This window comes from Methylobacterium sp. 13MFTsu3.1M2 (genome assembly GCF_900112625.1).
In the GTDB taxonomy this organism is placed as follows: domain Bacteria; phylum Pseudomonadota; class Alphaproteobacteria; order Rhizobiales; family Beijerinckiaceae; genus Methylobacterium.
On the sequence record NZ_FOMM01000015.1, the window covers coordinates 55997 to 171339 of the forward strand.

The window sequence follows — 115343 nt, forward strand, 5'->3', positions numbered from 1 at the left end:
GGCCGCGCGGAACCCGGCCGGGTCGCCGGCCCGGGCCGCCGCGCGTAAGGAGCGCCGCGCCGCGCCGGAGAGGCGCAGGCGCGGCCGCCCGAGGCCGAAGCCGATCAGCGCGAGGCCCAGCCCGAAGGCGGCGAGCGCCGAGGCGGCGACGACGAGGGGCGAGGGGATCGCGGGGGGCGCCCGCTCGGTCTCGCGGTCGGGCAGGCCGCCGCCGATCTGCCGGGCCGGGATCTCGGTCTCGCGCATCGTGCGGGTGTTGGTGTCGAACCACGGGATCGCGATGGCGTCGAGGGGGATGATCTCCGGCACGCCGGGCTTCACGTCCCACTGGTAGGTGGCCCGCGCCACGGGTCCCGAGGGCGTCAGCAGCGTCTCGCGGGTGACAGGGCCCGCGAAGGTGATGATGCCGCGGGTGCGCATGACCGGCCGGGGCGGCAGGCCTTCGGCGACCATGCCCTGGGCCTCCAGGGTGACGATCCGGCGGGTGGTCTCGCCGACCTTGATGGTCTCCGGGTCCGGGCTCCAGGAATCGGTGATCGCCACGTCCTTGGCGGGCAGCCACCAGGGCTCCTTGGCGTCGGGGCCGCCGGTGGGCTCGGTCCAGGGTGCGACCGGGAAGGGGATCGGCTTCGAGCGGACCTCGACGACCCGCCGCTCGCCGACATCGTTGACGGTGAGCTTGTGGACGAACGGCTCGATGGTGAACTGGCCGGCATGGTGCGGGAAGACCGCCACGGTGCGGTCGAACGCGATGGCGCTCTGGCCGTCGGGGAGCTTGGTCCGGCTCCAGTGGTCGCGGCCGAGCTGCGTCCACGAGAAGTTGGCGAGGGAGGGCTGCACCACCTCCTCGAGCAGGATCGGCTGCTTGTAGACCCCGTGGATCTTCAGCAGCACCATCTCGCGGGGGAAGGGGGCGCTGTTGCCGTTGAGCTCCGCGGTCACCGTCAGCGTGAGGTCGCCCGGCTCGATCTCGGCCCGGGCGGGCAGGGGGCCTAGGAAGGGCGCGAGGAGGATGAGGGCGCGGGTCAGGGCGCGGGTCAGGGCGCGCCGCTCGGAAACGCCGAAAACACTTACCACGGGTTGCTCCCGGCGGGGATCGCGGTGCCGGCCTCGACCCGGCGGGTCTGCTCGGCGCGCAGGCGCAGCTTGAGATAGCGGCCGGGATCGTCCGGCAGGGTCTGGAGCCAGAGCCGGTCCGGGCGGATCTCGTGGGCCTCGAAGCTCTTGGTCACCCGGCGGACCTCGCGCTCGGGCGCCTCGGCCACCATGGCTGAGCCGCCGCCGGTCCGGCCGCGGCCGGCGGCGTCGCCGGCCGAGCCCCGGGCCTGGCCCTTGCCGGCGTCGATCGACTGCTGCTCGGCCTTGCCGCGGCGGGCGACCTTGCTGTTGCCGGGCAGCGACGCGCTGGCGTTCGATTCCTTGTTGCCGGCGAGACCCTCGCCGCTGGAGGCGGCGTTGATGTCGTTGTTCTGGTCCTGGTTGGCGGTGTTGTTGTAGCGGGCGCCGTACTGGGCGGTGCCGTTGGCGATGCCGCCGCCGGGCCCGCGGTCGATCACCTCGGCTCGCATCCGGGCGATCAGCGAGCGGTTGGCCTGGGCGTCGGCGTCGCGGGGGTTGAAGCGCAGGGCCTCGTCGTAGGCCGCGAGCGCCCCGTCGAGGTCGCCGGCCCTGGCCAGAGCGTTGCCGAGATTGTAGCTCGCCCGCCGCCCGCCGGCACGGAACAGCGCGACCGCCTCCTCGTAGCGGCCGGCCTCGTAGAGCGCGGCGGCGCGCCAGGCCGGATCGACGAACACGTCCGCGGCTAGGCCCGGCAGGCCGAGACCCATCAGCAGCCGCCCGAAGCCGGTGCGGGGCTGCGAGACCGCGAGCAGCGCCAGGAGGCCGATCCCGGCGAGGGCGAGGCCGGCGATCCGGGCGAGCCGCCGCCAGCGCGGCGGCAGGCCGGCCCGGAGCGGGGCGGCGAGGCCGGTCTCGGGAAGGGTCAGCCGCATCACGCGCTCCTGCGGAACAGCAGCAGCGCCGGCAGCGCCGCCAGCAGCAGCAGCCAGCGCCCGAGATCCGCGTAGGCCAGGACGCCGTAGCCGCCCGCCGCGAGGTGCTGGGCGAGGCCGGCCCCGACCGCGTCGAGCACCGGGCCCGGGGTCGCGATGTCGGCGGCCGTGCCGCCGCCGGCCCGGGCGAGGGCGTCGAGGGCGGTCCGGTCGGGCTTCGGCGCGCCGGGCGGCAGCGGCTTGTCGGCCGGGACGTAGAGGGCCTGGAGCCGCCAGCCGTGCTCGGCGATGGCGCGGGCCTCGCGGGTGGCGGCCTCGCCGATGCCGTCGCCGTCGCTGATCAGCACCACGTCGGCCGCCACCACGCTGGCCTCCGCGAGGGTGCGGCGGGCCAGCGCCAGCCCGCGCTCGGGGTGCGAGCCGCGGTCCGGCACCGTGTCGGCGTCGAGGGCGAACAGGGTGGTGCCGAGGCTGTCGCGGTCCGTGGTCGGGGAGGCGGCGAGGTAGGCGTCGCCCGCGTAGACCACGAGGGCGACCGCCCGGGTGCCGGCGGCCTCCGCCACGGCGGCGGCGGCCTGCCGGACGCCCTGGAGGTTGCCGCCCTCGGTGACCGACCGCGACAGGTCGACGACGAGCACGGTCTCGTCGAGGTTGCGGAAGGTCCGCCCGTCCGCCCGCTCCACCGCGGGGCCGGTCAGCGCCAGGGCGATCAGCCCGGCCGCCAGCGCGGCGGCGAGGTTCGCCTGCCGCCGGCCGCCGAGGACCGCGCCGGCCCGGGCGAGATGGGCCATCAGCGCCGGGTCGACGGCCCGGGCCCAGTCGCCCAGCGGCGCCGAGCGCCACGCGGCGCGAAGGGCCAGCAGGACCACGACCGGGATCGCCAGGAACCACCAGGGGCGCAGGAGGGCGACGGCGTCGAGGGCGCTCATCGGGCGGACCCTCCGACCCGCATTCCCGCCCCCGAGGCCGGCGCCGCGCCCCGGCACCGCGGGACGCGGGGGAGGGTCGGGGGCGCGGGGTATCGTACCATCACGCGCCCCTCCGGCTGGCCAGCAGGAGCGCGGCGCTGAGGAAAGCCAGGGCGGCCGGCCAGGGCCAGAGGTCCCGGCGGAGCGGCAGGGGCGGGGCGAGGGCGCGGCCGCCCTCCAGCCGGTCGATGGCGTCGGCGACCCGGACCAGATCCTCGGTGGTGCGCACCCGGAACGCCTCGCCGCCGCTCGCCCGCGCCATGTCGCGCAGGGTCTCGGTGTCGACCACGTCCTGCTCGCCGTCGGCGTCGGCCATGTCGCGGGGCCCCAGGGCGATCGTGTAGACCTTGATGCCGAGTTCCTTGGCGAGCTCCGCCACGTCCTTGGGGGCGGTCTGGCCGGCATTGTTGGCGCCGTCCGACAGCAGGATCACGGCCTTCTCGCCCGGCCTGGCCCCGGCGGCGTCGCCCCCGGCGTCCCGCGGGTCCAGCCGGCGCAGGGCGAGCCCGAGGCCGTCGCCGATCCCGGTGGAGCGGCCGCTGATGCCGATCGTGGCCTCGTCCAGCGCCCGGGCGACCGCCGCGGTGTCGAAGCTCGGCGCCGCCGCCACGTAGGCCTGGTCGGCGAAGATCACGAGGCCGATCCGGTCCCCGGCCCGGCGCCGGATGAAGTCGGTGCCGACGCGCTTGACCGCGGTGAGCCGGTTCACGGTCTCGCCGTCGAGGGCGAAGTCGCGCCGCTCCATCGAGCCCGACAGGTCCATGGCGATCATGATCTCGCGGCCCGAGGCCGGGAGGGCGGCCGCCGGCATGACGAGGCGCGGGCCCGACAGCGCCGCCACCAGGGCGATCCACAGCGTCCAGGTGAGCAGCGCCCGCCGCCGGCCCCGGGCCGCGCGGTCGGCGCCGGCGCGCGCGCCGGCCACCAGGGTGGCGGGCACGCGCAGGGCGCCGCTGCCGCCCTCCGGCTCCGCCGGGATCAGGCGCGCGGCCAGCAGCGGCAGGGGCAGCGCCAGCAGCGCCCAGGGCGCGGCGAGGTCGAAGGCCGACAGGAGCGCGCTGAGCCACGCGGGCAGGAATCCGCTCATGCCCGCAGCCGCCCGATCAGGCGGGCGAGCTCGGCGTCCAGGGCGTCGAGGTCGGGATCCTGTCGCCGGTACAGCCCGTCGGCGAGCACCCGGCCGGCGCCCCGGGTGAAGAAGTCGGTCCGGAACAGCCCGTCCAGCCGGGCCGCCCAGGCCGCGCCCGCCGCCCGGGTTCCGAGCCCTGCCCCGGCCTCGCCGGACCGGTCGAGGGTTCGGTCGAGTCTGCGCAGCAGCCGGGCCTGGGCGACGAGGCGCGCCTCCGGGTTGAGGCCACGGCTCCGGGCGAGCTCGGCGAGCGCCGCCCGGCGCAGGGTGGCCCGCGCCCGGCCGCGCGCGTAGCGCACGAGCCCGACCAGCAGGGCGGCGAGGAAGCCCAGGGCGGCCGCGGCCACGACCTCGCCCTGCACGGCGCCGGCGGCGCCTCCGGGCAGGTGCAGGCCCCGGAGCTGGTCGAGGGACAGGGGGATCTCGGCGGGCGCGACGGGATTCATCGGGTCGCGCCGCGGATCAGGTCGCCGGGGATCGCGCCGCCGGGTCCGGCCTCACAGCACGGCATCGAGGCGCTCCATGAGCGGCGCGTAGGCCTCCGGGCCGGTCTCGACGTCGAGGCGCACGCCCGCGATGCCGCGGCGGGCGTAGTCGGCGAGCCGGGCCTCGGCGGACGCGTCCGCCTGTTCTCCCGCGGTCGGCAGCGCGGTCCCGCGGCGGCCGTCCGCGAGGGCGAAGGGGTAGTAGCCGGGCGGCCGGGCGCGCTCGAAGGCGTCGCTCACCAGGATCAGCCGGATGGCGATCCGCTCGGCGAGCAGCGTCAGGAGCTCGTCGAAGCCCGGGCCGGGATCGTCCAGGGCGCTGGCGATGACGAGGTGGCCGCCGGCCGGCAGCAGGCTGCGGGCGAGGCCGAGCGTCGCCTCCAGCGGCGGCTCCGCGCGGGCCGGCGCGCCGGATTCGGCCGCCAGCGCGTCGGCATGGGCCTGGGCGAGGGCGCCGGTGACCGCGATCATGGCGCGCTCGCCGCCCGCCGGCCGCAGCACGGTCGGCGCCCCGGCCGCGGCGACCGCGAGGCCGACCCGGCCGCCGTCGGCGGCGACCCGCCAGCCGAGCAGCGCCAGGGCCTCGGCGGCCGCCACCGAGCGCAGGGCCCGGCGGGTGCCGAACAGCATCCCGGGCCGGAAATCGGCGAGCAGCACCACGGCGCGGTCGCGCTCGTCGTGGTGGGTGCGGACGTGCAGCTGCCCGGTGCGGGCCGTGGCGTTGCGGTCGATGAAGCGGCGGTCGTCGCCCTCGGACCAGAGGCGGACGTCCTCCGGCTCCGACCCGCGCCCGCGGCGCCGGGTGACGATGCCGCCCGGCAGGCCCGCCAGCGTCCGGGTGGCGGGCGCGGAGCCCCGCCGGGCGAGGTGGCGCAGGCCCATCAGGGCCTCGCCCGAGAGGTGGATGCCGTGCTCGGCGCGGTCTCGCCCCGCCTCTCGGGCGGGGAAGGGGCCCCCGGCGGTCGGGCCGACCGCCCCCGCGGCGGGGAGAGGGGATCTGCGCCGCGCCTGCCCGAACCCGAACACCGTCAGAGCGCCCGCACCCGCTGCACCAGCTCGCCGACGAGGCCGCGCGCCGTCCGGCCCTCGGCGGCCGCCCGCCAGGTCAGGCCGATCCGGTGGGAGAGGGCGTCGCGGGCCAGCTCCGCGACGTCCTCGGGCGTGACGTGGTCGCGCCCCCGCAGCCAGGCCCGGGCCTTGCCGGCCATCATCAGCGCCAGGGTGCCGCGGGGGGAGGCCGGGTGCTCGATCATGGCGCGCAGGTCCGGGGCGGCCGCATCGGTGCGGGTCGCCGCCACCAGCCGGACGAGGTAGTCCTTGAGGGCCGGCGACACGTAGGTGGCGAGCGCCGCCTCCCGGGCGGCGCGCACGTCCGCCAGCGACAGCCGCACGGTCATCGCGTCGACGTGGTGGGTGATCTCGCCCTCCACGAGGTCGAGGATCGCCCGCTCGGTGGCCTCGTCGGGCATGTCGACCACGACGTGGAGGAGGAAGCGGTCGAGCTGCGCCTCCGGCAGCGGGAAGGTGCCGGCATGCTCGATCGGGTTCTGGGTCGCCACGACCATGAACGGGTCGGACAGGCGGTGCGTCGTCCCCGAGACCGTCACCTGCCCTTCGGCCATGGATTCGAGGAGCGCCGACTGCACCTTCGGAGGGGCGCGGTTGACCTCGTCCACCAGCACGAGGGCGTGGAACAGCGGCCCGGGCAGGAACTCGAAGGTGCCGCTGTCCTGACGCCAGACGGTGGTGCCGGTGAGGTCGGCCGGCATCAGGTCCGGGGTGCACTGGATGCGCGCGAAGGAACCGTCGAGGCCGTCGGCGAGGCGCTTGACCGCGCGGGTCTTGGCGAGCCCCGGCGCGCCCTCGATCAGCAGGTGCCCGCCGGTGAGGAGCCCGATCAGCAGGCGCTCCACGAGGCCGGCGCTACCGATCAGGCCGCGCTCCAGCCCCTCGCGCAGCGCCATGACGCGGCCGTGCAGGGCGGTGTCGGGCGTGCTGCTGGGCCCTTTGTCGGGTGCGGTGTCGGGCCTGCGTTCGGCGAGGGCGCCGCTTGTGGCGCCGCTCATGCGGAGAACGATCCGGCGCGGAGCGGATCCGCCCGTCGGGCCATGTCCCGGGCCATGTTCCGGGCCTTGTCCTGGGCCTTGTCCTGGGCCGTGTGCTGCATCCTGCACGTCTCCTCGGCCGGGTCCCGGATTCTTAAGGGATCCTCAGGCTCTTGCCGGTGTGCCCGCTGCCCGGTGCGGCCGTCAATCCCGCTCCGGACACGCTTTCCGGTTGGGACCGGGCCATGGTGTCACGGTTCCGTCACCTCCCCGCTTTCATGAGACGGTGGATGACCAGCTACGCCGCCCTCCCCGAAGAACTGAAATCCGCGATCGGCCTGCTCGTGGCCTTCGTGCTGGGCACGATCATCGGGGCCGAGCGGCAGTACCGGCAGCGCACCGCGGGCCTGCGCACGGCGGTGCTGGTCGCGGTCGGGGCCTCGGCCTTCGTAGATCTCGGCATGCGGCTGACCGGGCCGGACGGGGGCGTCCGCACGGTGGCCTACGTGATCTCGGGCATCGGCTTCCTCGGCGCCGGCGTGATCATGAAGGAGGGGATGAACGTCCGCGGCCTCAACACGGCCGCGACCCTGTGGTGCTCGGCCGCGGTCGGGGCCTTCTGCGGCGCCGACCTGCCCCTGGAGGCGGTGTTCGTGATGGTGACGGTGCTCGCCTGCAACACGGCGCTCCGGCCGCTGGTGAACGCCATCAACCGCGCGCCGATCCGGGAATCCGCCACCGAGGCGACCTACGAGGTCCAGGTCACCACGGCGCCCGGCGAGGCCGGGCCGGCCCAGGACATGCTGGTGGAGCGCCTGGAGGCGGCGAACTACCCGGTCGGCAGCGTCGAGATCGAGGAGCGCGGCGAGAGCGCGGTCGACGTGGTGGCGACGCTCACGGCCAGCGCCGTCAAGGCGGAGGAACTCGACGCCGTGACCAACGAGCTGGCCCGCATGCCCGGCATCCGCCACGCCACGTGGTCGGTGCAGACCGCCGACTGAGCGCGGCGCGCGGGCGGGGCGGCGATCCCGAGGGCGCGCCCTCCGGCAGGTGACCCGGGCCGTCAGCGACGCGGGTCGAGGGGCCGGCTGCGGCGCTCGATCACCACGGTCGGGCGCGTGCGGCGCTCCACCACCACGGTGCGCGGGGCCCGGCTCGGGCTCGCCTGGGTCAGGATCCGCTCGGGGGTGCGCTCCGGCTTGGCCTTCTTGGCCGCCAGGACGTGGGGGCGGACCTCGTCGGCCGGCAGGCCCATCAGGCCGGCGGCGATCTCGACCTGCTGCTCCACGTCGTCCGCGAGATCCTGCGCGGCGGCGACCGCCTCGCTCACGGTGGGCGGCTCGCGGCGGACGCGGATCGGTGGCAGGTCGGCGAAGCTCTTCTGCGTCTTCTTCACGGGGCGACTCGCGGTCTTCATGCACCAGACATAGCGCCTTCCGGGCAGGTTGTGCAGTGCATCAAAAACGTGTGATGGGCGCCTCCCGCACATGTCTCGCCGGCGGGTGACGCAGAGGTGACGCGCGGATGATGCGCAGGTGACCCGGATGTGATGCCGGCTGCCGCACGCTTGGGCAGCCCCGGACCGCTTCGGGCACCCGGTGCCCGATCTGCCGGACTTTCGGGCGACCCCGCGGGCCAGTGCCGGCTGCTCCGGTCCGGAGACGCGCCTCCGTGCGTCATAGTGGCGCGGTCCGGCGGGCCCGCGCTTACCCGCGCTTCAACTCAGCATGGTAGGGTCCGCGGATGACCGAGAGCCTCGATCCCCGGCTGACCCCGGCCCGGCCGCACGTCGCCGATCTCCGCCTGCGGGACCGCGTCGCGGCGGCGCGCTACGTTGCCGGCACGCCGCGGCGGGTGACATCGCCGTCGGCGCCGCTGCGCCGCGCGCCCGCCGCCGACGCGGGGCTCGACACCGAGGCGCTGCTCGGCGACGCGGTCGATCTCTACGACACGGCGGACGGCTTCGCCTTCGTGCAGCTCGCCCGCGACGGCTACGTCGGCTACCTGCCGGCCGAAAGCCTCGGTCCGGCCGATCCGGAGCCGACGCACCGCGTCACCGCCCTGCGCACCTTCCTGTATCCCGAGCCGGACCTGAAGCGGCCGGTCCTCGGCCATCTCAGCCTCGGCGCACGCCTCGCCGCGACGGGGGAGGCGGGCGCCTACCTGGAGACGCCGGGCGGCTACGTGTTCGCCCGCCACTGCGCGCCCGTCGACGCGCGCGAGCCGGACTACGCCGCGACGGCCGCGCGGCTCGCCGGGACCCCCTATCTCTGGGGCGGCCGCACCAGCCTCGGGCTCGACTGCTCCGGCCTCGTGCAGCTCTGCCTCGACGCGGCGGGGCTGCCCTGCCCGCGCGACGCCGACATGCAGGAGCGGGCCCTCGGGCAGGCGCTGACGTTCGACCCCGCGCGCCCGGAGGTCGCGGGCCTGCGCCGGGGCGACTTCGTCTTCTGGCGCGGCCATGTCGGGCTGATGGTCGATCCCGAGACGCTGATCCACGCCAACGGCCACCACATGGCGGTCGCCGCGGAGCCGCTCGCCGGGGCGGTCGCCCGCATCGCGGCGCACAGCTTCGGCGCCGTGACGGGAATCCGGCGGCTCTGAGGGAGCCGGCGCGGGTCCCATTCCCGCGGCAATCGTGCTACAGAGGGGCCACGGAGCGGTTCCGCTTCCCTCTTCCCGCCCGGTTCCTGGGCCAGTCCTGTTGACAGGACAGCCCCGCCCTCGCCACATCCCCCGCATGACCGCCGATATCGCGACCCCCGAGCCCGTCCCGGGCACCGCCGGCAAGCCGCCGCTGGAGATCCTGCTCTGCGCCCCGCGCGGCTTCTGCGCCGGCGTGGTGCGGGCCATCGACGTCGTGGAGCGGGCGCTCGCCATCTACGGGCCGCCCGTCTACGTCCGCCACGAGATCGTGCACAACAAGTACGTCGTGGAGAGCCTGAAGCGGAAGGGCGCGGTGTTCGTCCGCGAGCTCGACGAGGTGCCGGACGGCGGCGCCCCGGTGATCTTCTCCGCCCACGGCGTGGCCAAGACCGTGCCGGCCAACGCTGATTCGCGCGGGCTGACGACGATCGACGCCACCTGCCCGCTGGTGACCAAGGTCCACCGCGAGGCCGAGATCCACCACAAGCGCGGCCGCCACGTCCTGCTGGTCGGCCATTCCGGCCATCCCGAGGTGGTGGGCACGATGGGCCAGCTGCCCAAGGGCTCGATCACCCTCGTGGAGGATCTCGAGCAGATCGCGGCCCTGACCCCGGACAATCCCGACAACCTCGCCTGGGTCACCCAGACGACCCTGTCGGTGGACGACACCCGGCACATCGTCGACGCCCTGAAGAAGAAGTTCCCGAACATCACCGGGCCGCACAAGGACGACATCTGCTACGCCACCACCAACCGCCAGGAGGCGGTGAAGCAGGTGGCGCCGCTGGTCGACGCCCTGATCGTGGTCGGCTCGTCGAACTCGTCGAACTCGCAGCGCCTGCGCGAGGTCGCCGAGCGCGTCGGCTGCCCGATCACCCGCCTCGTGCTCCGCGCCGAGGAGATCGACTGGCCGGCCTTCGAGGGCATCCGCAAGCTCGGCCTCACGGCCGGCGCCTCGGCCCCCGAAGTCCTGGTCGAGGAGATCATCGACGCCTTCGCGGCCCGCTACGACGTGATGGTCGACACGGTCTCGACCGTGATCGAGGACATGGTCTTCCCGCTGCCGCGAGAGCTGCGCAGCGAGGCCGCCGAGTAGGCGGTCCGGTCCGACAGCGCCGACGCCCCGGGCTCGGGGCGCGCGGCAGGCTTTATGCGGGGGCGCTTCGGCGCCCCTTGCCGTATCGAACTTCCGACATCAGAGCGCAGACACGTGGCCGTCTACACCGAGGTATCCGACGCGGCGCTCGCCGAGTTCCTGTCCGCCTACGCGATCGGCAGCCTGCTCTCCTTCAAGGGCATCGCGGAGGGCGTCGAGAACTCGAATTTCTTCCTGCACACGACCGAGGGCGCCTACATCCTGACGCTCTACGAGAAGCGCGTCCGGGAACAGGACCTGCCGTTCTTCATCGGGCTGATGGAGCACCTCTCGGCCCGCGGCCTCGCCTGCCCGCAGCCCGTGCGCGACCGGGCTGGCCAGGCCCTTGGCCAGCTCTGCGGCCGGCCCGCCGCCATCGTGAGCTTCCTGGAGGGGGTCTCGGTCAAGGCGCCGGGCGTCGAGCATTGCCGGGAACTTGGCCGGGCCCTCGCGGAGCTGCACGCCGCCGGCCGGGACTTCCCGATGGTGCGGGACAACAATCTCTCGGTGTCCGCGTGGCGCCCGCTCTTCGCGCAGGCCGAGGCCCAGGCCGATTCGGTCGAGTCCGGCCTCGCGGCGCGCACCCGGTCGGACCTCGCCGTCCTGGAGGCGCACTGGCCCCGGGACCTGCCGAGCGGCGTGATCCACGCGGACCTGTTCACCGACAACGTCTTCTTCATCGGCGACGCGCTGTCGGGCCTGATCGACTTCTACTTCGCCTGCACGGACGCCTTCGCGTACGACCTCGCGGTCTGCCTGAACGCGTGGTGCTTCGACCCCGACGGCACCTTCCACCGCGACATGGCCGCCGCGCTGATCGCCGGCTACGAGGCCGTGCGGCCCCTGGAGGCCGCCGAGGTCGCGGCCCTGCCGATCCTGTGCCGGGGCGCCGCGCTCCGCTTCATGCTCACCCGGCTGGTCGACTGGCTGAACGTGCCCCCGGGCGCCCTGGTGAAGCCGAAGGACCCGCGGGAATTCGATCGCCGGCTCACCTTTCACCGCCAGGCGCGGGACGCCCGCGATTACGGCCGGGCGGGCTGAGACGCGGATGAGCCGGCGACCCGCTGGACAACCGGGTCGATCCATCCGCCACGACCGGTTTGACAGGGCCGAACCCCGTCACCGCGAGCGCAGCGCCGTGGTCCAAGGTAGCGCGACGCTCGTCGCCGTGGCGCTGCCCTGGATCGCTTCGCTGCACGCGCACTGACGGCTGGGGCGCAGGGGGCGGCAGGCAGCCGCACCGCTTCGGGAAGGGGCGAAACCGCCGACCCTCGCGTTCGAACGAATCGTCGGGCCGCTCAGTCGGTCTCGCCGTCCAGACCCAGCCAGTGGCGGCCGTCGCGGGCGAGCAGCGCGTCGGCCTCCATCGGGCCGGCGCTGCCCGCGGGGTAGAAGTTCACCTCCGCCTGCGGCCAGCCCTTGAGCAGGGAATCGACCGCGGCCCAGCCGGCCTCGATGTTGTCGGCGCGCTGGAACAGCGTCGCGTCGCCGGTCATGCAATCGTAGAGCAGCGTCTCGTAGCCGACATTCGGCCGGTCGGCGAAGAAGTCCTTGTAGCGGAAGCCGGAGCGCACCCGGCCGATCTTCATCTGCGGCCCCGGCACCTTGACGTTGAACTCGGTGCTCACCCCGTGATCGGGATCGATCTGGATCCGCATCACGGTGGGCGCGAGGTCGGCCGTGGGCGTGTCCTCGAACATCTTGAACGGCGCCGGCTTGAACAGCACGGCGATCTCGGTGCGCCGCCCGGTCATGCGCTTGCCGGTGCGGACGTAGAACGGCACCCCGGCCCAGCGCCAGTTCTCGATGTTGAGCTTCAACGCGATGTAGGTCTCGGTGACCGAGTCCTTCGCCACGTGCGGCTCGTCCCGGTAGGCGGGCACGTCGCGCCCCTCCGAGGTGCCGGCCGTGTACTGGCCGCGCACCGCGTCCTCGGGCGGGATCGGCTTCACGGCCTCGGCGAGCTTGGCCTTCTCGGTGCGCACGGCCTCCGCGTCGAAGGAGTTCGGCGGCTCCATGGCGACCATGCAGAGCAGCTGGAACATGTGGTTCGGCACCATGTCGCGCAGCGCCCCGGTCGGCTCGTAGAAGCCGCCCCGCTCCTCGACGCCCACGGTCTCGGCCGCCGTGATCTGGATGCTGTCGATGTATTCCCGCCGCCAGACCGGCTCCAGCAGGCCGTTGGCGAAGCGGAACGCCATGATCGACTGCACGGTTTCCTTACCCAGGAAGTGGTCGATCCGGTAGAACTGGCTCTCGTCGCCCTGGCGCAGGATGCGGGCGTTCAGCTCCCGGGCCGAGGCGAGGTCGGACCCGAACGGCTTCTCGATGACCACGCGGCGGAAGGTGTCGCCCTCCTGCTTGAGCAGACCGGCCTGGCCGAGCCCGTCCACGATCGTCCCGAAGAAGCGCGCCGCCACCGCGCAGTAGAACACCGCGCTGCCGGTGACCCGCTGCTTCACGGCCGCGTAGGTCTCGGGCTTCTCGAAATCGCCCTTGAGGTAGTGGAGCCGGTCCCGGATGAAGCCCCAGCTCTTCGAGTCGATGTGGTCGGCGTGGAACTCCGAGGTCGGGTCCTTGCTGAACGCCTCCAGGGTCTGGGTGAGATTCTCGCGGAGCGATTCGTCCGTCCCGTCATTGTGATCGATGCCGAGGATCGAGAAGCCCTCGGACAGCAGGCCGGCGCCGGCGAGGTTGTAGAGCGAGGGCATCAGCAGGCGCTTGGTGAGGTCGCCGCCGGCCCCGAAGATCACCAGCGTGCAGGGCGGCGCCGGCTGCGTGCCGCAGGCTGCCGTGTCCTTGAGGGCTGTCGTCGGCTCGGCCATCCCTGACTCCCGTGTGGCTGCACTGCACCAAACCGGCCTGACAACCCGCCGCGGCGAGGCCCGTTCCGGTACCCGCTGGGCTATGCTGCGCCGAGGCTAGGATCAAGGAACCCCGCATGCATACCCATTCCCTCGAGCCCTGGGCCCACAGCCACGTCTTCCTGGGCGACCGGCACGATCGGCACGCCCGCCGGACCTGGGCGGTGGTCGCGCTCACGGCCGTCACGATGGTGGCGGAGGTCGCCGGCGGCACGTGGCTCGGCTCGATGGCGCTGGTCGCCGACGGCTGGCACATGTCGACCCACGCGGCGGCCCTGGGCGTCGCGGCGCTCGCCTACCACTTCGCCCGGCGCCACGCGGACGACCCCCGCTTCACCTTCGGCACCGGCAAGTTCGGCGACCTCGCGGCCTTCGCCAGCGCGCTGCTGCTCGGCCTGATCGCCCTGCTGATCGGCGCCGAGAGCCTCGACCGGCTGCTGCATCCGGTGGCGATCGGCTTCGGTCAGGCGATCCCGATCGCCGTGCTGGGGCTCGCCGTGAACCTCGCGAGCGTCTGGCTGCTGCACGACGACCACGACGATCACGGCCACGACGACCACGCTCACCATCACGGAGGCCACGCGCACGGCGGCCACGCGCACGCGGGCCACGCGCATGGCGGCCACGGCGGCCACGACACGAACTTCCGGGCCGCCTACGTCCACGTCCTGGCCGACACGCTGACGTCGGTCCTGGCCATCGTGGCGCTGCTCGGCGGGCGCTATCTCGGCCTCGCCTGGCTCGACCCGGCCATGGGCCTCGTCGGCACCGCCGTGATCCTGGCGTGGTCGTGGAGCCTGCTGCGGACGGCCGCCCTCGTGCTCCTCGACGCACGGCCCTCGCCGGCGGCCACCCGAGAGATCCGGGAGCGCCTGGAGATCGGCGGCGACCGGGTCAGCGACCTGCATCTCTGGCGGGTCGGGCCGGGCCACCGGGCCGCCGTGATCGCCCTCGTCAGCGACGATCCGCAGCCGCCCGCCCACTACAAGGCGCGCCTCGCCGGGGTGAAGGGCCTGAGCCACGTCACCGTCGAGGTCCAGCCCTGCGGGGGGCACGCGGCGGCGGCCTGAAGGTCCCGCGCGGGCGCTCCGCCCGGCGGCCGCTACTCGTCGGGGCGGACCGCCTGGCCGCCCCGGTCGATCGGCAGGCTCGGGCCCTTCAGCTCGGAATCGCTCGGCAGGGCGCGCACGTCCCAGCCGCCGCCGAGCGCCCGGATCAGCGTGACCGCCGCGGTGAAGCGGTTCAGTCGCACCTGAAGGGCGTTGACCTCGTTGTTCACGAGCAGGTTCTGCGCGGTCACCACCGTGGTGAAGTTCTGGGTGCCGGCCCGGTACTCGTTGAGGGTGATCTCCACGGCCCTGCGCGACAGGTCCACGGCGGTGTCCTGCGCCCCCTGCTGCTGGCCGAGGATGCGCAAAGCCGCCATCTGGTTCTCGACCTCCGCGAAGGCGGCCAGCACCACCTGCCGGTAATTGGCCACCGCCGCGTCGTAGCCGGCCTCGGCCGAGCGCAGCGCCGCGGTGCGGGCGCCGCCGTCGAACAGCACCTCGCTGCCGGAGGCCGCCACCGACCAGACCTGGTTGGCCGCCGAGAGCAGGCCGTTGCGGGTCGCCCCCGAGATGCCGCCCTGGGCCGAGATCGTCACGGTCGGGAAGAAGGCCGCCACCGCCACGCCGATGCGCTCGCTCTGCGCCTGGACGAGGCGCTCGGCCTGGGCCACATCCGGCCGCCGCTCCAGCAGATCGCCCGGGATCCCGACCGGCACCCCGGGGGGATTGCGCCCGATGCCGGATACCGGGATCGACACCTCGGAGGGGGGCCGCCCGATCAAGGTGGCGATGGCGTTGACGAACTGCACCCGGGTCAGGCGCACCGCGATGGCCTGGGCCTGGATGGTCTGGACCTGGGTCTGCGCGGTGATCACGTCGGAGCGCGCCGCGACCCCGGCGGCGTACTGGTTCTCGGTGATCGCCAGGGTCCTCTTGAAGTTCTCGACGTTCTCATCGAGCACCTTCTGGAGGGAATCGGCGTAGCGCACCGTCAGGTAGTCGGCCGCGATCTCCGCCTGGATGCTCAGGCGAGTCAGCGCGATCGTGGCGGCGTCGGACTGCGCCAGGGCCGCCTCGCTCTCGATGGTGCGGCGCGTGCCGCCGAACAGGTCGAGCTCCCAGCTCGCCTGGCCCAGAAGCGCCACGTTGGTGCGCGTGGCGGTGCCGCTGCCGGTCCGGGTGATGCTCGGCGCGCCGATCACCGTCGGGTACAGGGCCGCCTGCGCGGAGGCGACGAGCGCCCGCGCCTGCCGGTAATTCGCCACCGCCTGCCGGAGGGACTGGTTGTCGACGTCGACGAGGCGGATCAGCCGGTCGAGGGTCGGGTCCTTGAACACCCGCCACCAGTCGCCGCGCTCGACCGCGTCGCTGGGCCGGGCCTCGCGCCAGCCCTTCTTCCGCGCCGCGACGTAGGCCGGGCTGTCCTCCCGGACACCGCCCTGCTTGTAGGCCAGCGGCGTCTCCACGGAGGGCCGGGTGTAGTCCGGGCCGACCACGCAGCCGGCGAGGAGCGGGGCGGCGAGGAGCAGGGATGCGAGGGTGCGGAGCCGTTGATGGGTAAAAAGCGCACCTCCCACCCTGAACCTCATCCTGAGGTGCCGGAGCGTAGCGGAGGCCTCGAAGGAGCCCTCCAGGAATCGCGCGCCTGGCTGGAGCCCTCCTTCGAGGCTGCTGCGCGGCACCTCAGGACGAGGAGGTGGGTTGGAGGAACCCCCGCGCGCGATCGCGGCCGCCGCTGTTTCACGTGAAACCTTAACCATCACTCTCCGGCCGGCAGCGCCGCTTCTCCGCTCCGCCCGCCGCGCCTGCGCCGGTTGAGCACCCTGTGCCGGAGGCGATCGAGGGTGAGGTAGACGACAGGGGTGGTGTAGAGGGTCAGGATCTGGCTCACAATCAGCCCGCCGACGATGGCGATGCCCAGCGGGCGGCGCAGCTCCGCGCCCTCGCCGTTGGCCAGGATCAGCGGCACGGCGCCGAGCATGGCGGCCAGCGTCGTCATCATGATCGGCCGGAAGCGCAGGAGACAGGCCTCGCGGATCGCGTCCACGGGATTCGCGGCCCGGGTCCGCTCCGCGTCGATCGCCACGTCGATCATCATGATCGCGTTCTTCTTCACGATGCCGATGAGCAGGAACACCGCGATCAGCGCGATGATGGTGAAGTCGGTGCCCGTCACCAGCAGGGCCAGCACCGCGCCGACGCCGGCCGAGGGCAGGGTCGAGAGGATCGTCAGCGGGTGCACGAAGCTCTCGTAGAGGATCCCCAGCACCGCGTAGACCGCCAGGATCGCCGCCAGGATCAGCAGCGGCTGGCGCGACGCGGAGGCGACGTAGTTCTTGGCCGCGCCGGCATACTCGCCGTGGATCGTGGCGGGCAGCTGCAGGGAGGCCATGGCCCGGTCGATGGCGTCCGTGGCGTCCGACAGGCTCTTGCCCGGGGCGAGGTTGAACGAGATCGTGGTCGCCACGAACAGGCCCTGGTGGCTCACCTGCACGGGGGCGCTGCCGGGCTCGATCCGCGCGAAGGCCGAGAGCGGCACCATCGTCTCCTTGGCGGCGGAGACCGGCGCGCTCGACGAGGCGCCGCCCTTGCTCGCCGCGATGGCGTTGGCGGAGGCGTTGCGGGCCGAGTCGGACGCGATGGCGGCGGCGTTCGAGGCGGTGTCGGCCGTGCTGGCGGAAGCGGCGGCGGCCGCCGCCGCGACGGCGCCCGCGGTGCCCGAGCCGCCGACGGCGCCGGAGCCCGTGGCGACGCCGGTCGCGGCGCTCGCCGACGACCCGCTGCCCGGGCTGCTGGTGCCGGTCGCCGCGTTGGTGTTGACGGTCCCGCCCGCCGCCACCGTGCCGGCGACCGCGTTGGTGGTGGCCGAGCCCGGCGCGTTGCCGCCCGAGGTCGAGACGTAGATCTGCTTGAGCGTCTCCGGCGTTTCCAGGTAGCGCGGCGCGATCTCCATCACGACGTGGTACTGGTTCAGCGGGTTGTAGATCGTCGAGACCTGGCGCTGGCCGAAGGCGTCGTAGAGGGTGTTGTCGATCTTGTTCGGCGTGATGCCGTAGCGGAACGCGGTCGCCCGGTCGATCACGACCCGGCTCTCCAACCCGCCCTCCTGCTGGTCCGAGGTCACGTCCGCGAAGGTCGGGTCCTTCTGCAGGGCCGCCACCAGCTTCGGGGCGGCAGCGAACAGCTCCTCGGCCGTGTCGCCCTGGAGGGTGTACTGGTACTGGGCGAAGCTCTGGCGGCCGCCCATCTGCAGGTCCTGGCGGGGGAAGACGTAGAGGCGCGCGCCCGCGACCTGCGCGAGCTTCGGCCGCAGCCGCGCCATCACGGCCGAGATCGGCGCCCGCTCGTTGAGCGGCTTCAGGCCGACGAAGACGTTGGCCGAGTTGGTGCCGCGGCCGCCCGTGAAGCCGACGACGCTCTCGACCGCCGGATCCGCCCCGACGATCGCGGTCGCCTGCGTGAGCTTCTTCTCCATCGACTGGAACGAGATGCGCTGGTCGGCCTGGATGCCGCCCATCATCTGCCCGGTATCCTGCTCGGGGAAGAAGCCCTTCGGGACGATGATGTAGAGGTAGACGTTGAGCCCGACCGTGGCGAGCAGGCTCAGCAGGACGAGGCGCGGATGGGCGAGCGCCACCTCCAGCGTCCGCGCGTAGGCCCCGAGCAGCCGGGCGAAGCCGCCCTCCAAAATCCGGATCAGCAGGTTCGGCCGGCGGCCGGCCGGCGGTTCGCCATTGGGGCCATGCCCCTCGGCCCGGAGCAGCCGGGCACACATCATCGGCGTGGTCGTGAGCGAGAGCACCAAGGAAATCAGGATCGACAGCGACAGGGTGACGGAGAATTCCTGGAAGATGCGGCCGACGAGGCCGCCCATCAGCAGGATCGGCAGGAACACCGCGATGAGTGACAAGCTCATCGAGATCACCGTGAACCCGACCTCCCGCGCGCCGATCAGCGCCGCCTGGAGCCGGGGCTTGCCCTCCTCGATGTGCCGCTGGACGTTCTCCAGCACCACGATGGCGTCGTCGACCACGAAGCCGGTGCCGATGATCAGCGCGGTCAGCGACAGGATGTTGAGCGAGTAGCCGAGCAGGTACATCGCCGAGAAGGTGCCGACGATCGAGATCGGCACGGCGACCGCCGGGATCAGCGTGGCCCGCCAGGAGCGCAGGAAGCCGTACACCACCAGGATGACGAGGCCGACCGCCACCAGCAGCGTCTCCTCGGTGGCCGCGAGGGAGGCGCGGATCGTGGCGCTGCGATCGCCGGTGAGCTTGATGTCGATGCCGCCGGGCAGGGAGGCGGTGATCTGCGGCAGCGCCTCCTTCACGGCGTTGATGGTCTCGACCACGTTGGCGCCGGGCTGCTTGTAGACGAACAGCAGCACGCCCGGCTTGCCGTTGACGATGCCGAGGTTGCGCTTGTCCTCGACCCCGTCGAGCACCTGCCCGACATCGGTGAGCTTCACCGCGGCGCCGTTGCGGTAGGCCACGATGATGTCGCGGTAATCGGCGGCCTTGCGGCCCTGGTCGTTGGCGTAGAGCTGGTAGCGGCGGTCGCCCGCGTCGATCTCGCCCTTGGGCGAGTTCGCGTTCGCGGAGGCGAGCGCGGCCCGGATGCCCTCGAGGCCGATGCCGTAGTTGAACAGGGCCGTGGGATCGAGCTCGACCCGCACCGCCGGCAGGGACGAGCCGCCGATATCGACGTTGCCGACGCCCGGCAGCTGGGACAGCTTCTGCTGCACCACGGTGGCGGCGGAATCGTAGACCTGGCCGCGGGTCAGCGTCTCCGAGGTCATGCCGAGGATGATGATCGGCGTGTCGGCGGGGTTGAACTTCCGGTAGGTCGGGTTCTGCCGGAGCGAGGCGGGCAGGTCGGCGCGCGCCGCGTTGATGGCGGCCTGGACGTCGCGGGCCGCGCCGTCGATGTCGCGGTTGAGGCCGAACAGCAGCACGATCCGGGTCGAGCCGAGGGAGTTCGTGGACGTCATCTCGTTGACGTCCGCGATGGCGCCGAGCCGCCGCTCCAGGGGCGCCGCCACGGTGGTGGCCATGGTGTCGGGCGAGGCGCCAGCCATCTGGGCCTGGACGAGGATCACCGGGAAGTCGATCTGCGGCAGCGGCGCCACCGGCAGCTTCAGGAAGGCGAACAGCCCGGCGAGCAGCACGCCGATCGTGAGCAGCGTGGTCGCCACCGGCCGCCGGATGAACGGCTCGGAGATGTTCACGGCAGCGCCTCGCCGGGCGCGAGATCCGGCCCCCGCCGCCCCGAGATCCGCCGCTCCAGCCGGTCGAAGGCCAGGTAGATCACCGGCGTGGTGAACAGCGTCAGCACCTGGCTGACGATCAGGCCGCCCGCGATGCAGATGCCGAGCGGCTGGCGCAGCTCGGAGCCGACGCCGGTGCCGAGGATCAGCGGCACCGCCGCGAAGAGCGCCGCCAGCGTCGTCATCAGGATCGGCCGGAAGCGCAGCAGGCAGGCCTGGAAGATCGCCTCGCGGGGCTCGAGCCCGTCCTCGCGCTCCGCCTGGAGCGCGAAGTCGATCATCATGATGGCGTTCTTCTTCACGATGCCGATCAGCAGCACGATGCCGATCACCGCGATGATGTCGAGCGACAGGCCGAACAGCATCAGGCCGAGCAGCGCCCCGATCCCCGCCGACGGCAGGGTCGAGAGGATCGTGATCGGGTGGATGAAGCTCTCGTAGAGCACGCCCAGCACGATGTAGACGGTCACGATCGCCGCCAGGACCAGGAACAGCTCGTTGCCGAGCGCCGACTGGAAGGCGAAGACCGAGCCCTGCGGCACCACCCGGAACGAGGGCGGCAGGCCGATCTCGGCCTTGACCTTGTCGATCGCCTCGACCGCTTGCCCCAGCGCCGCGCCGGGGGCGAGGTTGAACGACACGGTGGTGGCCGGGAACTGGCCGAGATGGGAGATCAGCAGCGGCGCCCGCCGCTCGCTGATCCGCGCGACCGCCGAGAGCGGCACCTGCCCGTTGGTCGCCGTGGAGGAGGGCAGGTAGATCGCGTCGAGGCTGCGGAGCGTCGTGTGCAGCTTCGGGTCGGCCTCCAGGATCACCCGGTACTGGTTGGACTGGGTGAAGATCGTCGAGATGATCCGCTGGCCGAAGGCGTCGTAGAGGGCGTTGTCGATCGTCGCCGGGGTGATGCCGTAGCGGCCGGCGGTCGGCCGGTCGATGGTCACGTAGGCGGCGAGCCCCTGGCCCTGGTGGTCGCTCGCCACGTCGGTGACCACGGGCGACTTCGCCAGCGCCTCGGTGAAGCGCGGCACCCAGGTCTCGAAATCGTCGATGTTCGGGCTCTCCAGGATCACTTGGTACTGGGTCGCCGAGACCGCCGTGTCGATGGTCAGGTCCTGGACCGGCTGCATGTAGAGCCGCATGCCGGGCTGGTTGGCCGCCGCCGCCGAGATCCGCCGGATGATCGCGCTGGCCGTCGCGGTGCGCGCGTCCCGGGGCTTCAGGTTGATCAGCATCCGGCCGGAATTGAGCGTGACGTTCTGGCCGTCGACCCCGATGAACGACGACAGGCTCGCCACGTCCGGGTCCTTGAGGACGATCTCGGCCATCCGCTGCTGGCGCTCGGCCATGGCGGCGTAGGAGACCGACTGGTCGGCCTGGGTGATGCCCTGGATCACGCCCGTGTCCTGCACGGGGAAGAAGCCCTTCGGGATCACCGCGAACAGGTAGATCGTGAGCCCGAGCGTGCCGAGCGCCACCAGCAGCGTCAGGCCCTGGTGGTTGAGGACGACCCGCAGGGAGCGGCCGTAGGACTCGATCGTGCCGTCGATGGCGCGCCGGCCCAGGCGGGAGAGGACGCCCTCCCGGCGGCGGTGGCCGGCTTCCGGGACGTGCTTCAGGAGCCGCGCGCACAGCATCGGCACCAGCGTCAGCGAGACCACCGCCGAGATGATGATCGTGGCCGCCAGCGTGATGGCGAATTCGTGGAACAGCCGCCCGACCACGTCGCCCATGAACAGGAGCGGGATCAGCACGGCGATCAGCGAGACGGTCAGCGAGATGATGGTGAAGCCGATCTCGCGGGAGCCCTTGAGCGCCGCCTCCAGGGGCGAGTCGCCGGCCTCCACGTGCCGGGCGATGTTCTCGATCACCACGATGGCGTCGTCGACCACGAAGCCGGTGGCGATGGTGAGCGCCATCAGCGACAGGTTGTCGAGGGAGAAGCCGTAGAGGTCCATGACCGACAGGGCGCCGACCAGCGACAGCGGCACCGACAGGCTCGGGATCAGGGTCGCCGACAGGCTGCGCAGGAACAGGAAGATCACCAGCACCACGAGCGCGATGGCGAGGCCGAGCTCGAACTGCACGTCCTCCACGGAGGCGCGGATCGTGGTGGTCCGGTCGGTGAGCGGCGCCACCGCGACGGCGGCCGGCAGGCTCGCCTGGAGCTGCGGCAGCAGCGACTTGATCTTGTCGACGGTCGCGATGACGTTGGCGCCGGGCTGGCGCTGGATGTTCAGGATCACCGCCGGCGTCGCGTCCGCCCAGGCGCCGAGCTTGGTGTTCTCCGGCCCCTCGACCACGTCGGCCACCTCCGAGAGCATCACCGGGGCGCCGTTGCGGTAGGCGATGATCGCCGCGTCGTAGGCCTTCGGGTCGCGGATCTGGTCGTTGGCGTTGATCGCGTAGGACTGCTTCGGCCCGTCGATCGTGCCCTTCGGCGTGTTGACGTTGAGGTTGGTGATGGTGGTGCGCAGGTCGTCGATGTTGAGCCCGTAGGCGGCGAGCGCCCGCGCGTTGAACCGCACCCGCACGGCCGGGCGCTGGCCGCCCGAGATGCTCACGAGGCCGACGCCCGCCACCTGGCTGATCTTCTGCGCGAGGCGCGACTCGGCGAGGTCGCGCACCTGGGTCAGCGGCAGGGTCTTGGAGGTGAGCGCCAGCGTCAGGACCGGCGCGTCGGCCGGGTTGACCTTGGCGTAGATCGGCGGCGCCGGCAGGTCGGAGGGCAGGAGGTTGCCGGCGGCGTTGATCGCCGCCTGGACCTGCTGCTCGGCGATGTCCAGCGGCAGGTCCAGGCTGAACTGCAGGGTGATGACCGAGGCGCCCGCGGAGGATTGCGAGGTCATCTGGTTGAGGTTGGCGAGCTGGCCGAACTGCCGCTCCAGCGGCGCCGTCACCGAGGAGGTCATCACCTCGGGGCTGGCGCCGGGATAGAAGGTCTGAACCTGGATCGTCGGGTAATCGACCGCCGGCAGCGCCGAGACGGGCAGGTTCAGGTACGACACGCCGCCGACGATCAGGATCGCCAGCATCAGCAGCGTCGTGGCCACCGGCCGCAGGATGAACAGGCGGGACGGGTTCATGACGCGCTCCCGTTATCCCTTCCCCCGCGGAGGGGGGAGAGGAAGCGTCGCGCCAGAGCCGTCCTCACTGCGCCTGACGGCGCCGGTGCCGACGACCGCCCTCCGCTGTCCCTTGGGAATCCGCCGCCGCGTCGGCGGGCGCGGCGGGCTTCACCTCCCCCTTACCGTCAGCCTTGCCGTCCGGCTTCGCCGCCGCGGCCTTGCCGTCGCCGGCGGCCGCCGGCGCGCCCTCGGTGATGCGCACCGGCGCGCCGTCCTTCAGCCGGTCGGTGCCGTCCGTGACGACGCGGTCACCCGGGTTCAGCCCGGAGACCACCACCGTGTGGGTCCCGTCAGTCTCGCCGGTCTTGATCGGCCGGACCGTGACCTTGCTGTCCCCGTCCATCAGGTAGACGTAGGTGCCGGGCGTGCCCTGGAGCAGGCTGGAATTCGGCACCAGCGTCGCGCCCCGCACCGTGTCGACGGTCAGCTTGGCGTTGACGAACTGGTTCGGGAACAGCTCCTCGTCGGAATTGTCGAACAGCGCGCGCAGCTTCACCGTGCCGGTGGTCGTGTCGATCTGGTTGTCGACCGTGTCGAGGCGGCCGGTGGCGATCTCGTGGGCGTCGCCGCGGTCGTAGGCCCGCACGGTGAGCTTCGCGCCCGCCCGCACCTGCCGCATCACCCGCGACACGTCGTCCTCCGGCAGGGTGAACACCACCGAGATCGGGTGGAGCTGGGTCACCACCACGATCGCCGTGGAGGCGGCCGAGATGTAGTTGCCCTGGTCGACCTGGCGCAGGCCGACGCGGCCGTCCACCGGCGAGACGATGTGCGTGTAGGCGATGTTGAGCTTCTGCTGGTCGACGAGCGCCTGGTCAGCCGCGACCGTGCCCTCGTTCTGCTTCACCAGGGCGGCCTGCGTGTCGACGTTCTGCTTCGAGATCGAGTCCTGCCGGTTCAGCGTCTGGTAGCGCTGCAGGTCGAGCTTCGAGTTCTGGAGCAGCGCCTGGTCGCGGGCGAGCTGGCCCTGGTACTGCGCGAGCAGCGCCTCGTAGGGGCGGGAATCGATCCGGGCGAGCTCGTCGCCCGCCTTCACGTTCTGGCCCTCCCGGAACTGCACCTGCGTGAGGTAGCCGCTGATCTGCGACTTCACCGTCACGGTGGCGAGCGGCGTCACGGTGCCGAGGCCCTGAAGCACCACCGGCATGTCGCCGGTCGTGGCGCTGGCGATGCCCACCGCCTGCGGCATGTCGGCCCCGCCGCGCCGGCCGCCGTGGCCGCCGGTGTGATGCGCCGTCGCCGGCTCGGCGCCCTTGCCGGTGCGGGCCTCGTACCAGCGGTGGCCGATCGCCCCGGCGCCGGCGAGCAGCACCAGGAACACGAGCCAGCGGATCGGGCGGAAGCGCCGCGTCCGGACCTCGCGCGCGGGCGCCTCGCCGGGCTGGTAGGCGCGGGCCGTGTCGGTCCGGATCGGTGAACTCTCGTTCATGCCTGACTAGAGCACAGGACGGTCGTCTGCGCGACCGGCGGCACCCTATCCCTCGCTGTCCAAGCCCCCATGCCGCCCCCGGAACGCCGCGTCCCGGAAGCCCGTCCTGAAGCCGCCGGGTCCCGCGGGACCCGACGGCTCCGATCCCGTGTACGGGAGCGTAAGCCCATAAAGCTGTCCGGGCCCCGAACGGCTCCTTACCGCGGCGTCATGGACACCCGCGGCCGCGCCGCTCGCGCACCTCGCGGCGCCCTCCACCGGTGCCCGGCCAATGCGCCGTCACTAGGGCGGCGACGTTTCACTCGTGTTGCTGGGGCCCGCCGGACGCGTCCGGTACCGCATAAGCGCGCAGCACCGCCCGGAACGCGGGATCGACCGGGGTGACGGCCACGGCGCGGCGCAGGCCGAGTCCGAGGCCGCCGACCAGCAGCGCCAGCACCAGGCAGCCGAGGAACGCGCGTGAGGAGGGCCGCATCGTCGTATCCGGTGGCCGACCCAGCGAGCGGGGCGTGAGCGGGTGCGGCCGCGTCCGGACATGCCGAAAGGGCCACCGACCCGCAAGTCGATGGCCCTTCTGGAGACCGGAGCGGCGCCCCGCTGACGGAGCGAGGGGGCGAAGCTCCGTCGGCGTGTGCGCCGCTCCGGCCGTGATCCGAACCTAAGAGACGGGTGATGATTGTCAACATTCGTCAGCCGGCCCCGGCGCGCCGGAGACCGGGTCTGTGCGACCGCGCACATTCCGCAACGCGCGACGGCCATGTTACAGGCCGGCGATGCCGAGACCCGCCATGCCGACTTTCTCGATGCCCGGCGCCGCGTGCCGTACCCCGTGCCGCGCCGCATGAGGTCCGCCGTCATCAACCCCGTCTTCGACGCGCTGCCCACGACCGTGTTCGAGACCATGTCGCGTCTCGCGCGGGTCCACGGTGCGATCAATCTCGGCCAGGGATTCCCGGACGATGCCGGGCCGACGGATGTCCGCGAGCGGGGCGCGCGGGCGCTCCTGGACGGCTGGAACCAGTATCCGCCGATGATGGGCCTGCCGGCCCTGCGCGAGGCGGTCGCCGCCCATTACGCGCAGCACCAGGGCCTCGTCCTCGACCCGGAGACCGAGGTGATGGTCACCTCCGGGGCGACCGAGGCCCTGGCCGGCGCGCTCCTGGCGCTGATCGAGCCCGGCGACGAGGTCGTGCTGTTCGCGCCCATGTACGACGCCTACCTACCCCTGGTCCGGCGGGCGGGCGGCGTGCCGCGGATCGTGGCGCTCCGGCCCCCGGACTTCCGCCTCGACGAGGCCGCGCTCGCGGAGGCTTTCGGGGCGCGGACCCGGGTCGTGGTGCTGAACAACCCCCTCAACCCGAGCGCCACCCTGTTCGCGCCCGAGGACCTCGACCTGCTCGCCCGCTACTGCCAGCGCTTCGACGTGACCGCCCTCTGCGACGAGGTCTGGGAGCACGTGGTGTTCGACGGCGCGCGCCACCGGCCGCTGATGGCGCTGCCCGGGATGCGGGAGCGGACCGTCAAGATCGGCTCGGCCGGCAAGATCTTCTCCCTCACCGGCTGGAAGGTCGGCTTCGTGATGGCCGATGCTCGGCTGATGCGCGGGCTCGCCAAGGCGCACCAGTTCCTGACCTTCACGACGCCCCCGAACCTCCAGGAGGCGGTGGCCTACGGGCTGGGCAAGCCGGCCCCGTGGTTCGAGGCGATGCGGGGCGGCTACGCCCGGTCCCGCGACCGGCTCGCGGACGGCCTGCGCGGCCTCGGCTTCACCGTGCTGCCGGCCCGGGCCACGTGGTTCCTCAACATCGACATCGCCGCCCGCGGCCACGCCGACGACGTGGCCTTCTGCGAGGCCCTCGTCACCCGTCACGGCGTCGCGGCGATCCCCGTGAGCGCCTTCTACCCGGACGCCTCCGTGCGCGGCCTCGTCCGGCTCTGCTTCGCCAAGGACGACGCGACCCTGGATGCGGCGCTCGACCGCATGCGCGGGCTTCCGGGGGCCGGGACATGAGGGTCGGCTCGAGGGACGGCATGACGGGCATCACGAGGGACCGCGCGCGCCGAGCGGGCGCCGTCCTTGCGGGGATCCGGGCGGGGGGCCACATCGTTGGGGACGATGGCTTCCCGACGGATCCCGACCATGGACTTCACCCAGGCTGCCCAGGCCGGGCGTTTCGCCCGTGCCGAGACCTTCCCCGGAGGCGAGACCCGCGCCGGCACCCGGCCCCCCTACCTGTCGGCGGATCTCGGCCGGGAGGCGAGCCTCGCCCGGCTGGAGACGCTGGCCCACCTGATGGACACCGCCTTCGTCATCCCGGGCATCAACCGGCGGGTCGGGTTCGACGCGCTGATCGGCCTCGTGCCGGTGATCGGCGACCTGGCCGGCATGGTGATCTCGTCCTTCATCGTCTACGAGGCGAAGCGCCTCGGGGCGCCGCGCTGGCTGGTGGCCCGGATGGGCCTGAACGTGGCCTTCGACGGGCTGATCGGCGCCGTGCCGGTGGCGGGCGACCTGTTCGACGCCGCCTTCAAGGCCAACCGCCGCAACGTCCGGCTGCTGCGCCGCTGGCTGGAGCGCAGCGGCAACCTGCGTCCCACCGAGATCGACGGCACCGCGACCCGGCTCGACGGCTGAGCGTTCCCGGCCTCCGTCCCGCGGCCGACCGGTCGCGGGGCCGCCCGGATATCGGGGCGGCCGGCGCGCGCGCGACGCGGCTCGGGAGACAGCACGGATGAACGAGGTCACGCGTCCCGGCGACAGCGAGGTCGTGCCCGCGCCGATGCCCGGCGCCCAGCCGCTGGTCCTGCGGCCGGACGAGGGCGCGCCGCCGCCGGTCCTGCCCGGGGCCGCAGGCCGGCGCGTCCGGCTGTCGCCGCTCAACCGGCGCCGCCTCGACAATTTCCGCCGCAACCGGCTCGGCTACGGGTCGTTCGTGATCTTCACGGTCCTGTTCGTGCTCAGCCTGTTCGCGGAGTTCATCGCCAACGACCGCCCGATCGTGATGTCCTACAAGGGCGAGTGGCTGGTCCCGGTCCTGGTCGACTATCCGGAGGAGAAGTTCGGCGGCTTCCTCGCCACGACCGACTACCGCTCCCCCGAGATCCGCCGGGAGATCGCGGCGAACGGCTGGGCGCTGTGGCCGCCGATCCCGTACGCGTACGACACGATCAACGAGGACCTGCCGACGCCGTCGCCGTCGCCGCCGACCTGGATGCTCACGGACGCGCAGTGCAAGCCCGTCGCCGAGAAGCTCGGCGGCTCGACCTGCGCGGACATTCCCCAGCACTGGCTCGGCACCGACAACACCACGCGGGACGTGCTGGCGCGGGTGATCTACGGCTTCCGCATCTCGGTCCTGTTCGGCCTGATCCTGGCCGCGGTCTCGTCGGTGATCGGCGTCGTCGCGGGGGCCGTGCAGGGCTATTTCGGCGGCTGGGTCGATCTCGCCTTCCAGCGCTTCATCGAGGTCTGGGGCGGCATCCCGACCCTCTACCTGATCATCATCATCTCGGCCTTCATCGCCCCGGGCTTCTTCGTCCTGCTCGGGATCATGCTGCTGTTCTCCTGGGTCGCGCTGGTGAGCGTGGTGCGCGCCGAGTTCCTGCGGGCGCGGAACTTCGAGTATGTCCGGGCCGCCCGGGCGCTGGGCCTGTCGAATATCCGGATCATGACGGTCCACCTGCTGCCGAACGCCATGGTGGCGACGCTGACCTTCCTGCCGTTCATCCTGAACGGCTCGATCACCACCCTGACCTCGCTCGACTTCCTCGGCTTCGGCCTGCCGCCGGGCTCGCCGTCCCTCGGAGAGCTTCTCGCGCAGGGCAAGGACAATCTGACCGCGCCGTGGCTCGGATTGACCGGTTTCCTGGTCATCGCCGTGATGTTGAGCCTGCTCGTCTTCGCCGGCGAGGCCGTGCGGGACGCCTTCGATCCGCGCAAGACTTTCGCCTGAGGCCGCGCGGGTTGCGAAAATGACGCAGGGCCTCGCCCCGCGCCCGCACAACTGTACGAAGATTGCGCATTGTGCCCGCACGACCGGGCGGCAATCGTATACGACCGTCTAGAGCCGGCCCCTGACCCGGGGGTAAAGGTCTCTGCCGGTTGCGAAAACCCGCTTCGAGGAAGCGACTAGCATTCGCCGAACGGACACCGATAAAGCCTCTCAGAAGTGTCCATTAAGTGGCGCCAATGCAACCATACCCTGTAAGCCGCGCCGCGTGATGCAGAGTTAGACTTCGGTCTCATCACAGATAATTGTATGGCGCGGCTTGCATTTTTCGGACGCTGACTTAACTCGCGAAAGTGGGGATCCCATCAGGCATTTGTGCCGAGGAACGAGAGAATGTCAGAAGCTGCGCCGACATCGCAATTGGATTTCATCGAGCGGACCGTGGACGTCGTCGCGGCCTACGTTTCCAACAACTCGCTGCCCTCGGCCGAATTGCCGGCCCTGATCGCGAGCATCCACGAGGCGCTGAACACGATCGGGGCCGGCCCCGTCGCTCCGGCGACCGAGAGCGTTGAGCGGCCGACGCCCGCCCAGATCCGCAAGTCGATCCGCCCCGACGGGCTGGTCAGCTTCATCGACGGGAAGTCGTACAAGACGCTGAAGCGTCACCTGACCAAGCACGGTCTCGATCCGCAGACCTACCGCGAGCGCTACGGCCTGCCGGCCGATTACCCGACCACTTCGGCGAACTACTCGGCGCAGCGCTCGGCGCTCGCCAAGAGCCTCGGCCTCGGCCAGCCGGGCCGGTCCCCGGCGTCCGACAAGGCCGCCGCCGAGGAGGAGGCTGCCGCCCCCGCCTCCGCCCCTGCCTCCGGTCGCCGCAAGACCGCCGCGAGCAAGACCCGGGCGAGCCGCAAGGTCGAGGCCGCCTGAGCGCGGCCGCGAGGCCCGGACGGGGGCGGGCGATCGGAGACGATCGCACCCGCACCGGTCCGGACTTGTTCGCCAGACCTCTTGGCCGGGCTCTCGGCCAAGCTCTCGGCCGGACCCCGCGCGCGGCGCGGCTCAGGCCGCGAGGCGCCCGTCCAGCGGGAACACCTTGGCGGGGTTCAGCATCCAGTCCGGATCGAACACCGCCTTGACCCGCATCTGCTGCTCGAGATCGACCTGGTCGTACTGGAAGCGCATCAACTCACGCTTCTCGATGCCGACCCCGTGCTCGCCGGTGAGGCAGCCGCCGACCTCGACGCAGAGCTTCAGGATCTCGTCGCCCGCGGCCTCGGCCTTCTGCAATTCGCCGGGCGTGTTGATGTCGAACAGGATCAGCGGGTGCAGGTTGCCGTCGCCCGCGTGGAACACGTTGGCGACGCGCAGGCCCTTCTCGGCGCAGATGGCGCCGATCCGCTCCAGCACCGGCCCGAGCTGGCCGGTGGGGATCGTCCCGTCCATGCAGATGTAGTCGGAGATCCGGCCGGTGGCGCCGAAGGCCGACTTGCGGCCCTTCCAGATCGCGGCCGATTCCGCCTCCGAGCGCGAGACGCGCAGGCTGGTCGGGCGGAAATCCCGGGCGATCGTCTCGATCCGGGCCAGCATCGCGTCGCACTCGGCGTCCGAGCCCTCGACCTCGATGATCAGCATCGCCTCGGCGTCGCGCGGGTAGCCGGCCTGGGCGAAGTCCTCGGTGATGAGGATCGCCTCGCGGTCCATGTACTCGATCGCCACCGGGATGATCCCGGCCGCGATGATCGCCGCGACGCAGTCGCCCGCATCCTCGACCTTCGAGAAGCCGACCAGCACCGGGCGCGCGCCCTCGGCGGCGCGCAGGATCCGCACGGTCGCCTCGGTGACGATGCCGAGCTGCCCCTCCGAGCCGCAGACGAGGCCGAGCAGGTCGTAGCCGCCGCTGTCGAGGTGCTGGCCGCCGATCTCCACCACGGTGCCGTCATTGAGCACCAGGGTGACGCCGAGCAGGTTGTTGGTGGTCACGCCGTATTTCAGGCAGTGCGCGCCGCCCGAATTCATCGCGATGTTTCCGGCGATCGTGCAGGCGAGCTGGCTCGACGGGTCGGGAGCGTAGAAGAAGCCCTCGTGGCTGACCGCCCCGGAGATCGCCAGGTTGGTGATGCCGCTCTGCACCCGGGCCGTGCGGTTGGCGAAGTCCATGTCGAGGACCTGGGTCATCTTGCCGACGCCGAGGATGATCGCGTCGGCCTGCGCGATGGCGCCGCCCGCGAGCGAGGTGCCGGCGCCCCGGGGCACGACCCGCACGCCGTTGGCGTGGCAGTAGGCCATCACGGCGGCGACCTCCGCGGTGGTGGAGGGCAGCACCACGGCGAGCGGCATCTGCCGGTAGGCGGTGAGCCCGTCGGTCTCGAAGGCCCGGCGCTCGTCCTCGCTGACCACCAGCGCCTCCGGCGCGACCAGGGGCGCGAGGCCGGCTAGGATCGCCTCGCGGCGGGCGAGGATCGCGGGATCGGGGTCGGGGAAGCGGATGGTCATGGGGCTCTTGCCCTCCTGGGGCCCGCGGCGCGGGACGGCGCGCGGGATGGCGTGCCGGGAGCATGGACCCCGGCGGCCGCGCCTTCAACCGGCGTGCGGCGCTGCGTCGTCCCCGCGTCACATTTCAACCACGACGGCTGCCTAGCGTCGCCGGAGACGCCTCGCTGCGCCGCTCCCCGATTCCGGCCCCCGGTGCCGGATCCGGTCGACGGGTCAAGAACGGACACGATGAACGCTCCCGCCTCCAGCGCCCTGCGCGACGACCGCTACGACGCGCCGTCGGCGCATCTCGCCACCACCCGCGACCTCGGGATCCGCAGCCTCCAACTCGGCATCGCGGCCCTGCAGGAGGCGAGCGCCGCCTTCCAGGGCCGGCTCGGCGCGGCCTTCGAGGAGGCGGTGCAGACCATCCTGCAGAGCAAGGGCCGCGTCATCGTCAGCGGCATCGGCAAGAGCGGGCATGTCGGGCGCAAGATCGCCGCGACGCTGGCCTCCACTGGCACGCACGCCTTCTTCGTCCACCCGACCGAGGCGAGCCACGGCGACCTCGGGATGATCGCCCGGGACGACGTCATCATCGCGCTGTCGTGGTCGGGGGAGACCGCGGAACTGTCCGACCTGGTCGGCTTCAGCCGCCGGTTCTCGATCCCTCTGGTGGCGATCACCCGCAACGGCGAGAGCACCCTGGGCAAGGCCGCCGACGTGCTGCTGGAACTGCCCCGCGTGCGGGAATCCTGCCCGCACGACCTCGCGCCGACCTCCTCCAGCCTGATCCAGCTGGCGCTGGGCGACGCCCTGGCGGTGGCGCTCCTGGAGCGGCGCGGCTTCACCTCGGCGCGCTTCCACACCCTGCATCCGGGCGGCACCCTCGCGGCCCGCCTCAGGACCGTGCAGCAGGTGATGCACGGCCCCCAGGACATGCCGCTGGTGCACGAGTCCGCCCTCATGTCCGAGGTGATGATCGAGATCGCGGCGCGGCGCTACGGCTGCGTCGGCGTCACGGACGCGGCCGGCCGCCTCGTCGGCATCGTCACGGACGGCGACCTGCGCCGCCACATGGGTCCGGCGCTCCTCGACACGCCGGTCTCGACCGTCATGACCCGCGACCCGGTGACCGTGGAGCCGCACAAGCTGGCCCAGGCCGCGCTGGAACTGATGAACCGCCGGCTGATCACGGCGGTCTTCGCCGTCACCGACGGCCGGCCGGTCGGCATCGTGCACGTCCACGACCTGCTGCGCGTCGGCATCGCCTGAGGCCGTCCGGACCCGGCAGGGTCCGATCCGCGCCCGCATCCCGCGAGGCCTCCGCGCTTCGGGACGGGGCCGGCGGGTACGGCGACCGGGCGCCCCTCACAGCCGGGCCAGCAGCTCCGTCTTCTTGGTCGCGAACTCCGCCTCGGTGAGCACGCCGCGCGCGTGAAGGTCGGCCAGCCGCTCGATGGTCGCGAGGATCGCGTCCGGAGACGACCGGTCCGGGGCCGCCGAAGGGGCAGCCGCAGCGGCCGGCGAAGCGGCGGGGGCGGCCTTCGCCGGGATCTCGGCCGGGTCCGCTCGGCCCGGGTCCGCTTGGCGCGGCGCCGCGACCTCCGCCTCGATCCGACGCAGGCGGTCGAGGGCGACGGCCCCGGACGGTCCCGTGAAGCCGAGGCTGCCGTTCGCCTGGGAAACTCCGGTGATGCGGTGCTCGCCGGTATCGTACAGCGCGACCCCGGACCCCGCGTCGACGGCGAGCCGCCGGCTGTCCGGGAAATAGGCGTAGCGCAGCCCGTCCTGCGCGCCGGTGCTGGCCGGATCCCCGAGGCCGGCCGGCCACCACTCGCCGCCGCCGCGCCGCGCCGCGGGCGCGGCCTCCGAGAAGCCCCCCGCGGGGAGCGCCCCGGCCAGCTCGGTGCAGAGCGCGTCGACCCGCGCCTTCAGCGCGTCGTCGAACATCCGGCCGACCATCACCATCCCGCCGGAAAACCACTGCCCCATCCCGCCGAGATCGGGATGGTCGAACTGCGCCATCGTGCCGTGGCCACGCTCGAGGGCCCGGACCAGGTGGCGCACCGCGTCCGGGCTGACCCCGTGGCGGTCGGCGACGGTCTGCAGCCCGGGGACGGGGTCGAACGGCCCGTCATCCCGGAACGGGTCGGACGCGGCGGTGTCGGACGGATCCATGAGCCAGCTCCCGAAGCGTCGGAGGGCGGACAGGAGGCGCGGGGCGGTGGCCCCCTGCCGGCCCGGGTCGAGCCCGTGGGCCTGCGCCCACGGACCTGCGACGGCGTCGCGATGCGGAGCCAATCCCCGGCCGTCCGAGCGGGTTCCGGCCCGTCTCAGCCGGCGGCCTGCGGGAACGGTCCCGCGATGGTGAAGTCGGTGATCGGCCGGCGGCCGTTCGGGGTCTCGCGGGGCCGCTGCTCCTCGGTGAGGTCCGCCTCGGGCGTCTTGCGGCCGACCGCGAAGGCGGCCTCGATCCGGTGGTTCTCGGGCAGACGCAGCACCGCGGGCGCGCGGACGTGGTCGAACCCGACCATGCCGTGGGCGTGCCAGCCCTGGTGGATCGCCTGGAGCTGGAAGGCCAGCGAGGCGGTGCCGGCGTCGAAGGAGTGGCTGTAGGAGGGCTTCAGCTCGTCGCCGACCTTCATGAGTCCGTTCGAGACGAGGAACAGGATCGCGCCGGTGCCGGACACCCATTTCTGATTGCCGGGCACCAGCAAGTCGAAGAACGTGTCCCAGTGGGCGTCGCCCCGGAGCGCGTAGAGGAAGCGCCAGGGCTGCGAGTTGTAGGCGGAGGGCGACCAGCGCGCCGCCTCGATCATCCGCATCAGCTCGGATTCGGGCACGGCCTCGCCCGTGAAGGCGCGGGGCGAGTGCCGCTTCACGAAGACCGGATCGATGTCGTGGTCGGCGCGGCGGGGCGGGGGCAGGCTCAAGGGATTCGTCTCCGATAGGCGCGAGCGCCCGGGCGGCCGAGCTTGCCCGAAAGGCCGGGCTGGAGGCAAACGCGGGATCGCCCCGGCCGCCGGGACGGTCGCGAAGGGCTCGAGCGGTTGCCCGGCGGGATCTTCGGAGCGCTGCCGTCTTTGCGAGCGGAGCGAAGCAATCCAGGCAGCGCCACGACTGTCGATGTCGCGTCGCCCTGGGTCACTTCGCTACGCTCGTGAAGACGATGCAGGCCGCCCGATGGCCGCGGCCGCTCCGGTGACGATCTCGGCCCCCCGTCACGCCACGCTGCGCTCGATCTCCTCCTCGTCGCAGATCACGCCGGCATTGCCCTCGAACTCGGCCGCGAGGTCGACGGGGGCGTGGGTCGGCGCTGGCGAGACCCGGTCGCGGGCGAAGGTCGCCAGGAACAGGCGCATGACGTGGCGCACGCCCGCGTCGTTGATGGTGCGCTGGTCCTCGTTGTAGTAGCGCCCGGCATTCACGTTGCTCGTGACGATGTCGTAGGCGGGGAAGTAGACCGCCCGCGGGTCGCCGCGGCCGACCACCTCGCCGGCCGCCACCCGCAGCACCGACTTGGAGTAGCTGTTCGACTCCATCACGTGCCGGTCCATGTAGGTGGCGATCATGGGCACCGGCGAGACCGTGAAGATCACCCGCGCCTTCGGGTTCACGCTCCAGAGCCGGTCGAGGAAGCCGTTGAGGTCACCGAGCACCTCGCCCGCGCCGGCATTCACGCACTCGTAGAGCGCGGGGTCGAACGTGCCGCCCGCGACGCCGGGGGCGAGCGGTAGCGCCGCGCCGTCGGCCCGCCAGCGCCAGCCCTCGGTGAGGCCGAGCGTCAGCACGAACACGTCGAGCGTCTCGAACAGGCGGCGCACCTCGGCGAGGTGCGCGTCGCGCGCCGCGACCACCTCGGCCTCGCTGGCGAAGCCCGCCGGCTCGACGGTCGGGCGGAACGGGTCGACGTAGCGGCCGTCGTCGCGCAGCCACGCCTTCAGCTCCGGCTCGAACGTGCCGTAGGCCCGGTCGAACAGCTGCACGAACTGGCGCGTGTAGTAGAGGTTGCCGTAGCGCGCCGAGAACGTGCCGAACTGGCGGGCATTGGCCTCCTCGGCGCTCATGCCGGGGGTCGGCGGCTCGGTCAGGTAGTAGTTGAACCCGGCGCCGCGCACCGCCTCGGCCACCCGCTGGGCGAAGCACGAGCCGCCGGTGGCGACCTTGTCGGTCGGCCCGATCACGAACGTGTCCTTCGGGTGCGGATTGACCGCGAAGGGCGGCACGTTGGTGACGACCTTGCGCCAGAATCGCTCGGCCGGTAGACCCGTATACGGATTCAACGCCATCTTCGAACCCTCTTCTTCACGACGGCGGCAGGCCCTCGGGGGCGCTGTTCCGTCCGCTGACACCGGCACGCGACGTGGCCCTGAACGACCTGCCCCGGCGCGCCCGCAGCGCGTTCACCCGCTCGGCGACCGATTGGACGCCTACCCGTTGGGCCCCCACCTGGGCGACACCATGGCGGAACCGCGCCCGCACCGCCACGACCCGTGACGGGCCGAGCATCGCGGTGCTGGGCAATTGCCAGGCCCGGGGCATCGCCCGGGCCATGCGCCTGCTCGCGCCGAAGAGCCCGGTCCGTTACCTGCCCATGGGCTCGCTGAAGCGAGACCACGGCCATGTCGACGGCTTGATCCGGACCCTGCGCGCCCACGACCACGTCTTCTCGCAGGCCTTCCCGGCCGGGCTGATCCCCGGCGGCGACGCCGCCACTGTGCGCGCGGCCGACCCGCGGCTCAAGCTGTTCCCGTCGATCGTGTTCTCGGCCTTCCACCCGGACATGGTCTATGTCGGGCAGGCCTCGGACCTCGCCGCGCTGAAGCTGACGCCGTCGCCGCTGGGCCAGTACCACTCGGCGATCGTCGTCACCGCCCACCGGCTCGGCCTCGATGCCGGCCGGACCGTCGGCCTGTTCCGCGAGGACGTGTTCGCCCGCCTGGGCTACCTCGACCACTGGGACCCGGCCGTGCGCGAGCTCGTCGGCGCGGCCGACGCCCTGGGCTTCGGCCTGGAGCGCGAGGTGACCCGCTGGGCGCGCCGCGGCGCCTTCATGCACCTGATGAACCATCCCAAGGTCCACGTCCTCGGCGACATCGCGCGGCGGCTGCTGCGGGAGAACGGGCTCGCGCCCGAGCCCGTGGAGATCGAGGATTACCTCGGCGACGAGCTCGCCCAGGACGTGGTCTGGCCGATCTACCCGCCCATCGCCGAGCATTTCGGCCTGACCGGCTCGTACCTGTTCAAGACCAAGCCGCGGGGCGACGACTTCCCGGTGCTCTACGACCTGCCGGGCTTCGTCGCGGCGAGCTACGCCCTCTACGACGCGATGCCCCCCGGGGATCTCGCCTGCCCGCGGGTCGAGGCGTGGCTCGCCGCGCCCGAGATCGTCGCGCTGTTCCGGGCGGGCTGAGGCGGCCGCGGACCCGCGGCGCCGCTCAGCCCGCCGCGCAGAGCCGGCTGTCGGCGCCGGCCTCGCCGAGGCCCTCGACCATCATCCGGACCAGGCGGTTGACCTCCTGCATCTGGAAGGGCTTGCGCAGGAACAGGCTGCCCGGCACGCCGCTGCGGCCGTGCGTGTCGGTCGAGGTGTAGACCACCGGCCGGTCCGGGTGGATCGCCCGGAAGGCGTGGGCCACCGTCCAGCCGTCGATCAGCCCGGGCAGGTGGATGTCGGTGAACAGCCAGTCGATCGCCGCGCCCCGGTCGCGCAGGACGGTCAGCGCGGCCTCGCCCGTGGAGGCTTCGACCACCCGGATGCCGTGCGTCTCGCACAGGCTCGCGACGATCTCGAGGAGCAGGTAGCTGTCCTCGACGATGAGGACGCTCTGGGCGGGGCGCATGCGGGAGGTCCGGTGTTCGGCCCGCCGATTAGGGACCGATAGGGTTGAGGATCTCTTAAAGCCCGGCCCGCGACCGTTACCGGCGGAGGCCCGGCGCCTGTTGCAGCGCCGCAACCGGGGCGGCCGAAATGGCGCGTCGCGGCCCGCCGCCCCGCCGCCGCCGCATTCCGGGCGCGTCCGGGTGCGTCAGCGCACGCCGTCGATCGGTGCGGACCGTCACCACGCCCCCGCGCCGCCCGGCGGAACCGTCGCTTAACCAACCCCGCCTACCAACGGCGCCAGGATTACGCGGACCCGCCTCGAAGACCAGCAGCCGGCCTTCGGCACCGCTCGAGGAGTTTTTCAGACCATGCCCCAGCGTTTCCGCGCCGCCGCCCTCGGCCTCGCACTCGTGGCCGCCCTCGGCCTGGGCGCCTGCAGCAACGACAAGGACCTCGCCGACGCCTCCGCGTTCGGGGCGGGCGCCGCCACCCCGGGCAGCGCGCAGGACTTCGTCGTCAATATCGGCGACCGGGTCTTCTTCGAGTCGGACTCCACCGACCTGACGCCGACCGCGACCGCGACCCTCGACAAGCAGGCCGCGTGGCTGCAGCGCTACCCGCGCTACACCTTCATCATCGAGGGCCACGCCGACGAGCGCGGCACCCGCGAGTACAACTTCTCCCTCGGCGCCCGCCGGGCCCAGGCGGTGAACGACTACCTCGCCACCCGCGGCATCGCGGCGAGCCGGATGCGGACTGTGTCGTACGGCAAGGAGCGGCCGGTGGCGGTGTGCAACGACATCTCCTGCTGGTCGCAGAACCGCCGCGCGGTGATCGTCCTCGACCGCGGCGCCGGCGCGTAGGCCGCCGCGCGAACGAGTCCGGAGGCGGCATGCGGCCGCCTCCGCGCCGCAGTTTTGCCGCGGTGCGGCGCATCTGTTAGGGCCTCGCGCCGACACCGGACCGCAGCCGAACCATGCCCGCCCACCTTCGCACCCGCCTCGCCCTCGCCACCGCCCTCGGTGCCGCGCTCCTCGGCCACCCGGCCGCCGCGCAGGACGCCTCGGAACTGGTGGTGCGCCTCGGCCGCATCGAGAACCAGTCCCGGATGATGGCGGGACAGATCGAGACCCTCCAGTACGAGAACCGCCAGCTCAAGGAGCAGCTGCGCAAGTTCCAGGAGGACGTCGAGTACCGCCTGAACGAGGGCAAGGGCGGCAAACCCGCGGCCGCGCCCGCGCCGTCGGGGCCCGTCAACGGCGGCAATCCGGGCGCCGGCCGCCCCGGGAAGCGCGGCGACGCCTTCGACCCGTCGCAGGCCCCCGGCGCCCCGGGCGCCCCGGTGCAGCTCGGCAGCACGCAGCCCTCGGCGCCGCTGCCGCCCCGCGAGGCTGAGGAGGCCGCCGAGGCGGCGCCCCGGCCGCAGCGCCTGCCCCAGGGCGCGCTCAACGAGTCCGGCGAGGACGACGCGGAGGCCGGGAGCTCCGGCTACGACGAGCCCGTGGACCTGCGGCCGCCGGCCCGGACCGGGGCGATCCCGGCGCGGCCCTCCGAGAGCGTGGCGGCGACCCGGACCGGCGATCCGGCCGCCGATTTCGACGCCGCGGTCGAGCTGTACCGCGCCAAGCAGTACGAGCAGGCCGAGATGGGCCTGCGCCAGTTCATCCAGTCGCACCCGCGCGACAACCGGGTCGCCGGCGCGACCTACTGGCTCGGCGAGAGCTACCTCGCCCGCGGCCGCAACCGCGAGGCCGCCGAGCAGTTCCTGAAGGTCTCCACCGACTACGCCCGCTCCGCCCAGGCCCCCGACGCCATGCTGAAGCTCGGCGTCACGCTCAACGCGCTCGGCGCCCGCGAGCAGGCCTGCGCGACCCTGGCCGAGCTGGACCGGAAGTTCCCGAATGCCGGCACCGGCGTCCGCCAGGGCGTCGCCCGCGAGCAGAAGCGCGCCCGCTGCGGCGCCTGAGCGTCTCGGGCGCTCTGAGCGACTTGGGCGACTCGGGCGACTCGGGCGACCCGGTCCTCGGCGCCCTCCGCCCCTGGCTCGACCGGGCCGCGCGCGGCGGGCGGGGCGTGCTCCTCGCCGTCTCGGGCGGTCCCGATTCGAGCGCCCTGATGCACGCCGCCGCGCGCCTGCGCGACGCGACCGGCGCGTCCCTGCGCGTGGCGACCGTCGATCACGGCCTGCGGCCGGAATCCGGCGCGGAGGCCGAGGGCGTCGGCCGCGCCGCCCGGGCGCTTGACCTGCCCCACGCGACCCTGACCTGGACGGGCGCGAAGCCCGGCACCGGCCTGCAGGACGCGGCCCGCACCGCCCGCTACGCACTCCTCGCCGCCCATGCCGGGGCGGTCGGCGCCGGGCTCGTGCTGACGGGCCACACGCGGGATGACCAGGCCGAGACGGTGCTGATCCGGCTCGCGGCCGGCAGCGGCCCCGCGGGGCTCGCCGGCATGCGCGCCGAGCGGGACCTCGGTCCCGGCCTCGCCCTCGGGCGCCCGTTCCTGCACCTGCCGAAGGCGAGCCTGGAGGCGTGGTGCGCGGCGCGCGGCATCGGGTATCTGCGCGATCCCGCCAACGGCGATCCGCGCTTCGCCCGCGGCCGCCTGCGCGCGGCCTGGCCGGCCCTGGAGCGCGAGGGCCTGACCCGGGCGCGCCTCGCCCGGCTCGCCGAGCGCGCCGCCCGCGACGAGGCCGCGCTCCGGGGCGCGGCCGAGCAGGCCCTCGATGGGGCGCTCCGGCCCGGGTCGGAGACGGGCGCGGGCCTGCGCCTCGACGGGCGCGCCCTGGTGGCCCTGCCGGACGCCGTGGCCCTGCGCTGCCTGGATCTCGCCCTGGCCCGGGCTGGCGCGGCGCCGCGCCGCCTCGAGCGCCTCGAGACCCTCGTCCTCGAATCGCTCCTGCCGGCCCTGCGCCGCCGGGAGCCGGTCCGCCGCACCCTCGCGGGGATCCTCGTCGCCGCCGACGCGGGCGGGGGCGTGAACCTCGCCCCGGCGCCGCCGCGCCGGCACGGGCCCGCGGGTGCTGCCCTCGCCGCAGGGTCTCCCGACTTACTTGGCAAGGGAGAGCCCCCCGCCTACATTGGCGGAGTGTGCACGGATGGACCGGAATAGCCGCGTGGCGGGTCCGTCCTGGGGGTCGCACGCGCCAGGGATTGATCGATGAACCCGAATTTTCGCAACTTTGCCTTGTGGGTCGTCATCTTCCTGCTGGTGCTGGCCCTCGTCACCCTGTTCCAGAACCCGGGTCACCGGGGCGGCGGCAGCGAGATCGCCTACAGCCAGCTCCTGAACGACGCCGATGCCGGCAAGATCCAGTCGGTGGTGATCTCCGGGCAGGACGTGTCCGGCACCTACGTGGGAGGCGGCAACTTCACGAGCTACGCGCCCAACGACCCGAGCCTGGTCTCCAAGCTGCAGGGCAAGGGCGTGACGATCACCGCCCGCCCGCCGTCCGACAACACTCCGTGGTTCATCCAGCTGCTGGTGAGCTGGCTGCCGATCCTCGTCTTCATCGGCGCCTGGATCTTCCTCTCGCGCCAGATGCAGTCCGGCGCCGGCCGCGCCATGGGCTTCGGCAAGTCGAAGGCCAAGCTCCTGAACGAGGCCCACGGCCGCGTGTCGTTCGACGACGTCGCCGGCGTCGAGGAGGCGAAGGAGGATCTCCAGGAGATCGTCGAGTTCCTGCGCGACCCGCAGAAGTTCCAGCGGCTCGGCGGCCGGATCCCGCGCGGCGTGCTGCTCGTCGGCCCGCCCGGCACCGGTAAGACCCTGATCGCCCGGGCGGTCGCGGGCGAGGCCAACGTGCCGTTCTTCACCATCTCGGGCTCCGACTTCGTCGAGATGTTCGTGGGCGTCGGCGCCAGCCGCGTGCGCGACATGTTCGAGCAGGCCAAGAAGAACGCGCCCTGCATCATCTTCATCGACGAGATCGACGCGGTCGGCCGCCACCGCGGCGCCGGCCTCGGCGGCGGCAACGACGAGCGCGAGCAGACCCTGAACCAGCTCCTCGTGGAGATGGACGGGTTCGAGGCCAACGAGGGCGTCATCATCATCGCGGCGACCAACCGCCCCGACGTGCTCGACCCGGCGCTGCTGCGTCCCGGCCGCTTCGACCGCCAGATCATGGTGCCGAACCCGGACGTCACCGGCCGCGAGCGCATCCTGCGCGTCCACGTCCGCAAGGTGCCGCTGGCCCCCGACGTCGACCTCAAGACCATCGCGCGCGGCACCCCGGGCTTCTCGGGCGCCGACCTGATGAACCTCGTCAACGAATCGGCGCTCCTCGCCGCTCGACGCGGAAAACGCATCGTGACGATGCACGAGTTCGAGGACGCCAAGGACAAGGTCATGATGGGCGCCGAGCGGCGCACCCTCGTGATGACCGAGGACGAGAAGCGGCTCACCGCCTACCACGAGGGCGGCCACGCCATCGTGGCGCTGAACGTCCCGGCCACTGACCCGGTGCACAAGGCGACCATCATCCCGCGCGGTCGGGCGCTGGGCATGGTCATGCAGCTGCCCGAGCGCGACAAGCTCTCCATGAGCTTCGAGCAGATGACCTCGCGGCTGGCGATCATGATGGGCGGCCGCATCGCCGAGGAGATGATCTTCGGGCGCGAGAAGGTAACCTCGGGCGCGCAGTCGGACATCGAGCAGGCGACGCGGCTCGCCAAGATGATGGTGACCCGCTGGGGCTTCAGCCCCGAGCTCGGCACCGTCGCGTACGGCGACAACAACGACGAGGTCTTCCTCGGCATGTCGATGGGCCGGCAGCAGTCGGTCTCCGAGTCGACCGCCCAGAAGATCGACGCCGAGGTCCGCCGCCTCGTGGAGACCGGCCTGGAGGAGGCGCGCCGCATCCTGGCCGAGCACAAGGACGACCTGGAGGCCCTGGCCCAGGGGCTCCTCGAGTACGAGACCCTCTCGGGCGAGGAGATCCGCAACCTGCTCAAGGGCCAGCCCCCGATCCGCGACGGCGGCGACGTGCCGCCGACCCCGGCCCGGGGCTCCTCGGTCCCCTCGGCGGGCCGCGGCCGGCCGAAGGAGAGCGACGGCGGCCTGGAGCCGCAGCCGCAGGCCTGAGACCGCACGGTCGGACGAGCGAAGGGGGCGCCGCGAGGCGCCCTTTTTCGTGCCGTGCAGCCTCCTCCGACGCACGTGCAGCGTCGACGCCGCCGTCGGCGGCGCGCTGTCGGGACCGGGCGCGGCTCCCGTCTCCCGCACGGGAGAGGGGGCGCGTCGCGCTCCCTCATCAGCGGCGGTGTCCGCCCGCCACGCGGGATCATCGTCGCATCCCCCGTGACAAACCGGCCCTCCTGTCGGCGGATCGACGGCGTCAGCTTGGCCGCAGGCTCGGCGTCGTCCGCCGAATCGGAAACACAGAACCCTCCCGCGGGCCGCAGTTGGATCCCGATGCCGGTCTCGACCTACCTCGTCGTCGCCCTCGGCGCCGTCGTCGCCGGCTTCGTGCAGGGCCTGTCGGGCTTCGGCTTCGGGCTCACGGCCCTGTCGTTCTGGGCCTGGGTGATCGACCCGCAGCTCGCCGCCGTGCTGGCCGTCTCCGGCGCCTTCACGGGCCAGGTCATCGCGGCGGTCTCGGTCCGGCGCGGGTTCGAGACCAGGCGCCTCGCGCCCTTCGTCCTCGGCGGCCTCGCCGGCATCCCCCTCGGCGTCCTGCTGCTGCCGCGGCTCGACGCCGACTGGTTCAAGACGCTCCTCGGCCTGCTGCTGATCGTCTGGTGCCCGGCCATGCTGTTCGCCCGGAACCTGCCGCGGATCGCGGCCGGCGGCCGGCTCGCCGACGCCGCGGTGGGCCTCGGCGGCGGGATGATGGGCGGGCTCGGCGGCTTCACGGGCGTGCTGCCGACCCTCTGGTGCACCCTGCGCCGCTACGAGCGCGACGTGCAGCGCTCGGTGATCCAGAACTTCAACCTCGCGATGCTCAGCGTCACCCTGGCGACCTACCTCGCCGCGGGGCTCGTCACCCGGGCGACGCTGCCGATCCTGGCGGTGGTCCTGCCGGCGATGCTGGTCCCGACGCTGCTCGGCACCCGGATCTATCTCGGCCTCAGCGAGGTCGCCTTCCGCCGGCTCGTGCTCGGCCTGCTGACCGTCTCGGGCCTCGCGCTGGTCTCGGCCTCGGCGCCGCGGCTCCTGCAGCGCGCCGGGCGCCCCATTTCGACCGCCTTTGTCGGGGAGCACCCCGTTGACTCTGCCGGCCGGTGAGCCGCCGGCGGGCGCGATAATCTGCTAAGCTGTGCCGGGTCCGCGAGACCGGGCGCCGGAGACGTGATGGTGCGCAAGTATTTCGGAACCGACGGCATCCGGGGTCGGGCCAACGGCGTGATCACGCCGGAGCTCGCCCTCAAGGTCGGTCAGGCCGCCGGCCTCGTGTTCCAGCGCGGCGACCACCGCCACCGGGTGGTGATCGGCAAGGACACCCGCCTCTCGGGCTACATGATCGAGACCGCGCTCGTCGCCGGCTTCACCTCGGTGGGCATGGACGTGCTCCTGCTCGGGCCGGTGCCGACGCCGGCCGTGGCGATGCTGACCCGCTCGATGCGGGCCGATCTCGGCGTGATGATCTCGGCCTCGCACAACCCGTTCGAGGACAACGGTATCAAGCTGTTCGGGCCCGACGGCTTCAAGCTCAACGACGCGATCGAGCACGAGATCGAGGGGCTGATCGACGCCGACATGCACAAGCGCCTCTCCGGCTCGAACGACCTCGGCCGGGCCAAGCGCATCGAGAGCGTGCACGCCCGCTACATCGAGTTCGCCAAGCGCACCCTCCCGCGGCAGGTGACGCTGGACGGGCTGCGGGTCGTGGTCGACTGCGCCAACGGCGCGGCCTACCGGGTCGCCCCCGAGACCCTGTGGGAGCTCGGCGCCGAGGTGATCGCCATCGGCACCGAGCCGGACGGGTTCAACATCAACCGGGATGTCGGCTCGACCGCGCCCGCGGCCCTGATCGACATGGTGCGCGAGCGCCGGGCCGATATCGGCATCGCGCTGGACGGCGACGCCGACCGGGTGCTGATCGTGGACGAGAAGGGCCAGGTGGTCGACGGTGACCAGCTCATGGCCGTCGTGGCGCGCTCCTGGAAGGAGGACGAGCGCCTGACGCAGCCGGGCGTGGTCGCGACGATCATGTCGAATCTCGGCCTGGAGCGGTTCCTCGGCGGCCTCGGCCTGACCCTGGCCCGCACGGCGGTGGGGGACCGCTACGTCCTCGAGCACATGCGGGCGCACGGCTACAACCTCGGCGGCGAGCAGTCCGGCCACATCATCATGTCGGACTACACGACCACCGGCGACGGCCTCGTGGCCGCCCTGCAGCTGCTGAGCGTGGTGCAGCGGCAGAACCGGCCCGTGAGCGAGGTCTGCCACTGCTTCGACCCGCTGCCGCAGATCCTCAAGAACGTCCGCTACCGGAGCGGCGAGCCCCTGCGCGAGGACAGCGTGGTCAGCGCCATCGAGCACGCCCGCGAGCGGCTCGGCAATGCCGGCCGCCTCGTGATCCGCCCGTCGGGCACCGAGCCGGTGATCCGCGTCATGGCCGAGGGCGACGACCGCGGCCTCGTCAACGCGGTGGTTGACGAGGTGGTCGACGCCGTCACCCGCGCGGCGGCCTGAGGCCGGAGCCCCGGAGGGGCGCGGCTCGACTCCGAAGGGGGCAGCCCGAGTCAGCCCAGATCGGCGTAGGCGGCGCGCAGCTCCGCGGGTGCGGTCATCCGCCACGCCGCCAGCAGCGCCGCCCGCAGAACCTCCTCCGCGCACGGGTCGAGGTCGAGATTGGTCCAGCCCCGCCGCCCCCAGGCGCCGTCGAGCGGCGCGAACAGGTCCGGTTCGGCCTCGCAGAGGGCGGCCTGATCGGCGGGCGCGAGGCGCAGCACGACCCGCGCTTCCTCGACCCAGAGGGTCGCGAAGACCCGGCCGCCGACCCGGAAATCCGGGTTGCCGCTGTGGGCGCCCGCTACCGCCTCGGGCAGCATCAGCGCCAGGATGCGCACGTCGTCGGGTCCCATGCGGCCTCAGCCCCCGCGCCGTCCGGCCCCCACAGAAGAACTGCGCTGACCCCGGCGGCGCAGCGCAGCCGAAACAAGCAAGTCTCGCCCGGATATCCGTTTCGACAGTTCGGCAACGGATACGCAAGCCTAACATTTAACGTTAAGCCGGATTTAAGACGTTCCTTCCATCCTGCCCTCGTACCCCGGGACCGCGCGCCGCGCGTCCGGCTCACGAGTCCAGTGAAGGAATCCTCATGGCCCGCTCCAAGCTGAACGCTTTGGTGCGTAGCCTGACGCTCGCGGCGAGCGTCGGTGCGCCCTGCCTCGCCGCGGCCGCGGATCTGATGCTGCCGCCGCCCCCGCCCCCGCCGCCCCCGCCGATCGAGGTCGGCGGCGGCTGGTACCTGCGTGGCGACGTGGGCGCGAGCATCTACACCCGTCCGCGCTACAGCGACGCCTACGACTACACCGGCTACGCCGAGTCCAACCGCGCCTTCGGCAACGCGGTCGGCGGCGGCGGTTTCGCGGGCGTCGGCGTCGGCTACCAGTTCACCCCGTTCCTGCGCGGCGACATCACCGGTGAGTACCGCTACTCCACCGGCCTGCGCGGCAGCGAGTACTACAAGGGCCCGGATTTCGACAACGGGCTCGGCTCGTACGGCGTGAACAAGTCGAGCGGCAACTTCGACTCCGCGGTGGTGCTGGCCAACGCCTATTTCGACCTCGGCACGTGGTACGGCATCACGCCGTTCATCGGCGGCGGCGTCGGCTACGCGTTCAACCACGTCTCGAGCTACTCGACCAACCAGCAGTTCACCAGCCCGACCTACGCGTACGATTACACCAATGCCGGCTGCGGCTGCATCCCGTACGCACCGGTCTACGACCCGAACGGCAATCCGGTCTACAACACCAACAGCGGCAGCAAGTTCTACAAGGACAAGACCAGCGGCAGCTTCGCCTGGGCGCTCCACGCCGGTCTCGCCTACAACGTGACCGACGCGCTGAAGATCGAACTCGCCTACCGCTACCTGAACCTTGGCAAGGCCGAGACCGGCCCGGGCTTCGTCCCGTGCTGCACCGGCAGCCTGCAGGCGATCAAGATCAAGGACATCGAGGCGCACGACGTGAAGATCGGCCTGCGCTACTACCTCGGCGGCTTCGTGGCGGCCCCGCTGCCGCCGCTGATGCCGGAGCCGATCCCCGGCCCGCTGGTGCGCAAGTACTGATCGCGCCTCGACCGCGATTCCCCGGACGGACGACGACGGCGCGGAGGCTCTCCGCGCCGTTTCGCGTTTCGGCGCCCGTCACGACGCGCCGGGACCGGTCTCCCCGGATCGGGACTGACCTGTCGCAGTCGAGCAACGGAGAATTAAGGTTACTGGTCTATCACCGTGTCGAGGCTCGATCCGCCGTCCGTCTCTTTCCGTCCCAGGACGATCCCGATGCGTACCGTCACTTTCCCGCTGCTGGCGGTTCTCGGTCTCTGCGGCGTGAACACCGCGCGCGCCGCGGATCTCGATTACGATTACCTCCGTGGCGCCGAGTACGAAACGGCCCCAGTCGTGCAGACGGAGTCGGTCTCCGCAGAACTCTTCATGGGTTACGTGGCCGGTCGGGCCCATGAATACGTCAACGCTGTCGGTGGCCAAGGCCGGCTCAGCCAGCTGAACTGGGACACTAACTCCCTCGCCATCGGCGGCCGAGTCGCCTTCAGCCCCTTCGACGGCGTTACCATCCGCGGTCGCGGATGGACCTCCGTATTCTCGGGTGGGACGATGGAGGATTACGACTGGCTTAACGGTTACAAAGGCGCAAGCAGCTGGACCCATTACTCCCAGAGCCCCAACGCCAAGCCCGCCACCATGTGGCAGGCTGATGCCAGTGCGGCCGTGACGTTCTACAGCGACGAGGACACAGCGTTATACGCGATCGGCGGCTACCGATACTTCACCTTTAAATCGAATGCCCGGGGTGGGGCATACATCTACTCGTCGCCATCCGGATTCCGAAATGAGATGGGCATGTTCCCAGGAGGCCAGCTCGGCATCGCCTACCAGCAGGAATGGCAGACGCCCTATCTCGGAATCGGCGGCAAGATGGCGTTCGGTGACTGGACGGCCTCGGGCGAGTTGATCGGCAGCCCGGTGTCGATCGGAAACGCGAAGGACCATCATGCCCTACGCTACCTCGTCTACAAGGATTCAATGAGCCCCACCGGCATGGTCGGATTCGACGCCGCGCTGGAATACCGGGTGACGCCGGTGCTCTCCGTTGTCGGGCGCGCCGAGTACCAAAACTACCTCGAGGCGGCCGGTAGCGAGAAAATCTACGCGGGCGGAGTCCTCGCCACGGCCCTTCCAAAGCCTATGGTCGGCGCTTCGATGGAGACGTTGCTGCTCTCCCTGGGCGTCAAGGCCAAGCTCTGAGTCTGCCCGGAACGCGGCGCAGCTTCAACCGTGCTCCCCCGTTGCCCGACAGGCCCGACGCCATGCTGAGGAACAACCGAACCATGACGTCTCGCCCGCGCCGCGGGATCGTCCTCGCGGCCGGTGCCGCGCTCGCGCTCAGCCTAGGACCGGCCCTGGCCGCCGACCGGGCCGGACCGCCCTTCGACCCGGCCCTGTCGCCTGGGAATCCCGGGTTCGTGCACGGCCATCCTGTGCACCGCCGCCACCCACCGCGGCACCGCATCGTCGAGCGGGTGCCGGTGATCGGACCGCCGGTCCGGGGACCTCATTTCTGGGGCTACCTGCCGCGCAACCACAACGTCCCGATGTACAACGAGCCGCCCCGCCGCGAGCCGGCCTGGTGAGGCCTCCGCTCAGCTGTCAGCTCTCCAGCTCGCTGTCCCAGTACAGGTAGTCGAGCCAGGTGTGATGGTACTGGCGGTGGTCGAACTCGGGCTGCCGGTGGTGCAGCTCGTAGCGCGTCGGCCGCCGCGGCTCGGTCATCAGCGGCATGTCCGCCTCGTCCGGCGTGCGGTTGGCCTTGCGCAGGTTGCAGGGCGAGCAGGCCGCCACGACGTTCTCCCAGCTCGACAGGCCGCCCCGGGAGCGCGGCACCACGTGGTCGAAGGTTAGGCCGCCCGAGGGCAGCCGCAGGCCGCAATACTGGCAGCTGAAACCGTCGCGCAGGTAGATGTTGTAGCGGGTGAAGGCCGGGCTGCGGGCCAGCGCCACGTAGTTCTTCAGCGCCACGACGCTCGGCACCCGCAGGGCGCGCGAGGGCGAGCGCGCCTCGACGTCGTAGCTCGCCACCAGGGTGACGCGGTCGAGGAACAGGGCCGTGAAGGCGTCCTTCCACGACCAGAGGGAGAGCGGATTGTACGAGAGCGGCCGATAATCCGCGTTGAGGACGAGGGTTTGGAGATCCATCATCGGCGCGACTCTTCGGACTAGCTCTGGCGCGTGAGACGCGCGGGACCATGCCGCCGCCCCGCCGGCCCGTCCGAACCGGCCCGGGGCCGATGCAGGACGAGCCGGCGCGCGGAGCGACGGCTTGACGGGAGAGACGGAGGGAACAACAGGGCGGCGGGCCGGCGCGCGGGGGCGCCGGTCGATGCGGTAGCATCCGGAACGCGGCCGGGCCGGGCCGGTATCGCCACCGGCCGCGCCCTTTCGCGTAGCAACGAAAAGGCCCTGTCCATCAGGTGTTCATCTAATCCCAGCGTGACACCCTTGTGAAGCTTTTCCGGATGAGCCCCGGGGACGCACCCACAGCGGGCTCGCGGGGGCGGGACCCGGCGCGGGATCCGGCCCGGGGTGGGCAGCGGCACGGTTTCGCCCTATTGCTCGCCCAGAGCGCCCGGCCGCCAGGAGGCCCGCCCGGTCCCCGATCGCCGCCGATTCGCCGATGCCGGACTCCGGCCGGCCGCCGCGCGCCCGACGAGAGGTTGCTCATGCATCGTATCCCAGCGCGGACCCGGAAGCCGGAGGGCGCGCCGCGCCCGTCCCGCGCACTCGCCCTGCTCGCCGCGCTGGTGTTCGCAACCCCGGCGGCCCTGACCCTGCCGGCCTTCGCCCAGGATCCGGCGCCCGCCGCCAAGTCTTCCGATCAGAAGCCCGCCGATCAGAAGCCCGCCGATCACAAGTCCGCGCCCGACGCCAAGCCCGCGGACGGCAAGGCGCCCGACGCGAAGGCGCCCGACGCGAAGGCGCCCGACGCGAAACCCGCCGAAGCGAAGCCCGCGCCCCCGCCGGCCGCCAAGGCCGAGGTTCCCGAGCAGTTCAAGAAGGTCCGAGCCAAGCTCGACGCCGCCAAGACCGAGCTCGACGCCCGCGAGAAGCAACTCGGCCACACGGAGCTGACGGTGGCCGACCTCACCGCCATCCGCGACAGCGCCGTGACGGTCACCGACGAGATCCGCACCCTGGTCACCCGGCTCGACGCGCCGCTGGAGGCCGCGCGCGAGCGCCTGGCCCAGCTCGGGCCGAAACCCAAGGATACCCAGGAGAGCGCCGACGTCGCCGCCGAGCGCGCCGAGCGCGAGGCCGCCGTCACCCGCATCGACGAGACCCAGCGCCTCGCCCGCTCCCTGGTGGTGCAGGGCGACCAGATCGTCGACCGTGTCTCGAATCGCCGCCGCGAATCGTTCACCCGCGACCTGCTCCAGCGCTCCCAGCCGCTGGTCGGCCCCGGTCTCTGGACCAAGGTGATGGGCGACGTCCCCCGGGACACGCGCGCCCTGCAGAGCGCCGTGTCGGATATCGGGCTGCTGTTTTCCCGCAACGGCAACCTCGCCAACCTGCTGTTCCTGGGGCTCGCCTTCGGGATCTCGGTGGCGCTGTATTTCGGCCGGCGCAACATCGCCCCCAAGGGCGCCCGCCGGGACGCCACCAAGACCGACCCGTCGCGGCGCGCCGTGATGCTCGCCGCCTGGCGGGTGATCCTGCTCGGCACGGTGCCGGCGGTGGCCGGATCCTACGCGGTCTACTACGCCCTCGATTCCACCAACCTGCTGCCGTCCCGGCTCCTGCCGGTCGCCGCCGCGATCCTCGGGGGGCTGGCCTTCATCGCCTTCGTGGAGGCCCTGTGCGACGGGCTGCTCAGCCCCGAGAAGCCGGCTTGGCGGCCCGCCCCGGTGAGCGACGCGGCGGCCACGCGCCTGACCCGGCTCGCCGTCGGCATCGCCACGGTGATCACCGTGGTGAAGTCCGTCGAGGCCCTGAATTCCGGGATCTCGGCGGCCCTGCCGATCTCCATCGCCACGCGGGGCCTCGGGGCGGTCGCCACCGCGCTGATCCTCGCGGTCGGCCTCCACCGCTTCGCCGACACCGAGCAGGAGGAGGAGGCCTGCTTCGGCCCCTACGTGCCGACCAAGACCACGACGGGCATCGGCGGGCCGGCGCGGCTCCTGGGCTGGGCCGCGGTGGCGCTGATCGGGCTCGGCGCGCTGGTGGGCTACGTGGCCTTCGCGGCCTTCCTGATCGACCAGCTGATCTGGGACGCGGCCGTCCTCGTGCTGCTCTACCTGCTGGTCCAGAGCGTCGATATCTTCGTCGGCCGCGCCCTCAGCGACGAGACGCGGCTCGCCACCACGCTCCAGGCCAATACCGGCCTGCGCAAGCGCTCGCTCAACCAGATCTCGGTCCTGACGACCGGCGCGACCCGGCTCATCCTGTTCCTAGCGGCGGCGGTCCTCGTGCTGGCGCCCTGGGGGCTCGATTCCACCGACATCGTCTCGTCGGTCCGGCAGGCCTTCTTCGGCTTCAAGGTCGGCGACGTCACGATCTCGCTCTCGAGCATCGCCTTCGGGATCGGCATCTTGGTGGTCGGCGTGTTCATCACCCGCGGGGTGCAGCGCTGGCTGGAGAACACCTACCTGCCGGCCACCGACCTCGACGCGGGCCTGCGCAACTCGATCACCACGGTGGCAGGCTATTGCGGCTTCCTGATCGCGCTGGCGCTCGCCTTCTCGTATCTCGGCCTGAGCCTGGAGAAGCTCACCATCGTGGCCGGCGCCCTGTCGGTCGGTATCGGTTTCGGCCTCCAGTCGATCGTCAACAATTTCGTCTCCGGCCTGCTGCTCCTGTGGGAGCGCCCGATCCGGGTCGGCGACCAGGTGGTGATCGGCGATTCCGAGGGCATCGTGAAGCGGATCTCGGTGCGCTCCACCGAGATCCAGACCTTCGACCGCTCGGCCGTGATCGTGCCGAACTCGAACCTGATCTCCGGGGTGGTGAAGAACCGGGTGCGGGGCGACCGGACCGGGCGCGTCAGCATCACGGTGAGCGTCCTGCGCAACCAGGACCCGGTGCGCGCCGCCGAGATGATCACGGCCTGCGCGCAGAGCCACTCCGACATCCTGAAGGAGCCCCCGCCCCGGGTGGTGTTCAAGAAGATCGGCGACCCGTTCCTGGAATTCGAGCTGCTCGTCTGGATCGTGGACGTGAGCCTCGGCCAGAAGGTGGTGACCGACCTGAACTTCTCGGTGTTCGCGACCCTCTCGGAGGCGGGCTTCATCCCGCCGCTCGGGCCCGGCTCCAGCATCGTCACCGTGCAGGGCCTCGACACGATGCAGAGCGCCATGGGCGAGATCGCCAGCCGCTTCATCCAGCCGGCCGCGGTTCCCGAGGGCGGCGAATCAGCCCGCCCCCAGCGCGACCGCGGGCTGCGCAGCGCCGGTGCCTGACCGGCCGCCGCCGAGGACGATCCGGACGGCGTTCCCGCCCGCGTCCTTGGCGGCGTAGAGCGCCGCGTCCGCCCGGTCGAACAGCCGGGCGCGGCCCCCGCGCCCGCTGGACATCCCCGCGGCGTCTCCCACCGCGATCCCCACGGAGGAGCCGATCCGCAACTCCCGGCCGCGATACGGGATCGGCCGGCTCAGGGCGGCGACGACGCGCCGGCCGCGCTCCACCAGCGCGAGCGGGTCGACGGGCGCCCGCAGGAGCACGGCGAACTCGTCGCCGCCGATGCGGGCCACGAGGGCCGCATCCCGGCAGACGGCGGCGAGCCGCGCGGCCGAGCGCCGGAGGCACAGGTCGCCCGCCGCGTGGCCGTGGACGTCGTTGACCGGCTTGAACCCGTCGAGGTCGATCAGCAGCAGGGCGGCGAGGGGATCCGGACCGGCGCCGTCCGTCCCGGCCTCGAACCGCGCCTCGAATCCGCGGCGGTTCGCCAGCCCGGTGAGCGGGTCGCGCTCGGCGCGCCGGCTCAGCTCGGCCAGCCGGGCGATCTCCTCGGTGACGTCCTGCTTGGTTCCAAACAGGCGGGCGGGGCGCCCGTCCTCGGCCTCGACCGCGGCGCGGATCCGGATCCAGCGCCGCCGGCCCCCGGCCTGGATCTCGGCGTCGAGCACGAAGGCGCCGCTCCCGGCGATCGCCCGGTGCCGGAGCGCCTCCAGCAGGCGCCGCGAGGTCGGCTCGTAGAGGTCCAGGATCCGGGGCCGGTGCAGCGCTGCGCCCCGGGGGACGCCGAACAGGTCGTGGACGCCCCCGGACCAGTCGAGGGCGCCGTCGCGCAGGCGGCAGGACCAGAGGCCCATCCCGGCGGCCGCCAGGGCACGCTCCTGTCGCGCCAGCAGGCCGGCCTGCTGGCGGAGGATCGCCCGCTGGAGGGCGCGCGCGGCCGCGGCCTCCGACGCCGCCTCAGACGCTGCCGACGGGTCCGCGCACCCGCCGACGGGTCGGTCGCGGGGTGGATCCACCGGGGTCAGGGAACGCGCGGTCGTCATCGGTGTGCAATTTTAGACGGAGGGCCTTTGAGGAAGCCCTAACCGTCCGATGCGCGGCCGAGCGGCAGCCCCTATATGGCGGCTGGGCGGTGGGGCCGTCGCAGGGATGGGTGAAACGTGACGAGACGCGATCGGGACGGTCGACATGCGGGGCGCGGGCGCGCCCGGATCAGGACCGGAGCCCGGATGGTCGGTCCGGCCGCGCTGGCGGTGGCGCTGCTCGGCGGCTGCGCCGCCCAACCGCCGAGCAGCGCCGGGCTGCCGAGCATCTACCTGCCGCTCGCCAGCAACAGCGCGCATATCGACGTCGAGGCGGCCCGCGACATGATCTCGTCCTACCGCCGCAACCGCGGCGCGCCGCCGCTGACGGTCGATCCCGAACTGCAGCGCCTCGCCGAGGCCGAGGCGGCCGCCATGGCGCTCGCCGACCGGCCGAGCCGGGCCCAGACCGTCAAGGCCGCCGTCGAGCGGCTCGGCTACGCGAGCGTCAACGCCAACCTCTCGGCGGGCTACCACACCCTGGCCGAGGCCTTCTCGGGCTGGCGCGAGAGCCCGCCCCACGACGCCACCATGCTGGCGCCCGGGGCGACCCGGATGGGGATCGCCACTGCCTACGCCCCGGGCTCGAAGTACAAGGTCTACTGGGCCCTCCTCACCGCGAAGTAGCGGCACCCCGCCGGTCGGCCGGCATGGAGGGGACCTCGCCGGCGGGAGGCGAATCGGTCGTCCGGACAGCCGGCCGACGTCGATCATGAACGGCGCGAACGCCGCCTCGACGCCGCCGAGCCGTCGGGCACCGCCCGCGCGTCCGGGACGCGGCGGGTCCGGGCTAAGCTTCGGGAAACTTTGCTGAAGCAACCGTAAAGGCGACTGTTTCGAACCTGTATCGGCCCGTCATCGCCCGTTCAGGCAGGCGCTGGCATACCCGTTTCGTACGAGGGGTTTGACGCGGATCCGGCACGCATGCCGGCCGCGCGGACCTCCTCGGTGAAGGCGTGAGACCCGGGTCACACGGGCCGCGCCAGGGGTGGCGGAGCGGTACGATGGTTCGTCTGTACGGGCGGGTCCTGGGATTTCTGAAGGCGGAGCGGCGGCTGGCGATAGGCCTAGCCGTCACCAACGTGGTCCTGGCGATCGCGGCCTTCGCCGAGCCCCTGCTGATGGGCCGGATCATCGACCAGCTGACCCATCTCAAGCGCGGCGGCGACGCCATGGGCACGATGCTGCCCCTGCTCGCCGCCTGGGTGGCGTTCGGCTTCTTCACCATCGCGGCGGGCGTGTTCATCGCGCTCCACGCCGACCGGCTCGCGCACCGCAACCGCCTGTCGTCGATGGCGAGCTACTTCGAGCACGTCCTCGACCTGCCGCTCGCCTTCCACTCGGCCAACCATTCCGGCCGCGTCCTGAAGGCGATGCTGGAGGGCACGAACGGCATGGCGTGGCTGTGGCTCGGCTTCTTCCGCGATCACCTCGTCGCCCTGGTCTCGCTCGGCGTGCTCCTGCCGATGACCCTGTTCATCAACTGGCAGCTCGGCGCGATCCTGGTGGTGCTGGTGCTGGCCTTCACGGCGCTCACCACCTTCGTGATGCGCCGGACCGAGGCGCTCCAGGGCCAGGTCGAGGAATTCAACTCGGGGCTGGCCGCCCATGCCTCCGACGCCCTCGGCAACGTCGCGGTGATCCAGTCCTTCACCCGCGCCAAGGCCGAGAAGGAGGCGATGCGCGGCATCATCACCAACCTGCTCGCCGCGCAGATTCCGGTCCTGTCCTGGTGGGCGCTCGCCAACGTGGCGACCCGCGCCTCCGCGACCATCACCATGACGGCGATCTTCGTCACCGGCATCTGGCTCTACCAGGCCGGCACCACCACGGTGGGCGAGGTCGTGGCCTTCATGAGCCTCGCCACCGCCTTCGTGGCCCGGCTCGACCACGTGGTCGGCTTCGTCAACGGCCTGTTCCAGCAGGCGCCGAAGATCGCCGAGTTCTTCGAGATCTACGACACCGTCCCGGCGGTGGCCGACCGGCCGCACGCCCGGCAGGTCGCCCGCTTCGAGGGCGCGGTCACCTTCGAGGACGTCGCCTTCTCGTACGACGGAAGGCGCCCGGCGCTCGACGGCGTGTCGTTCACCGCCAAGCCCGGTGAGACGATCGCGCTGGTCGGCACCACCGGCTCGGGCAAGTCGACGACGCTCGGCCTCCTGCACCGCAGCTTCGACCCGGCCTCCGGCGCGATCCGCATCGACGGGATGGACATCCGCGACGTCGGCCTCGCCTCGCTGCGCCACAACATCGGCGTGGTGTTCCAGGAGCCGATGCTGTTCGCCCGCTCGATCCGCGAGAACCTGCAGGTCGGCTGCCCCGACGCCACCGACGCCGAGATGCTCGACGCGCTGGAGCGCGCCCAGGCCAGCGCCTTCATGGCGCGCCAGGCCGACGGGCTCGACACGGTGATCGGCGAGCGCGGCCGGTCGCTCTCGGGCGGCGAGCGCCAGCGGCTCTCGATCGCCCGGGCCCTCCTGAAGAACCCGCCGATCCTGATCCTCGACGAGGCGACCTCGGCGCTGGACGCCGCCACCGAGCGCAAGCTCCAGGGCGCCCTGGAGACCGTGATGGAGGGGCGGACCACCTTCGTCATCGCCCACCGCCTCGCGACGATCCGCGACGCCGACCGCATCCTGGTGTTCCACGAGGGCCGGATCGTCGAGGCCGGCACCTTCGACGACCTGGTCGCGCAGGACGGCAGGTTCGCCGAGCTCGCCCGGGCGCAGTTCATGGCGGCCCAGGCGGAGGAAGACGAGGGGCTGGCGCTGGCGGCGTGAGACGCCGCCGGGCGCACCGCGTCGTCGGGTCCGGGCGCGAACCCCTCTCCCGCGCGGGAGACGGTGAGGTGCGACCGGGACGCTCCGGGATCAGGCGCCCGGTCCCGGGGCGCCCGTCCCGGACCTGCGGCCCTCCATCTCGGCCCGGCGCGCCAGCATCTTCGCCTGCAGGCGGGCGCGGCGGGCGGCGATCACCGTGCCGTTGATCTCGCCGCCGAACAGGAACATGGCGGCGAGCCAGTAGAGGAAGACCAGGAACACCATCGCGGTGGCCAGCCCCCCGTAGGTCGACGCGTAGGCGTTGGAGAATCGGTCGAGGTAGTAGCCGAAGCCGAGGCCGGCGAAGAACCACAGGAGCAGCGTCACCCCGATCCCCGGCAGCACCGACAGGATCGAGCGCCGCCCGGCCGCGACGAACTTGTGGGCGATGACCAGCACGACGGCGAGCAGCAGGGCCGTGACGCCGATCCGCCCGATCGCCACCGTGAGGCTCAGGGGCTCCAGGCCCGGCGCCACCAGGACGACGTTGCGCCAGATCAGCGGCCCCAGCACCACGAGCAGCGCGAAGGCCAGCATCGCGAAGGCGCCGCAGATCACGTAGCCGATCGATTCGAGGCGGGTCAGCCACCAGGGCCGGCTCTCGCGCAGGCCGTAGGCCCGGTTCAGCCCGACCCGCAGGCTCTCGACGCCCGAGGAGGAGAAGTACAGGGCGAACAGCGCGCCGAGCGTCAGCACGCCGCTGCGCTGCTCGGTGAGCACCCGGTGCACCTCGCCGACGATCGGCTTGGCGATCTCCCGCGGCCACGCGTCGAAGATCAGCACCCCGGCCTCGTCGGCGAGCGACTGGGTGCCGAACAGGCCGGCGAGCGCCGCCAGCAGGATCAGGAACGGGAACAGCGAGGTCAGGCTCGAGAGCGCGATGTGGCTCGCGATCGCCCAGCCGTCATGGGAGACGAAGCGCTGCGCGGCGACGCCCATGACCTGTAATCCGCTGCGGAGGGGTTTCACGGGTGTCCAACGATCCTCGATCGCGCGATCCTCGGGGCGGCCCTCTCCGGGAGAGGTCCGCCGATGAACGGCGCCGGCACCCGCGCGTCAACGCCGCCGGCGCGCTCCGGTCCCGATCGGCGGCCGGTGACGCGTCCGCGCCACGCCGCCGGCCGGTCGGGACCGCGCCCCGCCCGGGCGGCGAGATCACCGTTGCGCCGGGCGCGCCGGCATGCTCCGTCCGGCGGCCATGCCTACGCTCTCCCGCCCGTCGACGCTCGCGTCCGGCGCTCTCCCGGCGCTGTTCATCCCGATCTGGGCCACGGGCTTCATCTCGGCCCGGGCGGTCGTGCCGCACGTCGATCCGCTGGCCTTCACCGCAATCCGCTTCACGGCCGTCGCCCTGGTGCTGGCCCTGATCGCCGCGGCCGCCCGGGTGCGCTGGCCGGCGGACCGGGCGGGGTGGCGCGACCCGGTCGTCGCGGGCTTCCTGATGCAGGGCGTCTACCTGTCGGGCGTCTTCTGGGCGGTGAGCCACGGGCTGCCGGCCGGCATCGCGGCGCTCGTCGGCAGCCTCCAGCCGCTGCTCACCGCGCTCCTGGCGCAGCCGCTGCTGGGCGAGCGCGTCAGCGGCCGGCGGGCGCTCGGGATCCTCATGGGCTTCGTCGGCACCGGCCTCGTGCTCGCCCCGAAGCTCGGCGCCACGGACCCGTCCGGGATCCCGCCGGCGGCGCTGGCCGTCAGCCTCCTGGGGGTGCTGGCGCTGACCCTCGGCACGCTCTGGCAGAAGCGCACCGGCGGCCAGGTCGATCTCCTGGCCGGCGCGACCCTCCAGTTCGTCGGCGGCATGGCCTGTGCCATCCCGCTGGCGCTCGCCTTCGGCGGCGGCGCGTTCGATCCGGCGCCCGCCCTGTGGCTCGGCCTCAGCTGGGCGGTCCTGGTCAACTCGGTCGCCGGGATCCTGCTGCTGCTGGTGCTGATCCGACGGGGCGCGGTGGCGGGCGTCGCCGCCCTGTTCTTCCTCGTGCCGCCGGTCGCGGCCGTCCTCGGCTACCTGCTGTTCGGCGAGGTGCTGACCCCCGTGCAGGGCGCCGGCATGGCGCTCGCCGCCCTCGGCGTGGCGGTGGCGAGCCGCGGCTGAGATGGCCGCGGGCGGTCGCCGCCGAGGCCGCGACCCCTGCGACGGAAGGCGCGGAAACCCTTCGCGCCCTCGCGGTTTGGTGCGCGCGGGCCGGATCGGCCCGGGCCGGCAGCGCGCGAGGCGAGGATGAACCAGGACAAGCCCCGCGAGATCCGCCTCGCCCTCGACGCGATCCCTCTCGGCGGCAAGGCCGAGGGCAAGGGCGAGGGGGCCGCGGGCGACGACGCGGTGCTGTTCGTGCGCGACGCCGACGGGGTGCGCGCCTTCCAAGCGAAGTGCCCGCATCTCGGCGCGCCGCTGGCCAAGGGCGAGATCTGCGGCGGCCGGCTCTACTGCCCCTGGCACAAGGCGGCCTTCGCGGTCGCCGACGGCGGCGTGGAGGAGCCGCCGGCGCTGGAGGCGCTGACTCGCTATCCCGTCCGGATCGAGGGCGGCGAGGCGGTGGCGACGCTGACGCCCGAGCCGGCCCCAAGGCGAGAGGCCGAGACCCCGGTCGGGACGGTCCTGATCGTCGGCACCGGTGCGGCCGCCGCCGCCTGCGTCACCACGCTCCGGCGCGAGGGCTTCGCGGGGGCGATCACCCTGGTCGGCCGCGAGGGCCACCCGCCCTACGACCGGACCAAGCTGTCCAAGCAGTTCCTGGCCAAGCCCACCCCGGCCGAGAAGACCCTGCTGGAGCCGGATTTCGCCGCCGCTCACCGGGTCGAGCGGGTCGAGGCCGAGGTGACCCGGGTCGATCCGGCCGGCCGCAGCGTCGCGCTGGCGGACGGGCGCACGCTCACCGGCGACGCGTTGCTGATCGCCACCGGCAGCCGCGCCGTGGTGCCGGATTTCGCGGGGAAGGACCTCGACGGCGTCCTGACCCTGCGCAGCCTCGACGACGCGGTGCGGCTCAGCGAGGCCGCGGAGCGGGCGACGCGCGTCGTGGTGATCGGCGCGGGCTTCATCGGCCTGGAGGCCGCGGCCTTCCTGACCAAGCGCGGCCTGTCGGTGACGGTCCTGTCCCGGGAGGAGGTCCCCTTCGCCAAGCGCTTCGGCGAGGCCGTGGGTGCGGCGCTGAAGCGCTACCACGCCGGCAACGGCGTGACCTTCGTGACCGGCACGGTCGCGCGGATCGCCGGCACCGGCTTCGTCGAGGCCGTCGAGACCGAGGACGGCGCGCGGCTTCCGGCCGACCTCGTGCTGATCGGCGCCGGCGCCGCGCCGGAGACCGGGATCGTCGCCGGGGTGGAGCCGGACGAGTCCGGCGGCCTCCCGGTCGGCGCCGACCTGAAGCTCGCCGACAACGTCTGGGTCGCGGGCGACATCGCGGCCTTCCCGGAGCGCGGCAGCGGCGTCACGGCGCGGATCGAGCACTGGCGGCTGGCGCAGCAGCACGGCACGCACGTCGCCCGGGCGATGCTCGGCGCCACCGGCGCCTTCGCGGGGGCGCCGTTTTTCTGGAGCAACCAGGGCGACAAGCGCCTGGATTACGGCGGCTACGCGCCGGATTTCGAGCGGATCATCCTGCAGGGCGACCCGGCGGCGCTCGACTTCATCGCCTACTACGTCCGCGACAACCGCGCGGTGGCCGCCTGCAGCATCGGCCGCAACCCCGCCTTCACGGCATTCCTCCACCTGCTGGGCGAGGGCCGCGTGCCCGCCCCCGACCGGATCGAGGCCGGTGCGGATCTCGCCGGGCTGGTGTGACGGCGCGACATCGGCGCCACATCGGGGCGGCCGGACCGAGGGAACAAGGTCGGGCGGTCCATCTTTCGGTAGACGCCGCCCGCCGTCTCGTGAGCCGGGCCCGCACGGGAGGCCCCATGAACCAGATCATCGTCGTCGCCCTCATCTGCGCCGCCTCCGTCCAGGCCCCGGACTGCTCGCGCGAGACCGCTATCGACGTGGTGACGGGCCCGGCCCACACGCTCCAGGAATGCCTCGTCCAGGGTCCGGTCCTGGCGGCCAATGCCGGCTTCAAGGGCGAGGACGGGTCCTACCTGAAGACCCGGTGCGAGCAGAGGCGCTGAGCCGGGGCCGTCCGGCGAGCAGGTTTCGGTAGGCTGAAGGCACGATCATCAGTGTCCGAAGCGTCGCGCGTCGCCGCGCCGGTCAGGCCTTGACTTCGCAGGGCTGCGCGCCGGCCCGCCAGCCCCGGTATTCAACTTCAGTTCAAGGCGAGACAAACGAAATCTGCTTCGACTCCGGACCGCGGCAGGTTAAAAGACCCGATCCAAGAAGACGCCACGCGAGCAGAGAACCATGTCCGCATCCCCCGCCATCCAGACCGAGCCGCAGGATCTCGTGGCCCTCACCAAGGCCGCCGGTGAGAGCGCGAAGGCGCTGGCCGCCGAGGCCACGCGCCGGGTCCGCACGCGGATCCTCGGGACGGACGGGCGGATCGACGCGGCCAAGCTTGAGGGCCAGCAGCACGCCGCCCACGGGCTCGCGTGGCTCGCGACCTACGCGGAGGCGGTGAACGAGCTCGGCGGCTACGCCGAGCGCCTGCAGGCCGAGGGCCGGTTCGGCGAGACCGAGGCGCTCCTCGTCCGGATCGGCGCCGGCGAGTATCTCGACCAGCTGTTCTCCGGCATCCCGATGAGCCAGGGCGAGATGGTCCGCGTCACCGGGTCGCTCGGCCTCTCCGCCAAGGAGGTGGCCCCGTACCGCACGGACGCGGTCGAGACCCTGATCGCCGATGGCAACACCCCCGAGAACCGCGCCGCCCTGGTCGCGCTGATGCGCGACGGCGGCGGCTCGGCGACCGTCGGCGCCTCGGGCCTCGACGAGGACATGGAGGCGATCCGCTCCGAGATGCGCCGCTTCGGCAAGGCCGAGGTGGTCGATCAGGCGCACGAGTGGCACCTGAAGAACGCCTACATCCCGATGGAGATCGTGCAGAAGATGGCCGAACTCGGCGTCTTCGGCTTGACGATCCCCGAGGAGTACGGCGGCATGGGCCTGCCGAAGACCGCCATGTGCGTGGTCTCGGAGGAGCTGTCCCGCGCCTATATCGGCGTCGGCTCGCTGGGCACCCGCTCGGAGATCGCCGCGGAGCTGATCCTGTGCGGCGGCACCGAGGAGCAGAAGCAGCGCTTCCTGCCGAAGATCGCCTCCGGCGACATCCTGCCCACCGCTGTCTTCACCGAGCCGAACACCGGTTCCGACCTCGCGAGCCTGCGCACCCGCGCGGTGAAGGAGGGCGACGTCTGGAAGATCACCGGCAACAAGACCTGGATCACCCACCCGGTCCGCGCCGACATCATGACGGTGCTGGTGCGCACCAAGCCCGAGGAGAAGGGCCACAAGGGCCTCTCCATGCTGATCGCCGAGAAGCCCCGCGGCACGGACGAGGATCCCTTCCCGGTCCAGGGCCTGTCGGGCGGCGAGATCGAGGTGCTCGGCTACCGCGGCATGAAGGAGTACGAACTCGCCTTCGAGGGCTTCGAGGTGCCGGGCGGCAACCTGCTCGGCGAGGTCGAGGGCAAGGGCTTCGCCCAGCTGATGCAGACCTTCGAGTCGGCCCGCATCCAGACCGCGGCCCGCGCCATCGGCGTCGCCCAGTCGGCCCTCGACGTCGGCCTGCGCTACGCCGAGGAGCGGGTCCAGTTCGGTAAGGCGCTGGTGAACTTCCCGCGGGTGGCCGACAAGCTCGCCATGATGGCGGTGGAGATCAACATCGCCCGCCAGCTCACCTACTTCTCGGCCCGCGAGAAAGACGAGGGCAAGCGCTGCGACCTGGAGGCCGGGATGGCGAAGCTGCTCGGCGCCCGCGTCGCCTGGGCGGCGGCCGACAACGCCCTCCAGATCCACGGCGGCAACGGCTTCGCGCTCGAGTACCCGGTGAGCCGGATCCTGTGCGACGCGCGCATCCTCTCGATCTTCGAGGGCGCTGCGGAGATCCAGGCGCAGGTGATCGCCCGCCGGCTGCTCGAGTCTGCCTGAAATCCTGGCTAGAGCTGGGGAATAGTACGTATCATGGGATTATAAGTCGGCATATGAACCCGGCTTAAACGAAGTCCCTGCTTCCTGGCGCCCGGTGAACAACTGGGGCGGCTCGGTGAGCGCGCAGCACGACGACGGACAGACGGGCAAGAACCTCCTCCGGCACTGGCAGGATTGCCGGACGCCGGGGGCGCCGATCCCGTCCTACGAGGCCGTCGTGCTCGGGAGCCTCGGCCGCCTCGCCGACCGGGCCGCCCTGGTGACGACCCGCGACGGGCGGGCCGCCCGGATCCTCTGGGCGGGCCAGGTCTTCGGCGCCTGGCTCGCGCAGGGTGCCGAAGGCGCGGAGGGCTCGTTGTCCGGGATCGTCCCGGCCGAGATCATCCCGACGGAGACCCTCCCAGTCGACGCGCTCCCGATCGAGCTGCGCGAGCCCGTCGACGAGATGGTCGCGGCCGCCCTCACGTCCGGCCAGCCCGCCTACGCCCGGTGCGATCGCCTCGCCGTCGGGGTGGTGACGTCGACCCGCCTCGTCGGCGTGCCCCTGGGCAACCGCTGGGGCGAGCCGTTCGTGCTGGTCGGGTTCGACGGGGCGAGCGTCCGGACCGAGCTGGTCCAGGCGATGTTCACCGCCACCGACCAGGGCATCCTGGCCCTCAGCACGGTCCGGGACGCGGCCGGCCGGCCGGTCGATTTCAAGATCGTCGCCCTCAACCGCGGGGCCGAGCGCCTGCTGGAGCGCCCCGCTGCCGCCCTGCAGTGGCAGCGCGTGGGCCAGCTCTTCCCGGGGGCCGTCACCGCGCGGACGATCGCGACGCTCGCCGCCATGGTCGAGCGGGGCGGGCGCGCGGCCTTCGAGCTGAGCCGTCCCCGCTCCGACGGCGGCACGCTCTACCTCAAGGTCGAGGCGGGCTGCGTCGGCGATCTCGTCTCGGTCACGATGACGGATGTCGGCGACATCAAGGACCGAGAGGCCTCGTTCCGGCTCCTGTTCGAGAACAACCCGGTGCCGATGTGGGTCGTGGCCGACGCGCGCGACCGGTTCCTGGCGGTCAACGACGCGGCCATCGCCCATTACGGCTACAGCCGCGAGCAGTTCCTGGAGCGGGCGCCGGCCGATCTCGCCATGGCCGCCGACGCGGCGCCGGCACCCGGCCTGCCGCCCACCGGCACCCTCCACCGCCGCGCCGACGGCTCCGCGATCGAGGTGTCCCTGTTCCAGCGGGCGATGCCGTTCGAGGGGCGGCAGGCGGTGCTCGAGGCCGCCATCGACATGACCGAGCGGCGCCGGGCCGAGGCCCGCATCGCCCACATGGCCCACCACGACGCGCTCACCGGGCTGCCGAACCGCGTGCTGTTCCGGGACCGCCTCGCCGAGGCGATCGCCCGCCACGCCCGGGACGGCGAGGCGGCGGTGCTGCTCTGCCTCGACCTCGACAAGTTCAAGATCGTCAACGACACGCTGGGCCACCCGGTCGGCGACGCGCTGCTGCGCGAGGCGGCCGAGCGGATCGCCGGCTGCCTGCGCGAGGACGACCTCGTGGCCCGGCTCGGCGGCGACGAGTTCGCCATTCTGGTGCGCGGGCCGGACCTCCCGGCGCTGGCGGACGGGCTGGTCGCGCGGGTGATCGCCGAGCTCGGCCGCCCCTTCCGGCTGGACGGCCAGGATTGCCACATCGGCACCAGCATCGGCGTCGCCTGCCTGCCCCGGGACGGCACTGATCCCGAGACGCTGATGAAGAACGCCGACCTCGCCCTCTACCGGGCGAAGGCCGAGGGCGGCGGCACCTTCCGGTGCTTCGAACCGGAGATGGATGCCTGGGTGCAGGCGCGGCGGCGGCGCGAGAACGAGCTGCGCGAGGCTTTCGCCCGCGGCCAGTTCTCGCTGGTCTACCAGCCGCTGATGGATGCCCGCGCCGGTCGGATCCTCGCCTTCGAGGCGCTGCTGCGCTGGCACCACCCGGAGCACGGCCCGGTCTCGCCGGCCGAGTTCGTGCCGCTCGCCGAGGAGACCGGCCTGATCGTGCCGATCGGCGCCTGGGTGATGCAGACCGCCTTCGCCGAGGCGGCGACCTGGCCGGAGGCGATCCGGCTCGCCGTGAACCTCTCCCCGATCCAGTTCCGCAACCGCGACTTGGTCGAGACCGTGCGCGGGGCGCTCGCCGCCGCGGGGCTCGACCCGCGGCGCCTCGAGCTGGAGATCACCGAATCGGTCCTGCTCGCCGACAGCGCCGCCAACCTCGCGACGCTGCACGCGTTGCGGGCCATGGGCATCCGGATCGCGATGGACGATTTCGGCACCGGCTATTCCAGCCTCGGCTACCTGCGCAGCTTCCCGTTCGACAAGATCAAGCTCGACCGCTCCTTCGTGAGCCAGGTCGGCGAGAACACCCACTGCACGGCGATCGTGCGCGCGGTGGCGAGCCTGGGCACCAGCCTCGGCATCGCCACCACCGCCGAGGGCGTCGAGACCGCCGAGCAGCTCGCGATGCTCCGCGCCGAGGGCTACGACGAGGTGCAGGGCTTCCTGTTCAGCCGCGCGGTCCCGGGCCCCGAGGCCCGCCGCCTGATCGAGCGCGCGCGGGAGGCGGTCCCGGACGACCGGGCGGCCTGATCCGCCCGGCCCGCGCGGGACCTACTTGGTGACCTTCACCGAGACCGGGTCGCTCGACGGGAAGGTCTCCTCCAGGGCATCGTCCAGGCGCTCGTTCAGCTTCTCCTGCTTGTTGTCGGGGTTCTTGGCGTCGCCCGGCTTGGCGCTGCCCTGCTGGAAGCCCGGCTTGGTCTCGTTCGGCTTGTGGGTCTCGGCCATGTCGCTCGCTCGTCCGTGACGGAGGCACGCAAGGGTGCCGGTGGGCATCAACGCGAGGGAGGGCGGGTGTTTCCGATCTTTCGGGCCTGATCGGTGCGCCCCGTCATCGCGCGCGCAGCGGAGCGACGCAGAACCGCGCCGCGTGCCGAGGCGTCCCGCTGTCCTGGATTGCTTCGCTGCGCTCGTAAGGACGTGCGCAGCGGAATCATCCTCAGGCGGTCGCGAACGGCCGCCCGAGCGGGCCGCGGGCCGGCACGCGGGCCGCGGCCTCGCGCAGGACCGTCCCGTAGACGGCCTCGAGACGGTCGAGATGGGTGTCCAGGGTCAGGGGCGCGGCCCAGTAGCGCTCGTGCGCGGCCCGGCCCATCCGGGCGGCGAGGCCGTCGTCGGTCAGGCGGCGCAGGTGCGCGGCGAGATCGTCCGGGTCGCCCGAGCGGAACCAGAATCCGGTCTCGCCGTCGGCCACGGCCTCGCGGCCCGCGCAGGCGTCGCTCACGATCACCGGAGCGCCGCAGGCCAGCGCCTCGTAGACGGTGAGCGGCTGGCCCTCGTACCAGACGCTCGGGAAGACCAGCGCCCGGGCCCGCCGCATCAGCGCCTGCACGGCCGCGGCGTCGCGCCAGCCGAGCATCACCGCCTCGGGATAGCGCGCGGCGAGGTCGGCCCGTTCGGGGCCGTCGCCCACGAAGGCCGCCCGCACGCCCGCCCGGCGGGCCGCCTCGGCGAAGATCGGCGCGCCCTTCTCGGTGGAGATCCGCCCGACGAATAGGAAGTCGCCCGGCGGCCCGTCGTGGACCGGCGCCGGCCCCACCGCGATGGGGTTGTCGACCCGGTGGAAGGCGGTGCCGCGGGGCAGGAGCGGCCGCACGACGCTCTCCTGCAGGGCGCTGATCGTGATGACGTGGGCGAACAGCTCCGGCAGCCGGGCCACGTGGGCGAGGCCGGCATGGCGGACCATCCGGGCCACCTTGCGCGGGTAGCTGCGCGCGTCGCAGTTCGCCACGATGCAGGCGGGCGACATCGGGGTGCGGTGGCAGATCCGCTGCGCCGGGTAGGCGTAGAAGCCGCCGGTCGGGCAGACGAGGAAGAACTCGTGCATCGTGTAGAGGCAGGGCAGCCCCGAGGCCCGGAGCGCGGTGCCGATCGACGGCGACAGCGCCTTGGCGAAGGCGTGGACGTGGACCAGCGTGTCGCTGGGATCGCAGGCGGCGAGTTCCGCCGCCAGGGCGCGGCAGGCCGGCCTGTTCCAGATCGCCTGGGCCGCGAAGGCGAGCTTGCTGCGCGCCGTGGTGACGTCGTCCTGGTCCAGGCAGACCACCCGGACGCCGGCCGGCTCGAGCCGCGGGTCCACCGGGCCGACCGCGGCGAACAGGCTGACGCGGACCCCCCGGGCGGCGAGCCCCAGGGCGGATTCGATGGCGACCTTGGCCTGGCCGCCGTTGATCGCGGCGTGGTCTGCGACGAGGACGACGTGCACGTCAGGACTTCCGCCGCTGCGATCCGGGACCGACAGCTGTATCCGGCCGCGGTTGATCGCCCGTAAACCGGTCTGCCCCATCCTCCCGGCGCGCGAGAGCGATCGATCCCCGGGAGGGTTCACCGTGCACGTCGTGATCCTGGCCGAGTTCGCGGCCGCCAGCGGCGGCGCCGAGAAGGTCGCGCTCGAATCGGCCCGCGGGCTCGCCGAGGCCGGCCTCGCCGTCACCTACATCCAGGCGATCCCGGGTCCCGTCGACCCGCTCCTCGACCATGCCGGCATCCGCCGGATCGACCTCGGCCTGCCCGACATCTGGTCGCTCGGCGCCGCGCGGGCCGTGGCCGCCGGGATCTGGCACGCGGCCGCCGCCCGCCGGCTCGCCGCCGCCCTCACCGGCCTCGCGGCGCCGCCGGACTGCATCCACCTGCACCAGTGGACCCGGACCCTGTCGCCGGCGATCGTCCCGGTCCTGTCGGAGACCGGGGTGCCGCTGGTCGTCACGCTGCACGACTACGCCCTGGCCTGCCCGAACGGCGTCTATTACCGCTTCGACCGGGCCGAGCCCTGCGGGCTCGCGCCCCTGTCGGCCGCCTGCCTGGCGGCGCCCTGCGACCCGCGCAGCCGGGTGCACAAGGCCGTGCGGGTCGCCCGCGCCGCGGCGCTGCGTCAGGTCGTCGGCCGGGCCAGCCGACGCCGCCCGCTCCATGTCGTCCATGTCTGCGATGCCAGCCGCCAGCGGCTCGGCGCCCTCCTCGGCGGCTACGCCCTAGCGCATCACAGGATCGACAATCCCGTCCGGCTCCCGGACGGGCCGGCGGCCGAGCCCGCCCGCGGCGACGCGATCGCCTATGTGGGGCGCCTCACCCGCGAGAAGGGCGCCGACCTCGTGGCCGACGCCGCCCGCGCCGCGGGGCTCCCGGCCCTGTTCATCGGCGCCGGGCCCCTGGAGGCGGAGCTGCGCGCCCGGGACGGCGTCGAGGTGATCGGCTGGCAGCGGCCCGAGGCAGTCTGGGCGACGCTCCTGGCCCGCGCCCGGGCGCTCGCCGCGCCCTCCCGCTGGTACGAGACCGGGCCGCTCACGGTCTACGAGGCGCTGGCGGCCGGCATTCCGGTCGTGGCTTCCGACCGCTCCGGCGCCGCCGAGAAGGTCCGGCACGGCCGGACCGGCTTCGTGGTCGCGCCGGAGATCGCGCCCCTCGCCGAGGCGTTCGCGGCGCTCCGGGACGACGCCCTGGCGGCCGCCCTCGGGGCCGAAGCGCGCCGCCTCTTCCGGATGGCCCCGATGGGTCTGGCGGCGCACACGGCGGCGCTCCGCGCGCTCTACGCCGGCCTGGCCGAATCGGCGGCCGGTGCGATGCAGCATCCACCCGCGCTCGCCCTGGAGCAACGATCCTGAATCCTCCGGTGTGCTTGGTATACCAGAAGAATTCACGATCCGTTCGCGCCCCTCTGGACAGGGAGATAGTTTTTTGCCAATCGGTTTTCCGCCGGGATCAGCAATCTTAGCCGACTGAGTCAATGGTGTAGCTTGCTCGCAACCTGCTATCGGGCCGTGGCACCGTGTCGATGACTTCGTGACATCATCGGATCGGAACTTTATCGGGCCTCCGGATCCGTGAGTGCGCCCCGAACCTGCACTTGACTTCTTGTTGCAGTGCAACATATAGAGGGGCGTCAACGCGGACGCATGCGGCGTCCCGCTCCAAGGATGATGCTGGAGACATCGATGCAGACCCCGAACTTCGAGATCCCGACCGAGATGCGCGACTTCGCCGACAAGAGCGTCGACCAGGCCCGGACCGCCGTCGGCACCATGATGGCGAACGCCGTGAAGGCCGCCGAGCAGGTCCAGGCCTCGGGTCAGACCTTCCAGTCGACCCTCAGCGCCGCGGTCGCGAAGGGGTTCGATCACGCGCAGGCCAACGCCAACGCGACCTTCGACTTCGCCCAGAAGCTGGTGCGCACGAAGGATCTCCGCGAGGCGTTCGAGCTCCAGTCCGAGTTCGTCCGCAGCCAGTTCGCCGCGCTCCAGGCCCAGGCCAAGGATTACGGCACCCTGGCGCAGAACGCCGCCGCCCGCTGAGGCCGGCCGCCCCGATCCGCGATCGGGGCACGAAGACCGGGATCCGGCAGGGCCGTCCAGGCCCGCCGGATCCCCCGCTCTGACGCCCGGGGGTCACGGGCCCGGCGCCGACACCGCCGGCGAGCCGGCCGCGCACGACCTCCGGCCGCCGCTCCGTCGGGACGGGCCGACGCCGATAGGAGGAGATCGCGCGATGGGAAAGCCGCGTCGACCGAGGAGCCGTCCCGCCGAGACGCCCCAGCCGTTGCAGGACGCGTCGGCCCCCCCCGAGATCCAGGCCGCAGCCGCCCCGATCGCGGCGGATGAACCCGCTCAAGCGCCCGCAACAGCGCCCGCTCCGGCGCCTGACCAATCGCCTGACCACTCCGCCGAGGCCGTCCGGACCGGCGCCGAGACGGTGGACGCCGTCATGACCGCCGCGGCACCCGGTGGGGCGTCCGAAGCCGCGGCCGAGACCGCGCCCGACAGCGCGGTGGACGTCCCGTCCGACCAGGGGGCCACAGCCGCCGCGACGACGTCCGAAGCCGAGTTCGAAGCCGAATCCGGAGACGAGGCGGTGATCGACATCGCCCCCCCGCCGGTGCCGGGCGCGGGTCCGGGACTCGCCGCGGCCGCGAACCGAATCAGCTTCACCCCCGACCGCCTCGACGTCGTCGAGATCGGCTCGATCATCGCCCGCTACGTGCGCGGCGAGGGCGAGGCGGCCGTCGCGCACCTGCGGGCGCTCTCGGGTGCCCGCTCGCCGGCCGACGTCATCCGCCTGCAGGTCGGCGAGGTCCAGCGGGCCGCCGACGCGTCCCTGACCTGCTGGGTCACGGTGGTCGGGCAGGCGAGCCGGGTCGTCGCGTACCGCTGAGGCGCGGCGCCCGGGCGGCCGGGACTTGTCGCATCCCGGCCACAAGGCCGGCCCGATCGAACCCGCGGCGGCAACGATCCGTTAACCAAGCCGGTCCCATGCCTTAACGGAGGGCACGGGAGACGACACCGGACCGATGCCGAACTGCGCGCGCCTGATCCGTTCCGCATGGCTCCGTCTCGCCGTCGCGCTCCTGCCGGCGCTGACGGGGATGCCGGCTGCCGCGCAGAACGGCGAGAAGCCGGCCGTCGCCATCGGGGCCGACCTCGCGAGCCAGGCCGGCACGACGCGCCTGACCCTGACGCTGTCCCGGTCCGTGGAGGCCCGCGGCTTCGTGATGGAGCGGCCCGACCGGGCGGTGATCGACCTGCCCGAGGTCAACTTCCATCTCGATTCGGGGACCGGCAGCCGCCGCGACGGCCTCGTGCAGAGCTTCCGCTACGGCCTGTTCGCGCCCGGACGGTCGCGCATCGTGATCGACCTCACCGCGCCCGCCATCGTCGGGAAGATCGAGACCGCGACGCGGCCGCGCGACGGCGCGGTGCTGCTCACGATCCCGCTCCAGCGCGCCGACCGCGACGCCTTCCGCAAGGCCGCCGCCACCGCCGATCCCGCCCCCGCCCAGGCCCGCGCCGCGCCGCCGGAGCCCGCCGACCAGCGGCCGCTGATCATGGTCGATGCCGGCCACGGCGGCACCGATCCCGGCGCCATCGCGGTGGGCGGCGTGTTCGAGAAGGACATCGTGTTCGGCTTCGCCCAGGCGCTCGTGGCGAAGCTGGAGGCGGGCGGCCGCTACCGGGTCCGGATGACCCGCGACCGCGACGTGTTCGTGCCGCTGGCCGAGCGCGTGCGCCTCGCCCGCGACGCCAGGGCCGACCTGTTCGTGTCGATCCACGCGGACTCGATCTCGGCGGCCCCCCAGGTGAGCGGGGCCACGATCTACACCAATTCCGAGAAGGCCACGGACGCCGAATCCGCCAAGCTCGCCGAGCGCGAGAACCGGGCCGATGCCGCCGCGGGCGTCGACGCCGCCGAGGCGCCGCCGGACATCGCCGACATCCTGCAGGAGCTGACCCTGCGCGAGACCCGCGGCTTCTCGTCGGGCTTCGCCCGGACCCTGATGGGCCAGCTCGCCCCCGTGATGAAGATGAGCGCCAAGCCCCACCGGGAGGCGCGCTTCGTGGTGCTGCGCTCCCCCGACGTGCCGAGCGTGCTCGTGGAACTCGGCTACCTCTCCAGCAAGCGCGACCTGGAGATGCTGCAATCGCCGGAGTGGCGGGCCGACGTCACCGGCTCCATGGCCAGGGCGATCGACCAGTTCTTCACCAACCGCGCCACGCTCGGCCGGCCGGCCGCGACGCGCCGCGCGGCCGCCGTCGCCCCAGTTTCACCATAGATAGAGTGTCGATACGGGACGTCCGACGCCCCGTCGCACGGCCGCCGAAACCGGCATTCCGAGGGGGTCTCACGGGACCGTCCGGGGGCCGGCCGCGCAGCGCGCGGGGTGCACGCGCCGGATGAGCCGATTCCGGCATACGGCCGGGCCAGCGACGAGCGGAACACCGGATGCGTCTGATCCTTCGTTTCTTCGGGATCCTGTTCAGCGCCGCCGCGGTGCTGTTCGTGGTCGGCGCGGCGGTGGGCGGTTACTTCTACTGGAAGTACAGCCAGGACCTGCCCGACCACGCCGCGCTCTCCAATTACGAGCCGCCGGTGATGACCCGCGTCCACGCGGCGGACGGCTCGCTGCTCGCCGAGTACGCCCGCGAGCGCCGGCTGTACCTGCCGATCCAGGCGATGCCGAAGATCGTGGTGGCGGCCTTCCTGTCGGCCGAGGACAAGAACTTCTACAAGCACGGCGGCATCGACCCCGAGGGGATCGTGCGCGCCTTCCTGACCAACGCCAAGTCGGGCAAGCGGCAGGGCGCCTCGACCATCACCCAGCAGGTCGCCAAGAACTTCCTGCTCTCCTCCGAGCAGACCTACGACCGCAAGATCAAGGAGGCGCTGCTGGCGCTCCGGATCGAGGCGGCCTACTCGAAGGACAAGATCCTCGAGCTCTACCTCAACGAGATCTTCCTGGGCACGATCGTCCCGGGCCGCAACCTGCACGGCGTGGCGGCGGCGGCGCTCGACTATTTCGGCAAGTCGGTCCACGAGCTGACCATCAACGAGGCGGCCTACCTCGCCGCCCTGCCGAAGGGGCCGAACAACTACCACCCCTACCGCAAGACCCAGGCGGCGCTGGACCGCCGCAACGAGATCATCCGCCTGATGGCGGAGAACGGCTACATCACCAAGGAGGAGGCGGATTCCGCCAAGAAGATGCCGCTCGGCGTCAACCCGCGCGTCGCCTTCCCGAACGCCGCCAACGCCAACTACTTCACCGAGGAGGTCCGCCGCGAGATCTCCGAGCGCTACGGCGAGAAGAAGCTCTACGAGGGCGGCCTCTCGGTGCGCACGACCCTCGACCCGAAGATGCAGGCCTGGGCCCGCAAGGCGCTGGTCGACGGCCTCGTCCGCTACGACCAGGCCCATGGCTGGCGCGGTCCGGTCACCAAGGTCGACCTGACCGGGCGCGACTGGGGCATGGCGGCGGCCGAGGTTCCGGCGCTCGGCGACGTGGCGCCCTGGCGGCTCGCCGTGGTGCTGGGCAACGGCGGCGGCGGCGTGCAGATCGGCCTGCAGCCCAAGCGCGAGGCCTCCGGCCAGGTCGGCAAGGACCGCGAGACCGGCGTGATCACGCCCGAGGGCATGCGCTGGGCCGGCCGCGCCAATCTCCAGGCCGGCGACATGGTCTATGTCGAGGCGATGGACGGCGGCCGCGGTCAGTTCCGCCTGCGCCAGAAGCCCGAGGTCTCCGGCGCCATCGTGGCCATGGACCCGAACACGGGGCGCGTGCACGCGATGGTCGGCGGCTTCTCGTACGACGAATCCGAGTTCAACCGCGCCACGCAGGCGATGCGCCAGCCCGGCTCCTCGTTCAAGCCGATCGTCTACTCGGCGGCGCTGGACAACGGCTACACCCCCGCCTCGATCATCCAGGACACCCCGATCACCATCGAGGCCGGCCCCGGCCAGGAGGCCTGGACTCCCTCGAACTACGACGGCAAGTCGGGCGGTCCGCACACCCTGCGCTACGGCATCGAGCACTCGAAGAACCTGATGACGGTCCGGCTCGCCAAGGATGTCGGCATGCCGCTCATCGCCGAGTACGCCCGCCGCTTCGGCGTCTACGACGACATGCTGCCGGTGCTGCCCATGTCGCTCGGCGCGGGCGAGACCACGGTCATGCGCATGGTCACCGCCTACTCGATGCTGGCCAACGGCGGCCGGCGCATCCGGCCGACCCTGATCGACCGGATCCAGGACCGCATCGGCGAGACGATCTACCGGCACGACAACCGCAAGTGCATCGGCTGCGACGCCGAGAAGTGGTCGGGCCAGGACGAGCCGAAGCTGGTGGACGATTCCGAGCAGGTGCTCGACCCGCTGACCGCCTACCAAATGGTCTCGATCATGGAGGGCGTGGTCCAGCGCGGCACCGCCACGATCCTGAAGCAGATCGGCAAGCCGCTCGCCGGCAAGACCGGCACGACGAACGACGCCAAGGACGCGTGGTTCGTGGGCTTCTCGCCGGACCTGGCGGTCGGCATCTATATCGGCTTCGACAAGCCCCGCTCGCTCGGCGACCGCGCCACCGGCGGCGGCCTGGCGGCGCCGATCGCCCTGGAGTTCCTGAAGACGGCCCTCAAGGACAAGCCGCCGACGCCGTTCCGCGTGCCCCCGGGCATCAAGCTGATCCGCATCAACCTCGCGAGCGGCACCCGCGCCGGCTCGGGGGAGGGCGCCGGGACGATCCTGGAGGCGTTCAAGCCGGGCACCGCGCCGCCGGATTCCTACTCGGCACCGTCCTCCGGCGGCGGTGGCGGCCAGGCGGCCGCCCCGGCGGCGGTCGCGCCCGATCCCGACCGGGCCGCTCAGGCCGGCGGATTGTACTGAGGCGGCTCGCCCCGCCCAGCCTCTGTCAGCCGAGATCGCTCTCAGCCCAGGTCGGGTCCGCCCGGCCTGGGCTTTCGCGTTACGGATCCGGGGCGACGGTGCGACGGACGGGTCATCGCCGGGGCGAGAGGCCCGCGATCGCGACCGGCGCCGTCCGGGATCGCGCAGCTTTGCCCGAAGGGCCGGAAGGTGCGGCGGCCAAGTCCGCGCGGGCCGTTCTCGGGCGAGACCCGCCCCTCGGCACCGACCCGCGTCGCGCTCCGCAGGCGCACAGAAAAAAGCCGCCCCGGAGGGAGCGGCTCGAGGAGTCATCAGGGAGGCATCAAAACAGAGCGGACAAACATGTCCAACTCGACATCCAGATCACTGGATGCCTGTTTATGCCTCGAAAACCTTAATGCGGAGTTAAGGTGCGTTCTCGCCCGTCGATCTCAGGCCGCCAGACTGTCGAAAAGCCCGCGCCCGTCGGTCCCGCCGACCAGATCCTCGACGAAGTTCTCCGGGTGCGGCATCATCCCGAGGACGTTCCCGGTCTCCGACAGGACGCCCGCGATGGCGTTGAGGGAGCCGTTGCGGTTCGCCTCGACGGTGATCGCCCCGGTCGCGTCGCAGTAGCGGAAGGCGACCCGGCCCTCGCCCTCGATCCGCGCCAGCGTCTCGGGATCGGCGAAGTAGTTGCCTTCGCCGTGGGCGACGCAGACGTCGATCACCTGGCCCTGAGTGTAGGCGCTGGTGAAGCGGGTGTCGGTGCGCTCCACCCGGAGCGTCTGCCGGTGGCAGATGAAGCGCCGGTCGATGTTGCGCATCAGCACGCCGGGCAGCAGGCCCGATTCGCACAGGATCTGGAAGCCGTTGCAGATACCGAGCACGAGGCCGCCGCGGGCCGCGTGGGCCCGGACCGCGTCCATGGCCGCGGCCCGGCCGGCGATGGCGCCGCAGCGCAGGTAGTCGCCGTACGAGAAGCCGCCGGGCAGGACGGCGAGGTCGGTGCCGGCGGGGAGCGCGTGGTCCGCGTGCCAGACGAGGCTCACCTGCGCGCCGGAGCGCCGCAGGGCCCGGACGACGTCCGACTCGCGGTTGGAACCCGGGAAGACGACGACCGCGGCGTGCATCAGAGGATCTCGATCGCGTAGTTCTCGACGACGGTGTTGGCCAGGAGCTTCTCGCAGGCCGTGCGCAACGTCGCCTCGGCGGCGGCGCCGTCGGCCGCCGACACCTCGATGTCGAAGACCTTGCCCTGACGGACGCCGTCGACGCCCTCGATGCCGAGGGACCTGAGGGCGGCCTCGATCGCCTTACCCTGCGGGTCCAGCACACCGGTCTTCAGGGTGACGATGATACGGGCTTTCATGGATCTACGGGTCTCACGCGTGTCGGGACGGGTGTGTGACCTGCGACAACGTCACACAGACCGTCGCCGGTCGCTTCTAACAGGAAGGCCGGCGCACTGTCGAACACGCCGCACGCATAGGGATCATTCCGCTGCTGGATGCAACTTGAACGGAAAAGTCGCCCGTGCGCGCTCGTTCAGCGATGCGCCGCCGGAGCCGGGCCCCGCAGGGGCTCGATGCTGGTCGCCCGGCGCCAGAGCTGGAGCATGATCCAGGCCGCGAACAGGCTGAACAGCCCCATCAGGACGTGCCCGACCCGGTCGCCGAGATCGAAGATGCCCGCGATGGCCCAGCCCGCCGCGATGGCCACGGCGAACACCTCGGTGCCGACGAGGACCATCATGCTGATGATGGTGATGGCGTTGCGCCCGTTCACGAGATCCGCCCTCGAAAAGATTTCGGGTCCCGGACGAACCGTCCGGGACCCGCGCAGCTAGCCCACAGAGGCGGGGCGATGCAACCGACCGGACGGCGCCGGAGCGGTCCAGCCTCAGCGCGGCGCGCGCTTGGCCAGGATCCGCTGCAGGGTCCGCCGGTGCATGTTGAGGCGCCGGGCGGTCTCGCTGACGTTGCGGCTGCACAGCTCGTAGACGCGCTGGATGTGCTCCCAGCGGACCCGGTCCGCCGACATCGGGTTCTCGGGCGGGTCGGCCCGCTCGCCCGGCTGCGCCATCAGCGTGCCGTGGATCTCGTCGGCGTCGGCGGGCTTGGCGAGGTAGTCGAAGGCGCCGAGCTTCACCGCGGTGACCGCGGTGGCGATGTTGCCGTAGCCGGTGAGGATCACGCCGCGGGCCTCGGGCCGGCGCTCCTTGAGGCGGGCGATCACGTCGAGGCCATTGCCGTCGCCGAGGCGCATGTCGATCACCGCGAAGGCGGGCGCGCGCGCCTCGACGGCGGAGACGCCGTCCGCGACGCTGTCGGCCACCTGCACGTGGTAGCCGCGGCTCTCCATGGCGCGCGCGAGGCGGGTCTGGAAGGGCTTGTCGTCGTCGACGATCAGCAGGCTGCGGTCGGAGAAGGCGGCCAGCGGATCGGCATCGTTGATCACGGCGGGGTCGGTCGCCGCCGAGGTCCCGGGCTGCGTGAGCATCCGGCACTCCTTTCGGGTTTTTGTCGTCGGGTTCTTGGTCTGTCCCTCATATAGGTACGGCATCGCCCGGTGGCAGGGGGGCGCGGATACTGAGTTCCGGAGAATGTCGCGGCGCGGCGCCGCGCTCGAAGATGTGGCGGGCCCAGGAGACGCGCACGATCGCCCCGTGGGCGTCCGGCGCCGCGACGTTCATCAGGGCGAGCTGCGCTCCCGAGCGCTCGATCAGGGTCTTGGCGATGAACAGCCCGAGGCCGAGGCCGGCCCCCACGGTCCCACCGGATTGCGGCCGGTCGTGGCTGCGGGTGGTCACGTAGGGCTCGCCCGCCCGCAGCAGCACCTCGCTGGAGAAGCCCGGGCCGTCGTCGCGGATCTCGATCCAGACCCGGTCGGGCGTCCAGCGCCCCTCGACGGTGACGCCGGCCTCGGCGAAGTCGACGGCGTTGTCGAGGATGTTGGCGAGCCCGAACATGACGCCCGGGTTGCGCCGGCAGGCCGGCTCCGGCCCCTCTCCGGCGCTGGTGACGGCGAGGGCAGCGCCGAGTGCCCGCTGCGGCGCCACCAGCTCCTCCACGAGGTGGCTGAACGTCACCGTCTCCAGGAAGCCGGCCCCGGCCCCGTCCCCGTCGAGGGAGGTCAGCTTGCCGAGGATGCCGCGGCAGCGGTCGACCTGCTCGCGCAGCAGGTTGAGATCCTCCGCCACCGCCGGCGAGGCGGTGGGGCCGAGCTGGCGAATCAGCTCCTTGGTCACCACCATGATCGTGCCCAGCGGTGTGCCCAATTCGTGGGCAGCCGCGGCCGCGAGCCCGTCGAGCTGCGACAGGTGCTGCTCGCGGGCGAGCACCAGCTCGGTGGCGGCGAGCGCCTGGGCGAGGAGCCGGGTCTCCTCGGCGACCCGCCACGCGTAGACGCCCGTGAAGGCGGTGCCGAGCAGGATCGCGGTCCAGACGCCGGAGACGTACAGGAACGGCAGCTCGATCCGCCCGTCCGCGAACCAGGGCAGGGGCCGGTGCACCAGGGCGAGCAGCGTCGCGAGGCCCACCGCCAGGAGGCCCAGCGCCAGGGTCCGCTCGGGGGGCAGGGCGGTGGCGGAGATCAGCACGGGGGCGAGGAACAGCAGCGAGAACGGGTTCTGGAGCCCGCCCGTGAGGAACAGCAGGGCCGCGAGCTGCACGATGTCGAAGGCGAGGAGCAGGGCCGCGGAATCGTCGCTGAGCCGGTAGCTCGCCGGGAAGCGGATCCGCAGGGCGAGGTTCAGCCAGGACGAGGTGGCGATCACCAGGAAGCACCAGCCGAACGGCAGCGGCAGGCCGAGGCCGAACTGCGCCCCGACGACCGCCGCGCTCTGGCCCGTGATGGCGAGCCAGCGCAGGCGGACGAAGGTGTCGAGCCGCAAGTGTCGCGCGTCGCGACCGAGGCCGCTGAGATCGGTATCGGGCATGGGCTGTAACGGGCTGTATCGGTGCGTCGCCGGACGGACCCGCCGGCGCGGCGTCCCGTGGACTCCCTTCGCATGACGCGGCGATGGGAATCCCGGCTCACCGCCCCGGACACGTCGTCGCTGGCGGACGATCGCCCGCGGACGTGGTCACAGGCAAGTCGCCGCAGCTCCGGGATGTTCCGCCCGCGTTCAGGGTGGAGCATTATCCTACCGACTCGGGTTGCAGGGGGTATGGGCCGCGCGGCTCGATGCCCGCGGCCGGAGCGATACCGCGAGGTGACGATGCTGCTGGCCTATTCCCTGTACGAGGGCGCGCGCGCCCTGATGGCACCCGCCCGCGTCGCCGCCGACCTCACCCGCTACGGGCTCCAGATGCCGGGCAATCCCCTGGCCTACGGACCCTATGCCCGCGCGGTCAGCGCCGGCTGCGAGATGTTCGAGCGCGTCACCCGCCAGTACGGCAAGCCCGCCTTCGGCTTCACCGAGACGGTGGTGGACGGCGCGGCGGTCCCGGTCACCGAGCGGGTGGTCTGGGAGCGGCCGTTCTGCCGCCTGATCGCCTTCGACCGCGCGTTCCCGGCGGCCCCCGCGGAGCCGCAGCCCAAGCTGCTGATCGTCGCGCCGATGTCGGGGCACTACGCCACGCTGCTGCGCGGCACCGTCGAGGCGATGCTGCCGAACCATCGCGTGTTCATCACCGACTGGACCGACGCCCGGATGGTGCCGCTCTTCGCGGGCCAGTTCGATCTCGACGACTACATCGACTACCTGCAGGAGATGTTCGCGGTCCTGGGGCCGGACCTGCACGTCATGGCGGTGTGCCAGCCGGCGGTGCCGGTCTTCGCCGCGGTGGCGCTGATGGAGGCGGCCGACGAGCCGGCGGTGCCGACTTCCATGACCCTGATGGGCGGCCCGATCGACACCCGCCGCTCGCCCACCGCGGTCAACTGCCTCGCGCAGGAGCGCGGCCAGAAGTGGTTCGAGCAGAACACGATCAGCCTCGTGCCGCCGATCTACCCGGGCGCCTGGCGCCGGGTCTATCCGGGCTTCCTGCAGCTGTCGGGCTTCATGGCGATGAACCTCGACCGCCACGTCACCGCCCATTCGGACATGTTCGACCATCTGGTGACGGGCGACGGCGACTCGGCCGAGAAGCACCGCGAGTTCTACGACGAGTACCTCGCCGTGATGGACCTGACGGCCGAGTACTACCTCCAGACCGTGCAGACCGTGTTCGTCGACCACGCCCTGCCGACGGGACAGATGACGCACCGCGGCACGCCGGTCGATCTCGGCGCCATCCGCCGCTGCGCGATCCTGGCGGTCGAGGGCGAGAACGACGACATCTCCGGCGTCGGCCAGACCAAGGCGGCCCTCGACCTGACGCCGAACCTTCCGGAGGCGCGCAAGGCCTACCACCTCCAGGCCGGCGTCGGCCATTACGGGGTGTTCAACGGCTCGCGCTACCGGTCGGTGATCGCCCCCCGCATCGCGGCCTTCATCCGCGCCATGCAGGCGGTTCCGGGCGCGCGCGGCGGCCACCTGCGGCAGGTGGGCTGAGGCGTCCATTCCGGTGCCCGCCGCCCCGGCTGGCCCTCCTCCGCGGCGGGCTCGCGGACTCACACAGCGCAGGCCGAAGGGCGAGGGGATCTCCGGCCTCACGCTCGATCCCGAGCTGCGAAACGCTGTGCGATCCCGTTTCCGATCGATGAAGTCGGCACAGCCGTCATCGCTGCGCTCGCGATGACGGTGCGGGACATGTCGACCGAGACGCCGCGCGCTCCGCGATCATGAATACATAACGCAGTGACGGCCGGGCTGGCGCGGGCCTTGCGAGACGCGGCCCGTGAGTTCGAGCCGCACCGACACAGCCCCTCTCCATGCCGCCGTCGCCCCGAGGCCGGCGGCGATGCGGACGCGCGCCCGGACGTCGTTGTCACCACGGGCCATTGCGCCCGCGCATCAGAACCGTTCAAACTCGCCCGCAAGGTGCGGGCCGGCGACCGATGCTTGAGATCCGCACCGCCAGGGAGAAGACGATGGACCGCAGGACCTTTCTCAAGGGTTCGGCTGCGCTCGGTTTGGCTGCGCCGCAGCTCGCGCGGCCGGCCCTGGCGCAGGGGGGCAAGGTCCTGCGCTTCGTGCCGCAGGCGAACCTCGCGAATTTCGACCCGATCTGGGGGACCCAGTACGTGGTGCGCAACGCCGGCACCCTCGTCTGGGACATGCTCTACGGCGTCGACGCGCAGCTGAAGCCGCAGCGCCAGATGGTCGAGTCCGAGGAGGTCTCGGGCGACAAGCTCACCTGGACCTTCCGGCTGCGCCCCGGCCTGAAGTGGCACGACGGCGAGCCGGTTCTCGCCAAGGACGTGGTGGCGAGCCTCACCCGCTGGATGGCCCGCGACCCGATCGGCCTGATGATCCGCGGCATCCAGGACGACCTCGCGGCGACCGACGACAGGACCTTCCAGTGGCGCCTGAAGAAGCCGTTCCCGAAGCTGCTCTACGCGCTCGGCAAGACCAACGCGCCGATGGCGCTGATGATGCCGGAGCGGATCGCCAAGACCGACCCGTTCACGCAGATCTCCGAGTATGTCGGCTCGGGCCCGATGAAGTTCGTCCGCAACGAGTGGGTGCCGGGCGCCCGGGCGGTGTTCGAGACCTTCACCGACTACAAGCCCCGCGACGAGCCGAATTCCTGGCTCGCGGGCGGCAAGCGCATGCTGGTCGACCGGGTGGAGTGGGTGATCATGCCGGACGCCGCCACCGCGTCGGCGGCCCTGCAGAACGGCGAGGTCGACTGGTGGGAAAACCCGATCTCCGACCTCGTGCCGCTGCTGCGCAAGAACAGCAACCTCAACGTCGACATCGCCGACCCGCTCGGCAATGTCGGGTCGTTCCGGATGAACCACCTGCACCCGCCCTTCGACAACCCGAAGATCCGCCAGGCGGTCATGACCGCGATGAGCCAGGAGGATTACATGCGGGCGATCGTCGGCGACGACGACAGCCTGTGGAAGACGCTGCCGGGCTTCTTCACGCCGGGCACACCCCTCTACAGCAAGGCGGGCGGCGGCAATGTCGGCAAGGGCGACATCAAGCTCGGCCAGAAGCTGCTCAAGGAGGCCGGCTACAAGGGCGAGCCGGTGGTCTGCATCGTGGCCCAGGACCAGGGGATCACCAAGGCGCAGGGCGACATCACCGCCGACCTCCTGAAGAAGATGGGCTTCAACGTCGACTTCGTCGCCACCGATTGGGGCACCACCGGCACCCGCCGGGCCTCCAAGGCGCCGCCGTCTCAGGGCGGCTGGAACATGTTCCACACCTGGCACGCGGGCGCCGACTGCATCAATCCGGCGGGCTACCCGGCGGTGCGGGCGAGTGGCGACAAGGCGTGGTTCGGCTGGCCGAACATCCCGCCGGTGGAGACGGCCATCGCCGAGTGGTTCGACGCCGCCGACCCGGCCGCCGAGAAGGCCGCCATCGACAAGGTCAACGCCGCCGCCTGCGAGGGCGTGGTCTACGTGCCCACCGGGTTCTTCCTCGGCTACCAGGCGTGGCGCAAGAACGTCTCGGGCATCGTGAAGGGGCCGATCCCCTTCACCTGGGACGTGTCGAAGGCGTGATGGCGCCCGCTCTCGCCACGTCGGGTTGCCCGACCCGCCCGGTCTCTCGGGCGGGCTCCCGGCTTCGGATACCGCGCTCGGCAACGCGGTCGCGGGACCGGGCGCGGGTCCCCTCTCCTGTCTCTCTCCCGCACGGGAGAGGGGGCGCGTCGCGCTCCGCCGCCGGCGTTCGCGCCCGACCCGGACGCGTGAAGGTCGGCACCCGCGAGGGGGGCAGGGGCGGCCGCACCCGCCGCGCCCTCCCGCCCACAGCCTAGCGAGGCCCCATGCTCGGCTATATCGGCAGGCGCATCCTCGCCACCATCCCGGTCATGGCGGTGGTCGGGCTGTTCGTCTTCAGCCTCCTCTACTTCGCCCCGGGCGACCCGGCGGCGATCATCGCGGGCGACCAGGCGACCCCCGACGACGTCGCCCGCATCCGCGCCACGCTCGGCCTCGACCGGCCGTTCCTGGTGCGGTTCTGGGAATGGTCCTGGCAGATCCTCCACGGGGATCTCGGCACCTCGATCTTCACCAACCTGCCGGTCACCACCATGATCGGCCAGCGGGTGCAGCCCACCGTCTCGCTGATGCTCGTCACCCTGGTCTTCGCCATCGTGGTGGCGGTGCCGCTGGGCGTCGTCGCCGCCTGGAAGGCCGGCAGCCTGATCGACCGCCTCGTGATGGGGCTCGCCGTGACGGGCTTCTCGGTGCCGGTCTTCGTGGTCGGCTACATCCTGGCCTACGTCTTCGCCCTCGAGCTCGGCTGGCTGCCCGTGCAGGGCTACACGCCGATCGAGCAGGGCGTGTGGCCCTGGCTGTCCAACCTGATCCTGCCGGCGGTGACGCTCGGCCTCGTCTACATCGCGCTGATCGCCCGGGTGACCCGCGCGACCATGCTCGACGTGCTCCAGCAGGATTACGTGCGCACGGCCCGGGCCAAGGGGCTGTCGCAGGGGCCGGTCCTGTTCGTCCACGCCCTCAAGAACGCCGCGGTGCCGATCGTCACCGTGATCGGCATCGGCATCGCGTTGCTGATCGGCGGTGCGGTGGTGACCGAGACGGTCTTCGCGATCCCCGGCCTCGGGCGCCTCACCGTCGACGCGATCCTGCGCCGCGACTACCCGGTCATCCAGGGCGTCGTGCTGCTGTTCAGCTTCGTCTACGTGCTCGTGAACCTCGCCATCGACCTCTTCTACACCGTGCTCGACCCGAGGATCCGCTATTGACCGCGACCGTCGCGCCCTTCCCCAGCAGCGCCCCGCAGGCGGGCGCCCCGCCCGAGGGGATCACCCCCAAGGCGCCCCCGCCGCCGGGCCTCGCCGTCGCGGCGCCGCTGCCCGACGTCATCCCGGCCCGCAAGCGCCGGGGCCGGGTCTGGACCTATGTGCGCCGCAACCCGACCATCGTGGTCGGCGGCGTGCTGCTCCTCATCGTCTTCCTGATGGCGGTGCTGGCCCCCTATCTCGGCACCGTCGACCCGACCGCCCTGGCGCCCGCCAAGCGCACCCGGGCCCCGTCGGCGCAGTACTGGTTCGGCACCGACATGCTCGGCCGCGACGTCTACTCGCGGGTGGTCTACGGCGCCCGGGTCTCGCTGCTGGTCGGCTTCTCGGTGGCGTTCCTCGCCTCGGTCGCGGGGCTCGCGGTCGGCCTCGTCTCCGGTATGGTGCGCTGGCTCGACGGGATCGTCATGCGGGTCGTCGACGGCATGATGTCGATCCCGCCGATCCTGCTCGCGGTCGCGCTGATGGCGCTCACCCGCGGCTCGGTCCAGAACGTGATCATCGCGATCACCATCGCGGAGATCCCGCGCGTCGCCCGCCTCGTGCGCGGCGTGGTGCTGTCGCTGCGCGAGCAGCCCTACGTCGAGGCGGCGGTCACCACCGGCACCCGGATGCCGGCGATCATCTGGCGCCACATCCTGCCCAACACGCTGGCGCCCATGACCGTGCAGGCGACCTACATCTGCGCCTCCGCGATGATCACCGAGGCGATCCTGTCGTTCATCGGCGCGGGCGTGCCGCCCTCGACGCCCTCCTGGGGCAACATCATGGCCGAGGGCCGGGCCCTCTGGCAGGTGAAGTTCTACATCATCCTGTTCCCGGCCATCTTCCTCTCGATGACGGTGCTCGCCGTGAACCTCGTCGGCGACGGCCTGCGCGACGCCCTCGACCCCCGCATGGCGAAAGACGTCTGATGAGGACCGGCAGCATGAGCGGCACCCCCCTCCTGTCGATCGAGAACCTGCAGGTCCATTTCCGCACCCCCGACGGGGTGAATCGGGCGGTGGACGGGGTCTCGTTCGCGATCCAGTCGGGCGAGACCCTGGCGATCGTGGGCGAGTCCGGCTGCGGCAAGTCGGTGACCTCGATGTCGATCCTGCGGCTCCTGCCCGAGCCGCCGGCCCGCATCGCCGGCGCGATCAAGTTCGAGGGCAAGAACCTCCTCGACCTGCCGAACAGCGCCATGCGCAAGATCCGCGGCAACGACATCAGCGTGATCTTCCAGGAGCCGATGACCTCGCTGAACCCAGTGCTGACGGTCGGCCGCCAGATCGGCGAGACCCTGCGGCTGCACCAGGGGCTCGGCCGCCGGGAGGCCGAGGAGCGGGCCGTGGAGATGCTGACGCTGGTCGGCATCCCCGAGCCGCGGCGCCGGGTGCGGGAATACCCGCACCAGCTCTCCGGCGGCATGCGCCAGCGGGTGATGATCGCCATCGCGCTCGCCTGCTCGCCGAAGCTCCTGATCGCCGACGAGCCGACCACGGCGCTGGACGTGACCATCCAGGCCCAGATCCTCGACCTGATGCGCGACCTGAAGGCCCGGGTCGGGGCCGCGATCATGCTGATCACCCACGATCTCGGCGTGGTGGCCGAGGTCGCCGACCGGGTGGTGGTGATGTATGCCGGCCGCAAGGTCGAGGAGGCGCCGGTCCGCGAGCTGTTCCGGTCGCCGCGCCACCCCTACACCCGCGGCCTGATGGGGGCGGTGCCGAAGCTCGGCGCCGTCGAGCACGGCGCCGACGCGCGGCTCGCCGAGATCCCCGGCATGGTCCCGAGCCTGAAGGGCCGGATCGAGGGCTGCGTCTTCGCCGGGCGCTGCCCGGACGTCACCGACCTGTGCCGCGCCTACGCGCCGGCCCTGGAGCCGAAGGCGCCGGGCCACCTCGCCGCCTGCCACTACGCGCCGAAGGACGCCCTCGCGGCATGAGCGCCACGCCCGCACCCGCCGCCCGCACCCTGCTGGAGGTCAACGACCTCAAGAAGCACTTCGCCCTCGGCGGCGGCCTGTTCGGCCAGTCCAAGCGCGTGCTCAAGGCGGTGGACGGCCTGTCCTTCACGGTGGCCCGGGGCGAGACCCTCTCGCTCGTCGGCGAGTCCGGCTGCGGCAAGTCCACCGTCGCCAAGGCGCTGATGCGCCTCTACGCGCCCACCGCCGGCCAGGTGGTGCTCGACGGGCGCCGCATCGACGACCTCTCGGCCGGAGCGCTCCGGCCCCTGCGGCGCCACATCCAGATGGTGTTCCAGGACCCGTTCTCGTCGCTCAACCCGCGGATGCGGGTGCGGGCGATCCTGGCCGAGCCGATCCGCAATTTCGGGCTGGCCCGGAACAGCGCCGACTTGGAGAGCCGGCTGGCCAGCCTGATGGAGCGGGTCGGCCTGCCGCGCGAGGCGCTCGGGCGCTTCCCGCACGAGTTCTCGGGCGGGCAGCGCCAGCGCATCGGCATCGCCCGGGCGCTCGCCGCCGAGCCGGACCTGATCATCTGCGACGAGGCGGTCTCGGCCCTCGACGTCTCGGTGAAGGCGCAGATCGTCAACCTGCTGCGCGACCTGCAGCGCGAGCTCGATCTCGCGATGCTGTTCATCTCGCACGACCTCGCCATCGTCGAGCACATGACCCACCGCGTCGCGGTGATGTATCTCGGCAAGATCGTCGAGATCGGCCCCCGCCGGGATCTCTTCCTGGCGCCCAAGCACCCCTACACGCAGGCGCTGCTCTCGGCGGTGCCGATCCCCGAGCCCGGGGCCGGGCGCACCCGCATCGTGCTCAAGGGCGACGTGCCGAGCCCGATCAACCCGCCCTCCGGCTGCCGCTTCCACACCCGCTGCCCGCACGCCTTCGACCGCTGCCGGACCGAGGTGCCGGGCCTCGACGCGGTCGGCGCCGGCCACTTCGCCGCCTGCCACCTCAACGACACGGCCGTGCCCGCCCAGGCGGCCTGACGGCGCCGTCCTCGCGAGCGCAGCGAAGCGACCCAGGGCAGCGCGCGATCCCCGAGCGTGGCGGATCCCTGGGTCGCTTCGCTCGCGAGGACGGGTCGGATTCCCGCGAACCACATCCGGAGTCTCTCGTGCAGCACGACCTCATCCTGAAGGGCGCCCGGGTCATCGACCCGTCGCAGAACCACGACGGGATCTGCGACGTCGCCTTCGCGGACGGCCGCGTCTCGGGCTTCGGCCGCGACCTGCCGGCGGGCCCCGGCACGCAGGTGCGCGACATGGAAGGCGCGATCGTCACGCCGGGCCTGATCGACCTGCACACCCATGTCTACTGGGGCGGCACCTCGCTCGGCATCGACGCCGACGATTTCTGCCGGACCTCGGGGGTGACCACCTCGGTCGATACCGGCAGCGCCGGGCCCGGCAATTTCGCCGGCTTCCGCAGCCACGTGATCGAGCGGTCGCAGGCGCGGATCCTCGCCTACCTGCACGTCTCCTTCGCCGGTATCTTCGGCTTCTCGAAGACCATCATGGTCGGCGAGAGCGAGGACCCGCGGCTCATGGCGCCCCGGGAGGCGGTCGAGGTCGCCGACGCCAACCGGGACGTGATCGTCGGCATCAAGGTCCGGGTCGGGCGCCACGCCTCGGGCGACCAGGGCACCGCGCCCCTCGACATCGCCCTGCAGGTCGCGGAGGAGACAGGCCTGCCGCTGATGGCCCATATCGACGAGCCGCCGCCGAGCTACGAGCAGGTGCTGGCCATGCTGCGGCCCGGCGACGTGCTGACCCACGCGTTCCGGCCGTTCCCGAACTCGCCCATCACGGCCCAGGGCGCCGTGAAGCCGGCGCTGCGCGAGGCGCGGGCGCGGGGCGTGCTGTTCGACATCGGCCACGGCAAGGGCTCGTTCGCCTTCAAGACGGCGCGGGCGATGCTGGCGGGCGGCTTCCTGCCCGACACGATCTCGTCGGACGTGCACCAGCTCTGCATCGAGGGGCCGGCCTTCGACCAGGTCACCACCATGTCGAAGATGCTCTGCCTCGGCATGAGCCTCACCGAGGTCGTCGCCGCCTCCACGGTGAACGCCGCCGTGGCGCTGAAGCGGATGGAGTACGGGACCCTGAAGGTCGGAGCGCTCGGCGACGCCACGGTACTGGCGGTGCGGGACGGCGCGTTCGACTACGTCGACACGCGCGGCGAGCACATGACGGGCGACCGGCGGATCACCGCCGAAGGCGTGGTGCTGAAGGGCCGGTGGTGGCACCCGGCCTGACCCGTCGGGCCTGACGATCGGGACGAAGATCCCATCGCATACAAAATATCGACCTTTACAGCCTCTTCCGCGGGCCGATACACTTTCCCGTGAGGGGCGGACCATCTCCGGCCCTCAGCGAAACGCGGTTCAAACCGCGGCGCCAGGGAGGATGGATGGACACGGGTCAGCCTCTGCTGGAGGTCGACGGCGTCACGCTCCGCTACAAGACGCCCGAGCACCTCGTCACGGCCACCTACCGGGTGAGCTTCCGGGTCTGGCCCGGGGACCGCTTCGTCCTGCTCGGGCCGTCCGGATGCGGGAAGTCGACCCTGCTCAAGGCGGTGGGCGGCTACATGGCGCCGACCGAGGGCGAGATCCGCCTGAAGGGGCGCCCGGTCACCGAGCCCGGTCCTGACCGGATGATGGTGTTCCAGGAATTCGACCAGCTCCTGCCGTGGAAGACGGTCCGGCAGAACGTGGTCTTCGCCCTCGAGGCCTCGGGCCGGCTGAGAGGCCGCGAGGCCCTGGACCGGGCCAACCTCTACATCGACAAGGTCAACCTCACGAAATTCGCCGACAGCTACCCCCACACCCTGTCGGGCGGCATGAAGCAGCGCGTCGCCATCGCCCGCGGCATGGCGATGGAGCCCGACATCCTGCTGATGGACGAGCCCTTCGCGGCACTCGACGCGCTCACCCGGCGACGCATGCAAGACGAACTGCTCGCCCTGTGGGAGGGCACGCGCTTCACCGTGCTGTTCGTCACCCACTCGATCCCTGAGGCGATCAAGGTCGGCTCGCGCATCCTGCTGCTCTCGCCCCATCCCGGCGAGGTGAAGGCCGAGCTCAACAGCGCCGCGTCGCCGGAGGCGGCGCTGCAGCTCGAGGGCCGGATCCAGCACATGCTGTTCTCGGAAGAGATCCAGGAGGCGGAGAATGTCTAGCGCGCAAGCCCTGAGCGGCGCCCCGCTGGCCGGGACGGGCGCGGCGCCGCGCCTCGCGGCCCTGCCGCCGTCCGGCCGGCCCGAGATCGTGCGCGAGACCGGCCACGCCCACGGCGCCACCGTGGTGGAGAAGCCGCTGTCGGTCGCCGAGCGGCTCTACAACCAGGCGTGGCTGCGCAAGGTCGTGATCCTCGTGCTCCTCGCCGGGATCTGGGAGGCCTACGGGCGCTATCTCGACAACGACCTCCTGTTCCCGACCTTCACGGCGACCGTGGAGGCCTTCTTCCGGGGCATCGCGGACGGCACGCTGCCGGCCCGGGCCTGGAGCTCGTTGAAGGTGCTGCTCATGGGCTACGCCGCCGGCGTCGCCCTGGCGACCCTGCTCACCGGCGTCGCCATCGCGTCGCGGATCGGGACCGACCTGCTCGAGACGCTGACGTCGATGTTCAACCCGCTGCCGGCGATCGCGCTCCTGCCCCTGGCGCTGATCTGGTTCGGCCTGGGCAACGGCAGCCTGATCTTCGTGCTGGTCCACTCGGTGACCTGGGCGATCGCCCTCAACACCCATTCGGGCTTCCTGTCGGTCAGCCGCACGCTCAAGATGGTCGGGCGCAATTACGGACTGTCGGGCCCGCGGCTGATCGGCAAGATCCTGATCCCGGCGGCCTTTCCGTCGATCCTCACCGGCCTGAAGGTCGGCTGGGCCTTCGCGTGGCGCACCCTGATCGCCGCCGAGCTGGTCTTCGGGGTGTCGTCCGGGGCGGGCGGCCTCGGCTGGTTCATCTTCGAGAACAAGAACATGCTCGACATCCCGAACGTGTTCGCCGGGCTGCTCACCGTGATCCTGATCGGTCTCGTGGTCGAGAACCTGATCTTCCAGACGATCGAGCGGCGCACCGTCCAGCGCTGGGGCATGCAGGCCTGAGCGGGGGCGGGCCGGGCGGAGCGCTCCGGCCGCGCTCCGCCCGAGGCCGGCCCCGATCTCTGCGGAGACGTGTCTTCTCGCATGTTGCTCGAATAGAGATCGAACTTCTCTGTTGCGACGGTGCGGCGAACGTTTTCTTCCTATAGGCTCCGCTTACGACCCCCGGAGCCCGTTCCCGTGAGCCCTGACGCCCCATCCAAGACGGCCCCGACGCCGGCCCGCCCCGACCGGGGTGGCCGGTCGGACACGGCCGCCTCGGTCTTGCCCGGCATCGGCCTGTGCGCGGTGATCACCGCGGTGGCGATGGCCGCGCAGGCGGTAGAGGAGCGGGTCGCCGGTCACCCCTACATCGAGGCCCTGGTTCTGGCGATCCTGATCGGCATCGCGGTGCGGACCGCCTGGACGCCCCCGGCGCGGTTCCGCACCGGCATCGCCTTCTCGGCCAAGCAGCTCCTCGAGGTCGCCGTGGTGCTGCTCGGCGCCTCCCTGAGCCTCGGGGCGATCCTCGCCTCCGGCCCGGCGCTGCTGGCCGGCATCGTCGGGACCGTGGTGCTCGGCATCGCCGCCAGCGTGGCGATCTGCCGGGCGCTCGGGCTGCCGGCCCGGATGGCGATCCTGGTGGCCTGCGGCAACGCCATCTGCGGCAACTCGGCCATCGCGGCGGTCGCGCCCGTGATCGGCGCGGAGGCGAAGGACATCGCCGCCGCCATCGCGTTCACCGCCGTCCTCGGCGTGCTGATGGTGCTCGGGCTGCCGCTGTTCGTGCCCCTCGCGGGCATGACCGACAACCAGTACGGGGTGCTGGCGGGGCTCACCGTCTACGCGGTGCCGCAGGTCCTGGCCGCGACCGTCCCGGTGAGCCTGCTGTCGACCCAGGTCGGCACCCTGGTCAAGCTGGTGCGGGTGCTGATGCTCGGCCCGGTCGTGGTGGTGTTCTCGCTGATCGCCCCGCGTCTGCCGCAGGCGGCGGGGGCGCCGCCGGCGCCGTCCCGTCCGGGCTTCACCAAGCTGGTGCCCTGGTTCATCCTCGGCTTCCTGGCGCTGGCCACCCTGCGCTCCCTGGGCCTCGTCCCGGACCCGGCGGTGAAGCCGCTGACCCAGCTCGCCGGCGTGCTCACGGTCCTGTCCATGGCCGCCCTCGGCCTCGGGGTCGACGTCCGGGTCCTGGCCCGGGTTGGCGGCCGGGTCACACTCGCGGTCACCGCCTCCCTGGCGGTCCTGATCGCCCTCAGCCTGACGCTGATCCGCGCTCTCGGGATCGGGTGACGCCGCGCGCGGTCTTTCCCGCCGCGCGGGCTCCCGACCCGTGTAACAGGCATTCCATCGGCACCTTTGTGCAGGTGACCGGAGCCTTTCGCGCCGGCGATCCGGCCCATCCGCACCGAAAAGCGCTTCGGGTGATCATCCCTCAGTCAAGACCGTCTTGACACATACGTGGTTTTTGCTTTGGAACCGCAGGCATCGTCGTCGAAAGCTTCGTGTGGACTCGCGCAGTGCCTGAAAAGAATCCCGAGAACAGCCTCAGGTTGGTCACGCTGGTGGGCGAGATCGTCGCCGCCTACGTCTCGAACAATTCCGTTCCGCCGACGGCCCTGCCCGAGCTGATGGCGAGCGTGCACGCGGCCCTGGCATCCCTCGACGGGCAGGCGCCGGTGGCCGCGGTCGAGCCGGCCGTGGAGCGGCCGACGCCGGCCCAGATCCGCAAGTCGGTCCAGGAGGACGGGATCGTCAGCTTCATCGACGGCCGGACCTACAAGACCCTGAAGCGCCACCTCACCGCCCAAGGCCTGACGCCGGAGCGGTACCGCGAGCGCTACGGTCTGCCGGACGATTACCCGATGACGGCGCCGGGCTACGCCGCGCAGCGCTCCGCGCTGGCGAAGGCGATCGGCCTCGGCGTGCCCGGCGGGCGCGTCGATCAGCGCAGGACGGGCACCGGGGGCTGATCGGCGGCGCGGCGCGGGGCCGCGCGCGGCGCGGTCTCGCTCCGCCGCCCCAGGAACGGCAGCACCTGCGCGGGGGCCGGCTCGGATCGGCCGGGCTCGGCGCGGCCCGGGCGGCCGAACGTGTCGGCCCAGCTCAGTTTGATCACCCGGTTGTCCGCGGCCGCGGGCTCCTCCGCGGGGCGCGGTGCCTTGCGGTTCGCGGCGCCGATCCAGCGCACGATCCGGTGCTCGCGCCCGCGGCGGAGCACCGGCGGCAGATTCGTCTCGCTGCGCTTGCGGTTCTGCCGGATGTCGTCGGTCTTGTCTGAGATCGACACGCTCGATAACCCTGTCCCCGTGCGAGGTGCGGGCGGGGACGGATAGCGGGTGCAGCCGTGGATCCGCCGGGGTGCTCCACCCTCGACAACGGCGCTATCCTACTGAACTTGCAGGATCCGGACAGGGCGGTCCCGTCCAAAAAACTTGTCTCTGCGTCCCAGATTGGCCCGTCCGGGGCCGGAACGGCTCAGGAGGCGCGCGCGCCTGGCACCGCGGCGAGCAGGGTGCGGGTGTAGGCGTGCTCCGGCGCGGCGAACAGGTCCGCGGTGCCCCGCATCTCCACGATGGCGCCGCGGTGCATCACGGCGATCCGGTCGCAGATCGTGGCGGCCACCCGCAGATCGTGGGTGATGAACAGCATCGCCAGCGACAATCTCTGCTTCAGGTCCTCCAGCAGGTCCAGCACCTGCCGCTGGACCGAGACGTCCAGCGCCGAGACCGCCTCGTCGGCCACCAGCACGTCCGGCTCCATCGCGAGCGCTCGGGCGATGCCGATGCGCTGGCGCTGCCCGCCCGAGAAGGCGTTGGGGTAGCGGGCGGCGGCCTTGGGATCGAGGCCGACGAGGTCGAGGAGGCTGCGCGCCCGCTCCCGGGCCTCGGCGGCCGGCACCCCGTGGGCGATCGGTCCCGCCGTGATGATCTGCTCCACGGTGCGCCGCGGGTTCAGGGACGCGAACGGGTCTTGGAAGATCATCTGGATGCGGCTGCGCTTGTCGCGCAAGGCCGCCTTCCCGAGGGCCGTGTAGTCGAGCTCCCCGAGGCGGACCGTTCCGCCATCGGGCTCGATCAGGCGGATCGCCAGCCGCGCGGTCGTCGACTTGCCCGAGCCGGATTCACCCACGATCCCCAGGGTCTCGCCGCGGCGGACGTCGAAGGACACCTCCTTGACGGCCGCCACGATCCGCGGCTTGCCGAACAGGCCGGAGCGCCCGGAATAGGTCTTGGACAGCCCGGTCACCGAGAGGGCGACCGGCGCCGCTTCCAGGGCTGCGCGCGGCGGCGGCGTCAGGCTCGGGACGGCGGCGAGCAACGCCCTGGTATAGGGCGCCTGCGGATTGCGCAGCACGGCCTCGGCGGTGCCGGATTCCACGAGCCGCCCGCGCTGGAGCACCGCCACGTGGTCGGCGATCTCCGCCACCACGCCGAAATCGTGGGTGATGAACAGGACGCTCATCCCGCGCTTCCGCTGCAGGTCGCGGATCAGCCGGAGGATCTGGGCCTGGGTGGTGACGTCGAGCGCCGTGGTCGGCTCGTCGGCGACCAGCACCGAGGGCTCCAGCGCCAGCGCCATGGCGATCATCGCCCGCTGCCGCTGGCCGCCGGAGAGCTGGTGCGGGTAGGCCCGCACCGCCTCCTCGGGGTTCGGCAGGCCGACCTCGGCGGCGAGCGCCACCGCCCGGGCCCGGCGCTCGCTCCGGCTGAGCAGGTTGTGCGCCTCGAACATCTCGGCGATCTGGTCGCCGACCCGCATCACCGGGTTCAGGGCCGTCATCGGCTCCTGGAACACCATGGCGATGCGCCGGCCCCGCAGCGCGCGCCACGCCGGCTCGTCGAGGGTCAGGAGGTCCCGGCCCTCGAACAGGATCGTGCCGGCCGTCGGCTTCAGCGCCCGGGGCAGGAGGCCGGTCAGCGCGTAGGCGCTCATCGACTTGCCCGAGCCCGATTCCCCGACCACGCACAGGATCTTCCCGGCCTCGAGGTCGAGGTTCAGGCCCTCGACCGCGTGCGGGCGGTCGGCGCCCTTGGGGAGCGCGATCGTCAGATCGCGGATGCGGACGACCGGCTCGCTCATCGTGTCAGGCCCTCGCGGTGCGGCGGCGGAGGATGTCGGGCCCGTCTCGGCCCAGATCCCAGAACAGGCCGGCCATGATCGCCAGGCCCTCGCGGGTGCCGGAGGCGAGCATGTGCTCGTCCGGACCGTGCTGGCGGCAGGCCGGGTAGGAATGCGGCACCCAGAGGGTCGGCAACCCTAAGATCTCCGAGAAGGCGTCGTTCGGCAGCGAGCCGCCGAGATTGGGCAGCAGCGCCGGCTTCTTGCCCGAGCTCGCCTCGATCGACTGGAGCGCCCACTCGACCCAGGGATCCTCCACGGGCAGACGGGTCGCCTGGAAGACTTCCGCCGCGCGGGCCGGCCGGACCTCGATCATCGGGAAGCCGTGCGCGTCGAGATGGGCGCGCACGTTCCGGATGAGGTTCTGCCAGTCGGTGCCGACCACGAAGCGCAGCTGCAGGGTCGCCTTGGCGTGGGGCGGCACGGCGTTGAGCGGCCCGTCGGGGTCGCCGGTCTTGAAGGCCAGCACCTCCAGCGTGTTCCAGGCGAAGACCCGCTCGGCGGGACTCAGGCCCGGCTCGCCCCAGTCGGAATCGATCGTGGGCGCGGTCGGGTCCTCGCCGACGCGGATGTCGGCGAGCGCCGCGCGCACGCCCTCGGGGATCGGCGGCGGCCGCAGGGCGTCCACCAGGATGGCGCCCCGCGCGTCGACCATCGAGGCGATCGCCGAGGCCAGCACCGTGCCGGGATTGCGCAGCAGCCCGCCCCAGTTGCCGGAATGGTGCGGGCCCTCGCGCAGGTTCAGGCTCAGCTCGAAATTGTAGGCGCCGCGGGAGCCCAGGAAGAGGGTCGGGCGCTCGCCGTTGAGGCGCGGCCCGTCCGAGGCGATCAGCACGTCGGAGCGCAAGGCTTCGGCCTGCTCCCGGCAGAACGGCCGCAGGCCCGGGGAGCCCGATTCCTCGCCCATCTCGATCAGCAGCTTCACGTTGAAGCCGAGACGGCCCTCGCGCGCCGCGATCACCTGCTCCAGGGCGGCGAGGTTGAGGACGTGCTGGCCCTTGTTGTCGGCGGTGCCGCGGCCGTACCAGCGGTCGCCCTCGACCACGATCTCCCAGGGGCCGAGGCCCTCGCGCCACTGCTCGGGGTAGCCCCGCACCGTGTCGCCGTGGCCGTAGATCAGCACGGTCGGCAGGTCCGCGCCCTCGCGCCGCTCGGCGATCAGGAACGGGCCGTGCACCCCGTCGGGGTTGGGGAAGATCTTCGGGGTCTCGAAGCCAAGGCGGGCGACCAGCGGCGCGATGAAGGCGTCGAGATAGGCGCGGAGCGCCGCCTCCTGGCCGGGGGCCTGGCTCTCGGTCGGCATCGCCACCGCCTCCCGCAAGAGGGCGAGGAACGCGCCTGAATCGAAGGCTTCGGTGGCGCGCGCGATGGCGGCGTCTCGCGTCATGGTGTGATCCCGGAGGAGGAAGTCTGAGAGGGATTGGCGGCCCGACCCGTCATCGCGAGCGCAGCGAAGCGACCCAGAGAGGCGCGACCGCGGCAAGCGTGGCGCCGCTGGGTTGCTTCGCTCCGCTCGCAGAGACGGCGGCGCATCAGTTGCGCGCCTCGGGGGCGGTGATGTCGCGCAGGCCATCACCTAAGAGATTGATCGCCAGCACGAGGAGGAGGAGCGCCACGCCCGGGATGGTGATCACCCAGGGCTGGAAGAACATGTACTGCTTGCCCTCGGCGATCATCAGGCCCCAGGAGGGCAGGGGCGGCTGGACGCCGAGCCCGAGGAACGACAGGGCGGCCTCCAGCAGGATCGCGTGGGCCATCTCCAGGGTCGCCACGACGATCAGCGCGTTCATGATGTTGGGCAGGATCTCCTGGCGGATGATGCGCAGGTCGGTCAGCCCCGCGGCGCGGGCGGCCGAGATGAAGTCCTGGTTGCGGATCTGCTGGGTCGCGGCCCGGGTCACCACGGCGAAGCGGTCCCAGAGCAGGAAGCCCAGCACCAGCACCACCACCTTCAGGGAGCCGCCGACCAGCGCCGCCATGGCGAGCGCCACCAGCACCACCGGCATGGCGAGCCGGGTGGTCACCACGTAGCTCACCACCGAATCGACCCAGCCGCCGAAATAGCCGGCGCACAGGCCGAGCGTGGTGCCGATCAGCCCGGAGATCAGCGCCGCCGAGATCCCGATCAGGAGGGAGATCTGGCCGCCGTAGAGGAGGCGGCTGAGGTAGTCGCGGCCGAGCTTGTCGGTGCCGAGCACGTGGTCCCAGGTGCCCTTGGCCTGCCAGATCGGCGGGATCAGGCGGCGGGACACGTCCTGCGCGTAGGGGTCGTGCGGCGCGATGAGCGGGGCGGCGAGCGCCGCCAGCACGATCAGCCCGAGGATCCCGGCCCCGATCAGGAAGCCGGTGTGGCGCAGGCCCCGCCGCAGGATCAGGCGGGTGGGGGAGGGCACCGGCGCGAGCGCGACCGGCGCGTCCGGAGGCAGGGCCGGGGCGGCGAGTGCCGCCGTGTCGGGGGGGAGGCTCATCGGCGGATCCTCACGACTGGCGCAGGCGCGGGTCGAGGAAGGCGTTCAGGAGGTCGGCCGCCAGCGTCAGGCCGATGTAGATCATGGCCAGAACCAGCACGATCGCCTGGACGACGGGGAAGTCGTTGCGGGCGATGGATTCCCAGGCGAGCTGCCCGAGGCCCTGGAGCGAGAACACCGCCTCGATCACGATCGAGCCGCCGAGCATGAAGCCGAACTGCACCGCCGACAGGGCGATAACCGGGATCACGGCGTTGCGGAGCGCGTGCCGCACCAGGATCTTCCGGGGCGGCAGCCCCTTGGCGCGGGCGGTGCGGACGTAGTCGGAGGCCAGCACCTCCAGCATGCCGTTGCGAGTGAGCCGCATCACCGCCGGCATCGCGTAGTAGCCGAGCGCCACTGCGGGCAGGACGAAGTTCTTCCAGGTGGCGTTGCCCGAGACCGGCAGCCAGCGGAGGTTGACGGAGAAGATCAGGATCAGCGTCAGGCCGAACCAGAAGCTCGGCATCGCCTGGCCCAGCACCGAGACGGCGAGCGCCGTCCGGTCGATCCACGTGTCCCGCTTCACGGCGGCGACGACGCCGAGGGGAATGGCCACGAACAGCGCCACGGCCAGCGCGATGATGCCGAGATAGAGGGTGATCGGCAGGCGGGCGGCCAGCAGGTCGATCACGCTCTCACGGAAATAGAAGGAGTTGCCGAAGTCGAGGTGCAGCGCCCGCCAGCCCCAGGTGAGGAACTGGGTCAGCAGCGGCTGGTCCAGGCCGTAATCCTGGCGGATCTGGGCGATCTGCGGCCCGGTGGCCTCTGGGCCGGCGATGGCCGTGGCGAGGTCGCCCGAGAGGTGGAGGAGCAGGAAGCTCGCCACCGAGACCGTGAAGGCCACCGCCAGGGCGACCAGCACGCGCCGGAACGTGAAGGCCAGCATGGCTCAGGCTCCTGCTGTTTCCCGTCGATCACGTCGGATCATGACGGAGCGTTCTCTCCTCCCCTGGCGATCCCGGGCTTGCCCGGGATCGCTCAAGCTTGCGGGGAGGAGCCGGAGGTGGGGGTGGTTCAGGATCGAGCGGAGCGGTGCCGTCTGCACCACCCCCACCCCTGCCCCCTCCCCGCAAGGGGGAGGGGAAAAGCGGCGCGCTACGGCCACCGCCGTCACTTCCACGACGCCGCGTAGAAGCGCGCCACCTCGTCGGGCTGGGCGGTGAAGTTGAGGTCCGACGTGAAGGCGTAGTTGGTCGAGTAGGAGAACATCGGCAGCGCGTAGGCCTGCGCGGCGATCCGCTGGAGCGCCTTGGCGTAGGCGGCCTTGCGCTTCTCGGGATCCATGGAGCTGTCGCCCTCCTGCAGGTCGGCGATCACCTGCGGATCCTTGGTCAGGTCCTCCTCGCCGCCGCGGAAATACACACCGTCGAAGGCCGAGACGTCGAGCACCGAGAACGACCCCCAGGTCTGGTAGCCGATCGAGGTCTTGCCGGCCCGCAGCGCGTCGCGGAACGCCGCGTAGCGCAGGTAGTTGAGCCGCGCCTTGATGCCGACGGCGCCGAGATAGCCGATCACCGCCTCGGCGTAGTCGCGCTCGCGATAGGCGCCGAGGTCGATCTCGAACCCGTTCGGGTAGCCGGCTTCCTTGAGCAGCGCCTTGGCCTTGGCGGGGTCGTAGGGGTAGCGCATCACCCCCTGGTCGGTGCAGCCGAACTGGTCGACGAAGCACAGCGCGTTCATCACCCGCGAGGCGCCGCGCACGAGGTTGTCGACCATCGCCTTGCGGTCGATGGCGTAGGAGATCGCCTGCCGGACGCGCACGTCCTTGAGCGGCGAGTTCTCCTTCGCCCGGCCCAGCGTGTCGAACTGCAGGAACCCGACCCGCATCGTCTCGGAATTGAGGACCGTGATGTTGGGCGCGGCGCGCAACTGCTCGGCCTGGTCGCTCGGCACCCGCCAGATCCAGTCGACGCCGCCGGTCATCAGCTCGGCCATCCGGCTCTCGCCGTCCGGGATGACGCGGAACTGCAGCTTGCCGATCTTCGGCTTACCCAGAGGGCTCTCGGCCCAGTACTTGTCGAACCGCTCCATGGAGACGCCGCGGCCGCTGTCGACCTTGGTGATCCGGTACGGGCCGCTGCCGACCGGCGCCTTGGCGAAACCGTCGAGGCCGACCTTCTTGAAGTAGTTGGCCGGGAAGATCGGGGTCGGGCCGGCGAGGTATTCCAGCGCCGCCGGGAACGGGGCCTTCAGGTGGATGCGCACGCTGTGCGGGCCGGTCACCTCCACCGACTTCATCCAGTCGACGTTCTGGCGGGTGACCGTGCGCGCTTCGGGGGTCAGCACGTAGTTGAACGTGAAGGCCACGTCCTCCGGCCCGAGCGGGTCGCCGTTGTGGAAGACCACGCCCTCGCGGATCGTGAGGTCGAGGGTCGTGTCGTCCGCCCATTTCCAAGCGGTCGCCAGGAACGGCTTGTAGGTGCCGTCCTTGGGATCCCGGTACAGCAGCGTGTCCCAGCAGTTCCGGGCCAGGATCACGCCCTCGCGGGCGCTGTTGTGGTACGGGCTGACGTTCTCGGGCTCGCTGTCTGACGCGTAGACCAATGTGTCGTTGGCCTTGCCGGCCAGCGCCGGGTGGGCAGCGATCAGGGTCGCGAACGAGGCGGCCAGGGTGGCGGCCAGGGTGGCGGCCAGGGTGGCGGCTCGGGTGAGGGTCCGTAGCGGCATGCAGGCTCCGACGGCGCGGCGGACAGGCCCGGCGGACGGTTCCGCGGCTGCCGCGTTTTTCACCCTGCCATGGTGTTGTGCATCTGGGATCGCAACAAGTAGAATTTAGCGAGTGCTGCGTTGCCATATCGGCAATGTGCACGGCACCATACAGCGCATCGAGCACGATAATGCAGAGTACGGGCCTGCGCTACTTCCTGGCCGTGGCCCGCACCGGGTCGATCGCGGCCGCCTCGTCCCAGCTCAACGTCGCGGCCTCGGCGATCAGCCGGCAGATCACCAACCTGGAGGCCGAGCTCGACTGCGTGCTGTTCGAGCGCCGCCCGCGCGGCATGGTGCCGAGCCCGGCCGGTGAGCTGCTGGCGCAGCACGCCCATCAGGTGCTGATCCGCTCCGAGCAGGTGGTCACCGAGATCCGGGAGCTGGAAGGGCTCGCCCGTGGGCTGATCCGGGTCGCCTGCTCGGAGGGCTTCTCCCTCGACATCGTGCCGAACGCGATCGCGGCCTTCCACGCGGCCCATCCCGGCATCCGCTTTGAGGTCACGGTCCAGCCCCCGGCCCAGGTCACCCAGACGGTGTCGGTGGGGGATGCCGATCTCGGGATCACCTTCGCGCTGACACCCACCGCGCAGGTCGAGGTGCTCTACGACGGGCAGGTCGACATGCTGGCGCTGGCCGCGCCCGACCATCCCCTCGCGCGGGCGCCGGCCCTGCGCCTCGTCGACCTGCTGGAGTATCCCGTCGCCCTGCCGACCCGGGACACGACCCTGCGGCAGGTCTTCGACGCCGCCTGCGCGCACGAGGGCATCGCGGTGGAGCCGGTGCTGACCTCCAACACGCTCTCGGCGCTGCTGCCCTTCGTGCGGCGCTCCCGCGGCATCGCCCTGATGTCGGCGCTGTCGGTGCAGACGCCCCTGCGGCTCAACGAGCTTGTCAGCCTGCCGATCCAGTCCCGGACGAGCCTCGCCCGGAGCGTGAAGATCCAGGCGATGCGCGACCGGCGGCTGCCGAAGGCGGTGCGGGCATTCCTGCGCCAGCTGCTCGACGCGCTGCCACCCCCGCGCTCGCCGTGACCCTCGACGCGCTCGGCCCGCGGCTCTGCATCCTGGGGCCGTCGAACAGCGGTAAGTCCACCCTGGCGGTCGCCATCGCGCGGGCGCGCGGCCTGCCGCCGGTCCACCTCGACCGGCTGTACCACCAGCCGGGCACCGACTGGGATCCGCGGCCCTTCGCGGAGTTCCAGGCCCTGCACGACGCGGCGATCCGCGAGCCGCGCTGGGTCATGGACGGCACCTATGCCCGGTGCCTGCCGCAGCGTCTGGAGCGGGCGACGGGCGTGATCCTCCTCGACGTCCCGACCGCCACCGGCCTGATCCGCTACCTGCGCCGGTCGTGGTTCGTGCGCGACCGGCTCGGCGCCCTCGACGGCGGCCGGGACAGCGTGAAATGGGCGATGATCTGCCACATCGCCGTCACCGAGCGCGGGAACCGGGCGCGCGACGCGGCCCTGTTCGACCGCGTCGCCCTGCCCAAGATCCGGCTCGCCGCGGGGGCCGGCCTGGCCGGCTTCTACCGCGCGGAGGGACTGAGCCGGTGACCGGGCCCGCTCAAGCGCCGCCGCGGGACGCAGCGACGGTGCAGCTGTGGTCCATCACGTCCTCGGCGCTGGCGCTCGGCGCCCGGTAGGCCAGCAGGATGTAGCCCGGCTCGGGATCGCCCGGGGGCGTGGCGAGCGCCGCGAAGCTCGTCCGGTGCAGGTCCGGCCGGGCGCCCGGCAGGGTGTGCAGGGCCGCGAACGGGTTGAACTGCGCGGCCTCCGCCTCCGGCACGCGCAGGGCGTAGTACCGGTCGCCGGCCAGCGGCACCGGGAAGCGGCTCCAGGTGTGGCGCACCTGCCGGCCGTGCGCCCGGATCGCCTTGAGCACGCTCGGCTTCAGGCAGTCGAGGTGGATGTGGAGCTGGTCCTGGCTGCGGCCCCGGGCCGAGTTGACCGCGAGCCCGACCTCCGCGGGGGTGAGCTTCCCCTTCAGCACGTCCGACACGAGCGGCCGCGCCGCCAGGGCCGCCCGCCAGTAGGCGGCACCGCGCGGTCCCCGCAGGACCGGCGCCTCCAGGCCCGGCACGGTGTCGGTGGGCATGACGACGCTGTGGGTCGGCTCGCCGGGCGCGCGCAGGACCGCCGAGCCGGGACGGTCACCGTCCCCGAGATCGACCGACAGGCACGGGAAGGTCCGGTTGGCGAGCCGCTTGGCGAGGACGCAGGTCTTCAGGGCGGCCCACAGCACGTCGCGGCTCGGGTCCGGCGCGGCGGCGGCCGGTGCCGCGGCGGCCGCCAGGGCCGCGACTGCCGAGAGGGCCGCGACGAGGAGGGCGGCGGGCGGCGCGCGGCGCATGGGGGCTCCCGGTGAGGCCGGCGCGTCCGGCCCGGCCTCACCGCGATAGCCGATCCGGGGCCGTGCCGGCAAAGGATCCGCGAGCCCTGACGCCGTGCCGGGAAACCCGCTATGCCGGCGGTCGCCGAGTCCCCGCAGAACGCCCGCCGGAATGCCGCGATGACGCCCGCGCCCACGCTCACCCCCGACATCGCCGCGCGCTTCGCCGCCGTCGCCCTCGGCCATGTCGGCCGCGAGTATCCGAACAAGCCGGGGCACGTCCTGGCCGGGCCGGCGGATGCCCGCACCCCCGCGGCCCTGCACCCGGCCTTTCACGGCAGCTACGACTGGCATTCCTGCGTCCACGGTACGTGGCTGCTGGCGCGGGTGCTGCGGCTGTTCCCGGACGGCCCGCAGGCCCCGGCGATCCGCGCCCGGCTCGACGCGCAGCTGACTCCCGCGACGGTGGCGGGGGAATGCGCCTACTTCGCCGCCCCGACCGCCCGGGGCTTCGAGCGGCCCTACGGCTGGGGCTGGCTGCTGAAGCTCGCCGACGCGCTCGCCGCGCTCCCCGAGCGCCGCTGGTCCGAGGCCCTGACGCCGCTGGCCGCGGTGATCGTCCGGCGCTTCGCGGAGTTCCTGCCGGTGGCGTCCTACCCGGTGCGGGTCGGGACCCATTTCAACACCGCCTTCGCGCTGCGCCTGGCGGCCGATTACGCGGAGGGCGCGGGGGATGCCGGGCTGACCACTCTGCTGCACGACACCGCCGTCGGCTGGTACGGGGAGGACGCGGATTGCCCGGCCTGGGGCGAGCCCGGCGGCGACGACTTCCTCTCCTCGGCGCTGATCGAGGCGGAGTGCATGCGCCGGCTGCTGCCGCCCGCCCGCTTCGCGCCCTGGTTCGACCGGTTCCTGCCCGGTCTCGCGGCGTCCCGGCCCGCGACCCTGTTCCGCCCCGCGGGCGTGACCGACCGCTCCGACGGGAAGATCGCCCATCTCGACGGGCTGAACCTCAGCCGCGCGTGGTGCTTCCGCGCGCTCGCCGCGTCCCTCGGCCCGGACGATCCCCGCCGACCGCCGCTCCGGGCGGCCGCGGAGGCGCACCTCGCGGCCGGGCTCCCGCACGTCACCGGCGACTACATGGGCGAGCACTGGCTCGCGACCTTCGCGCTGCTGGCCCTCGAGGCCGGTGCCGAGACCAATGCCGGGACCGTTGCTCTGGGCGAGGCCCAGGACGGCGGGAAGTAATTCTGAGAGATTCTTGAGAGCTGTCCGTCGCGGGCCATGTCGACGACTGCCCGGCGACTGACCGACGACAACAAAAAAAGGACCGCCCTCAGGAGAACGGTCCGGAAGTCTAGGGAGGAAACGCCCACGAGGGGCTGCAAGACAGCGACGCCGTCGCTGTCTTGCCTGCCGTCAACCCGACAGGGACGGCCTTGTTCCTGGCTCCGGCCCGCCGCGCGGCAGGGCCCGCCCGCCCGGGACCGCCGTGAGGCCGGCGGGGCGGCGCGGCTCGCCGGGGCCGAACTCGGCGCGGTAGGTCCGCTCCAGCGTCATGAGCCCCCGCAGGGGCCCCTCGGCCAGATCGAGGAGCCGCGCGTCGCGCCAGCGCAAGGTGCGGCCGAGGCGGCGCCGGAACCAGCGCCCGCGCTCCTCCTCGACGAGCAGGACCAGCTTGCCGGTCCAGGTCCGGCGGAACCAGAAACGTCCGGTCAGCGGCATGGCGGTCGAGGCCCCGGTGGTGGATGGGGATAGACTACATCTGGATCCCGTCTGCGGGAAGATTTCCGGATGGTACGCCGATGAATTCTGGCGAAGACTGTTAATCGGAAGCGGGTTCCGGCCGTGCGCGGGCGTCCGGCTGCCCGCCCCGCCGCGCCGCCTCGGAGAGGACCTGGGCGAGCTGCTCGGCCGAGTAGGGCTTGCGCAGGAGGGCGAAACCGTGGGCGTCGTCCTCGGCCAGGACGTGGCTGTAGCCCGAGGTCAGCACCACCGGCAGGTCGGGGCGGCGGGTCCGGAGCTGCCGGGCGAGGGCGAAGCCGCCCATCCCCGGCATGACCACGTCGGAGAAGACCGCGTCGAACCGGTCCGGCGCCCGGTCGAGTTCGGCCAGCGCCTCCTCGGCGGATTTCGCCCAGACCGGCGCGTGGCCCAGATCTTCCAGGATCTGGGTGCAGAAGCGCCCGACCCCGAGATTGTCCTCCACGACGAGGATGCACAGGCCCCGCCGCGGCTCCGCCTCCGGGCGGGCCTCGCGGTCGGCCTCGGACACGGCGGCGGGCGCGGCGACCTGCGGCAGGTAGAGCGAGAAGGTCGTGCCGTGGCCGAGCGCGCTCGCCACGTCGATGTCGCCGCCCGACTGCTTGGCGAAGCCGATGACCTGGCTGAGGCCGAGGCCGGTGCCCTTGCCGACCTCCTTTGTTGTGAAGAACGGCTCGAAGATCCGTCCCAGATCCGCGTCCGGGATGCCGGCGCCGGTATCGGAGACCCGCACGGCCACGAACGGTCCCTTCGCGCCGGCATGCCCGCGGATCGGCGGCATCGGGCTATCGCCCTCCAGCCGCAGGGTCAGGTTGCCTTCCCCGTCCATGGCGTCGCGGGCGTTGACCGCCATGTTGATCAGCGCGGTCTCGAACTGGCTCTGGTCGGCGCGCACGTAGCGGGGCGTCGCCGGCAGGTCGATGGCCACGCGGATGCGCGCGCCGGTGACCGAATCGAGCATGTCGGCGATGCTGCGCAGGCGCGCGCCGATGTCGAACACCTGGGGTTTCAGCGCCTGGCGCCGGGCGAAGGCGAGGAGCTGGCCGGTGAGCCTGGCCGCCCGGTCGACGGTGTCGGAGACGGCGTCGAGGTAGCGGCGCCGGCGCGTCTCGGCCAGGTCCGGCCGGCGCAGGAACTCCACGGACGACCGGATGATGGTCAGGAGGTTGTTGAAGTCGTGCGCCACCCCGCCGGTGAGCTGGCCGATGGCCTCGAGCTTCTGCGACTGGCGCAGCGCCTCCTCGGCCTGGCGCTGCTCGGTGATGTCGCGCCCGAAGCCGTAGAACAGCCCGTCCTCCGGAACGACGGTCCAGAGCACCCGCCGCCGGTCGCCGGCGCGGGTCAGGCAGGCCAGTTCGATATCCTCGACCCGGCTGTCCGCGCAGAGCGGGCGCAGCGCCGCCTCGGCCGCCGCGCGCTCGGTGGGGGCGAGGAAGTCCAGGGCCGGCCGGCCGACCGTCTCGGCCTCCGACCAGCCCAGCGCCCGGCTCCACGAGGGGTTCACCGACTGGACCCGCCCGGTCCGGTCCGAGACGAGCTTCAGCACCGGCGACAGCGTCCAGACCCGGTCGCGGTCGCGGGTCTGGGCGGCGACCTGCGCCTCCAGGTGCTCTGCCCGGGACTGGAGCAGGACCTCGTTCCGCTTCCGCTCGGAGACGTCGTGGGCGAAGACGTAGAACCCGTCGACGCGTCCGTCCGGGCCGCGGCGCGGGAGGTAGCGGGTGTCGGCGATCCGGGCCTGGCCGCTCGGGAAGGTCCAGGCCCATTCCTCGCGGACCTCCTGACCGGCGAGCGCCCGCTCGATGCCGGCGCGCCGGGCCTCGAACGCGCCGGGGCCGAGGAGGTCGCCGACGGTCCGCCCGACGACGGCGTCGGGCGCCTGGCCGGTCCAGGTCTCGTAGGCGGCGTTCGCGAACCGGTAGGTCAGGTCGCGGTCGATGAAGGCGATCAGGACCGGCATCGCGTCCGCGACCAGCCGGAGTTCCGCCTCCCGGGCTCGGAGCGCGTTCTCGCTCCGGCGGCGCTCGGTGATGTCGTTGAACAGGATCGCGACGCGGTTCCGCGCCGGCCCGTCCACCCGGTAGGCGTGCACGTCGTACCAGCGGCCCAGCGCCGCGGCGGCCTGCTCGAATCGGACCGGCTCGCCGGTCAGGGCGACCCGGCCGTAGAGGTCGAACCAGTGCTGCTCGAGGTCGGGGGCGAGGTCCCGCATCCGGCGGCCCACCGGGGCCCGCAGGCCGGTCTGCCGCTCGAAGGCGGGGTTGACCTCCAGGAAGCGGTAGTCGACGGGCCGGTCGCCGTCGGCGAACTCCACCTCGATCAGGCAGAAGCCGGCATCGATGAAGGTGAACAGCGAGCGGTAGCGCTCCTCGTTCCGGCGCAGGGCCGCCTCGGCGTTCCGGGATTCCAGCTGCGTCATCACCGTCCGGGCGAGCGCCTTCAGGATGAAGAGCTGCTGGTCGGTCAGCGTGCGCGGGACGCGGTCGAGGACGCAGAGCGTCCCGATGGCCCAGCCGTCCGGCGTCACCAGGGGCACGCCGGCGTAGAAGCGCAGGTGCGGGTCGCCGGTCACGAGGGGGTTGGCGGCGCTCTCCGGCTCCGCGGTCAGGTCGGGCAGCACGAGGGCGCCGTCCGCGCGCATGGCCTCGGTGCAGAAGCCGAACGCGAGCGGCATCGCCCGCGCGGCGTGGCCGAACGCGGCCTTGATCCACTGCCGGTCGGCGTCGACGAAGTTGATGTGGGCCATCGGCGTGCCGCAGGCCTGGGCGGCCATCTCGGCGATCTCGTCGAACGCGCGCTCGGGCGGCGTGTCGAGGATCGCGTAGGCGCGCAGGGCGGCGAGCCGCTGGGGATGCTGGGGCTCGAAACCCGACGGTCGGGATACTGTCTCGTTCGGCGACACGGAGCCGTCATAGCTCAAGCTTTCGCTTCCCCCTAGTGAAACTCCGCATCGCGCGTCCGGCGGCGGGACCAGGGCAAGCATTCCGCGATCGTTCAATACTAGACAGTCCCGCCGGATCATCGGTGGGGGTGCGATTTCTGGTGCGCCGCTCAAGTCTTGCTGGTCCGACCGACCGGGCTTCGGGCGCCCGCCGGAATCTCTTCCAGCGTCGCCCGTCGCGGGCCGCCCGAAGAGCTCGGGCGGCCGCCGCGCGGCGGCTGTGGATCGGATCGCCGCGGCCGGGAGCCCGCGGGGCCGATGCGGCGTTGCCGGCTCACGGGGGATGGATTCGGATCAGGCATGGCCAAGCGCAGGACGAAGGCGGGCGCCCGACAGGGGCTGGAGGACGCGCCGCTGATGCCCACCGGCGCCCTGGCGGTGGCGCTCCTGGCCTTCGCCGAGGGGCCCGGGCCGGTGGTGCACGTCGCCCGGGACGCCCGCCGCCTCGAGGACCTCGCCGCGACCCTGCGGGCACTCGATCCCGACGCGCGGGTCGCGGTCTATCCCGAGTGGGACTGCCTGCCCTTCGACCACGCCTCGCCGTCGCGGGCCACGATGGGTGCCCGGGCCGCCGTGATGCGCTGGCTGACCGACCGGGACGCGCTGCCGGACTTCGTGCTGACGACCGCCCCCGCCCTCGTGCAGCGCGTGCCGCCGCCGGAGACCTGGGCGTCGGCCCGCGTGACCCTGCGGGTCGGCGATCCCCTCGACGTCGCGGCCGCGACCGCAGACCTCAAGCGCCTCGGCTACATCCTCGACGAGCGGGTCGACGAGCCCGGCGAGATCGCCGTCCGCGGGCGCACCGTGGAGGTGTTCCCCGCCGCCGCGCCGCTTCCCTGCCGGATCGAGCACGCGGCGGGCCGCGTCACCGCGATCCGCTCCTACGACCCGATCTCGCAGCGCTCGGTGGCGGAGGCCGACGAACTCGTCATCGACCCGGCCACCGAGATCGTCCTGGAGCCCGGCTCCGGCCAGAGCTTCGAGCCGTTCACCGGCCAGGAGCACCGCCTGGACCGCTACTACCCGCGCCTCGTCACGCTCCTCGACTACGTGCCCGAAGCGCGCCTCGCGGTCGAGGACGGCACGCAGGCCCGGATCGACGCCTTCTTCGAGCAGATGGACGAGGCCCGGGGCCGGCTGAAGACCCGCGACGCGCCGGCGGGGCCCGGCACCGGCCTCTACCTGACGCCGGAGGCGTGGCGCGCCGTCGTGGCGGATCGCGGCCGGCTCGCCGTCACCGAGGCGGCCGGCGAACCCCGCGCCATGCCGCGCTTCGCCGGGGAGCGCCGGCCCGGCACGGCCTTCGCCAAGGTCCTGCGCGCCCGTCTGAAGGCCGGCGACGTCGTCGTGCTCGCCGGCTCGGTCCGGCCGCTCCGACGCCTCGTGCGCCAGGCGGGCAAGATCGCCGAGCGCCCGATCCGCCTGATCGACGCCTGGGCCGACGTCGCCGAGGCGGCGCCCGGCGACGTCCTCGCCCTGGAGGCCCCGCTGGCGGCCGGTTTCCGGGTGCCCGAGCAGGGCGCCACCGTGATCGCGGCTGCCGACCTGTTCGGCCCAGAGGCCGCCGTGACCGGGGCCGCCCGTGCGATCCTGCCGATGGGCGAGGTCGACCTGCGCCCCGGCGACGTGGCGGTCGACCGGGACCACGGCCTGTGCGTGTTCGAGGGGCTTGAGCCGGTCTCCGCGCCGGGTGCCGCGCAGGACGGGGAGCCCTCCGAGGCCCTGCGCCTGCGCTTCGCCGGCGACGCGATCCTGATGGTGCCGGTCACCCAGGCCGACCGGATCTGGCGCTACGGGTCGGAGCCCGACGCCGTCACCCTCGACAAGCTCGACGGCGGCACGTGGCCCCGGCGCCGCCTGGAGGCCGAGGCCACCATGGCGCGGACCGCCCGCCTGATGCTGGAGGCCGCCCGGGCCCGCCGGGAGACCGAGGCGCCGGTTCTGGCGTCGCCGGCCCGCGAGATGGAGCGGTTCGCCGCCGGCTTCGGCTTCGCGCCGACCCCCGACCAGGGGGCGGCGGTCGACGCGCTGATGGCCGACCTCGCCTCCGGCCGGCCGATGGACCGCTTGGTCTGCGGCGATGTCGGCTTCGGCAAGACCGAGGTGGCGCTCCGGGCCCTCGCGGCCGCGATCTTCTCCGGCCGGCAGGCGGCGCTGATCGCCCCCACCACCGTGCTGGCGCGCCAGCACGCCGAGACCCTGCGCCGCCGCTTCGGGCGGTTCGGCGTCGAGGTGGCGCAGCTCTCGCGCCTCGTGGCGCCGGCCGAGGCCAAGCGCGTCAGGGCGGGGCTCGCCGACGGCTCGATCCGGCTGGTGGTCGGCACCCACGCGCTCGCCGGCAGCGGGGTGGCGTTCGCGGATCTCGGCCTGACCGTGATCGACGAGGAGCAGCGCTTCGGCGCGAAGATGAAGGCCGACCTGCGCCGCCTCGCGGATGGCGGCCACGTGCTGACGCTCACCGCGACGCCGATCCCCCGCACCCTCCAGGCGGCCCTCGTCGGCCTCCAGAGTCTCAGCGTGCTCGCCACGCCGCCGGCTCTGCGCCAGCCGGTCCGGACCGTGGTGGCGCCCTTCGACGCCGAGGCGGTCCGCGAGGCCCTCGTCCGCGAGCACCGCCGGGGCGGCCAGAGCTTCGTGGTCTGCCCGCGGATCGAGGATATCGGCCCCATGGCCGAGCGCCTGCGCGCCCTCGTGCCGGGCCTCGACATCCTGGTGGCGCACGGGGACCTCAAGCCCTCCGCCATGGACGAGGTCATGGTCCGGTTCGCGGAGGGCGACGGCGACGTCCTGCTCGCCACCGCCATCGTTGAGAGCGGCCTCGACGTGCCGCGGGCCAACACCATGCTGGTCTGGGAGGCCGCCCGGTTCGGGCTGGCACAGCTCCACCAGCTCCGGGGCCGCGTCGGCCGCGGCCAGCGCCGCGGCACCGTCCACCTGCTCAGCGACCCGGCCGCGCCCCCGCCAGCGGCGGCGCTGCAGCGCCTGCGCGCCCTGGAGGCCCTCGACCGCCTCGGCGCCGGCTTCGCGGTCAGCGCCCGGGACCTCGACCTGCGCGGCGCCGGCGACCTCGTCGGCGAGGATCAGGCGGGGCACGCCAAGCTCGTCGGGCTCGGCCTCTACCAGCACCTGCTGCAGCTGGCGCTCACCGCCGCCAAGGGCGAGCGCGCCGAGGACTGGAGCCCCGAGATCGAGCTCGGCCTGCCGAGCCGAATCCCCGAGGACTACGTTCCGGAGCCCGAGATCCGCCTCAGCCTCTACACGCGCCTGCTGCGCCTCCGCGAGCCCGAGGCGATCGAGGCGCTCGCCGGCGAGGTCGAGGACCGGTTCGGCGCGGCCCCCGCGCCGGTGCTCGCGCTGTTCGACCTCGCGCGGCTGCGCGCGTCCTGCTGCGCGCTGGGCGTCGCCCGGCTCCGGGGCGGGCCGCAGGGCGTCGCGGCCGACCTGCGGCCCGACCGGCCGCTGACCGCGATGGCCGCCGAGGCGGGGATCGCGCTGCGCGACGGGCGGGTGGTGTGGAAGCGGCCCTGCCCGGATTCCGCCGCCTGCGCGGCGCTCGCGACCGACCTCTTGGAGCGGATCCGCGCCGCCCGGGAACGTGAGGCCTGAGCAAAGGCCCGAGCGCGCCAGTCGAGCGTGATGCCGATCTGCGGTCGATCTTGCATCGGCCGCTTCAAACCGCCACAGGCTGTCGCGCCAACAACGCGAACGGGAGTGTCCCATGCACGTGACGATCGAGCAGGCCGAGAAGGCGATCGCGGCCGCCCGCGCCAAGGCCGTGGAGCTCGGCACCCAGATGTGCATCGCGGTGGTCGATTCCGGCGGGAACCTCAAGGCGTTCCACCGCATGGACGATGCCTGGGTCGGGTCGATCGACATCGCCCAGAAGAAGGCCAAGACCTCGGTGTTCTTCGGCATGATGACCGGCCAGATCGGCCAGCTGTCGCAGCCGGGCGGGCCGCTCTACGGGATCGAGCACTCCAACGACGGGCTGATCACCTTCCCGGGCGGGATCCCGATCGTCGACGCCGACGGCGTCATGTCGGGCGCCATCGGGGTCAGCGGCTCGACGGTCGAGAACGACCACACCGTCGCGGAGGCCGGCGCCAAGGCCATCGGCCGGACCGAGCTGCCGGCCCATCCCTGGCGGACCTGAGCCGCCGGGGCTATTCCCGAGAGCTCTTCCCAGGGCCTCTTCCCGGGGCGCGCGTCAGGGGTCGCGCCGCGCCAGCGCGCGGCCGATCCCGTGGAGCAGCATCCCCGAGACCGAGCGGAGATAGGGGTCGCCGTGGCGCTCCAGCGCCGCGTGGATCTGGATGCCGTGGTCGGCCGCGGTGTTCAGGTCCGCCCCGTCGGTGGTGCCGTGCGTGACGCCGTTCATAGGGCTGTTCACGGCTCCGTTCATGGCCCCGGACTGGATCCCGTGCCGGTAGAGGTCCGTGACGTCGATGTAGGCGCCGCGCCCGCGCAGCAGGCCGTCCGAATCGGGCGTCAGGCAGCCGCGGTTGAGGATCCAGCGGATCTCGCCCGCCCCGGTCACGACGCGGAACTCGAGGGAGACCGGGCCGCCGGTCTGGCGGACGTGGCGGATCCGGCCGAACACCCAGTCCCGGTCGGCCGGGTGGATCCGGCCGAGGGCCGCGTCCAGCGGCAGCGGCGTCCCGGCGAGCCCCGGATCCCCCGCCATCAGCGAGGCCGCGCCCGAATCCAGCATCGACCGGCCGGCCCGGACATCCGTGTCCCAGATCCCGATGAATCCGGCGGCCTGCAGGGCCGAGGCTGTCGTGGAAGCCAGCACCATGGAATCCCCTCCGAACTGGCTACAATCGACGATTGTACGATGGCGGACAGACTAATCCGCAACACATGCTGTCCGCGAGCCCGAAGTCCAGTATCGGCTGCGCGAACGGCTTTTGACACGGCGTCGCGGCCCCCCGCCACCGGGTTGCATTGCGGATGATCAAGACTTCGGTTCCGGACAATCCCGTTCTCGACAATGCGGGGCCGCTCCGGTGCGGCGCAAAGACCGGATTCACAGCGCCGCCGCGCGGACAGTTCGATCACAAATGATCGGTAGACGCCGCGATCCGGCGGAAATCCGCACTTCGGCCCGTGGATCGCTCCACCGTCGGGCGCCGTCGGGCGCCGCCGGCCCGCGAAGCCCGTGGCTCGCGCCGGGCCCGCCCTGGTGCGGGTTGCCGCTGCGCCGTAACCTGCACCTTCCGGTAGGCATCCCGCCGGGAGGCCAGCAGCAGAGACGCCATGGACCGCACGGTGAACCGCACCAACCTCCCGCTCTCGCGGGAGCGGCTCTGGGACAGCCTGATGGAGCTCGCCCGGATCGGCGCGCTGCCCAACGGCGGCAACGACCGGCAGGCCCTGACCGACCGCGACGCCGAGGGGCGCGCCCTGTTCCAGCGCTGGGGCGAGGCGGCGGGGCTGACGCTCACCGTGGACCGGGTCGGCACCATGGTCTTCCACCGGCCCGGGCGCGATCCGGGCCGGAAGCCGGTCGCCGTCGGCAGCCACCTCGACACCCAGCCCACCGGGGGCAAGTTCGACGGGCCGCTGGGCGTCCTCGCCGGGCTGGAGATCATGCGCGCCCTGCAGGAGGCCGGGATCGAGACCGAGGCGCCGCTCCTGCTGATCAACTGGTGCAACGAGGAGGGCGCGCGCTTCGCGCCGCCGATGAGCGGCAGCGGCGTCGCCATGGGCATCGTCCCGGAGGCCGACATCCTGGCGACCCGAGACCTCGCGGGCCACGCCTTCGGCGACGAGCTGCGGCGCATCGGCTGGCAGGGGACGGCGGACCCGGCCGCCCTGCGGGAGATCGGCGCCTATTTCGAGCTTCACATCGAGCAGGGCAAGCGTCTGGAGGAGGCCGGGCTCACCGTCGGGGTGGTCGACCGGGCCCTCGCCCAGATCTGGTACGAGATCACCGTGCTGGGCGAGGAGGCCCATGCCGGCAGCCCCATGGCGGGCCGGCGCGACGCGATGATGGCCGCGGCGGCGCTGATCGCGTCGCTCGAGGGCATCGCGGAGGCGGCGGTCGGCGCCGGCGGGGAGCGCGGCCGCGCCACCGTCGGCGTGCTGCGGGCGGAGCCGGCGAGCCGCAACATCACGCCCGGCCGGGTCTGGTTCAGCCTCGACACCCGCCACGGCGACACCGCGCAGCTGGAGGCGATGGGGGCGCGGATCCGGGCCCGGGCCGACGCCCTGGCGGCGGAGCGCGGCGTCACCGTCCAGGTCGCGGAGTTCTGGCGCGCGCCCCCGACCCCGTTCGACCCGGTCCTGGTGGACCGCGTCCAGGCGGCGGCCGAGGCGCGGGGCCATGCCTGGACGCGGATGCCGACCGCGATCTACCACGACGCCGTCTACTGCGCCCGCGCGGTGCCGGCGGCCCTGGTGTTCTGCCCCTGCCACGGCGGGATCAGCCACAACGAGGCCGAGAGCATCACGCCGGCCTGGGCCGGGGCCGGCCTGGAGGTTCTGGCCGACGCCGTGCTGGCGACGGCGGGCCTCGCCGGCCCCCGGACCGGGCCGGAATGAGCCGCGCCGCCGGCCGCGCACGAACGGAGACCGGGTTCCCGCATGTCCGACGACAACGTCATCCGCCCCGCCTTCGGCGTCCCCCGCAACCCGGCGCCGGAGCCCGATCCGGCCCAGGCGCCCCTGCGCGTCTTCGGCACGGGAGCCGGCCACCGGGTCGGCCTGATCCACGACCCGTCGGCGGTCGAGGGCGACGTCATCCGCATCGTGGTCGGGCCCGAGGACGAGCCGGGGGTCGAGACCGTGGCGCTGCTCCCCGCCGACGCGGAGGCCGAGGCCGAGCGGATCGGCTTCGCCATCCTGCGGGCGCTGGAGGTGGTCGAGGGCGCGGTCTGAGCCGCGCGCTGGATTCGCCGGCTGAACCGCCGTCTGCGCCGCGGTCTGGACCGCGGAGCGGGCGGTGCGCGTTCTGGGAAAGCGGGAGCGGCCGGCGCGAACGGTCGCCGGATCGCCGGGAGGGACGGATGACGGGCGCTCGGATCAGCAGCACGGAGATCGCGATCCCCGCGCGGGCCGGACTGGTCTGGTCCGTGCTGACGGACCTCGATTCCTACCCGGCCTGGAACCCGTACATCCGCAAGGCCGAGGGCCGCCTGCGCGAGGGCGCGCGCTGGCGCCTGGAGCGGACCCTGAACGGCCGCGCCTACCGGGCGCGCCAGGTGACGGTGACCTGCTGGGAGCCCGGCCGGCGGCTCACGTGGCGCGGTGGCATCCCGACGCCGCCCCTGCTCGTCGGCGAGCACGAGGTCCGGATCACCGAGACCGCCGACGGCGTCCGCCTCGTCCAGGCCGAGACCGTCGCGGGCCTGCTCGCCCCCGGCCTGTTCCCGTGGCTGCGGACGCGCATGCAGGCCCGCTTCACCGCGATGAACGAGGCCCTGCGCGAGGAGGTCGCGCGCCGGCTGGCCGAGAGCGCCTGAGGGCCGGTCTCGGCCGTTCCGGACCGCTCCGGCCTGCACCGGGCCGCCGGTCAGGCGACCGGCTTCGGCTTGACGATCGGCGAGCGGGTCAGGCTCTCGATCGCGCGCCCCGGCCGCCCGGCCTTGCGGGCGATCTCCTCCTCCTGCTCGGCGATGAGCTGCCGGGCGGGCTCGTCGCCGTCGAGGCCGCCGAGGATCTCGGCCGGCACGCGCCGGTTCGAGGCCCGGGACCCGTCCGCGAAGACGATATCGAACAGAACGGAGCCCCGCTCCTGCGGTCTCGACTTGATGCGCTTGGCCATAGGTGCTGATACGCCGCCGGAATCGGTCGCGGCAAGGCGCGGTGCCGGGCGGGGGTGCGCGGCGCGCACGGCCGGGCCCGCGCGCCGCGCCGCTCCCGCCGCGATCCCTCCGCCGCCCGCACGACAGGGCGCCGGCAAACGAGGACGCGCGCGTGATACCCTGGGTTCATCTCGATACCGGATCCGTGCCCGGCGGCGGCACCGACCTGCGCCTGATGCGGCGCGGCGACGAGTTCGCCATCATGGCCGACACGATCGAGCTGATGAACAACCGGCGCAGCGGCTCGGAGGTGGCGCTCGCGGCGATGACCTGCGCGCGGCTCCAGGACCGGCCCCGCGCCCGGGTCCTGATCGGTGGCCTCGGCATGGGCTTCACCCTGCGGGCGGCGCTCGAGGGCCTCGGGCCGCAGGCGCAGGTGGTGGTCGCCGAGCTGGTGCCCGCCGTGGTCGCCTGGGCCCGGGGGCCGCTCGCCCACGTCTTCGCCGGCTGCCTGGACGATCCGCGGGTCGACCTGCAGGAGGCCGACGTCAACCGCCTGATCCAGGCCGGACCGGAGCGCTACGACGCGATCCTGCTCGACGTCGACAACGGCCCGGAGGGGCTGATGCGCAAGGAGAACGACCGGCTCTACGACAATTGGGGGCTGAAGCGCGCCCGCTGGGCCCTGCGGCCGGGCGGCATCCTGGGCGTCTGGTCGGGCGCCCCGGACCGGAAGTTCAAGAGCCGCCTGCAGCGCTCCGGCTTCGCGGTCGACGAGCAGCGCGTCCACGCGAGCGGCCGGGGCAGCGGCCCGAAGCACGTGGTCTGGCTCGGGACCCGGACCGAGGGCCGGGTCGAGGGCCCGGGTCAGAGCGACGGGAGGCCGAGCGACGACCGGGTGGCGGGCGGCCCGAGACCGCGCGGACCGGCTCAGGGCCGGCGCCGGCCGGGACGCTAGGGCGGCTTCAGCGCGGGCTGCGGCGGTCCGGAGGACGGGGCTGCCGCGCACGGTCGCACCCCCTGTCCCGGCGCGGGACGCCTCCGCACATTCCCGGCATGGGTGCGACGGGCGGGCATCTCTACACGGTCGAGGTCAGGCCGAGCCGGCATGATCCCGGTCGCTTCACCTGGGCGATCCGCGACCGCGGCAAGCTGGTCCGGGGGTCGTACCGCCCGCACACCTCCGAGCACGCGGCGCGCGCCGTCGCGGAAGCCGAGGTCGAGCGCCTGATCGGCCAGGACGGCCGGTCCGGCGCCTAGACCCGCCGCGCGAGGCGATTTCAGGTCGGCCCGAAGGACATCGCGTCCCGTGATCCCGGCCCGCTCGTGGGCCGGCGCGGCGCCATGCGTAGCTCGCATGGGTGTGCAGTCTGACCCGGGTACATATGCATGCCTCCGCGGCGCCCGATCCGTTGCATGCCGCAATGCGGTATCCTATCTTTGCACTGCGGGATGGCGATGGCGTCGCGATCCCGCTGCCCTTCTTGGGCGTTTCCTCCCTAGACTTCGGGCCGCTCCTTCGGGAGTGGCCTTTTTTCTTTCCGCCGGCCGACCCGCCGCGCGGACCGCGCCCCGACTTCTCGACCGCGCGGAACCCGGAGCTTGGCGGTACGTTTTTCCGCCATGGAACACTATCGCTCCACACTTGGGACGACTGCCGTTGCCGTATTCGGGCTGGTGGCGGCCGCGCATATTCTGCATCCGGGCAATTACGAGGTGCAGACGCGTCCCGCGCGTCCTGCCGTGACAGACGCCGCGCCGGTCTCGAAGCGGGCCGCTGCACCGGTCACGCGGAGCGCCTGGGTCGACCCGCCGGCCAAGCTCGCCGCGCCGGAGACCACGGGCGCCCTGGCAGCCGCCTCGGCGCCGCGGGTCGCGGCGGCGGTCCCGGACACCGCGATGCCGGCTGCCCCGCTCCCCGCCGAGATGGCGCGCCCGGCCGGGCCGTCGCGCAGGACCGCGGCGCACCGCGCGAAGGGGACGGAGCGCGGCGTCCACCGGGCGGCCCGCCTCCGCCACGCCGCCCTCGTCCGCACCGCCGAATCCGACCGGCCGACCGTCACCGCCGCGGCGCCGCAGCCCGCGCCGGCGGCTGCCCCGTCGCAGAAGATCGATCCCATCGGCGACATCATCCGCGGTCTCGGATTCGGCCGCGACGGTTGAGGGGCTCACGGAGCCCTACTCGACGTGGAGGGTGAGCTTCATCTTCGGATGAATGCCGCACTGGATGACGAAATCGCCCGGCTCGGCCAGGGTCAACCGCGTCTCGGTGCCGGGCTCCTGAGTGCCGGCGTCGAACGAGAACCGGTCCGCCTCGATGAAGGCGTGGTGAGTCAGGCGCGCGTCGCCGTTGCGCAGGGCGATGGTGTCGCCGCGGCGCAGGTACAGGTCGGTCGGCATGTACCGGCCCGCCTTCTGCAGCACGATCCGGGTCGTGGCCGGCAGCGAGGCCCGGGCCGTCCCGAGACCGATGGTTGTCCCGATCAGCGCCAGGATCCCGGCGAACACGAGGGCGCGCAGGCACCGGCTGCGGAGGGACATGACCGAGATCCAGACGTGACGCGCTGCGGGCCGGACCCTCGGGGCCCTGGCCGTGCGGCCGAGCTTGCCGCCGCGTCGCAGCATGCGCGCAGCCTCTCAACCGGGCGCTACGATATCGGGTAAAAATTTATCGAGTTGGGCCGCTGTAGAGCGCATATACAGATAAAGAAATCTATTTATCTGTATTCGCCGTCTGATCCCGCGCTGTCGCGGGGGCATCCACGCGAGGCCAGGACGGTCCGGACATGCTCGCGGAAGACCTGGACGCGGGCCGGCAGCTCGCGCCCGGCCAGGGTGACGGCGCGCAAGGTGCTGCTGCGGGTCGCCCAGGGCCCGAGCACGCGCACGATCTGCCCGGCCTCCACGGCCCGGGCGGCCACGAGGCTCGGGAGATGGCCGATCCCGGCGCCCGCGAGGGTGAGGCGGAGCGCGGTCGCGAAGTCGCTGACCCGGATCGCCGGGCTCAGCGAGAGCGGCTCCGTGCGGCCCTGCCCGTCGGAGAGGGTGAGCCCGGCCGTGCCGATCCGTTCCCGGGCGAGGATCAGGTCGTGGTCGCGCAGGCCCGCGAGGTCCGTCGGGGCCGGGCGGCGCTTTAGGTAGGCGGGGGCGGCGTAGAGGGCGAGCGCCAGGGTCGCGAGGACCATCGCGCGGTAGCCGGTCTCCTCCGCGCCGCCCAGCCGCAGGGCGAGGTCGATCCGGTTGGCCGCGAGGTCGAGGCGCGCGTCGGTGTTGAGCATCTCCACGGTGATCTGCGGGTAGGCGGCCCGGAAGCTCGCGACGATCTCGGGCATCACCTCGATCCCGAAATCGATCGAGGTCGTGATCCGCAGGTGCCCGGCCGGCACCGTGCGGGCGTCGCGGGCGGTCTCGGTCGCCTCGTCGAGGAGCGTCAGGCTCTCCTGGGCCTTGGCGTAGAAGGCGAGGCCCTCGGCAGTCGGCGAGACCGCCCGGGAGGTCCGGGCCATCAGCCGGACGCCCAGAGCCCGCTCCAGGCGGGAGATCCGACGGCTGACGCTGCCCTTGGTCTCCTGCAGCGTCGCGGCCGCGGCCGTCACCGTGCCGAGATCCACGACGGCGCAGAAGGCCCGCACGTCGTCGAGCCCGCCCCGGAAGGTTTCCGTTCTCGCAACCATGGGGTTCCGGATAGCAGGCTCAACCGGTGCCGTGAACGGGTCTACACGGCGGCTGCGGCGCAGCGAATCGCGCTCGGCCGTCTGCTCTGCAGGAGACACCCTTGAAATCGATTCTCGCCTCCGGCCTGCTGGCCCTGCTGGTCGCCGCCCCGGTCGCCACCCCCGCGCTGGCCCAGACCCCACCGACCCGCGACCCGGCGCAGATCCAGGCCGGCACCTACGCGGTCGATCCCGGCCACACCCAGGTCGGCTGGCGCGTCTCCCACATGGGCTTCTCGAACTACGCCGGCGGCTTCTCGGACGTGTCCGGCACGCTGGAGCTGCAGCCGAAGAACCCGGCCGCCGCCAAGCTCTCGGTGAAGATCCCGGTCGCCTCGGTGACGACGACCAGCGCCAAGCTCACCGACGAGCTCAAGGGCGACCAGTGGCTCGACGCCGCCAAGTTCCCCGACATGACCTTCGTGTCCACCAAGGTCGTGCCGGCCGGCAAGGACCACGCGAAGGTGACGGGCGACCTGACGCTCCACG

99 protein-coding genes (2 of these 99 running past the window's edge) are annotated in these 115343 nt (G+C 72.4%); 56 read left to right on the forward strand and 43 right to left on the reverse strand.

Annotated features, from left to right (window positions below; all coding sequences use genetic code 11):
* The 7 genes from BM314_RS16045 to BM314_RS16075 form a co-directional block, all read right to left on the reverse strand.
* On the reverse strand, positions 1-1029 hold the 5' portion of the coding sequence (locus tag BM314_RS16045) for a hypothetical protein (RefSeq protein WP_244539959.1). Its footprint begins 225 nt before the window's first position; only the first 1029 of its 1254 coding nucleotides appear in the window; its start codon is at positions 1027-1029; its stop codon lies off the left edge, out of view.
* A 41-nt stretch (positions 1030-1070) separates the two neighbouring features.
* Complete coding sequence (locus tag BM314_RS16050; RefSeq protein WP_042672380.1) at positions 1071-1991, reverse strand: tetratricopeptide repeat protein; 921 nt, start codon at positions 1989-1991, stop codon at positions 1071-1073.
* Positions 1991-2920: a VWA domain-containing protein gene (locus BM314_RS16055; RefSeq protein WP_091926962.1), complete on the reverse strand. Its 930-nt coding sequence runs from the start codon at positions 2918-2920 to the stop codon at positions 1991-1993. The genes BM314_RS16050 and BM314_RS16055 overlap by 1 nt, the downstream gene beginning before the upstream one ends.
* Positions 2921-3020: 100 nt before the next feature.
* Positions 3021-4046 carry a VWA domain-containing protein gene (locus BM314_RS16060; RefSeq protein WP_170868126.1) on the reverse strand — a complete coding sequence of 342 codons (1026 nt, stop codon included), beginning with the start codon at positions 4044-4046 and terminating at the stop codon, positions 3021-3023.
* Positions 4043-4534 carry a DUF4381 family protein gene (locus tag BM314_RS16065; protein WP_091978961.1) on the reverse strand — a complete coding sequence of 164 codons (492 nt, stop codon included), beginning with the start codon at positions 4532-4534 and terminating at the stop codon, positions 4043-4045. The genes BM314_RS16060 and BM314_RS16065 overlap by 4 nt, the downstream gene beginning before the upstream one ends.
* Before the next feature lie 51 nt (positions 4535-4585).
* Complete coding sequence (locus BM314_RS16070) at positions 4586-5455, reverse strand: DUF58 domain-containing protein (RefSeq protein WP_170868127.1); 870 nt, start codon at positions 5453-5455, stop codon at positions 4586-4588.
* Between the two features lie 146 nt (positions 5456-5601).
* Positions 5602-6639 carry an AAA family ATPase gene (locus BM314_RS16075; protein WP_091978963.1) on the reverse strand — a complete coding sequence of 346 codons (1038 nt, stop codon included), beginning with the start codon at positions 6637-6639 and terminating at the stop codon, positions 5602-5604.
* Between the two features lie 269 nt (positions 6640-6908).
* Here BM314_RS16075 and BM314_RS16080 point away from each other — a divergent pair, with 269 nt between their 5' ends.
* Positions 6909-7619, forward strand: a complete 711-nt coding sequence (locus tag BM314_RS16080; RefSeq protein WP_020094035.1) for an MgtC/SapB family protein — start codon at positions 6909-6911, stop codon at positions 7617-7619.
* Positions 7620-7681: 62 nt separating this feature from the next.
* Here BM314_RS16080 and BM314_RS16085 read toward each other — a convergent pair whose 3' ends face one another.
* The gene (locus BM314_RS16085; protein WP_020094034.1) at positions 7682-8014 is read right to left on the reverse strand and encodes a hypothetical protein; all 333 of its coding nucleotides are present in this window, start codon (positions 8012-8014) and stop codon (positions 7682-7684) included.
* A gap of 347 nt (positions 8015-8361) precedes the next feature.
* On the opposite strand from BM314_RS16085, the gene BM314_RS16090 reads away from it, so the two are divergent.
* From BM314_RS16090 to BM314_RS16100, 3 genes are all read left to right on the forward strand, one after another.
* Positions 8362-9222 (forward strand): C40 family peptidase, encoded by an 861-nt coding sequence (locus BM314_RS16090; RefSeq protein ID WP_091978965.1) that lies wholly within the window; start codon positions 8362-8364, stop codon positions 9220-9222.
* 136 nt (positions 9223-9358) lie between these two features.
* Complete coding sequence (gene ispH / locus BM314_RS16095) at positions 9359-10360, forward strand: 4-hydroxy-3-methylbut-2-enyl diphosphate reductase (protein WP_091926965.1); 1002 nt, start codon at positions 9359-9361, stop codon at positions 10358-10360.
* 114 nt (positions 10361-10474) lie between these two features.
* Positions 10475-11440, forward strand: coding sequence for a homoserine kinase (locus tag BM314_RS16100; protein ID WP_091978967.1), 966 nt, complete (start codon positions 10475-10477; stop codon positions 11438-11440).
* A 257-nt stretch (positions 11441-11697) separates the two neighbouring features.
* Here the strand turns inward: BM314_RS16100 and zwf are convergent, their stop codons facing one another.
* Complete coding sequence (gene zwf, locus BM314_RS16105; RefSeq protein ID WP_091978969.1) at positions 11698-13224, reverse strand: glucose-6-phosphate dehydrogenase; 1527 nt, start codon at positions 13222-13224, stop codon at positions 11698-11700.
* A 116-nt stretch (positions 13225-13340) separates the two neighbouring features.
* Between zwf and dmeF the strand changes: the two genes are divergently transcribed.
* Positions 13341-14333: a CDF family Co(II)/Ni(II) efflux transporter DmeF gene (dmeF, locus tag BM314_RS16110; protein ID WP_091978971.1), complete on the forward strand. Its 993-nt coding sequence runs from the start codon at positions 13341-13343 to the stop codon at positions 14331-14333.
* A gap of 32 nt (positions 14334-14365) precedes the next feature.
* On the opposite strand, the gene BM314_RS16115 is transcribed toward dmeF, so the two are convergent.
* The 5 genes from BM314_RS16115 to BM314_RS30625 all read right to left on the reverse strand — a co-directional run bounded on the left by BM314_RS16115 (position 14366) and on the right by BM314_RS30625 (position 24607).
* Positions 14366-15901, reverse strand: a complete 1536-nt coding sequence (locus BM314_RS16115) for an efflux transporter outer membrane subunit (RefSeq protein WP_139237837.1) — start codon at positions 15899-15901, stop codon at positions 14366-14368.
* 170 nt (positions 15902-16071) lie between these two features.
* Complete coding sequence (locus tag BM314_RS16120; RefSeq protein ID WP_020094027.1) at positions 16072-19539, reverse strand: efflux RND transporter permease subunit; 3468 nt, start codon at positions 19537-19539, stop codon at positions 16072-16074.
* Positions 19536-22661: an MdtB/MuxB family multidrug efflux RND transporter permease subunit gene (locus tag BM314_RS16125; RefSeq protein ID WP_091978973.1), complete on the reverse strand. Its 3126-nt coding sequence runs from the start codon at positions 22659-22661 to the stop codon at positions 19536-19538. The genes BM314_RS16120 and BM314_RS16125 overlap by 4 nt, the downstream gene beginning before the upstream one ends.
* Positions 22662-22725: 64 nt before the next feature.
* Positions 22726-24132, reverse strand: coding sequence for an MdtA/MuxA family multidrug efflux RND transporter periplasmic adaptor subunit (locus BM314_RS16130; RefSeq protein WP_091926969.1), 1407 nt, complete (start codon positions 24130-24132; stop codon positions 22726-22728).
* A 298-nt stretch (positions 24133-24430) separates the two neighbouring features.
* Positions 24431-24607, reverse strand: a complete 177-nt coding sequence (locus tag BM314_RS30625) for a hypothetical protein (RefSeq protein WP_165923183.1) — start codon at positions 24605-24607, stop codon at positions 24431-24433.
* A 366-nt stretch (positions 24608-24973) separates the two neighbouring features.
* Here BM314_RS30625 and BM314_RS16135 point away from each other — a divergent pair, with 366 nt between their 5' ends.
* From BM314_RS16135 to BM314_RS16150, 4 genes are all read left to right on the forward strand, one after another.
* Positions 24974-26143 (forward strand): aminotransferase, encoded by a 1170-nt coding sequence (locus BM314_RS16135; RefSeq protein WP_170868128.1) that lies wholly within the window; start codon positions 24974-24976, stop codon positions 26141-26143.
* 129 nt (positions 26144-26272) lie between these two features.
* On the forward strand, positions 26273-26767 hold the full coding sequence (locus tag BM314_RS16140) for a DUF4112 domain-containing protein (RefSeq protein WP_020094022.1): 495 nt from the start codon (positions 26273-26275) through the stop codon (positions 26765-26767).
* A gap of 97 nt (positions 26768-26864) precedes the next feature.
* A complete protein-coding gene (locus BM314_RS16145) occupies positions 26865-28085 on the forward strand; it encodes an ABC transporter permease (RefSeq protein WP_091680970.1) in 1221 nt (406 codons plus the stop codon).
* Positions 28086-28475: 390 nt separating this feature from the next.
* The gene (locus BM314_RS16150; RefSeq protein WP_091680971.1) at positions 28476-29015 is read left to right on the forward strand and encodes a Ros/MucR family transcriptional regulator; all 540 of its coding nucleotides are present in this window, start codon (positions 28476-28478) and stop codon (positions 29013-29015) included.
* A gap of 132 nt (positions 29016-29147) precedes the next feature.
* Here the strand turns inward: BM314_RS16150 and BM314_RS16155 are convergent, their stop codons facing one another.
* Positions 29148-30581 carry an FAD-linked oxidase C-terminal domain-containing protein gene (locus tag BM314_RS16155; protein WP_020094019.1) on the reverse strand — a complete coding sequence of 478 codons (1434 nt, stop codon included), beginning with the start codon at positions 30579-30581 and terminating at the stop codon, positions 29148-29150.
* A 228-nt stretch (positions 30582-30809) separates the two neighbouring features.
* Between BM314_RS16155 and BM314_RS16160 the strand changes: the two genes are divergently transcribed.
* Positions 30810-31835, forward strand: coding sequence for a KpsF/GutQ family sugar-phosphate isomerase (locus BM314_RS16160; RefSeq protein ID WP_049961997.1), 1026 nt, complete (start codon positions 30810-30812; stop codon positions 31833-31835).
* Positions 31836-31931: 96 nt separating this feature from the next.
* On the opposite strand, the gene BM314_RS16165 is transcribed toward BM314_RS16160, so the two are convergent.
* The 3 genes from BM314_RS16165 to BM314_RS16175 all read right to left on the reverse strand — a co-directional run bounded on the left by BM314_RS16165 (position 31932) and on the right by BM314_RS16175 (position 34852).
* The gene (locus BM314_RS16165; protein WP_170868129.1) at positions 31932-32741 is read right to left on the reverse strand and encodes an SHOCT domain-containing protein; all 810 of its coding nucleotides are present in this window, start codon (positions 32739-32741) and stop codon (positions 31932-31934) included.
* Between the two features lie 155 nt (positions 32742-32896).
* Complete coding sequence (locus tag BM314_RS16170) at positions 32897-33496, reverse strand: nitroreductase family protein (RefSeq protein ID WP_020094016.1); 600 nt, start codon at positions 33494-33496, stop codon at positions 32897-32899.
* 288 nt (positions 33497-33784) lie between these two features.
* On the reverse strand, positions 33785-34852 hold the full coding sequence (locus tag BM314_RS16175) for a GSCFA domain-containing protein (protein WP_042675851.1): 1068 nt from the start codon (positions 34850-34852) through the stop codon (positions 33785-33787).
* Positions 34853-34926: 74 nt separating this feature from the next.
* Here BM314_RS16175 and BM314_RS16180 point away from each other — a divergent pair, with 74 nt between their 5' ends.
* Positions 34927-35976, forward strand: coding sequence for a WcbI family polysaccharide biosynthesis putative acetyltransferase (locus tag BM314_RS16180; protein ID WP_091978974.1), 1050 nt, complete (start codon positions 34927-34929; stop codon positions 35974-35976).
* Positions 35977-36001: 25 nt separating this feature from the next.
* On the opposite strand, the gene BM314_RS16185 is transcribed toward BM314_RS16180, so the two are convergent.
* The gene (locus BM314_RS16185; protein ID WP_091978976.1) at positions 36002-36406 is read right to left on the reverse strand and encodes a response regulator; all 405 of its coding nucleotides are present in this window, start codon (positions 36404-36406) and stop codon (positions 36002-36004) included.
* Positions 36407-36755: 349 nt separating this feature from the next.
* On the opposite strand from BM314_RS16185, the gene pal reads away from it, so the two are divergent.
* From pal to glmM, 6 genes are all read left to right on the forward strand, one after another.
* Entirely contained in the window at positions 36756-37250 is a 495-nt protein-coding gene (pal, locus tag BM314_RS16190; protein ID WP_012321252.1) for a peptidoglycan-associated lipoprotein Pal, read from the forward strand.
* Positions 37251-37363: 113 nt separating this feature from the next.
* Positions 37364-38353: a tol-pal system protein YbgF gene (ybgF, locus tag BM314_RS16195; RefSeq protein WP_091978978.1), complete on the forward strand. Its 990-nt coding sequence runs from the start codon at positions 37364-37366 to the stop codon at positions 38351-38353.
* 107 nt (positions 38354-38460) lie between these two features.
* Entirely contained in the window at positions 38461-39498 is a 1038-nt protein-coding gene (tilS, locus tag BM314_RS16200; RefSeq protein WP_091979075.1) for a tRNA lysidine(34) synthetase TilS, read from the forward strand.
* A gap of 48 nt (positions 39499-39546) precedes the next feature.
* Positions 39547-41469, forward strand: a complete 1923-nt coding sequence (ftsH, locus tag BM314_RS16205; protein WP_056533689.1) for an ATP-dependent zinc metalloprotease FtsH — start codon at positions 39547-39549, stop codon at positions 41467-41469.
* A gap of 330 nt (positions 41470-41799) precedes the next feature.
* Positions 41800-42612: a sulfite exporter TauE/SafE family protein gene (locus BM314_RS16210; RefSeq protein ID WP_091978980.1), complete on the forward strand. Its 813-nt coding sequence runs from the start codon at positions 41800-41802 to the stop codon at positions 42610-42612.
* Between the two features lie 69 nt (positions 42613-42681).
* Positions 42682-44022 carry a phosphoglucosamine mutase gene (gene glmM, locus BM314_RS16215; RefSeq protein WP_026605059.1) on the forward strand — a complete coding sequence of 447 codons (1341 nt, stop codon included), beginning with the start codon at positions 42682-42684 and terminating at the stop codon, positions 44020-44022.
* A gap of 50 nt (positions 44023-44072) precedes the next feature.
* On the opposite strand, the gene BM314_RS16220 is transcribed toward glmM, so the two are convergent.
* Positions 44073-44414 carry an MmcQ/YjbR family DNA-binding protein gene (locus tag BM314_RS16220; RefSeq protein ID WP_020094008.1) on the reverse strand — a complete coding sequence of 114 codons (342 nt, stop codon included), beginning with the start codon at positions 44412-44414 and terminating at the stop codon, positions 44073-44075.
* Positions 44415-44650: 236 nt separating this feature from the next.
* Between BM314_RS16220 and BM314_RS16225 the strand changes: the two genes are divergently transcribed.
* From BM314_RS16225 to BM314_RS16235, 3 genes are all read left to right on the forward strand, one after another.
* Positions 44651-45625: an outer membrane protein gene (locus tag BM314_RS16225; protein WP_091978982.1), complete on the forward strand. Its 975-nt coding sequence runs from the start codon at positions 44651-44653 to the stop codon at positions 45623-45625.
* 216 nt (positions 45626-45841) lie between these two features.
* Positions 45842-46825, forward strand: coding sequence for an omptin family outer membrane protease (locus tag BM314_RS31025; RefSeq protein WP_091978984.1), 984 nt, complete (start codon positions 45842-45844; stop codon positions 46823-46825).
* 83 nt (positions 46826-46908) lie between these two features.
* Positions 46909-47211: a hypothetical protein gene (locus BM314_RS16235; protein ID WP_091978985.1), complete on the forward strand. Its 303-nt coding sequence runs from the start codon at positions 46909-46911 to the stop codon at positions 47209-47211.
* 16 nt (positions 47212-47227) lie between these two features.
* Here BM314_RS16235 and BM314_RS16240 read toward each other — a convergent pair whose 3' ends face one another.
* Positions 47228-47776 (reverse strand): HNH endonuclease, encoded by a 549-nt coding sequence (locus BM314_RS16240; RefSeq protein ID WP_020094004.1) that lies wholly within the window; start codon positions 47774-47776, stop codon positions 47228-47230.
* Between the two features lie 521 nt (positions 47777-48297).
* Here BM314_RS16240 and BM314_RS16245 point away from each other — a divergent pair.
* Complete coding sequence (locus tag BM314_RS16245; protein ID WP_091978987.1) at positions 48298-51030, forward strand: DUF3772 domain-containing protein; 2733 nt, start codon at positions 48298-48300, stop codon at positions 51028-51030.
* Here the strand turns inward: BM314_RS16245 and BM314_RS16250 are convergent.
* The gene (locus tag BM314_RS16250) at positions 50983-52071 is read right to left on the reverse strand and encodes a GGDEF domain-containing protein (protein ID WP_091978989.1); all 1089 of its coding nucleotides are present in this window, start codon (positions 52069-52071) and stop codon (positions 50983-50985) included. The two genes, BM314_RS16245 and BM314_RS16250, sit on opposite strands and share 48 nt — an antisense overlap.
* Positions 52072-52257: 186 nt before the next feature.
* Between BM314_RS16250 and BM314_RS16255 the strand changes: the two genes are divergently transcribed.
* A complete protein-coding gene (locus BM314_RS16255) occupies positions 52258-52737 on the forward strand; it encodes a CAP domain-containing protein (RefSeq protein ID WP_091926984.1) in 480 nt (159 codons plus the stop codon).
* A 377-nt stretch (positions 52738-53114) separates the two neighbouring features.
* A complete protein-coding gene (locus BM314_RS16260; protein WP_091978991.1) occupies positions 53115-54890 on the forward strand; it encodes a glucan ABC transporter ATP-binding protein/ permease in 1776 nt (591 codons plus the stop codon).
* A gap of 90 nt (positions 54891-54980) precedes the next feature.
* Here the strand turns inward: BM314_RS16260 and BM314_RS16265 are convergent, their stop codons facing one another.
* The gene (locus BM314_RS16265; RefSeq protein ID WP_020093999.1) at positions 54981-55868 is read right to left on the reverse strand and encodes a YihY/virulence factor BrkB family protein; all 888 of its coding nucleotides are present in this window, start codon (positions 55866-55868) and stop codon (positions 54981-54983) included.
* A 241-nt stretch (positions 55869-56109) separates the two neighbouring features.
* On the opposite strand from BM314_RS16265, the gene BM314_RS16270 reads away from it, so the two are divergent.
* From BM314_RS16270 to BM314_RS16290, 5 genes are all read left to right on the forward strand, one after another.
* Positions 56110-57018, forward strand: coding sequence for a DMT family transporter (locus BM314_RS16270; protein WP_091978993.1), 909 nt, complete (start codon positions 56110-56112; stop codon positions 57016-57018).
* A 126-nt stretch (positions 57019-57144) separates the two neighbouring features.
* Positions 57145-58707, forward strand: coding sequence for an FAD-dependent oxidoreductase (locus BM314_RS16275; RefSeq protein ID WP_091978995.1), 1563 nt, complete (start codon positions 57145-57147; stop codon positions 58705-58707).
* Positions 58708-58823: 116 nt separating this feature from the next.
* Positions 58824-59030 carry a hypothetical protein gene (locus BM314_RS16280; protein WP_012321270.1) on the forward strand — a complete coding sequence of 69 codons (207 nt, stop codon included), beginning with the start codon at positions 58824-58826 and terminating at the stop codon, positions 59028-59030.
* A 232-nt stretch (positions 59031-59262) separates the two neighbouring features.
* Positions 59263-60945 carry an acyl-CoA dehydrogenase family protein gene (locus BM314_RS16285; RefSeq protein WP_091978997.1) on the forward strand — a complete coding sequence of 561 codons (1683 nt, stop codon included), beginning with the start codon at positions 59263-59265 and terminating at the stop codon, positions 60943-60945.
* A gap of 94 nt (positions 60946-61039) precedes the next feature.
* Positions 61040-63559, forward strand: a complete 2520-nt coding sequence (locus BM314_RS16290; protein WP_091978999.1) for a putative bifunctional diguanylate cyclase/phosphodiesterase — start codon at positions 61040-61042, stop codon at positions 63557-63559.
* A 21-nt stretch (positions 63560-63580) separates the two neighbouring features.
* Here the strand turns inward: BM314_RS16290 and BM314_RS30635 are convergent, their stop codons facing one another.
* Positions 63581-63757, reverse strand: a complete 177-nt coding sequence (locus BM314_RS30635) for a hypothetical protein (protein WP_165923182.1) — start codon at positions 63755-63757, stop codon at positions 63581-63583.
* Positions 63758-63968: 211 nt separating this feature from the next.
* Entirely contained in the window at positions 63969-65234 is a 1266-nt protein-coding gene (locus BM314_RS16295; RefSeq protein WP_091979001.1) for a glycosyltransferase family 4 protein, read from the reverse strand.
* 124 nt (positions 65235-65358) lie between these two features.
* Here BM314_RS16295 and BM314_RS16300 point away from each other — a divergent pair, with 124 nt between their 5' ends.
* The 5 genes from BM314_RS16300 to BM314_RS16320 all read left to right on the forward strand — a co-directional run bounded on the left by BM314_RS16300 (position 65359) and on the right by BM314_RS16320 (position 72175).
* Entirely contained in the window at positions 65359-66630 is a 1272-nt protein-coding gene (locus BM314_RS16300) for a glycosyltransferase (RefSeq protein WP_091979003.1), read from the forward strand.
* A gap of 330 nt (positions 66631-66960) precedes the next feature.
* Positions 66961-67317, forward strand: a complete 357-nt coding sequence (locus BM314_RS16305) for a phasin (protein WP_026605054.1) — start codon at positions 66961-66963, stop codon at positions 67315-67317.
* Positions 67318-67726: 409 nt separating this feature from the next.
* The gene (locus tag BM314_RS16310) at positions 67727-68173 is read left to right on the forward strand and encodes a hypothetical protein (protein WP_244539957.1); all 447 of its coding nucleotides are present in this window, start codon (positions 67727-67729) and stop codon (positions 68171-68173) included.
* 136 nt (positions 68174-68309) lie between these two features.
* On the forward strand, positions 68310-69569 hold the full coding sequence (locus BM314_RS16315; RefSeq protein ID WP_091979007.1) for an N-acetylmuramoyl-L-alanine amidase: 1260 nt from the start codon (positions 68310-68312) through the stop codon (positions 69567-69569).
* A 170-nt stretch (positions 69570-69739) separates the two neighbouring features.
* On the forward strand, positions 69740-72175 hold the full coding sequence (locus tag BM314_RS16320) for a penicillin-binding protein 1A (RefSeq protein ID WP_091979009.1): 2436 nt from the start codon (positions 69740-69742) through the stop codon (positions 72173-72175).
* Between the two features lie 431 nt (positions 72176-72606).
* Here BM314_RS16320 and purQ read toward each other — a convergent pair whose 3' ends face one another.
* The 5 genes from purQ to BM314_RS16345 form a co-directional block, all read right to left on the reverse strand.
* Positions 72607-73287 carry a phosphoribosylformylglycinamidine synthase subunit PurQ gene (gene purQ, locus BM314_RS16325; RefSeq protein ID WP_091681000.1) on the reverse strand — a complete coding sequence of 227 codons (681 nt, stop codon included), beginning with the start codon at positions 73285-73287 and terminating at the stop codon, positions 72607-72609.
* Complete coding sequence (gene purS, locus BM314_RS16330) at positions 73287-73526, reverse strand: phosphoribosylformylglycinamidine synthase subunit PurS (protein ID WP_020093986.1); 240 nt, start codon at positions 73524-73526, stop codon at positions 73287-73289. Before purS ends, purQ begins: the two co-directional genes overlap by 1 nt.
* Before the next feature lie 176 nt (positions 73527-73702).
* The gene (locus BM314_RS16335; protein WP_012321282.1) at positions 73703-73942 is read right to left on the reverse strand and encodes a hypothetical protein; all 240 of its coding nucleotides are present in this window, start codon (positions 73940-73942) and stop codon (positions 73703-73705) included.
* Between the two features lie 114 nt (positions 73943-74056).
* Positions 74057-74656, reverse strand: a complete 600-nt coding sequence (locus BM314_RS16340) for an ActR/PrrA/RegA family redox response regulator transcription factor (protein WP_012321283.1) — start codon at positions 74654-74656, stop codon at positions 74057-74059.
* A gap of 46 nt (positions 74657-74702) precedes the next feature.
* Positions 74703-76094: an ActS/PrrB/RegB family redox-sensitive histidine kinase gene (locus tag BM314_RS16345; protein WP_020093985.1), complete on the reverse strand. Its 1392-nt coding sequence runs from the start codon at positions 76092-76094 to the stop codon at positions 74703-74705.
* A gap of 282 nt (positions 76095-76376) precedes the next feature.
* On the opposite strand from BM314_RS16345, the gene phaZ reads away from it, so the two are divergent.
* The 11 genes from phaZ (at position 76377) to BM314_RS16400 (ending at position 88990) form a co-directional block, all read left to right on the forward strand.
* On the forward strand, positions 76377-77654 hold the full coding sequence (gene phaZ, locus BM314_RS16350) for a polyhydroxyalkanoate depolymerase (protein WP_020093984.1): 1278 nt from the start codon (positions 76377-76379) through the stop codon (positions 77652-77654).
* 479 nt (positions 77655-78133) lie between these two features.
* Complete coding sequence (locus BM314_RS16355; protein WP_091979010.1) at positions 78134-79720, forward strand: ABC transporter substrate-binding protein; 1587 nt, start codon at positions 78134-78136, stop codon at positions 79718-79720.
* A gap of 266 nt (positions 79721-79986) precedes the next feature.
* Positions 79987-80928, forward strand: a complete 942-nt coding sequence (locus tag BM314_RS16360) for an ABC transporter permease (RefSeq protein ID WP_020093982.1) — start codon at positions 79987-79989, stop codon at positions 80926-80928.
* Positions 80929-80987: 59 nt separating this feature from the next.
* On the forward strand, positions 80988-81899 hold the full coding sequence (locus BM314_RS16365) for an ABC transporter permease (RefSeq protein WP_026605053.1): 912 nt from the start codon (positions 80988-80990) through the stop codon (positions 81897-81899).
* Positions 81899-82912, forward strand: coding sequence for an ABC transporter ATP-binding protein (locus tag BM314_RS16370; protein WP_020093980.1), 1014 nt, complete (start codon positions 81899-81901; stop codon positions 82910-82912). The genes BM314_RS16365 and BM314_RS16370 overlap by 1 nt, the downstream gene beginning before the upstream one ends.
* Positions 82909-83925: an ABC transporter ATP-binding protein gene (locus BM314_RS16375; protein WP_091979012.1), complete on the forward strand. Its 1017-nt coding sequence runs from the start codon at positions 82909-82911 to the stop codon at positions 83923-83925. The genes BM314_RS16370 and BM314_RS16375 overlap by 4 nt, the downstream gene beginning before the upstream one ends.
* 128 nt (positions 83926-84053) lie before the next feature.
* Positions 84054-85193, forward strand: coding sequence for an amidohydrolase/deacetylase family metallohydrolase (locus BM314_RS16380; protein ID WP_091979014.1), 1140 nt, complete (start codon positions 84054-84056; stop codon positions 85191-85193).
* Between the two features lie 155 nt (positions 85194-85348).
* The gene (locus BM314_RS16385) at positions 85349-86119 is read left to right on the forward strand and encodes an ABC transporter ATP-binding protein (protein WP_020093977.1); all 771 of its coding nucleotides are present in this window, start codon (positions 85349-85351) and stop codon (positions 86117-86119) included.
* The gene (locus BM314_RS16390; RefSeq protein WP_091979016.1) at positions 86112-87044 is read left to right on the forward strand and encodes an ABC transporter permease; all 933 of its coding nucleotides are present in this window, start codon (positions 86112-86114) and stop codon (positions 87042-87044) included. The genes BM314_RS16385 and BM314_RS16390 overlap by 8 nt, the downstream gene beginning before the upstream one ends.
* Positions 87045-87221: 177 nt before the next feature.
* On the forward strand, positions 87222-88310 hold the full coding sequence (locus tag BM314_RS16395) for a YeiH family protein (protein WP_091979018.1): 1089 nt from the start codon (positions 87222-87224) through the stop codon (positions 88308-88310).
* A gap of 227 nt (positions 88311-88537) precedes the next feature.
* Positions 88538-88990: a Ros/MucR family transcriptional regulator gene (locus BM314_RS16400; protein ID WP_091979020.1), complete on the forward strand. Its 453-nt coding sequence runs from the start codon at positions 88538-88540 to the stop codon at positions 88988-88990.
* On the opposite strand, the gene BM314_RS16405 is transcribed toward BM314_RS16400, so the two are convergent.
* The 6 genes from BM314_RS16405 to BM314_RS16430 form a co-directional block, all read right to left on the reverse strand.
* On the reverse strand, positions 88963-89307 hold the full coding sequence (locus BM314_RS16405; protein ID WP_091927002.1) for a hypothetical protein: 345 nt from the start codon (positions 89305-89307) through the stop codon (positions 88963-88965). The two genes, BM314_RS16400 and BM314_RS16405, sit on opposite strands and share 28 nt — an antisense overlap.
* Positions 89308-89495: 188 nt before the next feature.
* A complete protein-coding gene (locus BM314_RS16410; RefSeq protein WP_091979022.1) occupies positions 89496-91100 on the reverse strand; it encodes an ABC transporter ATP-binding protein in 1605 nt (534 codons plus the stop codon).
* A gap of 4 nt (positions 91101-91104) precedes the next feature.
* A complete protein-coding gene (locus tag BM314_RS16415; RefSeq protein WP_091979024.1) occupies positions 91105-92526 on the reverse strand; it encodes a M20 family metallopeptidase in 1422 nt (473 codons plus the stop codon).
* 145 nt (positions 92527-92671) lie between these two features.
* On the reverse strand, positions 92672-93607 hold the full coding sequence (locus BM314_RS16420; RefSeq protein ID WP_091681016.1) for an ABC transporter permease: 936 nt from the start codon (positions 93605-93607) through the stop codon (positions 92672-92674).
* Between the two features lie 10 nt (positions 93608-93617).
* Complete coding sequence (locus BM314_RS16425; protein ID WP_042669601.1) at positions 93618-94535, reverse strand: ABC transporter permease; 918 nt, start codon at positions 94533-94535, stop codon at positions 93618-93620.
* A 224-nt stretch (positions 94536-94759) separates the two neighbouring features.
* Complete coding sequence (locus tag BM314_RS16430; RefSeq protein ID WP_091979026.1) at positions 94760-96316, reverse strand: ABC transporter substrate-binding protein; 1557 nt, start codon at positions 96314-96316, stop codon at positions 94760-94762.
* Between the two features lie 170 nt (positions 96317-96486).
* Here BM314_RS16430 and BM314_RS16435 point away from each other — a divergent pair, with 170 nt between their 5' ends.
* Entirely contained in the window at positions 96487-97389 is a 903-nt protein-coding gene (locus BM314_RS16435; RefSeq protein ID WP_091979028.1) for a LysR family transcriptional regulator, read from the forward strand.
* Positions 97386-97913, forward strand: a complete 528-nt coding sequence (locus BM314_RS16440; protein WP_091927008.1) for a P-loop NTPase family protein — start codon at positions 97386-97388, stop codon at positions 97911-97913. The genes BM314_RS16435 and BM314_RS16440 overlap by 4 nt, the downstream gene beginning before the upstream one ends.
* A gap of 10 nt (positions 97914-97923) precedes the next feature.
* Here BM314_RS16440 and BM314_RS16445 read toward each other — a convergent pair whose 3' ends face one another.
* Positions 97924-98709, reverse strand: a complete 786-nt coding sequence (locus tag BM314_RS16445; RefSeq protein WP_091979030.1) for a CDP-diacylglycerol diphosphatase — start codon at positions 98707-98709, stop codon at positions 97924-97926.
* A 159-nt stretch (positions 98710-98868) separates the two neighbouring features.
* Between BM314_RS16445 and BM314_RS16450 the strand changes: the two genes are divergently transcribed.
* Positions 98869-99936: a DUF2891 domain-containing protein gene (locus BM314_RS16450; protein ID WP_091979077.1), complete on the forward strand. Its 1068-nt coding sequence runs from the start codon at positions 98869-98871 to the stop codon at positions 99934-99936.
* 171 nt (positions 99937-100107) lie between these two features.
* Here the strand turns inward: BM314_RS16450 and BM314_RS16455 are convergent, their stop codons facing one another.
* Together BM314_RS16455 and BM314_RS16460 are read right to left on the reverse strand one after the other, a co-directional pair.
* A complete protein-coding gene (locus BM314_RS16455) occupies positions 100108-100413 on the reverse strand; it encodes a hypothetical protein (protein WP_091681020.1) in 306 nt (101 codons plus the stop codon).
* A 100-nt stretch (positions 100414-100513) separates the two neighbouring features.
* The gene (locus BM314_RS16460) at positions 100514-103372 is read right to left on the reverse strand and encodes a PAS domain-containing protein (protein WP_091979032.1); all 2859 of its coding nucleotides are present in this window, start codon (positions 103370-103372) and stop codon (positions 100514-100516) included.
* A 321-nt stretch (positions 103373-103693) separates the two neighbouring features.
* Here BM314_RS16460 and BM314_RS16465 point away from each other — a divergent pair, with 321 nt between their 5' ends.
* Positions 103694-106999, forward strand: coding sequence for a DEAD/DEAH box helicase (locus BM314_RS16465; protein ID WP_091979034.1), 3306 nt, complete (start codon positions 103694-103696; stop codon positions 106997-106999).
* 112 nt (positions 107000-107111) lie between these two features.
* Entirely contained in the window at positions 107112-107546 is a 435-nt protein-coding gene (locus tag BM314_RS16470; protein ID WP_020093960.1) for a GlcG/HbpS family heme-binding protein, read from the forward strand.
* A 54-nt stretch (positions 107547-107600) separates the two neighbouring features.
* Here BM314_RS16470 and BM314_RS16475 read toward each other — a convergent pair whose 3' ends face one another.
* Entirely contained in the window at positions 107601-108191 is a 591-nt protein-coding gene (locus BM314_RS16475) for a PAS domain-containing protein (RefSeq protein WP_020093959.1), read from the reverse strand.
* Between the two features lie 461 nt (positions 108192-108652).
* Between BM314_RS16475 and BM314_RS16480 the strand changes: the two genes are divergently transcribed.
* From BM314_RS16480 to BM314_RS16490, 3 genes are all read left to right on the forward strand, one after another.
* A complete protein-coding gene (locus BM314_RS16480; RefSeq protein ID WP_042670095.1) occupies positions 108653-109939 on the forward strand; it encodes a Zn-dependent hydrolase in 1287 nt (428 codons plus the stop codon).
* Positions 109940-109981: 42 nt separating this feature from the next.
* Positions 109982-110275 (forward strand): hypothetical protein, encoded by a 294-nt coding sequence (locus BM314_RS16485; RefSeq protein ID WP_020093957.1) that lies wholly within the window; start codon positions 109982-109984, stop codon positions 110273-110275.
* Between the two features lie 128 nt (positions 110276-110403).
* Positions 110404-110859 carry an SRPBCC domain-containing protein gene (locus tag BM314_RS16490; RefSeq protein ID WP_091979035.1) on the forward strand — a complete coding sequence of 152 codons (456 nt, stop codon included), beginning with the start codon at positions 110404-110406 and terminating at the stop codon, positions 110857-110859.
* Between the two features lie 50 nt (positions 110860-110909).
* On the opposite strand, the gene BM314_RS16495 is transcribed toward BM314_RS16490, so the two are convergent.
* On the reverse strand, positions 110910-111161 hold the full coding sequence (locus BM314_RS16495) for a hypothetical protein (protein ID WP_020093955.1): 252 nt from the start codon (positions 111159-111161) through the stop codon (positions 110910-110912).
* A gap of 152 nt (positions 111162-111313) precedes the next feature.
* On the opposite strand from BM314_RS16495, the gene BM314_RS16500 reads away from it, so the two are divergent.
* The 3 genes from BM314_RS16500 (at position 111314) to BM314_RS16510 (ending at position 113304) form a co-directional block, all read left to right on the forward strand.
* The gene (locus BM314_RS16500) at positions 111314-112099 is read left to right on the forward strand and encodes a spermidine synthase (protein ID WP_091979037.1); all 786 of its coding nucleotides are present in this window, start codon (positions 111314-111316) and stop codon (positions 112097-112099) included.
* A gap of 98 nt (positions 112100-112197) precedes the next feature.
* Positions 112198-112401, forward strand: coding sequence for a hypothetical protein (locus BM314_RS16505; protein WP_091979039.1), 204 nt, complete (start codon positions 112198-112200; stop codon positions 112399-112401).
* 483 nt (positions 112402-112884) lie between these two features.
* Complete coding sequence (locus tag BM314_RS16510; protein ID WP_244539958.1) at positions 112885-113304, forward strand: hypothetical protein; 420 nt, start codon at positions 112885-112887, stop codon at positions 113302-113304.
* A gap of 15 nt (positions 113305-113319) precedes the next feature.
* Here BM314_RS16510 and BM314_RS16515 read toward each other — a convergent pair whose 3' ends face one another.
* Both BM314_RS16515 and BM314_RS16520 read right to left on the reverse strand, forming a co-directional pair.
* Entirely contained in the window at positions 113320-113682 is a 363-nt protein-coding gene (locus tag BM314_RS16515; protein WP_042670121.1) for a cupredoxin domain-containing protein, read from the reverse strand.
* A gap of 176 nt (positions 113683-113858) precedes the next feature.
* Positions 113859-114815 carry a LysR family transcriptional regulator gene (locus tag BM314_RS16520; RefSeq protein WP_091979043.1) on the reverse strand — a complete coding sequence of 319 codons (957 nt, stop codon included), beginning with the start codon at positions 114813-114815 and terminating at the stop codon, positions 113859-113861.
* Positions 114816-114916: 101 nt separating this feature from the next.
* Between BM314_RS16520 and BM314_RS16525 the strand changes: the two genes are divergently transcribed.
* Positions 114917-115343, forward strand: the 5' portion of a protein-coding gene (locus BM314_RS16525) for a YceI family protein (RefSeq protein WP_020093950.1). 194 nt of this gene lie beyond the right edge of the window; the window shows 427 of its 621 coding nt (coding positions 1-427); the start codon lies at positions 114917-114919; its stop codon lies beyond the right edge, outside the window.

Coding starts and splice junctions, on each gene's coding strand:
- BM314_RS16050 (WP_042672380.1), bottom strand. CDS start 1,991: ATGCGGCTGACCCTTCCCGAGACCGGCCTCGCCGCCCCGCTCCGGGCC.
- BM314_RS16055 (WP_091926962.1), bottom strand. CDS start 2,920: ATGAGCGCCCTCGACGCCGTCGCCCTCCTGCGCCCCTGGTGGTTCCTG.
- BM314_RS16060 (WP_170868126.1), bottom strand. CDS start 4,046: ATGAGCGGATTCCTGCCCGCGTGGCTCAGCGCGCTCCTGTCGGCCTTC.
- BM314_RS16065 (WP_091978961.1), bottom strand. CDS start 4,534: ATGAATCCCGTCGCGCCCGCCGAGATCCCCCTGTCCCTCGACCAGCTC.
- BM314_RS16070 (WP_170868127.1), bottom strand. CDS start 5,455: ATGGGCCTGCGCCACCTCGCCCGGCGGGGCTCCGCGCCCGCCACCCGG.
- BM314_RS16075 (WP_091978963.1), bottom strand. CDS start 6,639: ATGAGCGGCGCCACAAGCGGCGCCCTCGCCGAACGCAGGCCCGACACC.
- BM314_RS16080 (WP_020094035.1), top strand. CDS start 6,909: ATGACCAGCTACGCCGCCCTCCCCGAAGAACTGAAATCCGCGATCGGC.
- BM314_RS16090 (WP_091978965.1), top strand. CDS start 8,362: ATGACCGAGAGCCTCGATCCCCGGCTGACCCCGGCCCGGCCGCACGTC.
- ispH (WP_091926965.1), top strand. CDS start 9,359: ATGACCGCCGATATCGCGACCCCCGAGCCCGTCCCGGGCACCGCCGGC.
- zwf (WP_091978969.1), bottom strand. CDS start 13,224: ATGGCCGAGCCGACGACAGCCCTCAAGGACACGGCAGCCTGCGGCACG.
- dmeF (WP_091978971.1), top strand. CDS start 13,341: ATGCATACCCATTCCCTCGAGCCCTGGGCCCACAGCCACGTCTTCCTG.
- BM314_RS16115 (WP_139237837.1), bottom strand. CDS start 15,901: ATGAGGTTCAGGGTGGGAGGTGCGCTTTTTACCCATCAACGGCTCCGC.
- BM314_RS16125 (WP_091978973.1), bottom strand. CDS start 22,661: ATGAACCCGTCCCGCCTGTTCATCCTGCGGCCGGTGGCCACGACGCTG.
- BM314_RS16130 (WP_091926969.1), bottom strand. CDS start 24,132: ATGAACGAGAGTTCACCGATCCGGACCGACACGGCCCGCGCCTACCAG.
- BM314_RS30625 (WP_165923183.1), bottom strand. CDS start 24,607: ATGCGGCCCTCCTCACGCGCGTTCCTCGGCTGCCTGGTGCTGGCGCTG.
- BM314_RS16135 (WP_170868128.1), top strand. CDS start 24,974: ATGAGGTCCGCCGTCATCAACCCCGTCTTCGACGCGCTGCCCACGACC.
- BM314_RS16140 (WP_020094022.1), top strand. CDS start 26,273: ATGGACTTCACCCAGGCTGCCCAGGCCGGGCGTTTCGCCCGTGCCGAG.
- BM314_RS16145 (WP_091680970.1), top strand. CDS start 26,865: ATGAACGAGGTCACGCGTCCCGGCGACAGCGAGGTCGTGCCCGCGCCG.
- BM314_RS16150 (WP_091680971.1), top strand. CDS start 28,476: ATGTCAGAAGCTGCGCCGACATCGCAATTGGATTTCATCGAGCGGACC.
- BM314_RS16155 (WP_020094019.1), bottom strand. CDS start 30,581: ATGACCATCCGCTTCCCCGACCCCGATCCCGCGATCCTCGCCCGCCGC.
- BM314_RS16160 (WP_049961997.1), top strand. CDS start 30,810: ATGAACGCTCCCGCCTCCAGCGCCCTGCGCGACGACCGCTACGACGCG.
- BM314_RS16165 (WP_170868129.1), bottom strand. CDS start 32,741: ATGGATCCGTCCGACACCGCCGCGTCCGACCCGTTCCGGGATGACGGG.
- BM314_RS16175 (WP_042675851.1), bottom strand. CDS start 34,852: ATGGCGTTGAATCCGTATACGGGTCTACCGGCCGAGCGATTCTGGCGC.
- BM314_RS16185 (WP_091978976.1), bottom strand. CDS start 36,406: ATGCGCCCCGCCCAGAGCGTCCTCATCGTCGAGGACAGCTACCTGCTC.
- pal (WP_012321252.1), top strand. CDS start 36,756: ATGCCCCAGCGTTTCCGCGCCGCCGCCCTCGGCCTCGCACTCGTGGCC.
- ybgF (WP_091978978.1), top strand. CDS start 37,364: ATGCCCGCCCACCTTCGCACCCGCCTCGCCCTCGCCACCGCCCTCGGT.
- ftsH (WP_056533689.1), top strand. CDS start 39,547: ATGAACCCGAATTTTCGCAACTTTGCCTTGTGGGTCGTCATCTTCCTG.
- BM314_RS16210 (WP_091978980.1), top strand. CDS start 41,800: ATGCCGGTCTCGACCTACCTCGTCGTCGCCCTCGGCGCCGTCGTCGCC.
- BM314_RS16220 (WP_020094008.1), bottom strand. CDS start 44,414: ATGGGACCCGACGACGTGCGCATCCTGGCGCTGATGCTGCCCGAGGCG.
- BM314_RS16225 (WP_091978982.1), top strand. CDS start 44,651: ATGGCCCGCTCCAAGCTGAACGCTTTGGTGCGTAGCCTGACGCTCGCG.
- BM314_RS31025 (WP_091978984.1), top strand. CDS start 45,842: ATGCGTACCGTCACTTTCCCGCTGCTGGCGGTTCTCGGTCTCTGCGGC.
- BM314_RS16235 (WP_091978985.1), top strand. CDS start 46,909: ATGACGTCTCGCCCGCGCCGCGGGATCGTCCTCGCGGCCGGTGCCGCG.
- BM314_RS16240 (WP_020094004.1), bottom strand. CDS start 47,776: ATGATGGATCTCCAAACCCTCGTCCTCAACGCGGATTATCGGCCGCTC.
- BM314_RS16245 (WP_091978987.1), top strand. CDS start 48,298: ATGCATCGTATCCCAGCGCGGACCCGGAAGCCGGAGGGCGCGCCGCGC.
- BM314_RS16250 (WP_091978989.1), bottom strand. CDS start 52,071: ATGACGACCGCGCGTTCCCTGACCCCGGTGGATCCACCCCGCGACCGA.
- BM314_RS16255 (WP_091926984.1), top strand. CDS start 52,258: ATGGTCGGTCCGGCCGCGCTGGCGGTGGCGCTGCTCGGCGGCTGCGCC.
- BM314_RS16260 (WP_091978991.1), top strand. CDS start 53,115: ATGGTTCGTCTGTACGGGCGGGTCCTGGGATTTCTGAAGGCGGAGCGG.
- BM314_RS16265 (WP_020093999.1), bottom strand. CDS start 55,868: ATGGGCGTCGCCGCGCAGCGCTTCGTCTCCCATGACGGCTGGGCGATC.
- BM314_RS16270 (WP_091978993.1), top strand. CDS start 56,110: ATGCTCCGTCCGGCGGCCATGCCTACGCTCTCCCGCCCGTCGACGCTC.
- BM314_RS16275 (WP_091978995.1), top strand. CDS start 57,145: ATGAACCAGGACAAGCCCCGCGAGATCCGCCTCGCCCTCGACGCGATC.
- BM314_RS16280 (WP_012321270.1), top strand. CDS start 58,824: ATGAACCAGATCATCGTCGTCGCCCTCATCTGCGCCGCCTCCGTCCAG.
- BM314_RS16285 (WP_091978997.1), top strand. CDS start 59,263: ATGTCCGCATCCCCCGCCATCCAGACCGAGCCGCAGGATCTCGTGGCC.
- BM314_RS30635 (WP_165923182.1), bottom strand. CDS start 63,757: ATGGCCGAGACCCACAAGCCGAACGAGACCAAGCCGGGCTTCCAGCAG.
- BM314_RS16305 (WP_026605054.1), top strand. CDS start 66,961: ATGCAGACCCCGAACTTCGAGATCCCGACCGAGATGCGCGACTTCGCC.
- BM314_RS16310 (WP_244539957.1), top strand. CDS start 67,727: ATGACCGCCGCGGCACCCGGTGGGGCGTCCGAAGCCGCGGCCGAGACC.
- BM314_RS16315 (WP_091979007.1), top strand. CDS start 68,310: ATGCCGAACTGCGCGCGCCTGATCCGTTCCGCATGGCTCCGTCTCGCC.
- BM314_RS16320 (WP_091979009.1), top strand. CDS start 69,740: ATGCGTCTGATCCTTCGTTTCTTCGGGATCCTGTTCAGCGCCGCCGCG.
- purQ (WP_091681000.1), bottom strand. CDS start 73,287: ATGCACGCCGCGGTCGTCGTCTTCCCGGGTTCCAACCGCGAGTCGGAC.
- purS (WP_020093986.1), bottom strand. CDS start 73,526: ATGAAAGCCCGTATCATCGTCACCCTGAAGACCGGTGTGCTGGACCCG.
- BM314_RS16340 (WP_012321283.1), bottom strand. CDS start 74,656: ATGCTCACGCAGCCCGGGACCTCGGCGGCGACCGACCCCGCCGTGATC.
- BM314_RS16345 (WP_020093985.1), bottom strand. CDS start 76,094: ATGCCCGATACCGATCTCAGCGGCCTCGGTCGCGACGCGCGACACTTG.
- phaZ (WP_020093984.1), top strand. CDS start 76,377: ATGCTGCTGGCCTATTCCCTGTACGAGGGCGCGCGCGCCCTGATGGCA.
- BM314_RS16355 (WP_091979010.1), top strand. CDS start 78,134: ATGGACCGCAGGACCTTTCTCAAGGGTTCGGCTGCGCTCGGTTTGGCT.
- BM314_RS16360 (WP_020093982.1), top strand. CDS start 79,987: ATGCTCGGCTATATCGGCAGGCGCATCCTCGCCACCATCCCGGTCATG.
- BM314_RS16370 (WP_020093980.1), top strand. CDS start 81,899: ATGAGGACCGGCAGCATGAGCGGCACCCCCCTCCTGTCGATCGAGAAC.
- BM314_RS16375 (WP_091979012.1), top strand. CDS start 82,909: ATGAGCGCCACGCCCGCACCCGCCGCCCGCACCCTGCTGGAGGTCAAC.
- BM314_RS16385 (WP_020093977.1), top strand. CDS start 85,349: ATGGACACGGGTCAGCCTCTGCTGGAGGTCGACGGCGTCACGCTCCGC.
- BM314_RS16390 (WP_091979016.1), top strand. CDS start 86,112: ATGTCTAGCGCGCAAGCCCTGAGCGGCGCCCCGCTGGCCGGGACGGGC.
- BM314_RS16410 (WP_091979022.1), bottom strand. CDS start 91,100: ATGAGCGAGCCGGTCGTCCGCATCCGCGATCTGACGATCGCGCTCCCC.
- BM314_RS16415 (WP_091979024.1), bottom strand. CDS start 92,526: ATGACGCGAGACGCCGCCATCGCGCGCGCCACCGAAGCCTTCGATTCA.
- BM314_RS16420 (WP_091681016.1), bottom strand. CDS start 93,607: ATGAGCCTCCCCCCCGACACGGCGGCACTCGCCGCCCCGGCCCTGCCT.
- BM314_RS16425 (WP_042669601.1), bottom strand. CDS start 94,535: ATGCTGGCCTTCACGTTCCGGCGCGTGCTGGTCGCCCTGGCGGTGGCC.
- BM314_RS16430 (WP_091979026.1), bottom strand. CDS start 96,316: ATGCCGCTACGGACCCTCACCCGAGCCGCCACCCTGGCCGCCACCCTG.
- BM314_RS16435 (WP_091979028.1), top strand. CDS start 96,487: ATGCAGAGTACGGGCCTGCGCTACTTCCTGGCCGTGGCCCGCACCGGG.
- BM314_RS16445 (WP_091979030.1), bottom strand. CDS start 98,709: ATGCGCCGCGCGCCGCCCGCCGCCCTCCTCGTCGCGGCCCTCTCGGCA.
- BM314_RS16450 (WP_091979077.1), top strand. CDS start 98,869: ATGACGCCCGCGCCCACGCTCACCCCCGACATCGCCGCGCGCTTCGCC.
- BM314_RS16455 (WP_091681020.1), bottom strand. CDS start 100,413: ATGCCGCTGACCGGACGTTTCTGGTTCCGCCGGACCTGGACCGGCAAG.
- BM314_RS16465 (WP_091979034.1), top strand. CDS start 103,694: ATGGCCAAGCGCAGGACGAAGGCGGGCGCCCGACAGGGGCTGGAGGAC.
- BM314_RS16470 (WP_020093960.1), top strand. CDS start 107,112: ATGCACGTGACGATCGAGCAGGCCGAGAAGGCGATCGCGGCCGCCCGC.
- BM314_RS16475 (WP_020093959.1), bottom strand. CDS start 108,191: ATGGTGCTGGCTTCCACGACAGCCTCGGCCCTGCAGGCCGCCGGATTC.
- BM314_RS16480 (WP_042670095.1), top strand. CDS start 108,653: ATGGACCGCACGGTGAACCGCACCAACCTCCCGCTCTCGCGGGAGCGG.
- BM314_RS16485 (WP_020093957.1), top strand. CDS start 109,982: ATGTCCGACGACAACGTCATCCGCCCCGCCTTCGGCGTCCCCCGCAAC.
- BM314_RS16490 (WP_091979035.1), top strand. CDS start 110,404: ATGACGGGCGCTCGGATCAGCAGCACGGAGATCGCGATCCCCGCGCGG.
- BM314_RS16495 (WP_020093955.1), bottom strand. CDS start 111,161: ATGGCCAAGCGCATCAAGTCGAGACCGCAGGAGCGGGGCTCCGTTCTG.
- BM314_RS16505 (WP_091979039.1), top strand. CDS start 112,198: ATGGGTGCGACGGGCGGGCATCTCTACACGGTCGAGGTCAGGCCGAGC.
- BM314_RS16515 (WP_042670121.1), bottom strand. CDS start 113,682: ATGTCCCTCCGCAGCCGGTGCCTGCGCGCCCTCGTGTTCGCCGGGATC.
- BM314_RS16520 (WP_091979043.1), bottom strand. CDS start 114,815: ATGGTTGCGAGAACGGAAACCTTCCGGGGCGGGCTCGACGACGTGCGG.